The organism is Streptomyces sp. NPDC042364 (assembly GCF_056437585.1).
This window is the reverse complement of the sequence record NZ_JBWKAJ010000005.1, coordinates 179353-293800: the sequence shown is the minus strand read 5'-3', so window position 1 is coordinate 293800 and position 114448 is coordinate 179353. Positions and strand designations below refer to the sequence as shown.

The window sequence follows — 114448 nt, the reverse complement described above, 5'->3', positions numbered from 1 at the left end:
GGAACCCGCCCCGGCCCGAGCCGAGTGCGGCGGAACCGTAACGTCGGTGTGGGCGCCGGGCGCTGGAGAAGGTAGCGTGCATAGCGCGCCCGCGGCGGTTGTTCTCGGCCGCGCGCCTGAAGTTCATCCCGCAGAATGGATGACATAGGTGCGCCCGAGTGCGATCGGGCGCGGACGTCGACGCGGCCCTCCGGTCCGCTCCGTCCGCACCCCCTGCCGAGGGAGGCGCACTCGTGAGACGGCGTAGGAGAGAAGCGATACCTGTGAGCGCAGCGACAACGCGAAGCCGCACCCCCGACCGCTTGTGCGCCGAGGCCGTCGACCTCGCCCGCGCCGCCGCCGAGGAGGCGGCCGCGCCCGGCGTGGTGGGGGAGCACGCGGGGCTCGTTTCCGAGGGCGACCGTGTTGTCACGCACTTTTTCGAGTGCAAGGAGATGGGCTACCGCGGCTGGCGCTGGGCCGTCACCGTCGCCCGTGCCTCCCGCGCGAAGATCGTCACACTGGACGAGGTCGTACTGCTGCCCGGCCCCGACGCGCTGCTCGCGCCGGAGTGGGTGCCGTGGAGCGAGCGGCTCCGGCCCGGCGACATGGGCCCCGGCGATCTGCTGCCCACCGACGCGGAGGACCTGCGGCTGGAGCCCGGGTACTCCGGCGAGGACGAGCCGCTGCCGAACTCCCCGGTCTCCGAGGACATGGCCGAGCTGGTGGAGGCGGAGGACGCGGAGGTCGCGGGCGGTGTCCCGGCGAACCTGCCGATCGCGCCGAGCCGGGGCTCCATCGCGGCCGTCGCCGAGGAACTGGGCCTGCGGCGGGCCCGGGTGCTGTCCCGCTACGGGCTGCACACGGCCGCGGACCGCTGGGAGGAGGGGTTCGGGGCGAAGACCGCGATGGCCCAGGCCGCGCCCGCGTCCTGTGTCAGCTGCGGGTTCCTCGTGCCGATCGGGGGGTCGCTCGGCCAGGCCTTCGGGGTGTGCGCGAACGAGTTCGCGCCGGCGGACGGGCGGGTCGTGTCGCTGACGTACGGGTGCGGGGGGCACTCCGAGGCGGCGGTCATGCCGAAGCCGCCGCGGCCGGCTCCGCCGCGGCTCGACGAGACGAGGGTGGACCCCTTCCCGCTGCGGCCGTCGCCCGACTCCGGTTCGGTACCGGTGGATGCGGACGCCGAGGCGGATCTGGGTCACTCGTGACCTTGGCTGCGGTGTGAGGGGCGCCCGGTAGCTCGGGGGTGCGGGTTCGTCGGCGGGTGCGGGTGGTGTGTGGTTTCTCGCGCGGTTCCCCGCGCCCCTGAAGGAACGGCCCCCACGCACCTGCACACGCCGAACCCACACGCGCCCCCCACCCTCCGAGGCGCCCGGCGTCCCCCGCACGCGGTACGTTCGTGCTCACCGGCGACATGGAAGGTGAACCGTGAGCAAGTTCGTGCGGCCGGCGGCCGAGGGCGCGGATCCGTTCGGGACGGCGCGGCTGCGGCGTGGCGTGCTGGACGCGTGGGCGACCAGCCCGGCGAGATTCCGTGAGGACGCCAACGCCGAGGAGGACCTCGCCCTCGGCGGGTACCGGGACCGGCTCGTCGTCGAGCTGGCGCAGAACGCCGCCGACGCGGCGGCCAGGGCGAAGGTACCGGGACGGCTGCGGCTCACCCTCCGGGACAACGTCCTCGTCGCCGCCAACACCGGCGCCCCCCTCGACGCGGCCGGCGTCGAGTCGCTGTCCACGCTGCGCGCGTCCGCGAAGCGGGAGGGCCACGACCGGGCGGTCGGCCGGTTCGGCGTCGGGTTCGCCGCCGTCCTCGCCGTCACCGACGAGCCCGCCGTCGTCGGCCGGCACGGCGGTATCCGCTGGTCGCTGGCCGAGGCCCGGCTGCTCGCCGCCGAGACCGCCCGGCACAGCCCCGGGCTCGGCGACGAGATCCGCCGCCGGGAAGGGCACGTACCGCTGCTGCGGCTGCCGTTCGCGGCCGAGGGGTCCGCGCCGGAGACGTACGACACCGTCGTCATCCTGCCGCTGCGCGACGCCGCCGCCGGAGATCTCGCCGAGCGGCTGCTGCACGCCGTCGACGACGCCCTCCTCCTCGCCCTGCCCGGCCTGGAGGAGGTCGTCATCGAGAACGGTGACGCCCCGGCGCGCACCGTGCGGCGGCGCGAGGAGGGGGCGTACGTCGTCATCGAGGACTCGCGGGACGGTGTCACGCGCTGGCGCACGGTCGCCGAGCACGGCGGGATCGAGGCCGCGCTGCTCGCCGACCGGCCCGTGGAGGAGCGGCTGCGGCCCCACTGGTCCGTGACGTGGGCGGTGCCGACCGGGCCCGACGGGGCGCCGGTCCGGCCCCGTACCAGCCCCGTGGTGCACGCGCCGACGCCCAGCGACGAGGCGCTCGGCGTCCCCGCGCTGCTGATCGCGTCGTTCCCGCTGGACACGACCCGGCGGCACGCCGCGCCCGGGCCGCTCACCGATTTCCTCGTCCAGCGCGCGGCCGACGCGTACACCGGGCTTCTCGCCGCCTGGCAGCCGGTGACCGAGCAGGTCATCGACCTCGTGCCCGGCCCGCTCGGCAAGGGCGAGCTGGACGGGGCGCTGCGCCAGGCGATCCTGGAGCGGCTGCCGCGCACCGCGTTCCTGCCGCGCGCGCTGCCGCCCGCGGAGGACGACGACCTGCCCGAGGCGCTCCGGCCGCGGGACGCGGAGGTCGTCGAGGGCGCCGGCGCGGAGACCGTACGGGTCCTCGCCGAGGTCCTGCCCAGTCTGCTGCCCGCCGGGCTCGAACGGCGCGCGGAGCTGCGCACGCTGGGCGTCGCGCGCCTGCCGCTCGGCGACACGATCGACCGGCTCGCGGGCCTGGAGAAGGCGCCCGACTGGTGGCGGCGGCTCTACGACAGCCTCGCGGGCGTCGACCCGGACCGGCTCTCGGGTCTTCCGGTGCCGCTCGCGGACGGCCGTACGACGATCGGCCCGCGCCAGGTGCTGCTGCCCACCCCCGACGGTGTGCGGACGGCCCCGGAGACCCTCGCCCGGCTCGGCCTGAAGGTCGCCCATCCGGATGCCGCGCACCCGCTCCTGGAGAAGCTGGGTGCCCTGCCCGCGACCCCGCGCGCCGTGCTCACGACCCCGCAGGTGCGGGCCGCCGTGGCCGCCTCGCTGGACGACGAGGGCCTGGCGTGGGACGACGAGGACGGCCGCCCGGACGCCGACGAACTCGCGGAGCTGGTCCTGACCCTCGTCCGCGACGCGGCCCTCGACCCCGGCGACGAGCCCTGGCTGGGCGCCCTCGCCCTCCCCGACGAGGACGGCGAGCTGTCACCCGCAGGTGAACTCGTCCTCCCGGGCAGCCCGTTCGCGCGGGTCATGCGCGAGGACGAACTGGCCTTCGTGGATGCCGAGCTGGCCGAACGCTGGGGGGAGCAGCCGCTGGCCGCGTGCGGGGTCCTCGCCGACTTCGCCCTCGTCCGCGCCACCGACGTCGTCCTCGACCCCGACGAACTGGAGCCGCGCGACGGCGACTTCGCCGAGCCGGACGACGCCGGGCTGCTGGACGCCGTCGACGTGTGGTGCGAGGACATCCTCGACCGGTTCCCGGACAGCCCCGTCCCGCCGGTCGCCACCGAGATCGTCGCCGTACGCGACCTGGACCTCGTCGACGAGGACCGCTGGCCAGAGGCGCTCGCCCTGCTGGCTCGGCCCCCGCTGCGGGACGCCCTGGTGCAGCCGGTGCGGATCCTGCTGCCCGACGGCACGCACGAGGTCGTACGCCCGTACACGGCCTGGTGGCTGCGCGGCCATCCCGTCCTCGACGGCCGCCGCCCCGCCGGTCTCCTCGCGTCGGGTGGCGACCCGCTGCTCCGGGGCCTGTACGACGAGGCCGACGCCACCGGCTTCGACGACGAGCAGGTCCTGCGGGCGCTGGGCGTGCGCACGTCGGTCGCCGCGCTGCTCGACGAGCCGGGCGGCGCCGCCGAACTGCTGGACCGGCTGGCGGATCCCGAGCGGCAGGTGACGGCGGCGCAGCTTCACGGCCTGTACGGCGCCTTGGCCGACCTGGACCCCGAACAGGTCACCCTGCCGGACGAGTTGCGGGCCGTGGTGGACGGCGAGGTGACGGTCGTGGACGCCGCCGACGCGGTCGTGGTCGACTCGCCCGACCTGCTGCCGTTCACCTCCGGTGTGCCCCTGCTGCCCGTACGGCCGTCCCGGGCGGCCGAGTTGGCCGAACTGTTCCAGGTGCGGCGGCTGAGCGAGTCGGTGACGGGCGAGGTGGACTCGGAGGGTGCGGAGCACGACGTGCCGGAGCCGGTGCGGGTGCTGCTGGGGCCGGCCACGCCCGCGACCTATGTCGAGCACGAGGAACTCGTGCTCGACGGGGTCGAGTTGGACTGGCGCCGGGCGGGGGACGGTGTCCTGCACGCCGCGACCCTGGAGGGCGTGGCGGCGGGCCTGGCGTGGGCGGCGGGTCAGTGGCCGCGCCGCTTCGAGGTCGCGGCGCTGCTGGAAGACCCGTCCAGGACGGAGGAGTTGGCCCGGGACCGCTGGTTCGACTGACCGGGCCGCGTCAGTCGCCCACGGGCTGCCTGCTGTCACCCCGTGGGGCCCCTGTGGCTACGGGTGCGGATGTGACGTGCGCAACATCTCCGAAACTCGTTCGCATCTCGTACAACCATTCGCCACACTCGTGGATCTGATCACACGAGCCGACCGGCTTCTCCCGAGCTCCGGGGGTCCCCTGACCCTCCGGAGCCACCCGAAGTCCACGCGCTCGCAGACCAACAACCGGATCTCGCGCGACATCGACCTGCCGCGAGGTCCCTTCCACGTGGGGAATACATTGCACAAGCGTGCCACCCTGGGTGTCATCACCGGCGCCCTGGCCCTGACCGCCTTCGTCGCCCCGGCGGCCCAGGCCGCCCCGACCGCCGGCGACACGAAGATCTCCAACGTCGTCGTCAACGGCGGCAAGGCCGTGGTCGTCGGCTCCGGCAAGAAGACCGTCCCGGTCACCTTCACCGCCACGGACGACTCGGGCATCAACCTCAAGCAGGTCACCGTCGTCCTGTACCACGGGGCGACGCTCGACTCCGCCGACAGCGGCGCCGTGGCCAACGGCAACGACGACAGCCTGGCTACCTGCACCAAGGTCAACGCCACGACGGCGAGCTGCAAGGCGAACTTCACCGTCGAGACCCAGAAGAACCTGATCAACTCCGTGGCCGGCACCTGGAAGGTCTGGGCGCTCGCCGTCGCGAAGGACTCCGACTTCGCCAAGGCGGACCCCGCCAAGACCTTCAAGATCCAGCGTCAGACGAAGCTCCAGGGTGCGAACGCCTCCCCCGAGCCGGTCAAGAAGGGCGCGACGATCACGGTCACCAGCAAGCTGACCCGCGCCAACTGGAACGCCGAGACCTTCCCGGGCTACGGCGGCCAGTCGGTGAAGCTCCAGTTCAAGAAGCAGGGCGCGTCCGCGTACACGGATGTCAAGACCGTCAAGACGTCCTCCACGGGTGCGCTCAAGACCACGGTCAAGGCGACTGCCGACGGCGCGTACCGCTTCGTGTTCGCGGGCAGCTCCGGCACCGCGGCCGCGACGTCCGCCGCCGACGCGATCGACGTGAAGTAAGACACGTGAAGCAAGAACGGTCACCGCTGCACCATCAGCGGTGAAAGGCCCCTGGAACGGAGCCCCCGGACGGCCGGCGAACCGCCGGCCGCGGGAAGGCACCGTTCCGGGGGCCTCGTTTCTGCCACCCCCTACGCGGGGAAGCGGCGGTCCACCCACCTCCACAGGAACTCCAGGGCCGCCGCCGCGCCCGCCGCGATCGCGACCGCCGTCCACGGCATCGTCGTCCCCACCAGGCGCAGCGCGAAGAAGTCCTGGAGCCAGGGGACGACGAGGACCAGGAGGAAGGCGCCGCCCATCGCCGCCACCAGGCCCAGGCGCCACCAGGTGTACGGACGGGCGATGATCGCCAGGACCCACAGGGAGATCAGGAAGAGGGTCAGCGTCGCCGCGCTGGTCTCCGCCTCCAGCGCCTGCTCGCCGGCGTAGTAGTGGCGGGCGATCAGATACGTGGCGAAGGTGGCCAGCGCCGCCAGGACGCCGCCGGGGATCGCGTACCGCATGACGCGGCGGACGAAGTGCGGTTTCGCCCGCTCCCTGTTGGGGGCCAGGGCCAGGAAGAACGCCGGGACGCCGATCGTCAGGGTGGACAGCAGGGTGAGGTGGCGGGGCAGGAAGGGGTACTCCACCTGCCAGCACACCACCAGGACGGCCAGGAGCACCGAGTAGACCGTCTTCACCAGGAAGAGGGTCGCGACCCGGGTGATGTTGCCGATCACCCGGCGGCCCTCCGCCACCACGGACGGCAGCGTCGCGAAGCTGTTGTTCAGCAGCACGATCTGGGCCACCGCCCGCGTCGCCTCCGAGCCCGACCCCATCGAGACCCCGATGTCGGCGTCCTTGAGGGCGAGGACGTCGTTCACCCCGTCGCCGGTCATCGCGACCGTGTGGCCGCGGGACTGGAGGGCGCCCACCATGTCCCGTTTCTGCTGCGGGGTGACCCGGCCGAAGACGGTGCCCCCGTCCAGGGCCTCGCCCATCTCCTCCCGCTCGGCGGGCAGGCGGCGCGCGTCGACCACCTCTCCGGTCAGGCCCAGTTTCCCGGCCACCGCGCCGACCGAGACCGCGTTGTCACCGGAGATGACCTTCGCCCGGACGTTCTGCTCGTCGAAGTAGCGCAGGGTGTCGGCGGCGTCGGGGCGCAGCCGCTGTTCGAGGACGACGAGGGCCGTGGGGCGGGCGCCCCGCGCCACCTCCGGGTCGTCGAGCTCGCGGGTCACCCGGGCCAGCAGCAGGACCCGCAGCCCCTGCTCGTTCAGCCGTTCGGTCTCGGTGAGCGCCGGGTCGTCGTCGGGGAGGAGGACGTCGGGCGCGCCGAGCAGCCAGGTGCTGGACCGGCCGTCGCCCTCGCTGAAGCACGCGCCGCTGTACTTGCGGGCGGAGGAAAAGGGCAACGCCTCGGTGCAGCGCCAGCCGTCGCTGCCGGGGTAGGCGTCGATGACGGCCTGGAGGGACGCGTTCGGGCGGGGATCGGACTCGCCGAGCGCGCCGAGCACCGTGCGGACGTACGCCTCGTCGCTGCCGCTCAGCGGGCGCAGCTCGGTGACGTCCATGCCGCCCTCGGTGAGCGTGCCCGTCTTGTCCAGACACACGGTGTCGACGCGGGCGAGGCCCTCGATGGCCGGCAGTTCCTGGACCAGGCACTGCTTGCGGCCGAGGCGGATCACCCCGATCGCGAAGGCGACGGACGTGAGGAGGACCAGTCCCTCGGGGACCATCGGGACGATGCCGCCGACCGTGCGGGCGACGGAGTCCTTGAAGTCGTTCTCCTTCACGATCAGCTGGCTGATGATCAGTCCGATCGCGGTCGGGACCATCATCCACGTCACGTACTTGAGGATCGTGGAGATACCGGAGCGCAGCTCCGAGTGGACCAGGGTGAAGCGGCTCGCCTCCTCCGCCAGCTGCGCCGCGTACGCCTCCCGGCCCACCTTGGTCGCGGTGAACGCTCCGCCGCCCGCGACCACGAAGCTGCCCGACATCACCTGGTCACCGGGGTGTTTGACGACCGCGTCGGCCTCGCCGGTGAGCAGCGACTCGTCGATCTCCAGGCCGTCCGTCTCGACGCACTCGCCGTCCACGACGATCTTGTCGCCGGGGCCGATCTCGATCAGGTCCCCGAGGACGATCTCCGAGGTGCCGACCACCGCCGCCACCCCGTCCCGGCGCACCGTCGGCTTCGCCTCGCCGATCACCGCGAGCGAGTCCAGGGTCTTCTTCGCCCGCCACTCCTGGACGATGCCGATGCCCGTGTTGGCCAGGATCACGAAGCCGAACAGGCCGTCCTGGATCGGCGCGACGAACAGCATGATCAGCCAGAGCACGCCGATGATCGCGTTGAACCGGGTGAAGACGTTCGCGCGGACGATGTCCACCAGGGAGCGGCTGCTCCGCACGGGGACGTCGTTCACCTCGCCGCGGGCCACTCGCTCGGCGACCTCGGCGGCGGTCAGACCGCCGGCCCGCCCCCTGACCGGGACGGGGGTGGGGTGCACAGGATCGAGGTCGGTGCCCGCGTCGATGTGCGTCATGCCTTCGACGGTACGTGCGGACTTGGGAGTTCACCCGCCGAGTGCGTCAAAGTCCGACCAGGGGAGGGGGCGGGGTGGGAGAGGTGGAGGGGGGCGAGTCACGGGTGCCCCGCGGGGCTCAGGGAGTCTCCGACTCCACGGGCTTGACGGGCTCCACGGGCGTCTCCTCGGCGCGAGCCCCGGCGGCGGCCTCCTCCGCCGCGTCGGCCTCGGCCTTGCGGGCCGCGTCCCGCTTGATCGCCGTGTCCCTCTTCCTGACGTACCAGATGCCGATCAGGCCGAGCCCGGCTCCGGCCAGGCAGGTCCACACCCACCAGGTGTGGCCGTGGTCCTCGTACCACCCGTAGAACGGGACCTGGACGACGAAGAGGACGAACCACAGGATCGTGCCGCCGATGATGGTCGGCACCACGGGGCCCTCCAGGGGCTCCGGCGCCTCGTGCTTGGGGGTCCACTTCGCCATGGGCACAGCTTACGAGCACACCCGGGGTGGCCCTTCCGGGCCTCGGGGAACCGCGGCGCCCCAAGGGTCTACGCGCGGAGATGGAGTTTGCCGCATCATATGTTCATACTGAAACGGTTTCTGGTTGACCACTTCTGTTCGTAGAAAACTCCAACAGCCGGGGGGACCTGTTGGGGATGAGGTTCCGCATGTCCCCGCAGGGCACCCTCGACCGCTACTTCAGGATCTCGGAGCGCGGCAGCACGCTGTCGCGGGAGATCCGCGGCGGTTTCGCCACGTTCTTCGCGATGGCCTACATCATCGTGCTGAACCCGATCATCCTGAGCAGCGCGAAGGACATGTACGGGCATCAGCTGGACTACGGCCAGCTGGTCACCGCGACCGCGATCACCGCCGCGTTCACCACCCTCCTCATGGGTGTCGTCGGCAATGTCCCGATCGCGCTGGCCGCGGGCCTCGGCGTGAACACGGTCGTCGCGCTCCAGCTCGCGCCGCGCATGTCGTGGCCGGACGCGATGGGCATGGTCGTCCTCGCCGGCTTCGTGGTGATGCTGCTGGTGGCGACCGGGCTGCGGGAACGGGTCATGAACGCCGTGCCGCTCGGTCTGCGCAAGGGCATCTCCATCGGTATCGGCCTGTTCATCATGCTGATCGGGCTCGTGGACTCCGGCTTCGTCACCCGTATCCCGGATGTCGCCAAGACCACCGTGCCGCTGCAGCTGGGCGCGACCGGGCACCTCGACGGCTGGCCCGTCCTCGTCTTCGTGCTCGGCGCGCTGCTCACCCTGGCGCTGATCGTGCGCAGGGTGCCGGGCGCGATCCTGATCTCGATCGTCGCCATGACCCTGCTCGCCGTGGTCATCGAGGCGATCGCCAAGCTGCCCGCCGGCTCCTGGGGGCTCACCACCCCCAAGTGGCCCGGTAACCCCGTCGCCGGCCCGGACTTCGGGCTGCTCGGCGAGGTCAGCCTGTTCGGCGGCTTCGGCAAGGTCGGCCTGCTGACCGGCATCCTCTTCGTCTTCACCGTGCTGCTGTCGTGCTTCTTCGACGCCATGGGCACGATCATGGGCGTAGGCGACGAGGCCAAGCTGACCGACGCCGACGGTCAGATGCCCGGCATCAACAAGGTCCTCTTCGTCGACGGCATCGCGGTCGCCGCCGGCGGCGCCGGCTCCTCCTCGGCCACGACCTGCTTCGTGGAGTCCACGGCCGGCGTGGGCGAGGGCGCGCGCACCGGTTTCGCGAACGTGGTCACCGGCGGCCTCTTCGGGCTCGCGCTGTTCCTGACGCCGGTCGCCACGATGGTGCCGTCCCAGGCGGCGACCCCCGCGCTGCTCGCGGTCGGCTTCCTGATCCTCGCCAACTCGGTCCGGGAGATCGACTGGGCCGACTACACCATCGCGGTCCCGGCCTTCGTGACGATGGTGATGATGCCGTTCACCTACTCGATCACCAACGGCATCGGCATGGGCTTCATCACCTTCGTCGTGCTGCGGCTCGCCGTCGGCCGCGGACGGGACGTCCCGGTCCCGATGTACGCGGTGGCGGCGGTCTTCGGCTTCTACTACCTGATGCCGGCGCTGGGGCTCACGTGACGCCGTAGAACTTCTCGGTCTCCTCGACGGCGGTCCGGAACCGCTGGTCGAAGTCGTCCCGCATGAGCGTCCCGATGACATAGTCCTGGACGCTCATTCCCCTTTTCGCCGCGTGGTCCCTTAGCCGGTCGAGCAGCTCCCGGTCTATCCGCAGGCTGAGCACAGTGGTCCCCATGGGTACGAGGGTCGGGCGCGGTCCGGGGTGCCGTGTGGCGTTCTGCGTATTAGTCACTCGTATGAGTGAGGTGGGTGGCCGGAGTGGGGTGGGGTGTGCTGGGGGCCGGGTCCGGGGCTCGTGTCCCGGCCGGCCGGGAGCGGGCGCCCGGTGAGTGGTCGGGCTCACGGCGGCGGTCGTGGAGTTCCGGTGGTCTTTAGCTAGGGTAATGAGTTAAGCTAAAGAACATGTCTGACCTGACCCATGGCGACGACGAGGCCGCCGTGAACGCGCTGCGGTCCGCCGTGATGCGCCTGTCCCGCCGGCTGAAGCACCAGCGGGTCGACGAGTCGCTGAGTCCGACCGAGATGTCGGTGCTCGGGACGCTCGCCCGCTGCGGCACCGCCACCCCCGGTGAACTGGCCCGCAAGGAGCATGTGCAGCCGCCGTCGATGACCCGCATCGTCGCGCTGCTGGAGAGCAAGGGGCTGGTGAAGCTGGAGCCGCACCCCGAGGACCGGCGCCAGAAGGTGGTCACCCAGACCGAGCGGGCCGAGGCGATGCTCGAGGAGAGCCGCCGCAAGCGCAACGCGTTCCTCGCGACCCTCGTGGAGGGGCTCGACGAGGACGAGTGGGAGACGCTCCGCGCGGCCGCGCCGGTGCTGGAGAAGCTCGCGCATCTCTGAGCCGGCGGACGGCCGCCGGGCCGGTCGGGGACCGGCCCGCCGAGCGCCGACGGGCGGCCCCCGGGGCCGTCCGCCGCGTCGGCCGACCGCCCCACGCCGGTGGGACCACCGCACTCCGCTGGGACCACCGCACTCCGCTGGGACCTCCGAGCTCCGGTGAGACCACCGCACGCCGGTGTGACCACCGGTGCGCCCCCGCCGGTCAGCCCGTACGCCGCCGTCGGCCCGGCATGGGAGGACCCGGAATCCAGCAGACAGAACAGGAGCAGTGAGGCTCACGCAACCGCAGGACGTCCACGTGTTCAGCGCAAGGAGGCGAACCCCTTTGAGTACGGGAACCGGAGCAGCTTCCGCCCCCGCACCGACGACCGCCCACGAGTCCCCGCCGGCCCACGGCGCCCCCGAGGCCCCGCCGGATACCACCGGCTCCCGGTCCCTCGACGCCACCACGGCCCCGGCCCCCCTCGTGCTCCCCGGCTCGCCGACGACCCCCCGGCCCCGGCCCCGGCCCACGGCCGTATCCGCCCAGGCGGCACCCGCGCCCCTGGCCACACCCCCGGGCGCCTCCGAGAATCCGGCCCCGGCCCCGGCCGTCGCCGCCGCTGCCGCCCCGGAGCCCGTGGTGACCCCCGATCCTTCGGCCGTCGCCGCACCTTCCCCGGCGAGTGCTCCGGATTCCCCGTCCGCCCCCGGCCCGGCGGACCTCGCCCCCGAACCCCCCGCCCCCCGTGAGCGCGTGTCCATGTTCCGGTCCCTGCGGGTGCGGAACTACCGGCTCTTCTTCATCGGCCAGGTGGTGTCGAACATCGGCACCTGGATGCAGCGGATCGCGCAGGACTGGCTGGTGCTGAGCCTGACCGGGTCGTCGACCGCGGTGGGGGTGACGATGGCGTTGCAGTTCCTGCCGATGCTGCTGTTCGGGCTCTACGGCGGGGTCCTCGTCGACCGGTTCCCGAAGCGGCGGCTGCTGTTCGTGACCCAGACGGCGATGGCGGTGACGGGGCTCGCGCTCGCCGCGCTGACGCTTTCCGACCAGGTCGAGGTGTGGCACGTGTACGTGGCCGCCTTCGCGGTCGGCATGGCCACCGTCGTCGACAACCCGGCCCGGCAGTCGTTCGTGTCCGAGATGGTCGGCCCCGACCAGCTGCAGAACGCGGTCAGCCTCAACTCCGCGAACTTCCAGTCGGCCCGGCTGGTCGGCCCCGCCGTCGCGGGCGTCCTGATCACCACCGTCGGCACCGGCTGGGCGTTCCTCTACAACGGTCTCTCCTTCATCGCCCCCATCACCGGCCTGCTGCTGATGCGGTCCCGCGAGCTGCACCCGGCCCGGCGCGCGCCCCGCAAGAAGGGCCAGCTCCGTGAGGGCCTGCGCTATGTCGCCGGGCGCCCGGAACTGCTGTGGCCGATCGTGCTGGTCGGCTTCATCGGGACCTTCGGCTTCAACTTCCCGGTGTGGCTTTCGGCGTACGCGGACGACGTGTTCCACACCGGTGCCGGCTCGTACAGCCTCTTCAACACGCTCATGGCGGTCGGCTCCCTCGCGGGCGCCCTCCTCGCGGCCCGGCGCGGCACGGCCCGGCTGCGGGTGCTGGTCGCGGGCGCCCTCGCCTTCGGCCTCCTGGAGATCGTGGCCGCGCTGGCACCGACGTACTGGATCTTCGCGCTGTTCATGGTCCCGCTGGGGATGTTCGGCCTCACGGTGAACGTCACCGCCAACACGGCCATCCAGATGGCCACCGACCCCGTCATGCGGGGCCGGGTCATGGCCCTCTACATGATGGTCTTCCTCGGCGGCACACCGCTGGGCGCGCCGATCGCCGGCTGGGTCACCGACGCGTACGGCCCCCGGATCGGCTTCGTCGCCGGCGGTGTCGTCTCCACGGCCGCCGCCGTCACGGTGGGCCTGGTGCTCGTCAGGTCCGGCGGGATGCGGCTGTCGGTGGGCTGGCGGGGCGGGCAGCCGAGGGTGCGGTTCGTGCCGAAGCGGCCGACGGCGCAGGAGCGGCTGGTCGAGAGGTAGGGGCCCCGGAGCGCTCGCCAGGTGATCCTTTCCCTGGAATGGTGGCGGGCATGAGTGCCATGAGACTGTTCGCGGCGGTGCTGCCGCCGGCCGACGTGGTGGACGAACTCGGTCTGGCCGTGGCCCGGTTGAAACGGCTGGCCGGTGCCGACCGGTTGCGGTGGACCGAGCCGCCCGGCTGGCACTTCACGCTCGCCTTCTACGGGGAGGTCGACCCGTCGACCGTCCCGGAGCTGGCGGAGCGGCTCGCACGGGCCGCGCACCGGAGCGAGCCGTTCCCGCTGGCCGTGGCGGGCGGCGGGCAGTTCGGTCACGGGCGGGCGCTGTGGGCGGGGGCCCAGGGCGATCTGCGCACCCTGCGGCTGCTGGCCGACCGGGCGGAGGCGGCGGGACGCAAGGCCGGCGTCGACATGGGGCAGCACCGCCGCTACACCCCGCATCTGACGGTGGCCCGCAGCCGGGAGGCGTTCGAGGTACGGCCGTACGTCGAGGTGCTGGAGGCGTTCGCCGGGCGCACCTGGACCGTCGCCGACCTGGCCCTGGTGCGGAGCAACCTGCCGACGTCGGGGGTGCCGGGGGAGCAGCCGCGGTACGAGGCCGTGGAGCGGTGGGAGCTGGGACCCTGACCCAGGGGCCCGGCTGACGGTTCGCGGGGGCCGTCTCGGGTGGTCCGGGGCCGGGCGGTTAGGCTCGGTGGCGTGGACCCGAAGACCCGAAACCGGATCATGGCCGGTGTGCTCGTGCTGATGTTCGCGGTGGTCGCCCTCGCGGCGGCCCTCGGCAAGTGACCGCGGCGGCGTTCGGGCGCTGACGGAGAACCGGGCGCCGGGGAACCGGGCGCCGGGCAACCGCAGGGACCGGGGAACCACGGACCGTCGTGGTGACCGTGGCCCGTGCGGGCCGGTCGCGTGGTTCCCCCGCGTCCCTCGGGGGTGGCCCGGCGGTTACCAGGCGAAGGCCTCCGGGGACGGGCCCGGGCCCGGGAAGATCTCGTCCAGGGAGGCGAGCAGTTCCTCGCCCAGCTCCAGCTCGGACGCCCGGATCGCGGACTCCAGCTGCTCGGCCGTACGCGGCCCCACGATCGGCCCGGTGACACCGGGACGCGTCAGCAGCCAGGCCAGCGCGGCCTCGCCCGGCTCGATGCCGTGCTTGTCGAGGAGGTCCTCGTACGCCTGGATCCGCCCGCGCGCGGCCGGGTCGGCGAGGGTGTCGGCGGCGCGGCCGGAGGCCCGTCGGCCGCCCTCGGCCTCCTTCTTGAGGACACCGCCGAGCAGACCGCCGTGCAGCGGCGACCAGGGGATCACTCCGAGCCCGTACTCCTGGGCGGCCGGGATGACCTCCATCTCGGCACGGCGTTCGGCGAGGTTGTAGAGGCACTGCTCGCTGACCAGGCCGATGGTCCCCGACCGCCGGGCGGCGATCTCGTTGGCCTGGGCGATCTTGTAGCCGGGGAAGTTGGACGACCCGGCGTAGAGGATCTTGCCCTGCTGGACCAGGACGTCGACCGCCTGCCAGATCTCCTCGAAGGGGGTGGCCCGGTCGACGTGGTGGAACTGGTAGACGTCGATGTGGTCCGTCCGCAGCCGCTGCAGGCTCGCGTCGACCGCCCGCCGGATGTTCAGCGCGGACAGCTTGTCGTGGTTGGGCCAGGCGACACCGTCCGCCGCCATGTTGCCGTACACCTTGGTGGCGAGGACGACCTTGTCGCGGCGGTCCCCGCCGCGCGCGAACCAGTCGCCGATGATCCGTTCCGTGCGGCCCTTGTTCTCGCCCCAGCCGTACACATTTGCCGTGTCGAAAAAGTTGATCCCCGCGTCCAGCGCCGCGTCCATGATCGCGTGGCTGGCCGCCTCGTCGGTCTGCGGCCCGAAGTTCATGGTGCCGAGCACCAGCCGGCTGACCTTGAGTCCTGTGCGTCCGAGCTGTGTGTACTCCATGGTTGCCCAGCCAAGGCGGTGGAGTGCGCTCTAGGCAAGGGGACCCCGGGCGGCCGTCGGGCGGGCCCGGCCGCCCTGCCGCCCCGCGGGCCGGTGCCGGGGGAGGAGCAGCGGGGTGGCGAGCATGAGGGCGCCGGCCGCGGCGATCGCCGTGCGGGCGTCGGTGACGGCGGCCAGCAGGCCCCACAGGGCGGTCAGCGCGGCGATGGTGAGCTTGCTGGTCACCGACCACGCCGACAGGGTGCGGGCGACCCGGTCCGGCGGGGTCTCGTCGAGGCGGTACGTGGCCATCACCGGGTTGAAGACGCCCATGCAGGTGATCAGGCCCAGTTCCACGGCCATCACCAGGACGAGCCCGGTGACACCCGGGTGGACGAACGCCAGCCCCACCGGCCAGCACGCCCGCAGGGCGCCCGTCGCCAGCAGGACCCGGCGCTGTCCGTGGCGGGCGACCAGCCGCCGGGCGAGCCGGGAGCCGATCAGCCCGCCCAGGCAGGGCAGGGCGAAGGCCAGCCCGTACTGCCAGGGCGCGAAGCCCAGCTCGCCGACCATCAGGACCAGCAGCGGCGGGGCGGTCGCCATGATCAGGCCGTTGACCAGGATCGTGTTGAGGAACAGGGGGCGCAGTGCCGGGCCGGCGAGGATGTACCGCCAGCCGTCGAGCAGGTCTCGGGCGCGGAGCCGGGGCGCCGGCGCCTCGGCGGGTGTTCCGCCGGAAGGGGTCTCCTCGGGGCGCGCGGGGTGTTTCCGGGTGCGCGCGGCGGGGTGCTCGGTGTCGCCGATCGCCCGGAGGGCCGTCGCGGAGAGCAGATAGCTGATCGCGTCGGTGACGAGGGTGACCACCGGGCCGAACAGGCCGAGCGCGGCGCCGCCCAGCGGGGGACCGAGCATGGTCGCCGTCCAGTTGGTGGCCTCGAAGCGGCCGTTCGCGGCGAGGAGGTGCTCCGGGGGGACCAGGGACTTCAGGAAGGCGCCGCTCGCCGCGCCGAAGGTGATGTCGGCCGCGGCGACGACGACCGAGACCAGCAGGAGCTGCGGGAAGGTCAGCAGGTCGAGGGCGTAGGCCGCGGGGACGGTCAGGAGGGCGCCGGCGCGGAGCAGGTCCGTGGCGATCATCACCGGGCGCTTGCGGCGGAACTCCACCCAGGGGCCGAGCGGCACCGCCACCACCGCGCCCACGGCCAGGCCGGTGGCCGCGAGGGCCGAGACCTGCGCCGGGCCGACGTCCAGGACCAGGACCGCGATCAGGGGGAGCGCGTCGAAGGCGAGCCGTGTACCGCAGGTGCTGACCGCGTACGCCGCCCACAGCCACCGGAACTCCCGGCCCAGGCGCTGTCCGGCCGCCCCCGCCCCCATCCCGGGCCCGCCTCCCGTCGCCGTACGCGACGCAGCCCGTGCTCACGCCGACCGCGCCATCCAAGCGAGCGGGGGCGGCCCGGGCAAGCCCACCCCCGGCCCGTGAACGGGTCTTGGCCATGGCTTGGCGTCCTCTTGGCGGCGCCGGGCCCCGGCTCAGTCGCGGGGGAACTCGTCGGTCTGAGAGTGAGGCCGACGACGGTGTCGGTGAGGTCCAGTTCGTAGCCGAACGGGATGATCGTCTCGATCACGTACTCACCCTGCTTGGGATGCCGGTACAGGTGGCACCTGCCCTGGTACGGGTCCGCGATCAGGTAGACGGGGACCTCAGCGGTCGCGTAGGCGGTCTTCTTGGGGCCGTAGTCATTGGCCGCGGTTCCCTTGGAGATGACCTCGACGACGAACTCGACGTCCTCGCAGCTCCACAGGCCCTTGGAGTCCTTGACGGCATCGCCGGACACCAGGGTCACGTCGGTGGAGAACCCGTTGAGATGGCCCGGATAGTCGATACGGACGTCGGACTTCAGACGCGTGCGGGGGTACGCGGTACGCAGCTGTTCGATGATGTCCAGGATGATCTCCCAGTGCGTGTCCCGCTGCGGCGACATGAAGATGGCCCCCTCGACGATCTCGACCTTGAATCCCTCGGGGACGGGCATCTGCTCAAGCCACTCGAACATGGTGTCGAGCGTGAGTTCGCCGTTGTGCTCGGCCATCTCGATCCTGTCGTCAAGGACGGTCATCGTGGCGCTCTACCCGGCTGCCGCCGGGTAGCGAACAGCCGCGCAGTGCAACGATACGCACGGTGACCAGGACACGTGCGTGCACGGCTGGTCCCGTGGTCTCGCTCGCGGCTACGGCAGCTCGTACGGTCCGCCCAGCCCCCACGCCTCGTGCATCGCGCCCGCGAAGGCCGCCGCGATGCGGTGCTCGCCGGAGGCGTTGGGGTGGGTGCCGTCGTAGGTGTCGAGGTGGATGTCGTACGCCGGGGGCGGGGACGCGAGGAGCAGCGGGGAGCGGGGCTCGTCGAGGTCGGCGGCCGTCTTGGCGAGGAGTTCGTTGAAGCGGGCGACCTGCGCGGCGAAGCCGGCGTCGTCCTCGGCGCGGACGTTCGGGATGACCGGCAGGAGGACCATGCGGATCCGCGGGTCGGCCTCGCGGGCGGCGCCGATGAAGCGGCGGGTGTTCTCGATGGTCTGCTCGGCGTCCGTGTAGAAGCCCAGGTCGATCAGGCCGAGGGAGACGAGGAGGACGTTGGCGCGGTGGGCGCGGACCGCGTCGGCGATCAGCGGGGCCATGTGCATCCAGCCCTCGCCCCACCCGGCGAGGTGGGCGCGGGGGAAGAGGGGGTCGCCGTCGGCGTACTCGTACGAGGTGGGGGCGTCCGTCGCCTTGTCGTAGAGCGTCTCGCGCGGGCCGACGATCCGGAAGGGGCCGTCGTGCGAGGCGCACAGGTGCTGCCAGAGCCGGTAGCGCCACGTGTGTTCGCCCGCGCTCCCGATCGTCATGGAGTCGCCTACGGGCATGAACCTGAGCATGGGCTCATCATGAACGATCGCTACCCATCGGTAGGAGGGACCGGGTCGGGTACCCCTGTGAGCATCACCACGTCCGGCCCCTCCAGGGGCGCGGGGACGGCGCGATCGGCCGCACCGTGGCCCGCACCCGGCCCGGTACGCCCACCCCCACGGCGCACCCCGCCCCACCCGGCCGTCACCCCGCCCCACACCCCACCCCCACGGCGCTCCCCACCCCCGCCCGGCGGAGCGACATGGCAGGGTGGGGGGCATGCGCCGACCACCCCGCCGCCCCCTCCTCGCCGGTCTCGCCGTGCTCGCCGGCGCTCTGCTCGCCGCCGTGCCGGCCGTGCCCGCGGCCGCCGACGACGGCAACTTCACGATGAAGGACACGAGGATCACGGAGTCCAGCGGTCTCGCGGCCTCGCGTCAGCACCCCGGGGTCTACTGGACCCACAACGACAGCGACGACGGGGCCTTCCTGTACGCCGTGGACGGCAGCACGGGGGAGACCGTCGCCACCGTGACCCTGACCGGCGTCGGCACACCGCGGGACGTCGAGGCGATCTCCGTCGGCCCGGACAACCACCTCTACGTCGGCGACATCGGCGACAACCTCGGCGGCACCTGGCAGTACGTGTGGGTCTACGAGCTGCCCGAGCCGAAGCGGCTGAAGGACCAGACGCTCAGGGCCACGCAGTACGTCGTGAAGTACGAGGACGGCGCGCGGGACGCCGAGGCGCTGATGGTGCACCCGAAGACCGGGCGGGTCTTCATCGCCGACAAGAACGAGGCCGGGGGTGCGCTGTACGAGGGCCCGGCCGAACTCTCCGCGTCCGGCACGAACGTCTTCGAGAAGGTCGCCTCCGTGCCCGACCTCGAGGTCACCGACGGGGCGTTCTCGCCCGACGGGAAGCACCTCGCGCTGCGCTCGTACTTCGGCGCGATCCTCTACGACTGGAACGGCGGCAAGATCAAGAAGGCCGACCGGCTGAGCGTGCCCCTGCAACGGCAGGGGGAGTCCCTCACGTACACCACCGACGGCTCGAAGATCATGTACGGCAGTGAGGGCGAGGGCAGCGCGGTCGTCGCCCGCGACGCCCCCGGCGACGGCGCGGGCAACGGCGGCTCCGGCTCGTCCTCCTCCGACGAGGGCGGCTCGGCCACCGCGCAGGACGGCGAGGGCACCGGCTCGGGCCTCAAGGCCGGCGCGATCGCCGTCGCCGGGGCCGTCGTCGTCCTGTGGGGCTTCAAGCGCGTCCGGCGCCGCCGGTCCTGACGGGGTGTCCGTCACCGGCTCGTAGGATCGGCGGCATGGCGCTGCGACCCGTACATGTGATCGTCAAGGCCGTCGACGCCTCGGCGGTCGGCCGGTTCTGGGCGGAGGCGCTCGGGTGGACGGCCTACAGCCCCGGTGGTGCGGCCACCTACGTCGGACCGGCCGGCGGTCTCGTCTGGCCGCATCCGGTCGCCGTCGGGGTCGATGTCGTCCCCGTGCCGGAGCCCGGGACGTCGGCGAAGAACCGGGTGCACCTCGACATCGCCACCACCTCGGCCGCCCGGCAGGCGGAGTTGGTCGCCCGTCTGCGGGCCCTCGGTGCGACGCCCGCCGATGTGGGCCAGGGCGATGTGCCGTGGACGGTCCTCGCCGACCCGGAGGGCAACGAGTTCTGTGTGCTGGAACCCCGGGAGGTCTACCGGGACACCGGGCCGATCGCCGCGGTGGTGGTCGACTGCGCCGACCCGCCGGCCATGGCCCGGTTCTGGGGCGAGGCGATCGACTGGGCCCTGCACGAGGTGACCGACGACCATGCGGTGCTGCGCTCCGCGCAGGGCGTCGGCCCGTACCTTGAGTTCCTGCGCACGCCCGGCGTGAAGACCGCGCCGGACCGCGTCCATCTCGACCTGCTGCCGTACGCCGGTGACGACAAGGCGGCGGAGGTGGACCGGTTGCGGGCCCTCGGCGCCACCGACCTCGACGTCGGCCAGGGCGATGTGCCGTGGACGGTCCTCGCCGACCCGGAGGGCCACGAGTTCTGCGTCCTCGCCCCGCACTGACTCGACGAGCCCCGTCACCGCCTTCGGGGGTGGTCCCGCTCTCGTCTCAGGCTTCGGGGACGCTCGCGGTCTTGTTTCCGGCTTCGGGGACGCTCGCGGTCTTGTTTCCGGCTTCGGAGGTGCTCGCGGTCTTGCTTCCGGCTTCGGGGAGGGCCCGGCTCTCGTCTCCGGCTTCGGGGGCCGTCCCGCTCGCGGCCCCGGCTCCGGGTGTGCTCGCGCCCTCGTCCCCGGCCCCGGCGGTGCTTCCGCCCTCCTCCCCGGCTCCGGTGGCGCTGCCCTCGCCGCGCCGCCGGGTCACCAGTACCTCCAGGCCGTCCAGGAGGCGTTGGAGCCCGAACTCGAAGTGGTCGAAGTCCCGGCCGAACGCGTTCTCGGACAGCCCGGCCAGCATCGGATACCGCCCGGACGCCATGACCTTCTCCAGTACCGGGACCTGCGCCGCCCAGAACTCCGCGTCGGTGAGCCCCGTCCGCCGCTCCACCTCCGCCTCGTAAAGCTGGGTGCGGGCCGCTCCGACCACATAGCCGTCGATCGCGATGACCGCGGAGACCAGCTCGGGATCGGTCAGTCCCATGGACTTGATCCGGGCGAGGACGTTCTCCATGCCGTCGAGCGTGCTGGGTCCGAGGATCGGCCGGGTCTGGTTGACCTGGAGCAGCCAGGGGTGGCGGCGGTAGAGCGCGAGCGTCGCACGGCCCACCGCCTCCAGCGTGGACCGCCATCCGCCGTCACCGGGACTCGCCGGGTCGTCGGAGGGCCGCTGCACCCGGTCCAGCATCAGGTCGAGCAGTTCGGCCTTGCCGGGGACATAGCGGTACAGCGACATCGTGCCGGTCCCCAGCTCCGTGGCGACCCGCCGCATCGACACGGCCTCCAGCCCCTCCGCGTCCGCGACCCGGACCGCCGCCTCGACGATCCGCTCCAGCGTCAGCCCCGGCTTGGGCCCCCGGCTGGGACGCCGCCCGGTGTCCCACAGCAGTTCGAGCGTACGGACGATGTCGCCGCTGCCGCTGGTCTCCGTACCGCTCTCGCCCCTTGTCATGTGCCGAGTTTAAGTCCCCGAAAAAAACTGAGTACGACGTACGCGCATTCGGGTACGGTGTACTCAGTTCTAGCGAAGGGGGACCCATGAGCGAAGGAACAGGCGACGGGTACGCGGTGCGGGCCGAGGGTCTGGAGAAGCGGTACGGCGGGAAACGCGCGCTCGACGGCTTCGACCTGGCCGTCCGCGAGGGCACGGTCCACGGCCTCCTCGGCCCGAACGGCGCGGGCAAGACCACGGCCGTCCGCATCCTGTCCACCCTCGTCCGGCTGGACGGCGGACGGGCGGCGGTCGCCGGTCTCGACGTGGCCCGGCAGCCCCGTGAGGTCCGGGCGCGGATCGGCCTCACCGGCCAGTACGCGGCGGTGGACGAGGTGCTGACGGGGCGGCAGAACCTGGAGATGTTCGGCCGGCTCTTCCATCTCGGCGGGCGGAGGGCGAAGCTGCGCGCCGCCGAGCTGCTCGACCGGTTCGACCTCGCCGACGCCGCCGACAAGGGCGTCGGCGAGTACAGCGGCGGTATGCGGCGCCGGCTGGACCTCGCGGCCTCGATGATCCTCGCCCCGGCCGTCCTCTTCCTCGACGAGCCGACCACCGGCCTCGACCCGCGCAGCCGGGGCGAGGTCTGGGACTCGGTACGGGCGCTGGTCGCGGGCGGCACGACCGTCCTGCTGACCACGCAGTACCTGGAGGAGGCCGACAGGCTGGCCTCCCGTGTCACCGTCATCGACCAGGGCCGGGCCATAGCAGACGACACCCCCGACGGACTGAAGAGCACGGTGGGCGGCGACCGGGTCGAGGTCGTCGTCGCCGACCGCGCCGACATCCCGCGCGCGGCGAAGGTCGTCGCCCGGGTCGCCGACGGCGAACCGGAGTCGGACGAGACCGAACTGCGCGTGCACGCGCCGGTGACCGACCGGGTGAACGCCCTGACCGAGGTGGCCCGCACACTCCAGGACGAGGGCGTCGCCGTCGAGGACATCGGCCTGCGCAGGCCCAGTCTGGACGACGTGTTCCTGCGGCTGACCGGGCACCGCACCGAACCGCCGGGGGAGCAGGGCGCCTCGAAGTCCGTGTCGCAGCCGAAGGGGGTCGCCGCATGAGCACCGGCACCAGCCCCGGTATCCGTCCGACCACCGGCCCCGGTGCCGTCGGCGCCCTGGACCTCACCGACCGCCCCGTCCACGGCCGTACGTACTGGCTGCTCGCCGATGTCTGGAATATCGTCCGCCGCGGCCTCACCCACTACCGGCGCCAGCCGGTCAACATCGCCTGGCAGCTCGGCTTCCCGATTCTCTCCGTCCTCCTCTACGGCTATGTCTTCGGCAGCGCCATGCAGGTGCCCGGCGGCGGGAACTACCGGGACTTCCTGATGCCGGGCATGTTCGTGATGACGATGGTCTTCGGGTTCATCAACACCGCGACGCTCGTGGTGTACGACTCCACCAAGGGCGTGATCGACCGCTTCCGGTCCATGCCGATGGCGCCGTCGGCGGTGGCCGCCGGGCGCGGGGTGACCGATCTGCTGGTCGCCTGCGCGGAGTTGGCCATCATGATGCTGACGGCCCTCGCGATGGGCTGGCGCCCCGACCCGGGTCCCGGCTTCCTGGCCGCGTTCGGTCTGCTGCTGTGGCTGCGGTTCGCGCTGATCTGGCTCGGGGTCTGGCTCGGCCTTCTGGTACCCAACCCGGAGGCGGCCGGCGGCCTCTTCGCGGTCGCCTTCCCGCTGACCATGATCTCCAGCATCCTCGTGGCCCCGCAGCTCATGCCCGACTGGCTGGGCTGGGTCGCCGCCTGGAACCCGATCTCCTCCACGGCCGCCGCGACCCGCGAGCTGTTCGGCATCCCGGTCGGCGGCGGCGACTCCTGGGTCGAGCAGCACGCGCTGCTGATGGCGGGCGTGTGGCCGGTGGTGCTCACGCTGGTCTTCCTGCCCCTGGCGGTGCGGAGGTTCAAGAAGCTGAGCCGCTGACCCACGGCACACGTGTCCCACGGGAGGCGTCCGGCGCACAACGGTGCGCCGGACGCCTTGACGTGTTCATGCGATCTGTCTTCCATGGGGGTGCGGGCGATGGGAGCGCTCCCATCCGTTCCGGGCCCGCCCCTCCCGAGGAGGCAGCAGCGACATGTTCCGCAGCTTACGGAGAACCCTGGGCGCCCTGTGCGCGGCCGCCGCCGTGCTGGTGGTCCCGTTGGCCGGCGGCGCCCCGCCGGCCGCAGCGGCCGAGGCCGCCGCCGGCGCCGGCTACTGGCACACCGACGGGCGCCGGATCCTCGACGCGAACAACCAGTCGGTGCGGATCGCCGGCATCAACTGGTTCGGCTTCGAGACCGCCAACCACGTGCCCCACGGCCTGTGGTCCCGCGACTACAAGAGCATGATCGACCAGATCGGGTCGCTGGGCTACAACACCCTCCGCGTCCCCTACAGCGACGACATCCTCAAGCCCGGCACCATGCCCGACAGCCTCAACTTCTCCGACGGCAAGAACGCCGATCTGCGCGGTCTGACCTCGCTCCAGGTCCTGGACAGGATGGTCGCGCACGCCGGGCGGAGCGGTCTGAAGGTCATCCTCGACCGGCACCGCCCGGACGCGGCGGGCCAGTCGGCGCTCTGGTACACCTCCGCGGTCCCCGAGTCGACGTGGATCGCCAACCTCAAGGCCCTCGCCACCCGTTACAAGGGCGACTCCACCGTCGTCGGCATCGACCTCCACAACGAGCCGCACGACCCGGCCTGCTGGGGCTGCGGCGACACGTCCAGGGACTGGCGGCTCGCCGCCGAACGCGCCGGCAACGCGGTCCTCTCCGCCAACCCCGACCTGCTGGTCCTCGTCGAGGGCGTCCAGTCGTACAACGGCGTCTCGGGCTGGTGGGGCGGCAACCTGATGGGCGTCGCCGACCACCCGGTACGGCTCGACGTGCCGAACCGGCTCGTCTACTCCGCCCATGACTACGCCACCAGCGTGGCCCAGCAGAGCTGGTTCGGCGACCCGGACTTCCCCGCCAACATGCCCGGCGTCTGGGACCGGTACTGGGGCTACATCTTCAAGCAGAACATCGCCCCCGTCTGGGTGGGCGAGTTCGGTACGACCCTCCAGTCCACGATCGACCAGCGCTGGCTGGCCGCGCTGGTGACGTACCTCCGCTCGACCTCGGCGTACGGCAACGACTCCTTCCACTGGACGTTCTGGTCCTGGAACCCCAACTCCGGTGACACCGGCGGCATCCTGAAGGACGACTGGCAGACCGTCGACACGGTGAAGGACGGCTATCTGACGAGCATCAAGGCGCCGGGCTTCCCGCCGGGCGGCGGCTCGGGCGATCCGGGCGACCCCGGTGACCCCGGCGATCCCGGCGGCGGGACGCCCGCCTGCGCCGCCGTCTACACCGTCGGCAGCGACTGGGGCGGCGGATTCAACGCCGAGGTGAAGGTGACCAACACCGGGACGACCGCCCTCAAGTCCTGGAAGGTCACCTGGACCTGGAGCGGCGCCCAGAAGGTCACGAACATGTGGAACGCCTCGTACACCCAGACCGGTTCGACGGTCACCGCCACGAACGCGGCCCACAACGGAGCCCTGGCCGCGGGCGCTTCGGCGAGCCTCGGCTTCGGGGGCGCGCCCGGGGGCGGGGGTGTGCCGAGCGTGAGCTGCACGGCGACATGAGACGGGGGGCGTCCGGTCACGCCGGGCGCCCTGCCGAACGGCCGGTGCGGAGATGTCCCGGATGAGGTCAACTGACCTTGTCTGTCGGGAATTTGACGGGGCCCAATGACTCAATTCAGTCAAGTCTTGGTCGAATCTGTCGATGCGCGGCGTGCTCTTCGGGAACCATGCGGCTCGGGCCGCGTACCTCGCGGACCTGGAACCCCCCTCACTGTTCAGAGAGAACTCCATGAAGAGAAGCGCAGCCGTGTTCAGCGGCGCCACCGTCGTACTGGCCGGGACGCTCGCAGCCGCCCCCGCCAACGCCAGCGCGCCGCAGTCCGTGAACACCGTGCAGGCCGCCGCAGCGAAGGTCTCCTGGAAGAAGTGCGCCACGGACAGCGCACCGACGATGCAGTGCGCGTCGGTCAAGGTGCCGCTGGACTACGCCAAACCGAGCGGGAAGAAGATCACGCTGGCGCTCTCCCGCGTGCCGCACACCGCGAAGAAGTACCAGGGCCCGCTGCTGGTCAACCCCGGCGGCCCCGGCGGCAGCGGTCTGTCGCTGGCCGGGTTCGTCGCCGGCTCCCTGCCCAAGTCCGTCGCGTCCCAGTACGACGTCATCGGCTTCGACCCGCGCGGGGTCGGGGACAGCAAGCCCGCCCTCAACTGCAAGCCGGGCCACTTCAACCCGGTGCGGCCGGACTCCGTGCCCAGCACGCCCACGATCGAGAAGGCCAACCTCGACCGCGCCCAGTCCTTCGCCGCGGCCTGCGCGGCCAAGTACAAGGACGTCCTGCCGCACATCAACACGGCCAACGCCGTGAAGGACATGGACTCGATCCGCAAGGCCCTCGGCGCCAAGAAGATCAACTACTTCGGCTACTCGTACGGCACCTACCTCGGCGCCGTCTACGCCAAGCAGTACCCCGAGCGCGTGCGCCGCCTGGTGCTGGACTCCATCGTCGACCCGACGGGCGTCTGGTACGAGGACAACCTCGACCAGGACTACGCCTTCGACAAGCGTCACAAGGCGCTCATGAAGTGGATCGCCAAGCACAACTCCACCTACAAGCTCGGCACGGACCCGGCCAAGATCGAGGCCAAGTGGTACGCCATGCGGGCCGACCTCGCCAAGAAGCCCGTGGGCGGCAAGGTGAAGGTGGGCGCCTCCGAGCTGGAGGACACCTTCATCCCCGGCGGCTACTACAACGGCTACTGGCCCTTCCTCGCCGAGGCGTTCGCCGCGTACGTGGGGGACAAGAACAGCGACCCGCTGGTCGAGGCGTACCAGAACTTCGCCGCCGTCGATGCCTCCGGTGACAACGGCTACAGCGTCTACACCGCCGTGCAGTGCCGTGACGCGTCCTGGCCGCGCGACTGGAGCAAGTGGCAGAAGGACAACTGGGCCGTCTACAAGAAGGCGCCCTTCATGGCCTGGAACAACGCCTGGTACAATGCGCCGTGCGCGTTCTGGCCGACCAAGACGCTCAAGCCGGTGAACGTCGCCAACTCCAAGCTCCCGCCGGCGCTGCTGTTCCAGGCGACGGACGACGCGGCCACCCCCTACCAGGGCGGCCTGACCATGCACAAGCTGCTCAAGAACTCCAGCCTGGTCGTCGAGCAGGGTGGCGGCAACCACGGCATCTCGCTGAGCGGCAACTCCTGCCTCGACAAGTACCTGGCCACCTACCTGTCCAACGGCAAGGTGCCGAACGGCAAGGGCAAGGTCGACGCGGTCTGCAAGAAGCTGCCCGACCCGAAGCCGCAGGCCGCGCAGGAGATGTCGGCGCAGTCCGCGCAGGGCACGTCGGGCGGGACCGCCGCGAAGGGCGGCGCCGCCCTGCACGGCATCCTCGGCTTCCGCGGCTGATTCCGCACGGCGGGGACGACGCCCCGTAGGACGACACCCCGCAGGACGGACACGAAGGGCGCCCGGTGACCACACCGGGCGCCCTTCGGCGCGTCGTACGGGACTACGGAACCCCGACGGGAGTCCCGGAAGCACTCATGGCCTCCGGGCGACCGGTCAGAGCTTCTCGATCACGTAGTCGACGCACTTCGTCAGCGCCTCGACGTCCGCCGGGTCGATCGCCGGGAACATCGCGACGCGCAGCTGGTTGCGGCCGAGCTTGCGGTAGGGCTCGGTGTCGACGACGCCGTTGGCGCGCAGGGCCTTGGCGACGGCCGCGGCGTCGATCTCGTCGGCGAAGTCGATCGTGCCGATGACCTGGGAGCGCTTGGCCGGGTCCGAGACGAACGGCGTCGCGTACTTGGACTCCTCCGCCCAGCCGTACAGACGGGTCGAGGAGTCCTTCGTGCGGGCCGTGGACCAGGCGAGACCGCCCTGGCCGTTGATCCACTCCAGCTGCTGGTTCAGCAGGAAGAGCGTGGCGAGCGCGGGGGTGTTGTACGTCTGGTTCTTGCGGGAGTTGTCGATCGCCGTGGGCAGCGAGAAGAACTCCGGGACGTGCCGTCCGCTCGCGTGGATCCGCTCGGCGCGCTCGATCGCGGCCGGGGAGAACACACCGATCCACAGGCCGCCGTCGGAGGCGAAGGACTTCTGCGGGGCGAAGTAGTAGACGTCCGTCTCGGTGATGTCCACGGGCAGGCCGCCCGCGCCGGACGTGGCGTCCACCAGGACGAGGGCGCCCTCGTCGGCACCGGCCACCCGCTTGATCGGGGCGGCGACACCGGTGGAGGTCTCGTTGTGGGTGAAGGCGTAGACGTCGACACCCGCCTCGGCGACCGGCTCCGGGTGCGTACCGGGGTCGGAGGAGACGACGGTCGGCTCGGCCAGCCACGGCGCCAGCTTCGCGGCCTTGGCGAACTTCGAGCTGAACTCACCGAAGGTCAGGTGCTGGCTCTTGTTCTCGATCAGGCCGTGCGTCGCGATGTCCCAGAACGCGGTGGAGCCGCCGTTGCCGAGGATCACCTCGTAGCCCTCGGGCAGGGAGAACAGCTCGCTGATGCCCTCACGCACCTGGCCGACCAGGTTCTTCACCGGGGCCTGGCGGTGGGAGGTGCCGAGCAGGGAGGTGCCGGTCGCGGCCAGCGCGTCCAGCGCCTCCGTCCGCACCTTGGAGGGGCCAGCGCCGAAACGTCCGTCGGCGGGCTTGATGTCAGCGGGGATCTGGATATCAGCCACGGGTGCGAGCCTATCGGCTCCGCGAAACTCGGGCGAAACGTCGTCCGTCGGGTGAGACGGGGCCCGTGCCGGGGCCGACGTACCGGGCCGGGCCGCCCGTACAGGCCCGGAAGCGGCGCACGTCCGGTCCCGGGCCGGGCCGCCCGTACAGGCCCGGAAGCGGCGCACGCCCGCGACCGGCACCCCGTTCACCGGCCCGGGCGCCGCGATCCCGCCACCCGACGGCGCGGCACGGGTCAGCGGTCGCCGACCGCGGGCGACGGCGAGAACCGCACCGGCAGCTCCACCAGCCCCCGCAGCCAGGGCGAGGGCCGCCGGACGAGGCTCTCCTCCGGTACGGCCAGGTCGAGGTCGGGCAGCCGGTCCAGGACGACCTCGATGCCCGTCCGCGCGATGACCTCGGCGATCTCCTGCGCCGGGAACGGGCAGCGGTGCTCGCCGTGCCCGAAGGCGAAGTGGGCGTTGTTGCCGCCGGTGAGGGCGGAGCCGGGGGTGCGGACGCGGGGGTCGGAGTTGGCGCCCTGGAGGCCCAGGAGGACGAGGTCGCCGGCGTGCAGGGCACGGCCGCCGAGCCGGGTGTCGCGGGTGGTCCAGCGGCCGGCCGCGTTCTGGACGGGGGCGTCCTCCCACAGCACCTCGTTCATGGCCTCCGCCACGCTGCTGCGGCCCCCGAACAGGGAGGCGGCGAACCGCTCGTCGGTCAGCATCAGCCGCAGGGAGTTGCCGATCCAGTCGGTGGTCGGCTGATGGCCGGCGGCCAGCATGACCATCACGTCGTGCGTGGCCTCCTCGACCGAGAAGCCGTACGCGGGGGCCTTCGCCAGCAGACGGGACACCACGTCGTCCGCCGGACACCGCTGCCGCTCCGCGACCAGCCGCGTCATCGCCGCCGTCACCTCCGCCTCGGCGGCCTGGGCCCGCCCCTGGCCGTCGAGGAGGTCGGTCAACGCCGTGACCAGGTCCGGCCCCTGCTCCTCCGGGAAGCCGAAGAGATACGCCAGCACCCGGACCGGCAGCAGCGCCGCGTACCGCGCCACGAGGTCGGCCCTGCCCGCCCCGCACACCGCGTCGAGCAGCTCGTCCGCGAACCCTTCGGCGTGGCCCCGCAGCGCGAACGGGTCGACCGCCTCCAGCGCCTCGCCGAGCAGCGCCGCACGCCGCCGGTGCCGTTCGCCGACCGAGCCGAGGATCGACGGCTGCTCCCGGCTGATCACGGGCAGCAGCGGCCAGTCGGCGGGGATGTCCGGCCACTGGTTCCACAACCCGGGGTCCCTGCTGAACAGTTCCGGGTCGCTCGTCACCTGGTGCAGCTCGCGATAGCCCAGCACCAGCCACGCCGGTACGTCCCCGTCGAGCAGCACGGGAACGACCTCGCCGTGCTCGCGCCGCAGCTCGCGGTAGAGGGCGGCGGGGGCACCGCGGAAGCGGGCGCCGGGTACGGGCACGGGTACGGGTGCCCGGCCGTCGCCGCCGTTCTCAGAGGTTGCGAAGTCCAACTAGTACCTGCTCCAGGATGTCCAGATCGATCAGCGTGGCCTTGTGCGGGTGCCGGGCACTGACCCGGCCCGCGGCGAGCAGGTCGGACAGCAGCACCTTCGTGATGCTCACCGGCAGCGCCAGCCCGGCGGCGATCTCCACGACCGCAGTGGGCCGTTCCGTCAGCCGGAGGATCGCCACGTGCTCCGACTGCATCCCCGGCACCGGCTGCGACTCGGCCGTGACCAGGGTGACCAGGTCGAAAGGGGTGCCGGACGCGGACCGGCTGCGTCCCCCGGTGAGGGTGTACAGCCGGTCGGGCAGGTCGTCCCTGCCGGGCCGACTCATGACGTACGGGGCGCCAGAGCCGTAGCCGAAGCAGCCGAGACGGCCGCCGTCGTCGCGGTGGAAGCGGTTGCCGTGGGGGCCGAGACCGATGCCGTGGCCGATGCCGTGGCCGATGCCGTGGAGGCCGGCGCGGTCTGCCGGAGGCGCGGCCGGGCGCTCAGGTGCTCGCCCAACTGCTCCACCAGTTCGCTCATGTTGTGTCCGACGAGCCCCGCGTCGGCCTCCTCGTCCGTGACGACGGCCAGATGCGCGCCCTCGCCTGCCTCCACGATGAACAGGACCCCGCCGTGGAACTCCGCCATCGCCGACCGCACGCCGCCGCTGCCGTCGCCGAACTCCACGGAGGCCCCGTGGGACAGCGACTGCATGCCGGCGGCGATCGCGGCGAGCTGGTCGGCCCGGTCCACCGACAGCTCCGGTGTACGGCACAGCTTCAGCCCGTCACGCGAGAGCACGAGCGCGTGCCGGGCGCCCGGAGTGCGTTCCAGTAAACCCTCCATGAGCCAGGTGAGCCTGTCGTCGGCGGTGGTGCCGGTGCCGGTCATGGGGTGGGGTCGCCTTCCAGGTCGGGATGCGGATACGGATGCGGGTCGGGACGTGGCCGGGGGTCCGGCGCCGGGTGGGGGGCGGGGCCGGGTCCGCCGGATGCCGGGTCAGCGGCCGGGTACGAGGGCGGGCGGGTCGACGGCGCCGGGGACGAAGGGGAGTGGGCCGAGGGGGCGTCGGCGGAGGGGGCGTCGGCGGCGGCCGGTTCGGGGCGGGTGTCCCGCACGGACTCCCACGCGAGCTCCCGCAACGCCTCGAACTCCCACCGCGTGTCCCGCGCCGAGGCGGGTTCCGGTGCGGGCTCGGGCCGCGACGACGTCTCAGGCACGGGCTCGGGCTCCCAGGCGGTCTCCCGTACCGGCTCGGGCTCCCACGCCGTGTCCCGTACCGGCTCGGGCTCCCACGCCGTGTCCCGGACCGGCTCGGGACTCCGCAGCGGGATCCGCGCGATCCCGGGCCGCCACGGCGGCGTCTCCCGGACCGGCTCGGGCTCCCGCTTCTCGTCCCGTACCGGTTCGAACTCCCACTGCGTGCCGCGTACGGGCTCGGGCTCCCAGCCGGGGTCCGGTACGGGGGCGGTGGGCTCCCACTCGGGTTCCGGCGCGGGGTACGCCGCCCATGCCGTGCCCTGGGCGGCGCCCCGGACGGGTTCCCGTGCGGGCTCCAGCGCGGGCGGCCCACCGGCGTCCCCCGGCTGCGCCGAGCCGTCCGCCACGGGTTCGCGCACGGCCTCCGCGGGTTCGCCCCCCGGCTCCCTCCGGGGTTCGCCCCCCGGCTGCCGTACGGGCTCCGGAAGGACCTCCCATGCCGGTGCGGGCAGGGCCGCCGGAACGGATTGCGGCCGGACCTCGTCGACGGGTGCCGGCCGGGCCTCCTGGACGGCCTCCCGGATGGGCTCGGTGGCGGCCTCCCGCACGGGGTCCGGGAGGGGCTCGTCCGTGCCGAGCTGTGCGCCGGGGGCGCCCGGTGCCCCCGTGGACGGTTCGTCCCCGGCCGCCGTGCCCTGGACGAAGGCCTGGTCGAGGCCGCTCGTGCCGCGGACGGCGCGGCGGAAGGTGCTGAAGCGGACGGCGCCGGAGCCGGCGTCGTCGGCGGGCCGGGAGTCGCGGGCCGGGCGGGCGTCGGCGGCCTGGGCGCGTGTGCGGGCCTCGGCCTCGGCGAGGGACCGGCCGCGGCGGCGCCGGGGGAGGCCGCCCGGGACCGCCGGCTCCTCCTCGGCGCCGGGGGCGGCGCCGAACGGGGACTCGTGGGTCGGCGTCGGTTCGCCGTCCAGGTCGTGCGGTGCCGGGACGGCGGCGTACGGCGTCGACCGGCCGGCGTACGCGGGCACCTGCTCCCCCGCGGGGGCCGCCGTCTCCGCGGGCGTCCCCGCCGACGGCACCGCACCGGCCAGCGCGTCCTGCGGGATGAGCAGCAGGACGCCCGTGCCGCCGCGGGCGGAGGGGCGGAAGGAGACCTTGAGGCCGTGCTTGCGGGCGAGGCGGCCGACGACGGCGAGGCCGAGGCGGGTGCCGGTCAGGCCGGTGATGTCGGTGTCCTCGCCGGAGACGGCGCGCTCGGCGCGGCGCAGCTGGACGTCGCTCATGACGAGGCCCGAGTCCTCGACGGAGATGATGACGCCGGCCGGGACCTCCTCGACATAGACATGGACCTCGGCGGTGGGCGGTGAGAAGTTCGCCGCGTTGTCGAGGAGTTCGGCGAGCGCGTGCATCACGCCCTCGGCGGCGTGCCCGGCGACGGCCGACTCGCTGGAGGAGTGCAGCCGGACCCGGCGGTAGGCGCCGATCCGGCCCATCGCGCCCCGCAGGATGGACTCCATGGGGATCGGCTTGGCCCAGCGTCGTCCGGATCGGGCGCCGGCGAGGACGGCGACGGAGTCGGCGAGACGGCCCGCCTGGGCGGTGCGGTGGTCGAGGTGCAGCAGGTCGGCGAGGACGTCCTCGTCTGCGTGGCGCTCCTCCATGGCGCGCAGGTCGGCGAGGGTGCCCGTGGCGAGGGCCTGCATCCGGCCGGCCACGCCGGCGGTGACGGCGAGGGCGGCGGTGCGCTCGGCCTCGGCCTGCCGGGCGCGGTCCAGCAGACGCGACCTCTCCTCCTCGGCCTCGGTCTCCAGCCGGGTGCGCTCGTCCGCGAACCTGCCGCGCTCCTGGTCGAGTTCGGCGGTGAGCCGGGTCCGCTCGCGGGCGTAGTCGGCGGCGATCCGGGCGCGGTCCTGGAGGAACTCCTCGGTGAGCCGGGCCCGTTCCTGCCCGAACTCGGCTGTCATCCGGGCCCGTTCCTGGAGGAGCATCCCGGTGTCTCGGGACACGGCGTCGAGGCGGTGCCGCAGCGACCGGGCCGACTGCCGGGCGTGGACGGCGACCGCGACGGCGAGCGTGAGCAGCAGGGCGGCGGCGCCCGCGCCACCCGCCAGGGGGAGCCGTACCGACTCGGGTGCCAGCGCGACCGAACCGCCGGCCGCGGCGGCGGCGAACACGGCGGTGACCAGGGGCAGGGGCAGGACTGAGCGGAGCGCGGGGCGGTCGCCCGGGGGGCGTGGGGGGCTGGGCGCGGTCATGGTCTGCTGTCCTCGGTCGGTTCTGGACTCGGTAACTCAGTCGGTTCCTGGCCTCGGTAACACGGTCGGTTCCTGCGCGAGAAGCGACACCTGGTGCTCAATTGGGCGTCACTATATGGGAGTTCGTGACCGTGGTCGGGCGGTTTCCGGTTAGCTCCCCAGAATCCGGCCACCGTCCGGAGGCCGCTCCGTCGTCACCATGTGGTCACTGTCGGTGGTCGGATGCATGCTGGAGGGATGGAAGGTCCAGGGGAGACGCGAGCGGAAGCGCGGTCCGGGGCGGCGGCCGGAGCGCCCGCGGCCGGGGCACGGCCGACGGCGGAGCAGCGCGCGTCGGAGCGCGCCTCGGAGTCGCGCTCGCCGGAGTCGCGCTCGCCGGTGTCGCGCGCGGCGGCCGGGTTGCGGGCGGCGCTGACGGCGGCCGTGCGCGGCGAGGTCGCTTTCGACGCGACCGCGCGGGCACTGATGACCATGGACGCGTCCAACTACCGGCGCGTGCCGCTCGGTGTGGTCGCGCCACGGGACGCGGACGACGTGGCGGCCGTCCTGTCGGTGTGCCGGGAGCACGGCGTGCCGGTGGTGGCGCGCGGCGGCGGCACGTCGATCGCCGGTCAGGCCACGGGCACGGGCGTCGTCCTGGACTTCACCCGCCATATGAACCGCCTGGTCTCCCTGGACCCCGAGGCACGCACCGCCGTGGTCCAGCCGGGCCTCGTCCTGGACCGCCTCCAGGAGGCCGCCGCCCCGCACGGCCTCCGCTTCGGCCCCGACCCCTCCACCCACGGCCGCTGCACCCTCGGCGGCATGATCGGCAACAACTCCTGCGGCTCCCACTCGGTGGCCTGGGGCACCACCGCCGACAGCGTCCGCGACCTGTCGGTGCTCGACGGGAGGGGCGGCGCCCGTCGGCTCGGACAGGGCTGGTCGGGTGCCCCGGACGGTCTCCGGGCGCTGGTGGAGCGCGAGTTGGCGCTGCTGCGCACCGGCTTCCCCGACCTCCCGCGCCGTATCTCCGGGTACGCCCTCGACGCCCTGCTCCCCGAGCAGCGCGCGAACACCGCTCGCGCCTTCTGCGGCTCCGAGGGCACCCTCGGCGTCCTCACGGAGGCGGTCGTACGACTCGTCGAGGCGCCCCGTGCACGCGCCCTCGCCGTCCTGGCGTACGCCGACGAGAGCGCGGCGGCCGAGGCGGCCCCCGCGCTGCTGCCGCACGGCCCGCTGACCGTGGAGGGCATGGCGGCGGACCTCGTACCGCCGGGCACGCCCGGGCTGCCGGCGGGCGGGGCGTGGCTGTTCGTCGAGACGGGCGGGGACACGGCCGCCGAGGCGCGGGCGCACGCCGCCGCGATCGTGCGCGCGGCGGACGCGGCCGACGCGCTGGTGGTCACCGACCCCGCCGCGCAGCGCGCCCTGTGGCGTGTCCGCGAGGACGCCAGCGGTACGGCGACCCGGATGCCCGACGGCAGCGAGGCATGGCCGGGCTGGGAGGACTGCGCGGTCCCGCCCGCCCGGCTCGGCGCGTACCTCCGGGACTTCCGCGGCCTCCTCCGCGCCCACGCCCTGCGCGGCACGCCCTACGGCCACTTCGGCGACGGCTGCATCCACGTCCGCATCGACTTCGACCTCCTGACCGGCCCCGGCATCGCCCGCTTCCGCCGCTTCTCGGAGGACCTGGCCGAACTGGTCGTCGCCCACGGCGGCTCGCTCTCCGGGGAACACGGCGACGGCCAGGCGCGGGCCGAACTGCTCCCGAGGATGTACGGCCCCGAGATGATCGCGCTGTTCGAGCGCGCCAAGGCCCTCTGGGACCCCGACGACCTCCTCAACCCCGGCATGCTCGTCCGCCCGGCCCCCCTGGACACCAACCTGCGCTTCGCCCCGCTGCCCCGCGAACCGGTGCCGGTCGTGTTCGGATACCCGGAGGACGGCGGTGACTTCACGGCGGCCGTACGGCGCTGCGTGGGCGTCGCCAAATGCCGTACGACGGAGGTGGGTCAGGGCTCCGGCGCGGTCATGTGCCCTTCCTTCCGCGCGACCGGTGAGGAGGAGCACTCCACCCGCGGCCGGGCCCGCCTCCTGCACGAGATGCTGGCCGGCGAGGTGGTCACCGGCGGCTGGCGCTCGCCCGAGGTGCGGGACGCGCTGGACCTCTGCCTCTCCTGCAAGGGCTGCCGTTCGGACTGCCCCGTCGGCGTCGACATGGCCACGTACAAGGCGGAGTTCCTCCACCACCACTACGCGGGCCGCCGCCGCCCGGCCGCCCACTACACCATGGGCCGGCTACCGGTGTGGCTCGGCCTGATCGCCCGCACCCGCACGGCCCGCCTCGTCAACGCCCTGTCCGGGGTGGGCCCTTTGGCTGCCCTGGCGAAACGGGTGGGCGGGATCGCGGGGGAGCGGGAGCTGCCGAGGCCGGCGACGGTGCCGTTCTCCCGGTGGTACCGGGGGTGGGCCAGGGGGCGGGGCGGCGCGGACGGCAGTGGGGGCGGCGACGGCCGGTGCGCGCCGCCGACCACGGTGTTGCTGTGGACCGACACGTTCACGGAGTACCTCTCCCCGTCCGTGGGGCAGGCCGCGCTCCGGGTGCTGGAGGCGGCCGGACTCCGGGTGATCGTGCCGCCGACGCCCAGGACGAGGCGGAAACCGCCCTGGCTGAAACGGACGGAGGCGGGCGAGGAGGCCGCCCTCACCCGGTCCGCCCTCACCCGGTCCGCCCTCACCCGGCGGAGTCCGGCCCGGACCCTGTTCACGATGCGCCGGGGCAGGCTCTGCTGCGGCCTGACGTACATCTCGACGGGCCAGCTCGACCAGGCCCGCGCGGTGCTGCGCCGCACCCTGGACCTGCTGGACCCCTTCCTCGTGCCCGCCTCCGGAGGGCTGCCGGACCCGCCCCTCGTCGTCCTCGAACCGAGCTGCGCGGCGACGCTCCGCTCTGACCTGCCCGAACTCCTCCCCGACGACCCCCGGGCCGCCAGGGTGGCCGCCTCCGTCGTCACGTTCGCCGAGGCCCTGGAGCGGTACGCCCCCGGTTGGACCCCGCCCGTCCTCGACCGCCCGGTGGTCGGCCAGACCCACTGCCACCAGCACGCGGTACTGGGCGACGCCCCCGACCGCCGCCTCCGCGCCGCCGCCGGTCTCACCGGCGACCTCAGCGGCGGCTGCTGCGGACTCGCCGGCAACTTCGGCTTCGAGCGGGGCCACTACGACGTGTCCGTCGCCTGCGCCGAGGAGCAGCTCCTCCCGGCGGTGAGGGGGGCGGCCGACGACGCGGTGGTCCTGGCGGACGGGTTCTCCTGCCGGACACAGCTCGCCCAACTGGCGGGGAGGCGGGGGTCGCATCTGGCGGAGGCCCTGGCGGAAGCACTGACCCGGAACCCGGAACCCGCAGCGGCCCACGACAGCCCAGGAGGGCGCGGAGAAGGGCACGGCGGAGGCGCTGAGCACTGAGCAGGCGCCGCGGCCCTGCCGAGTCCCGCGAGGGCGCGGACGCGCAGCTCACGGTGCGGTCGGGGCGCCGCCGGTACGCGCGGGTGGTGCCGAGTCACGGGTGCGGGCCGGAAGGCGCAGGCGCCCGTCGTGGACTTCGGCGATCCGGTCGACGGCGGTCAGGTGGGTGCGGTCGTGGGTGACCAGGACGGTGGCGGTGGCCTGCTGTCGGGTGAGGCGGGCGATGAGGTCGACGACGGCGGCGCCGCGTTCGTGGTCGAGGGCGCTGGTGGGTTCGTCGACCAGGAGGACCGTGGGGTCGTTCATCAGGGCGCGGGCGATGTTGACGCGCTGGCGCTGGCCGCCGGAGAGCTGGTGGGGGCGACGGTCGGCCTGGTCGGCCAGGCCGACGGCGTCGAGGAACTCCATCGCCCGGTTCCGGGCGGTGCGCGGTCTGCGGCCGTCGATCCGGGCCATGACCTGGAGTTGTTCTGCGGCGGTGAGGGAGGGCACCAGGTTGGGCTGCTGGAAGACGATGCCGATCGTGTGGCGGCGCAGTGCGGTGAGTTCTCCGCGGGTCATGCCGGTGGTGGCGGTGCCGTCGACGGTGACGGTGCCGGCGTCGGGCGTGACGAGGGTGGCGGCGACGGCCAGCAGGCTGGACTTGCCGGAGCCGGAGGGGCCGACGACGGCGGTCAGGCTGCCTCCGGGAACCTCCAGGCTGACCTGGTCGAGGGCGGTCAGGCGGGTGTCACCGTCGGGGTAGGTGAGGGTGATGTCGGTCAGGCGCAGGCTCATCGGGCGCTCCCCAGGGCGGTCAGCGGGTCGACGGAGGTGATGCGGCGGATGGAGAGGGCCGCCCCGAGGGCACCGAGCAGGATCATCACGGCCGCCGGGAGCAGGAGGGTGGACGGAGTGAGCAGGAACGGCACGGCGGAGCCGGAGATCAGGGCGCCCAGGGCGGCGGCGATGCCGGTGCCGAGCAGGGTGCCGCCGGCCAGCAGGACGACGGCCTGGCCGAGGGCGTCCCGGAGAAGGCAGGCGGTGGAGGCGCCCAGGGCCTTCAGCACGGCGACGTCGCCGCCGCGCTGGATGGTCCAGACGGTGAAGAAGGCCCCGACGACGAGGGCGGAGATGGCGAACAGGAAGCCGCGCATCAGCTGCAGGGAGCCGTTCTCGGAGGTGTAGGAGCCGATCGCGGACAGCGAGTCCTCGAGGGACACCGTCCTGGTGCCGGCCCGGAGGTCGGTGGCCCGCACATCGGTCCCGGAGGTGGTGTTCAGGGCGATGACGGTGGCCCTCGGGCCCCGGCCGCCGCCGGTGGGCGGGGCGGTCCGCTGCCATACGTCCAGGCTGGTCCACACGACGGGGGTGTGGCTGAAGGAGGCGTCGCCCTCGACGGCGGCCACCTTGAGCTGCTGTCCCGCCAGGGTGAGTGAGTCGCCGGCCCGCACGCCGAGGTCGTCGGCGGCCGGGGTGGACAGCACCACCGCGCTGTCGCTGATCTTGTCGCCGTCGGGGGCGAGGGGGGAGCCGGGCTCGACGCCGAAGGCCGAGACGGCGGTGTTCCTGTCCCCGGCGGTGGCGCCGGCCGTGCTGATCCCCAGGGGTTCGGCGCTCTCGACGCCGGGCGCGCCGGACCACCGCTGCCACTGCTGCCGGGTGACGGTGGAGTGGGAGTACGACAGGTCCTGACCGCCTCCGGGGGCCTGGAAGGCGATCTTGTCGGCGGGCAGTCCCGTGATCGCGGAGATGTTCTGCCGGCCCAGTCCGGCCGTCAGCCCGGACAGCAGTCCGACCAGCAGGGTGATCAGCACGATCACGGTCCCCATCAGGGCGAAGCGCCCCTTGGCGAACTTCAGGTCTCTCCAGGCGACGAACACGGCCGGGGCCCGTCCTTTCCGACGGCGGAAGCGGTACGACCCCACCGTGGCGGACGGCTCCCCGGGTGCGCGTCCGGCGTGCGACGGCACCTCGCGGGCCGAAGGACGGCGCGGGAGTTGTACCTTTCGATGGAGGCCCCGGGGGTGCCCGCCTCCGTACCCTGGGACGCACTGTGAACGCCGCCGCCCCCGCCCTGACCCCGACCCCCCGCGCCCTGGCCTGGTGCCTGCACCTGCTGGTCATCGGCCTGCTCGCGCTGGCCGCCGGCCGGGCCGTGACCGGCGGCCGGCCCCACGCCGGGTTGATCGTCGCGGCGGCAGCGGCGTGCGGTGCGGTGTACGCGGTCGGGCCCGTGCTGCCGGGCGTGCGCCGCTCGCGGCGGGCCGCCGCGCTGTGGCTGGCCGCCGTGGGCGCCTGCTGGCTGGTGCTGCTGGCCCTGACCCCCGACGCCGTGTGGGTGGCCTTCCCGCTGTACTTCCTCCAGCTGCACCTGCTGCCCCGCCGCGCCGGACGGGCGGCGGTGACCGCCACCGCGGCGGCGGCCGTCGCGGGCTTCGCCGCCCACCAGCACTCCTTCAGCCCGGCCATGGCCATCGGTCCGGCGCTCGGCGCCGCCGTGGCCGTCGCGGTGGTGTGGGGGTACCAGGCGCTGTACCGGGAGAGCGAACACCGCCGCCGCCTGATCGAGGAACTCACGGCCACCCGCGCCGACCTGGCCGCCGCCCAGCACACCGCCGGTGTCCTGGCCGAACGCGACCGCCTGGCCCGCGAGATCCACGACACCCTCGCCCAGGGCCTGTCCAGCATCCAACTGCTGCTGCGCGCCGCCGAACGGGCCCTGCCCCACGCGCCGCAGAACGCCGCCCGCCACGTCGAGCAGGCACGCCAGGCCGCCGTCGACAACCTCGCCGAGGCCCGCCGCTTCGTCGCCGCTCTCACCCCGCCCACACTGGAAGGCACCACCCTGGCCGGTGCCCTGGAACGGCTGTGCGCCACCATCTCCGCCCGGCACCGGCTCACCGCACGCCTCCACCTCACCGGCGCCCCCGCCCCCCTGGCGACCGCGCACGAGGTCGCCCTGCTGCGCATCGCCCAGTCCGCCCTGGCGAACACCGTCCACCACGCCGAGGCCACCACCGCCGACGTCACCCTCGGCTACCAGGGTGACCACGTCGCCCTCGACGTCGTCGACGACGGACGCGGCTTCGACCCCGCCGGCCTGCCCGCTCCCGACCCCGAGGCCGGCGGGTTCGGGCTGGCCGCCATGCGGGCCCGCGCCCACGCCCTCGGCGGCACCCTCACCGTCGTGTCCGCTCCCGGCCACGGCACCGCCCTGACCGCCCGGCTGCCCCTGACTCCGCCGCCCGAGAACGAGCCCGAGAACGAGCCCGAGACCGAGGTCCGCCCATGACCGACGACACCCCCATCCGCCTGCTCCTGGCCGACGACCACCCCGTCGTACGGGCCGGACTGCGCGCCGTGCTGGAAACCGAGCCCGGCGTCGTCGTCATGGCCGAGGCCGCCACCGCCGAGGACGCCGTCACCCGCGCCGCCGAGGGCGACATCGACGTCGTCCTGATGGACCTGCAGTTCGGCGGGGGCATGGGCGGGGCCGAGGCCACCGCCCGGATCACCGCCCGGCCGGGAGCCCCCCGCGTGCTGATCGTCACCACCTACGACTCCGACGCGGACACCCTGCCCGCCATCGAGGCCGGCGCCACCGGCTACCTCCTCAAGGACGCCCCTCCCGAGGACCTGGCCGCCGCCGTACGCACCGCGGCCGCCGGACGCACCACACTGGCGCCCACGGTCGCCCACCGGCTGATGAACCGGCTGCGCACCCCCGGCACCACCCTGACCCGGCGCGAGACCGAGGTCCTCGCCCTGGTCGCCGAGGGGCTGTCCAACCAGGCCGTCGGCGCCCGGCTCCATCTGACCGAGGGCACCGTCAAGTCCCACCTGGCCCGCATCTACGCCAAGCTCGACGTCGACTCACGCACCGCCGCCGTCGCCACCGCCACCGGCCTCGGCCTCATCCGCCGCTGACCGGGCGCCCGGCGTCCCCAGGGGTGAGGAGCTCGCAGGGCGACTCGGTCCCGGCGCCGCCCTACACGTCCCTGAGGCCCGTCGCCCACCCCTCCGCGTCCCACACGACTTCCTGGACGCCCACCACGGCGTCCCGGTTGAGCGGCCCGAACACATGGGGGAACAGGACATCGTCGCCGACACCCGGCGGCGGGGCGGGCGCCGCGGCCTCGAACTCCACGCGGGCGTCGAGCCGTTCCTCGTCGAGCATGAGCACGTGCAACGGCTTGGGCGAGTCCCGGTAGAACGCGTTGACGACGGCCAGGGTCGTCGCCTCGTCGGGCGAACAGTGCACGAACCCCTCCTCGGCGAGCGAGTCGGGAGCGTAGGGCTGATCGGGCCGGGCGTTCCAGGCTTCGAGTGACACGACGTGGTGGATCATCGCCCGGTTATACAACAGGCGGCACGGTCGGCCCCGTCCATCGCCTCAGTGGTTCCACTCGGATACATGGTCCGCACCACGTAGAGGAACGCTCAAGCGTCGCGCCCCGCCCCCGTCTCCCCGACGAAGTCCCTGATCGCCTCGGCGAGCCGTGCCGGCTGGTCCTCCGGTACGAGTGTGGAGGAGTCCTCGATCTCGATCAGCCGGCCCTTCGGGTAGAGCTCGGCCAGCCGGGGGCCGTGCTCGCGCGGCATCAGGCGGTCCTCCGTGGCCCACACGACCAGGACGGGACGGTCGAAGTGCCGCAGTTCCTCGCTCCACTCCAGCAGGACGGCCCGCCCGGGCGCCGATGTGGCGAACCTGGCGAAGTCCCGGCGGATGGCTTTGCTGCGGGTCGCGGGGCCGAACCACTCGGCGATGATCTCGTCCGGGATGCCGCGCAGGCTCATCCCGCCGTACCCGTTGCGGTTGTCGCGGAACGCGGGGACCCGCATCAGCCGGGTGAGCAGCCAGACCCCGCCGGGCACCTTGCACACCTTGGCCACGGCCTTGGCCGGTCCCGGCGGGAAGTTGTCGAACGCCTCGCACGCCACCAGCACCAGCCGCCCGACCCTGTGGCCCTGTTCCTCCGTCACCAGGAACTGGCCGCCACCCCAGTCGTTGAGGACCAGGGTCACGTCTTCCAGTCCCAGCCGCTCCACGAACTCGCCCAGCAGCCGCGCGACGCCCCGGTGGGACAGGTCCGCGTCCGGTCTCATCGGCCGCCGGTGACCACCGAGCGGAAGAGTGGGCAGCACACAGCGGTACCCGTCCAGCAGCGGTACGACCTTGCGCCACTGCGTCCCGTTCATCGGCAGCCCGTGGCCGAACACCAGCACCGGCCCGCCCCCGCCGGTGTCCTGGTAGTCGATCGTCCCGGCCGACAACTCGACCTCCGGCACAACGGCACCCCCGTCCGACGGCTCGTCCCCACGCACCGCGGAGTACGGGGTGGTGGCCACCGTACTCCGCGGGTGTGCGCCAAGGCATCAGGGCATCAGGGCATCAGGGCATCATCTCGTACGCCCCCGAAAGCGCCTCCACGCGCTGCCAGACCCGCTCCGAACGCGCCGCGTCGACGACCGGGCGCCGGACCGCGCCGAGCGCCCAGAGCTGCTGCTGCTCGGTCGCGGAGTCCTTGCCGTGCAGTTCCACGGCATGGGTGGAGAAGTCCCGCACGAGGACGGCGAACAGCTCGTCGAGCACGTCCTCGTCGAGGTCCGACAGGGCTGCCTGCTCCAGGACCAGCTGCCCGTGGACGACGAGCGCGAAGAGCTGCCCGACGGCGAGGAGCAGGTCGAGGTCCCGGCTCTGCTTCTCGTCGGGCGCGGCCTTGAGTACGAACTCGCAGAGCGCGTCCGCCTGTTCGCGGAACCGGGCGACGTTGGGCAGGTGGGCGTACGTGTCGAAGGCCGGCCGCCAGTCGTGGAAGCGCACCGAGCCGAGACCGCGGGCCGGCCCCTGGCGGAAGAGGAAGGTGTCGTCGGCCGCGTCGAGGCGGGTCGGGACGGGCTCGTACGCGACCGGGTCGAGGAGGTGGTTGCGCATGAACTTGAGGATCAGTGCCAGGTTGACGTGGACGGTGCCCTCCAGCTTCGGCAGGCCGCGGATCTCGACGGCGGCCTGGGCGAAGTAGTTGTCCTTTTCGAAGCCCTTGGCGGCGATGACGTCCCACATCAGGTCGATGACCTTCTCGCCCTCGGTGGTCACCTTCATCTTCGTCATCGGGTTGAAGAGGAGGTAGCGGCGGTCGTCCGGGCCTGCGGTGCGGAAGTAGTCGACGGCGCGGTCGCTGAACAGCTTCATCCCGACGAGCCGGACGTAGGCGTCGGTCAACTCCCGCCGCACGTGCGGGAAGGCGGTGACGGGGCGGCCGTACAGAATGCGGTTCTGCGCGTGGGTGACGGCCTCGTACATCGCGTGCTCGCAGATGCCGATCGAGGCGGTGCACAGGTTGAACTTGCCCACGTTGACGGTGTTGAGGGCGGCGTCGAAGGCGGCGCGGCCGGTGTGCAGGACGTCGTCCGGCGCCACGGGGTAGTCCTCGAGGCGGAACTCGCTGACGAACTTCGACGAGTCGACGACGTTCTTCACCAGGTGGTACGCCGGGTGACGGCTGTCCGCGGCGAAGAAGACGTAGCCGTCGGGGCCCTCGACGTCGGTGCGGCGGCCGAAGACCGAGACGAGCCCGGCGGCGTTGCCGTTGCCGATGTAGTACTTGGAGCCGGTGGCCCGGAAACCACCCCTGCCGTCGGGCTCCAGGAGCATGTCGGTGGAGTAGATGTCGGCACCGTGCGCCTTCTCGGACAGGCCGAAGGCGAACACCTCGCCCTGCGAGAGCAGTTCGGCGGCGCGGGCACGGGCGGCGGCGTTGTCGCTCTGCCAGACCGGACCGAGTCCGAGGATGGTGACCTGCCAGGCGTACCAGTAGTCGAGGCCGTAGAAGCCGAGTATCTCGTTGAGGGCGGCGATGCGGGCGGTGTCCCAGCGCTTGTCGCCCTCGCCCTCCGCGGCGACGGAGGCGGGCGTGAGGAACGTCGCGAAGAGCCCTTCCTCGGCGGCGAAGGCGAGGAAGTCACCGAGCCAGGCACGGGTCCGGTAGTCCTCGATCAGCCGGCGCTTGCCCCGCTGCTCGAACCAGTCGACGGTGGCGCGCAGCAGTCTGCGGGTCTCCGGGTCGAAGTGCGCGGGGTCGTAGGTCCGCGGGTTGAAGAGCAGCGCGTCGGCCATGAGTGCCGCCTTTCGGCTGAGAGGTGAGGGTGGGTACGGACGCATGTCCCGGGTCATGTCCTGGGGCCATCTCCTCGGGTCATGTCCTGGGGCCATGTCGGGAGGCGTGACCGGGGGTTACGTCCTGGGGCCGGCTCGGCCGGTCAGTGACCGGGGGAGAAGCCCGCGAGTGTGGCGAGGACGTCGTCGAGCCAGGCGATCATCATGCGCTCGTACGCGATGCCGCCGCGCAGCACGACGTGCTGGAGTTCCCGTTCGGCATCGAGCGGGCCGTCCGCCGGAGGGTCCCCGAAGTCGCGGGCCGCGCCCGCGAGATAGTGCTCCAGGCGGTCCGTGTGCGCCTGCCGGTGTCGCTCCACCTCACGGATCAGGGCGGCCGGGTCGTCGAACGCGGCGCCGCGGATCTTCACCGCGAGGTCGTGCCGGACGCTGTCGGGCTCGGTCGGTTCGTGGAGCCACACGGAGAGCGCGTCCCGTCCGGGCCCCGCGACGGAGTACTCCTTCTTGTCCGGACGCCCGTACTGCGGGACCTCCCGGACGTCGACCCAGCCGTCGCTCTCCATCCGCTTGAGTACGCGGTAGATCTGCTGGTGGGTGGCGGTCCAGAAGTACCCGATGGACCGTTCGAACCGCCGGGCCAGCTCATAGCCGGAGCCCGGCTTCTCCAGCAGGGAGACGAGAATCGCGTGCTCGAGCGCCATGGACACGATCCTGCTATGCACCTCGTTGCATAGCAACGCCGTGGCGTTGAGACACCGCTCACCCCCGCGCTGTTCGCGTTTCCCGTCAGGTTCTGCTGTTCAGTCTCCGAGCTCCAAGACGCACTGCGTGTCCGGACGGCCCGCGGCAGCGCTCACCGCGTAGGCCGCGACTTCCCCCGCCCCACCTGCGTCCGTACCGCCCCCATGCTCGCGCCGATCACCAGCGCGATCGCGAGGGACTCGGGCGCGGACAGCGCCTGGTCGAGGACGAGGAAGCCGGCGGCCGCCGCGAGCGCGGGCTCCAGGCTCATGAGGACGGCGAAGGTGGAGGAGGGCAGCCGGCGCAGCGCGAGGAGTTCGAGGGTGTAGGGGAGGACGGAGGACAGTACGGCGACGGCGGCGCCCAGGGCCAGGGTCGTCGGGTCGAGGAGCCGGGTGCCGGACTCCACCACGCCGAGCGGCAGGAACAGCACCGCGGCGACCACCATGGCCAGCGCCAGCCCGTCGGCCTGCGGGAACCGCCGCCCCGTACGGGCACTGAAGACGATGTACGCCGCCCACATCGCCCCGGCGGACAGGGCGAACGCCACGCCGACCGGGTCGAGGTCGCCGAAGCCGCCGCCCCCGCCGCCGAGCAGGAACACCCCGCACAGGGCGAGCCCGGCCCACACGAGGTTCACCGCACGGCGGGACGCGATGACGGACAGCGCCAGCGGGCCCAGTACCTCCAGCGTGACGGCCGGGCCGAGGGGGATGCGGGCGAGGGACTGGTAGAAGAGGCCGTTCATCGCGGCCATGGTGACGCCGAAGGCCACGACGGTGCCCCAGTCGGCGCGCGAGTGCCCGCGCAGCCGGGGGCGGCACACCACGAGCAGCACGAGCGCGGCCACCGCCAGCCGCAGCGTCACCACCCCGAGTGCCCCGGCGCGGGGCATCAGCGTCACCGCCAGCGCCCCGCCGAACTGCACCGACACGCCACCGGCCAGCACCAGCCCGACGGGCCCGAGCGAACCGAGCCCGCGACGGCTCGCCGAGGGCGCGGCCGGGCCTCCGACCCCGGGCGGGGCCTGCGGCGCCGTCGCCGTGGCGGGAGCGGACGCGGAGGAGGTCGCAGATCCGGGCCGGTCAGCGCTGGGGAGTGTCACGGGAGCCGTCCAGGGAGCGGAGAGGGAGGATGAGCTGCGTTCAGTATGAATGACTGCGCGGTCCAGGCTAATGGACCAAGACAGGGGTGTAAATCATTTTTGGGGCTTACTTATCGTCGGTTCCCTCGGTCCGCGACCGCAACCCGGGACCAAAAATGCAAGCATGCTTGCTTGTTTATGGGGGGCCTGTCATCCTCCCCTCCATGGCCGACCCGACGCCCGTCATCGACGACCTACGCGCCGAGAGCGATGAACTCGACTCCCTCGTCGCCGAGTTGCCCGCGGAACGGTGGGCGCTCGCGACCCCCGCGCCGCGCTGGACGATCGCCCACCAGATCGCCCACCTCACCTGGACCGACCGTGCCGCGGTGCTCGCCGTCACCGACCAGGAGGCATTCGCCCACGAGGTGGAGAACGCGCTGACCCAGCCCGGCGACTTCGTGGACAACGGGGCCGAGGAGGGCGCGGGCAAACCGCCGCACCAGCTGCTCGCGGACTGGCGGGCCGGGCGCGAAGCCCTGGAGGGCGCGCTGCGCGCCGCCCCCGACGGCGCGCGGTACCCGTGGTTCGGGCCGCCCATGGCGACCGCCTCCATGGCGAGCGCGCGGCTGATGGAGACCTGGGCCCACGGCCAGGACGTCGCCGACGCGCTGGGCGTGACCCGTGCCCCCACCGACCGGCTCCGCCATGTCGCCCGGCTCGGCGTCCGCACCCGAGACTTCTCCTTCGGGGTGCACTCACTGACCCCGCCCTTCGAGGAGTTCCGCGTCGAACTCACCGCCCCCTCCGGCGCGTTGTGGGCCTATGGCCCCGAGGACGCCACCGAGCGGGTCACCGGCCCCGCCCTCGACTTCTGCCTCCTCGTCACGCAGCGCGCCCACCGCGCCGACCTCGCGCTGCGCGCCGAGGGCGCCGACGCCGACCGCTGGCTGGACATCGCCCAGGCCTTCGCGGGCCTGCCGGGGCGAGGGCGAGCACCGGGGGAGGTGGCGCGATGACCGTCCTGCGCATCGGCAACGCCTCCGGGTTCTACGGCGACCGCTTCGACGCCCTGCGCGAGATGCTCACCGGCGGCGACCTCGACGTCCTCACCGGCGACTACCTCGCCGAGCTGACCATGCTCATCCTCGGCCGCGACCGGCTGAAGGACCCGACCGCCGGGTACGCCCGGACGTTCCTGCGCCAACTGGAGGAGTGCCTGGGCCTCGCCCACGAGCGCGGCGTCCGCATCGTCACCAACGCCGGTGGCCTCAACCCCGCCGGACTCGCCGACGCCGTACGGGCGTTGGCCGACCGGCTCGGCATCCCCGTCCGGGTCGCGCACGTCGAGGGCGACGACCTCACCGCCCGGCACCCCGGCAGCCTCGCCGCCCACGCCTACCTCGGCGGTTTCGGCATCGCGGCCTGTCTGCGGGAGGGCGCCGACATCGTCGTCACCGGCCGGGTCACCGACGCCGCGCTGGTCACCGGGCCCGCCGCCGCCCACTTCGGCTGGGGGCCCACGGAGTACGACCGCCTCGCGGGCGCCGTCGTCGCCGGGCACGTGCTGGAGTGCGGGACCCAGGCCACCGGCGGCAACTACGCCTTCTTCGCCGACGGCGACATCCGCCGCCCCGGCTTCCCGCTCGCCGAACTCCACGAGGACGGCAGCAGCGTCATCACCAAGCACCCCGGCACCGGCGGCTTCGTCGACACCGGCACCGTCACCGCCCAGCTGCTGTACGAGACGGCCGGCGCCCGCTACGCCGGACCCGATGTCACCGCCCGCCTCGACACCGTGGGGCTCACCCAGGACGGCCCCGACCGGGTCCGCATCCAGGGCGTACGCGGCGAGGCCCCGCCCCCCACCCTCAAGGTCGGCCTCAACCGGCTCGGCGGCTTCCGCAACGAGGTCGCCTTCGTCCTGACCGGCCTCGACATCGAGGCGAAGGCCGCCGTCGTGAAGGCCCAGATGACGGATGCTCTCGCCAAGTCGCCTCCGGAAGAGGTGCGTTGGGAGCTGGCGCGGACCGACCACCCCGACGCCCCCACCGAGGAGACCGCCAGCGCACTGCTCCGGCTCGTCGTACGGGACCCCGACCCCGAGGCCGTCGGCCGCGCCCTCAGCGGTGCCGCCATCGAACTGGCCCTCGCCAGCTATCCCGGCTTCCATGTGCTGCAACCGCCCGGAAAGGGCGCCCCCTACGGGGTCTTCGACGCCGGGTACGTCGACCAGGGGGCGGTGGAGCACACCGCCGTCCTGCACGACGGCCGCCGGGTCCCCGTACCCCCGCCGCACGACACCCTCGTACCGCACCCCGTAGAGGAACCGCCCCTGCCCGAGCCCCTCCCCGCCGGGCTCCCGACCCGTCGCGCGCCCCTCGGGCTGGTCGCCGGGGCCCGCAGCGGCGACAAGGGCGGCAACGCCAACATCGGACTGTGGGCCCGCGGCGACGACGCCTGGCGTTGGCTCGCCCACACCCTCACCACCGACCGGCTGCGCGCGCTCCTCCCGGAGACCGCCGACCTGCCCGTCACCCGCCACCCGCTGCCCGGGCTGCGCGCCCTGAACTTCGTCGTCGAGGGCATCCTCGGCGCGGGCGTCGCCTCCCAGCACCGGTTCGACCCGCAGGCCAAGGCCCTCGGCGAATGGCTTCGCTCCCGCCACCTGGACATCCCGGAGGTACTCCTGTGACCGCCCGCCGCCCCGCCCCGCCGGAGCCCGCCGCCCCGCCGGAGCCCGCCGCCCCGCCGGAGGTCCGCCCCGCCCCGCCGGAGGCGCACCGGTGACCGTCCTCGCCTCCGCCGTCGACCCGAGCGCCTCCGACCACACCGCGAACCGCGAGGCCATGCTCGCCAAGCTCGCCGAACTCGACGCCGAGCACGCCAAGGCCCTCGCGGGCGGCGGCGAGAAGTACGTCGCCCGGCACCGGGGGCGGGGCAAGCTCCTCGCCCGCGAACGCATCGAGCTGCTCCTCGACCCGGACACGCCCTTCCTGGAACTGTCCCCGCTGGCCGCCTGGGGCAGCGACTACGCGGTGGGCGCCTCCCTCGTCACCGGCATCGGCGTCGTCGAGGGCGTGGAGTGCCTGATCACCGCCAACGACCCGACCGTACGCGGCGGCGCCTCCAACCCCTGGTCCCTGAAGAAGGCCCTGCGCGCCAACGACATCGCCCTCGCCAACCGGCTGCCCTGCATCAGCCTCGTCGAGTCCGGCGGCGCCGACCTGCCCTCCCAGAAGGAGATCTTCATCCCGGGCGGCGCCATCTTCCGCGACCTCACGCGGCTGTCCGCCGCCGGCATCCCCACCATCGCCGTCGTCTTCGGCAACTCCACCGCGGGCGGCGCCTACGTCCCCGGCATGTCCGACCACGTGATCATGGTCAAGGAGCGGGCGAAGGTGTTCCTCGGCGGCCCGCCGCTGGTGAAGATGGCCACCGGCGAGGAGAGCGACGACGAGTCCCTCGGCGGTGCCGAGATGCACGCGCGCGTGTCGGGCCTCGCCGACCAGTTCGCCGTCGACGAGCACGACGCCCTGCGCCAGGCCCGCCGCGTCGTCGCCCGCCTCAACCACCGCAAGGCCCACCCCGACCCCGGACCCGCCGAGCCCCCGAAGTACGACGCGGAGGACCTGCTGGGTATCGTCCCGGCCGACCCGAAGGTGCCCTTCGACCCCCGCGAGGTCATCGCCCGGATCGTCGACGCCTCCGACTTCGACGAGTTCAAGCCGCTCTACGGCCCCAGCCTCACCACCGGCTGGGCCACCCTCCACGGCTATCCCGTCGGGATCCTCGCCAACGCCCAAGGGGTCCTGTTCAGCGCGGAGTCGCAGAAGGCCGCCCAGTTCATCCAGCTCGCCAACCAGCGCGACATCCCGCTGCTGTTCCTCCACAACACCACCGGCTACATGGTCGGCAAGGAGTACGAGCAGGGCGGCATCATCAAACACGGCGCCATGATGATCAACGCGGTCAGCAACTCGAAGGTCCCGCACCTGTCGGTCCTCCTCGGCGCCTCCTACGGCGCCGGCCACTACGGCATGTGCGGCCGCGCCTACGACCCCCGCTTCCTCTTCGCCTGGCCCAGCGCCAAGTCCGCCGTCATGGGCCCGCAGCAGCTCGCCGGCGTCCTGTCGATCGTCGCCCGCCAGTCGGCCGCCGCCAAGGGGCACCCCTACGACGAGGACGCCGACGCCGCGCTGCGCGCCATGGTGGAGCAGCAGATCGAGTCCGAGTCGCTGCCCATGTTCCTGTCCGGGCGGCTGTACGACGACGGCGTCATCGACCCGCGCGACACCCGCACCGTCCTCGGCCTCTGCCTGTCGGCCATCCACACCGCCCCCTACGAGGGCGCGCGCGGCGGCTTCGGCGTCTTCCGGATGTGAGGGACCACGTGATCACTTCAGTGCTCGTCGCCAACCGGGGCGAGATCGCCTGCCGGATCTTCCGCACCTGCCGCGGGATGGGCATCCGCACCGTCGCCGTCCACTCCGACGCCGACGCCACCGCCCTCCACACCCGCGACGCCGACGAGGCCGTACGCCTCCCGGGCGCGGCCCCCGCCGACACCTACCTCCGCGGCGACCTCGTGGTGAAGGCCGCCCTCGCCGCCGGCGCCGACGCCGTCCACCCCGGCTACGGCTTCCTCTCGGAGAACGCCGACTTCGCCCGCGCCGTCCTCGACGCCGGCCTCACCTGGATCGGCCCCCCGCCCGAGGCGATCGAGGCCATGGCGTCGAAGACCCGCGCCAAGCAGCTCATGGGCCTCACCCCCCTCACCGAGGTCACGGAGGCCGACCTCCCGGTCCTGGTGAAGGCCGCCGCGGGCGGCGGTGGCCGCGGCATGCGCGTCGTCCGCCGCCTCGACGACCTCGACGCCGCCCTGGAGGCCGCCCGCGCCGAGGCCACCAGCGCCTTCGGCGACGGCGAGGTGTTCATCGAGCCCTACGTCGAGGACGGCCGCCACGTCGAGGTGCAGATCCTCGCCGACACCCACGGCACCGTCTGGGCCCTCGGCACCCGCGACTGCTCCCTCCAGCGCCGCCACCAGAAGGTCATCGAGGAGGCCCCCGCCCCCGGTCTCCCGGCGCACCTCGAAGCCGAGCTGCGCACCCTCGCCGTACGCGCCGCGCACGCCGTCTCCTACGTCGGCGCCGGAACCGTCGAGTTCCTCGTCGCCGACGGCCGCGCCCACTTCCTGGAGATGAACACCCGCCTCCAGGTGGAACACCCGGTGACGGAGGCGGTGTTCGGCCTTGACCTGGTCGCCGAACAGCTCCGCGTCGCCGAGGGCGCCGCCCTGCCCCCCGAACCCCCGGCCGCGCACGGCCACGCGGTCGAGGCCCGCCTCTACGCCGAGGACCCCGCCACCGGCTGGACCCCCCAGACCGGCGCCCTGCACCGGCTGGCCGTCCCGGACGACGTGCGCCTCGACACCGGCTACACCGACGGCGACGAGATCGGCGTCCACTACGACCCGATGATCGCCAAGGTCGTCGCCCACGCCCCCACCCGCGCCGAGGCCGTCCGCAAGCTGGCCGGCGCCCTGGACCGTGCGACCATCCACGGCCCCACCACCAACCGCGCCCTGCTGGTCCACTCCCTGCGGCACGAGGAGTTCACGACGGCCCGCATGACCACGGCCTTCTACGACCGCCATCTGCCCGACCTCACCGCCCCCGCCCCCGACCCGCACGCCCCCCTGGCCGCCGCCCTCGCCGACGCGCGCGCCCACGGAGATCCCCGCTTCGGCGGCTGGCGCAACCTCCCCTCCCGGCCCCACACCAGGCGCTACGAACTGGCCGGACAGGAGCACGAGGTGACGTACCGTCACATCCGTGGGGGCCTGGACGCCGACGGCGTGACGGTCGTCCGTGCCGACGCCGACCAGGTCGTGCTGGAGGCCGACGGCATCCGCAGGACGTTCCAGGTGACCCGCTACGGCGACACCCGCTACGTCAACTCCACCCAGCTCAAGGCCCTGCCCCGCTTCCCCGACCCCACCACGACCCAGGCCGCCGGTTCCCTCCTGGCCCCCATGCCCGGCACGGTCGTCCGCCTCGCGGAGGGCCTGAGCCAGGGCACCCCCGTGGAGGCCGGCCAGCCCCTCCTCTGGCTGGAGGCAATGAAGATGGAACACCGGATCACCGCCCCGGCCACAGGCACTTTGACCAGCCTGAACGTGGCCGTGGGCGACCAGGTGGAACCGGGCACCCTCCTGGCCGTGGTCGAGGACGACCCCAGCTAGGGGCCCGGGGAACTGCGCGACCAGCCCCCACGCACCCGCACACTCCACTCGGCCGACGCACCCACCCCCTTAGGAGCCCTTCATGTCCCCAGTGATCGAATCCGAAGAACACCAAGCCCTACGTGCCGCCGTAGCCGCCCTCGGCAAACGCCACGGCCGCGACTTCGCCCCCGAGGCCCTCTGGTCCGAGGCCGCCAAGCTCGGCTACCTCGGCGTCAACCTGCCGGAGGCACACGGCGGGGGCGGCGGCGGCATCTACGAACTCTCCATCGTCCTGGAGGAACTCGCCGCCGCCGGCTGCCCCCTGCTCATGATGGTCGTGTCCCCCGCCATCTGCGGCACGGTCATCGCCCGCTTCGGCACCGACGCCCAGAAGACCGAATGGCTGCCCGCCCTGGCGGACGGCACCCGCACCATGGCCTTCGGCATCACCGAACCCGACGCCGGTTCCAACAGCCACCGCATCACCACCACGGCCCGCCGCGACGGCGCCGACTGGCTGCTCACCGGCCGCAAGGTCTTCATCTCCGGCGTCGACAAGGCCGACGCCACCCTCATCGTCGGCCGCACCGAGGACGCCCGCACCGGCTCCCTCAAACCCTGCCTGTTCATCGTCCCCCGGGACACCCCCGGCTTCGAGTACCGGCGCATCGACATGGAACTCCGGGCCTCCGAGTGGCAGTTCGAGCTGACCTTCGACGACCTCAGGCTCCCCGGCGACGCCCTCGTCGGCGACGAGAACGCCGGTCTGCTCCAGCTGTTCGCCGGCCTCAACCCCGAACGCATCATGACCGCCGCGTTCGCCATCGGCATGGCCCGGTACGCCCTCGCCCGCGCCGTCGAGTACGCCCGCGAACGCACCGTGTGGAGCCGGCCCATCGGCGCCCACCAGGCCATCGCCCACCCCCTCGCCCAGTCCCACATCGAAGTCGAACTGGCCCGCCTGATGATGCAGAAGGCGGCCCACCTCTACGACAGCGGAGACGACGTGGCCGCGGGCGAGGCCGCCAACATGGCGAAGTACGCCGCCGGCGAGGCCTGTGTGAAGGCCGTCGACCAGTCCGTCCACACCCTCGGCGGCAACGGCCTCACCCGCGAGTTCGGCCTCGCCTCGCTGATCACCGCCTCACGTGTGTCCCGGATCGCCCCCGTCAGCCGGGAGATGATCCTCAACTACGTCTCCCACCAGACCCTCGGCCTGCCCAAGTCCTACTGAGCCGCTCCCCGGAGCCGCCCGCACCCGCACCCGGCCATCGACACGCCCCGAGGTGGTCACCGGCGGACGCCGGACCCCGAGCCGCGCACGCGGCAGCCGACAACAGCCGTACTGCCAGGAGGAACCATGTTCCGCAGCGAGTACGCAGACATCCAGCCCGTCGACCTGCCCATCCACGAAGCCGTCCTCGGCCACGCCGCCGACCACGGCGACACCCCCGCGCTGATCGACGGCGCCGACGGCACCACCCTCACCTACGGGCAGCTCGACCTCTTCCACCGGCGGCTCGCCGCCGCCCTCACCGAGGCCGGCCTGCGCAAGGGCGACGTCCTCGCCCTGCACAGCCCCAACACCATCGCCTACCCGACCGCGTTCTACGCCGCCACCCGCGCCGGGGCCACCGTCACCACCGCGCACCCCCTCGCCACCGCCGACGAACTCGCCAGGCAGCTCCGCGACTCGGGCGCCCGCTGGATCATCACGGTCTCGCCCCTCCTCGACACCGCCCGCACCGCAGCCGAACGCGCCGGCGGCATCCGGGAGATCCTCGTCTGCGACAGCGCCCCCGGCCACCGCTCCCTCATCGACCTGCTCGCCACCGCCGCCCCCGAACCGGCCGTCGACATCGACCCGGTGAGCGACCTCGCCGTGCTGCCGTACTCGTCCGGCACGACCGGTGCCCCCAAGGGCGTCATGCTCACCCACCGGTCCATCGCCACCAACCTCGCCCAGCTCGAACCGGTCATGCCCGCCGCCCCCGGCGACCGCGTCCTCGCCGTGCTGCCGTTCTTCCACATCTACGGCCTCACCGCCCTGATGAACGCCCCGCTCCGCCGCGGCGCCACCGTCGTCGTCCTGACCCGCTTCGACCTGGAGGTCTACCTGGCCGCCATCGAGAAGCACCGCATCACCCACCTCTACGTGGCGCCGCCCATCGTCCTCGCCCTGGCCAAGCACCCCGCCGCCGAGCGGTACGACCTCTCCTCGGTCCGGCACGTGCTCTCCGCCGCCGCGCCCCTCGACGCCCGGCTCGCCGCCGCCTGCTCCGCCCGCCTCGGCCTGCCGCCCGTCGTCCAGGGCTACGGCATGACGGAACTCTCCCCCTGCTCCCACCTGGTCCCTCTCGACCAGGCCGCCGACGCACCCCCCGGCACCGTCGGCAAACTCATCGCCGGCACCGAGATGCGCATCGTCTCCCTCGACGACCCGGCCAAGGACGTCCCCGTCGGCGAACCCGGCGAGGTCCTCATCCGCGGCCCCCAGGTCATGAAGGGCTACCTCGGCCGCCCCGACGCCACCGCCGCCATGATCGACGCCGACGGCTGGCTCGCCACCGGCGACATCGCGTACTGCGACGCCGACGGCTGGCTCCACGTCGTCGACCGCGTCAAGGAACTCATCAAGTACAAGGGCTTCCAGGTCGCCCCCGCCGAACTCGAAGCCCTCCTCATCACCCACCCCGGCATCGCCGACGCCGCCGTCATCGGCCACTACGACGCCGACGGCAACGAGGTCCCGCACGCCTTCGTCGTCCGCCACCCCACCGCCACCGGACTCTCCGAGGGCGAGGTCATGATGTACGTCGCCGAACGCGTCGCCCCCTACAAACGCGTCCGCCGCGTCACCTTCATCGACGGCGTCCCCCGCGCGGCCTCCGGGAAGATCCTCCGCCGAGAACTCAGGGAGCGCCTGTGACGGACACACCCGGACCCCTCGTACGCACCGCCCACCACCGCGGCGTCACCACCCTCACCCTCGACTCCCCGGCCAACCGCAACGCCCTCTCCGCCGACCTCGTGCGCGAACTGTCCGAAGCCCTCGCCCACTGCGGCAAGGACGACGCCACCCGCGCCGTCCTGCTCACCCACACCGGCACCACCTTCTGCGCCGGCGCCGACCTGCGCCGGCCGCCCCGGCCCGAAGCCCTCGTCGGACTGCTCCGCGAGATCCTCGACCTCCCCAAACCGGTCGTGGCCCGCGTCACCGGCCATGTCCGCGCCGGCGGCCTCGGCCTCCTCGGCGCCTGCGACATCACCGCCGCAGGCCCCGACGCCACCTTCGCCTTCACCGAGGTCCGCATCGGCGTCGCCCCCGCCGTCATCTCCCTCACCCTGCGCCCCCGCACCGACCCCCGTGCCCTCGCCCGCCACTACCTCACCGGCGAACGGTTCGGCCCCGCCGAGGCCGCCCGCATCGGCCTGCTCACCGCCACAGGACCCGATGTCGACGCCGTACTCGAACCCGTCCTCGACGGACTGCGCAGAGCCGCCCCGAGGGCCCTGGCGGAGACGAAACGCCTGCTCACGGCTAAGGTGCTGGAGAACTTCGACCTGGACGCGGGCGAACTGACCCGGCTCTCGTCCCGGCTGTTCGACTCCGACGACGCCCGTGAGGGCATGACGGCCTTCCTCGAAAGACGAGAACCGGGATGGGTGCTGTGAGCACGGCGGATACATCGACGGACACGTCCAAGGACACAGCGACGGCGACGGACACCACGGCGGACCCCGCGGACACCACGGCGGACAGGGACCCCACGCCCGCGGACACCACCGCCGTGGCCGACCGCGGCCCCAAGCAGGACCGCAGCCGCGTCACCCGCAAACGGCTCCTCGAAGCCGCCGTCTCCTGCCTCGCCGAACACGGCTGGGCCGGCTCCACCGTCTCCGTCGTCGCCGAACGCGCCGGCGTCTCACGGGGCGCCGCCCAGCACCACTTCCGCACCCGCGAGGACCTCTTCACCGCCGCCGTCGAATACGTCGCCGAGGAACGCTCCCTCGCCCTGCGCGACCTCTTCCCCCACGGCCCCGCCGACCGCCGCGCCGTCGTCGCCGCCCTCGTCGACCTCTACACCGGCCCGCTGTTCCGGGCCGCCCTCCACCTCTGGGTCGCCGCCTCCAACGAGGACCAGCTCCGCCCCCGCGTCACCGAACTCGAAGCCCGCGTCGGCCGCGAGAGCCACCGCATCGCCGTCGACCTCCTGCGCGCCGACGAGACCGTCCCCGGCGTCCGCGAAACCGTCCAAGGCGTGCTCGACATGGCCCGCGGCCTCGGCCTCGCCAACCTCCTCACCGACGACACCGGCCGCCGCGACAAGGTCGTCGCCCAGTGGGCCGCCCTCCTGGACGAGGCCCTGGACTGAGCCACGCCCCTACGGGCTCAGCCCCTTCGGGCCGAGCCGCCCTACGGGCTGAGCCGCTCCACCCGCCACGACCCGTCCGGTCGCGCCACGTACCGCAACCGGTCGTGCAGCCGGTTGTACCGCCCCTGCCAGAACTCGACACTCTGCGGCGCCACCCGGAACCCGCCCCAGTGCGGCGGCACCGGCACCTGCTCGCCCTCCGGATACCGGTCGTTCAGCTCCGCGTACGCCGCGTCCAGCTCGGCCCGCGAGGAGATCACCGAGGACTGCGCGCTCGCCCACGCCCCCAGCTGCGACCCGTGCGGCCGCGACCGGAAGTACGCCGCCGTCTCGTCCCGGCCCGTCCGCCGCGCCGTCCCCGTCACGGTCACCTGCCGGGCGATCGCATGCCACGGGAAGACCAGCGACACATAGGGGTTCTCCGCCAGATCGCGCGCCTTGCGGGAGTCGTAGTTCGTGTAGAAGACGAAGCCCTGCTCGTCGTACGCCTTCAGCAGCACCGTACGAGAACTCGGGCGCCCCTCCGCGTCCGCCGTCGACACCACCATCGCGTTCGGCTCGAACAGCCCGCCCTCCTGCGCGGCCTCCAGGAACCACCGTCCGAACTGCTCCATCGGACCGACGGACAGCTCGCTCTCGTCGAGCCCCTCGGCCCGGTACTGCTTGCGCATCGCAGCGGGATCGGGCACGGGCTCCAGACCGGGATCGTTCACATGGTCATCCTGCCGTATCGCACCGACCCCCCGCCGACCGACAGCCCTCCCGCCCGGTAATGGCACTGAGTGCCGCATGCTCTCCCCAAAGATGGCACTCAGGCGTATCGTGCAGGAACATTTGGATGGACCCCCGAACAGCCGAACCCCTGTCGACCACATCACGAGGAGCCGCCTGATGTCCGACTTCGTACCGGGTCTCGAAGGAGTCGTCGCGTTCGAGACGGAGATCGCCGAACCGGACAAGGAAGGCGGCGCCCTCCGCTACCGCGGCGTCGACATCGAGGACCTCGTCGGCCATGTCTCCTTCGGCAACGTCTGGGGCCTGCTCGTCGACGGAGCCTTCCGCCCCGGCCTGCCCCCCGCCGAACCCTTCCCCATCCCCGTCCACTCCGGCGACATCCGGGTCGACGTCCAGTCCGCCCTCGCCATGCTCGCCCCCGTCTGGGGCCTCAAACCCCTCCTCGACATCGACGAGGAACAGGCCCGCGAGGACCTCGCCCGCGCCGCCGTCATGGCCCTGTCCTACGTCGCCCAGTCGGCCCGCGGCCAGGGCCTGCCCATGGTCCCGCAGCGCGAGATCGACAAGGCCCACTCCGTCGTCGAACGCTTCATGATCCGCTGGCGCGGCGAGCCCGACCCCAAGCACGTCGCCGCCGTCGACGCGTACTGGACGAGCGCGGCCGAGCACGGCATGAACGCGTCCACCTTCACCGCCCGGGTCATCGCGTCCACCGGCGCGGACGTGGCCGCCGCCCTCTCCGGCGCCGTGGGAGCCATGTCCGGCCCCCTCCACGGCGGCGCCCCCTCCCGAGTCCTCGGCATGATCGAGGAGATCGAACGCACCGGCGACGCCGACGCCTACGTCAAGCGCGCCCTCGACAAGGGCGAACGCCTCATGGGCTTCGGCCACCGCGTCTACCGTGCCGAGGACCCCCGCGCCCGGGTCCTGCGCCGCACCGCCCGTGATCTCGGCGCCCCCCGCTTCGAGGTCGCCGAAGCCCTGGAGAAGGCGGCCCTCGCCGAACTCCACGCCCGCCGCCCCGACCGCGTCCTCGCCACCAACGTCGAGTTCTGGGCCGCCATCGTCCTCGACTTCGCCGAGGTCCCGGCGCACATGTTCACCTCGATGTTCACCTGCGCCCGCACGGCCGGCTGGTCCGCCCACATCCTCGAACAGAAGCGCACCGGGCGCCTCGTCCGCCCCTCCGCCCGCTACATCGGCCCCGGCCCCCGCAGCCCCCGGGAGATCGAGGGCTACGAGGACATCGCCCACTGACGCCCTGTCCCGGTCACGCGGGGCTCAGCAGCCCCGCGTGATGCCGCTCCGCGACCAGCGGATGCGCCCGCAGCTTCCCCTTCAGCTCATTGAACCCGTACTCCGCGAACAGCGGATTCGCCGGATCATCCGTGATCCCCGGCGCGGCCGACGCATACGGGAAGACCAGCGGCTCTATCCGCGCGTCCAGCCGGGGGTTGTAGAAGAACGGCACCGAGAACCGCTCGGTCGCCCCCGGCGGGCTCACCACCCGGTGATGGGTCGCCACCAGATACCCGTCGGTGGCCACCTCCAGCAGCTCCCCGAGGTTCACCACGAAAGCCCCCGGGATCGGCGGCACGTCGTGGAACAGCCCGTCCTCCCGCTCCACCTGCAACCCGCCCACCTGGTCCTGGAGCAGCAGGGTCAGGAACCCGTAGTCCTTGTGGGCCCCCACCCCCTGATCGGCCCCGTCCCCGGCACTTCCCGGATACCGCACCAGCTTCAGATGCGGATGCGCCCACTCCCCGAAGACCGGCGCGTAGAAGTCCGCCGGAGCGCCGATCGACACCAGCAGCTCCCGCAGCAACCGGTCGGCGACCCCGCTCAGCCGGTCGATCCACCCGAGCGCGACCTCCCGCAGCTCGGGCAGCGCCGCGGGCCACTGGTTGGGCCCCTGCAACCACCAGTACGCGGGCTCCCCGTCCCCCGGCACCCGAGCCGCCCGCTCGGCCCCCACGTCCAGCTGATCCCGCCAGTCCCGACGCCCGCCGGTCCGCTCGTCCCCGGTCCGGGTGTACCCCCGGAAATGCGGCGACCGCACGTTGTCGATGGCCAGCCGCTCCTGCTCGGGCAACGCGAAGAACTCGCGCATCACCCTGGTCAGCCGCTCGATCTCGCCCTGCCCGACCCCGTGCCCGACGAGCTGGAAGAACCCGACGTCATGTGCCGCACTGTGCAACTGCGCGTGCAACAGCTGCCGCGCCTCGGGCCCGCGATCGGCCGCCGAAAGATCGATGATGGGGAGCTGCTGATACATCATGAGACACGTCCGCAGGGTGTACGGGAGCCCGGGCCACCGCCAAGGGTGGGGCGCGGCCACGGGTGCCAAACGGAGAAGGGCAGAAAAGCGCGGAAGGCAAAGGTCGACGGGGCCGATCTCAGGCGGAACGCCGACAGCCCATGCTCGTGACGCGCACGAAATCCACGTGCCGGCGTCGAACAAGCATCAGAACCATGCCGACAGGATACTCCGCCCCCTGCAAACGCAGACGACCCGCAGGCTCAGGTCCCTCTTCCCAAGGAAGAGAAAGCCGGCCGGACGTACCGGCGAGCCTGCGGGTCGGGTGACTGCTTGAGATTGGGCCGGCTGCGCGTGCGAGCACGCGCTGGTCCGGCACCGCACTGTGGCGTGGTGCCGGGCCGCTAGCCCGCAGCCACCTCACGCGTCCGGTTGTCATACATCTGCCGAACCACCTCCCTTCTCGTGTACCGCACACCTTAAGAAGGGGCCCGCCGGTGCTCAAGTGATTTTCCGGGAGAAGTTCGCCGGGCTTCCTTCGCCCCTGACCGCCATGCCCCTCCGGCCCGGCGTGGCCGCCCGGTCGGCGGCGCGGTTGCGGGACGTGCGGGCGGAGGAGGGCATCCGGGTGCCGTTGGCGGGCTCGGGGGCGGCCGATGACCCTGTGTTCTTGATGAAATTTGGTGTGCTGATGTGTTGACCTCTGTTTGAAGTCTCTTCTACGTTGCGGGAGCCGGAGAGCCGCCGACCTGCTGTCGAGGTTTCGCGGACGCAACCGCCCAGAAAGGGATGTCGTGTCACGAAAGAACCATCGGGGGACCGCTTGTCTGGGAGCGTTGCTGGCCGGTGCCACGGTGTTCGCCGGGGCCATCGCCGCCCCCGCGTCCGCCGCTTCCGCTTCCGGCTCGTCCACCGCCACGGCCGCCCTTCCGGTGAGTGCCTTCAAGGGCGTCAACTGGGCTGATCCGCGCGACAACTACGCCGACGACGCGGTGGTGCCCTCCGGCCTGTCCACGTCCGACGGCTATGCCACCACCTACGCCAAGTCCAGGGCGATCATCGGCGGGTTCTCGAAGCTCGGCGCCAACACGGTCCGGCTGCCGGTCAACCCGGCCTCCGTGAACGGCCCGTTCTGGAAGTCGTACCGGGGCGCGATCGACGCCGCCACCGCCAAGGGCTTCAAGGTCATCCTCGGGTACTGGGAGGCCGACGACGCCAAGGACGGCAGGATCGACGACCAGGCCGCCTGGGGCCGTATGTGGGCGCGGATCACCGCCTCCTACGCGGGCAACCCGAAGGTGTACTTCGAGCCGATGAACGAGCCGTTCGGCTACACCTCGCAGGAGTGGCGCGACGTCGCCGTCCGCTGGGTGCGGACGCACCGCTCCGTGCCGCGCGACCGCATCCTGATCGGCGGCATCAAGTACAGCGAGGACGTCAAGCCGGTGTGCGCCGACCGCCGGCTGGACGGCACGCGGATCGCGCTGCACAACTACGGCTTCTGGCACACCGACTGGACCGGCGTCGACCGGTGGAAGGCGGACTTCAAGGAGCGCATCGGCACGTGTGCCTCGCGCACGATCCTCGACGAGTTCGGCGCCTCCATGACGACCGGCCTGGACTACAACGGCCCGGTCAACGGCTCCAACGAGGTCGCGTACATCCAGGCCGCGACCGACACCATCCGGGAGCTGGGCCTGGGCTCGGTCTACTGGCCGGGTCTGCGCAACGGTGACACGTACTCCCTGACCACCCTCCAGGGCACGGGCACCCGCCTCGGCCTGAAGGTCAACAACCAGAGCGGGCTGGACCGTCTGCACTGGGCGTGGCGGCGCTGAGGGTTGTCCGGTGATCCCCGGCGGGCGCGCGACGCCGACGCCGCGCGCCGATCCACCTGGAATCACGGGACGACCCTCAGCGGGCTGCCTTCCCCATCGCCTCCAGGTCCAGCGCCGCCGCGATGTGCACGGCGACGTCCTCCGCGTAGAGGGAGTCGGTGCGTTCGAACGGGGTGCGTCCGGCGCCGCGGAGGAAGGTGACGACGCCGAGGGTGCGGCCGCGGCTGCGCAGGACGGCGCAGAGGGCGTGGACGGTCTCCGGCGGCCACTGGCGGGCGGTGGCCCAGTCGCGGGCGGCCTCCGGGGCGGCGGACCCGGCGCTGGCGCGTACCGAACCGGCCCGCTCCACGCATTGCAGGGCGGGGTGGCCCTGGTCGTAGCGGACGGGGATGCCGGCGTGGCCGGCGAGGTGGCTGGGACCGGGCGGGCCGGAGGGGGTGGCGGCGGCGCGGACGAGCCGTACGGGCCCGTCGTCGGCCGGCGGGGGCCCCGCGACCCGGTCGATGAGGGCGTGGTCGGCGAAGCCGGCGAGGGCGTAGTCGAGGTGGACGGTGGCGGCCTCGCCGGGGTCCTCGCACTCGGCGGCGGCGCGTGCGGCCCGGTGGAGCTGGTTGGCGCGGAAGCGGAGGAGGGCGGCCTCCTGTTCGACCTGTTTGGCCTCGGTGACGTCCTGGAAGAGCCAGCCGACGCCGAGGGGGACGGGTTCCTCGGCGAGGGGTGAGGCGAGGCGGAGGAAGCCGCTGCGCCAGCAGCGGCGCTTCTCCCCGTCGGGGGTGCGGACGCCGACCCAGATCTCGGCGGGCGCGGGCGGCGCCCCTTCGGCGAGGACGTGGGTGAGGGCGCTCTCCAGTTCCTCGACGCCCTGGCTGAGGAGTTCGCCCAGCGGCCGCCCGAGGACGGTGGTGCGGCCGATGCCGAGGGAGCGGGCGGCGTGGGCGTTGACGACGGCGGGCCGCAGGTCGGCGTCGACGAGGACGACTCCCCATGAGGCGTCCTCGAAGAGCGCCTCGCTGAGCGCGATGGACCGTTCGAGGTCGATCTGGGCGTGGACCTCGCTGAAGGCGCAGTACAGCCCGGCGGGTTTGCCGTCGGGGCCGCGTACGGCGGCGGACTGGGTCCGGACCAGGACCCGTCCGCCGTCCTTGGTGACGAGGGCGAACTCGTGGACCTGCCGTCCGGAGGCGTCCATGGCGGCCATCAGCCGCGTCTCGACCTCCTCGGCGTCGGCGGTCCGTACGGCCCAGCCGGCGAAGCCGTGCCGTCCGACGGCTTCCTCGGCGCTCCAGCCGAGGATGCGTTCGGCCTCGCGGTTCCAGTGGGTGACGACACCGTCGGCGTCGAAGGCGCACAGGGCCGCGTCCATGCCGTCGAGGAGGGCGGCGAGGAGGTCCGCGCCACCGGGATCCACGGAGTCCATGGCGTCCTCCGTGTCGATGTCGTCCATGTCGTCGAGGTCGCCGCCGTCTTCGCGGTGACCGCTGTGATCCGTGTCGTCGGTCCGGTCGGTCCGTCCGCCCCGGCCGTTGCTGTCGTTCCGGTCGTTCCTCGGACCGTTCCGTTCGGGCTCGTCGGGCCCCAGTGCGTCGGTGGCCCCACCACGCCGGGAAGCACTCACCTGAACCCCCTGCAGGCTGCGTTGCGTCCGCACGTACGGCGCGTCGGTTCGCTCACTCGTCATCATTCAACTCGAACGTGACCCAGCCCACATCTGGTTCACGCAAGATTTGGACGAAATCGTTGTACGCCGGATCTCCTTCTCACCGTTCCCGCGTATCTCCGCCCCACACCCCGGAGGGGGTTCGCCGGTGTCGCCGGGCGGGGCGGTGTCAGCGCAGGTAGAAGATGCGGTCGCCGTACTCCCGGAAGACGTGGTCGTTCCAGTCGAGGCCGCCGTCGACGTTCCCGGACCGCAGCAGCGGGGGCTGCACGCCCCGGTCGGCGAGGTCGGCGGCGGCGGTGGCCATGACCGCCTGGAGGAGGGCCGAGGTGACCACGGTGGAGGCCGGGGCGAAGGGGGCGGGCACGGCGTCGTGGGTGAGTTCCGCGTCGCCGACGGCGATCTTGGAGTCGAGGACGAGGTCGCAGTGGTCCTTGAGGAAGGTGCCCGAGGAGTGGCGTGAAGTCGTCGCCGTGGCGTACGCGACGGAGGTGACGCCGATGACCTTCACGCCGAGTTCGCGGGCGTGCCGGGCCATCTCGACGGGGAGGGCGTTGCGCCCGGACAGGGAGATGACGATCAGGAGGTCGCCGGCGCGCAGGGGGCTGCTGTCGAGGACGGCGGTCGCCAGTCCGTCGACCCGTTCCAGCGCGGAGCCCAGCGTCGCGGGCATCACGTCGACACCGACGGCGCCGGGAACGGCCAGCAGGTTCATCAACGCGAGGCCGCCGGCCCGGTAGACGAGGTCCTGTGCGGCGAGCGAGGAGTGCCCGGCGCCGAACGCGAAGAGGCGGCCGCCGTCGACGACGGTGTCCGCGACGAGTCTCCCGGCGTCCGCGAGGGAGTCGGCCTCCTCGTCCCGTACGCGTTCCACCAGCCCGATGGCCGCGTCCAGAAAACGCCGTGCCGCCGCAGTGCCGTCCGCCATGCCCGCACCCCTCCGCTCCGTCCGACCTGCGGATCACGTTAGAGGTCTGGACCAGTGGGGTGTCAATACGGCGGCACCCGACGCACGAGCCTTTGGTGCCCGGTGCCGGGGTCCGAGCGCGGGCCGCCCCGTGAAGAAACGGCAGCGACGGCACGGTTGTCAGTGGGATGCGTAAGAATTGAGTCCAGGGCCAGCGCAGCGAAGCCGCTGAATCTCATCGAGGGGCACGTATGTCCGGACTGATCGACACGACGGAGATGTATCTCCGCACCATCCTCGAGCTGGAAGAGGAAGGTGTGGTCCCCATGCGTGCCCGGATCGCCGAGCGTCTCGACCAGAGCGGCCCGACGGTCAGCCAGACGGTCGCGCGGATGGAGCGCGACGGCCTGGTCTCGGTCGCGGCGGACCGGCACCTGGAGCTCACCGAGGAGGGTCGTCGTCTCGCGACGCGGGTGATGCGCAAGCACCGCCTCGCGGAGTGTCTGCTCGTCGACGTGATCGGCCTGGAGTGGGAGCAGGTCCACGCGGAGGCCTGCCGCTGGGAGCACGTGATGAGCGAGGCCGTGGAGCGCCGGGTGCTCGAACTGCTCCGGCACCCCACGGAGTCGCCGTACGGCAACCCGATCCCGGGCCTGGAGGAGCTGGGCGAGAAGGACGGCGCGGACCCGTTCCTCGACGAGGGCATGGTGTCCCTCGCGGACCTCGCCCCGGGCATCGAGGGCAAGACGGTCGTCGTGCGCCGGATCGGCGAGCCCATCCAGACGGACGCGCAGCTGATGTACACGCTGCGGCGCGCGGGAGTGCAGCCCGGCTCCGTGGTGAGTGTGACGGAGGCGGCCGGCGGGGTCCTCGTGGGCAGCGGCGGTGAGGCCGCGGAACTCGCGGCGGACGTCGCCTCGCACGTGTTCGTCGCCAAGCGCTGAGCTTTCGCCGTCGCGTCCGCCCGCGCGTCCCGCCCGCCACCTCGACCGTTCTCCGGCCGCTCGCCGAAGTCCGAGAGTCACTGCTCCGAAGTCCGGGATTCACTGCGCCGAATCGCAGCGCGCGGACCGTTCGCGTGCGAGGCTGGCCCGTGAGGCATATGACCTGAGGGGCTCTTGGCCGCCCGAGACGGCGATCTCGCGGTGGCGGAGGAGGGGGCGGGGCGGATGTGCCGTGGACGTGAGGAGGGCCCCGGCGCCATGCGGCGCCGGGGCCTGTCCTCCCCTGTGCTGACCCGGAGCCCCGAGCTCTCAGGGTCATCCCCTTCGGACCGATTTCCCCGAGCGGTCCGCCTCCCGTTGAAGATCTCCCCGCACCGGCGCCGGGCAATCCTCGCGGGAGGTCACTCGAACGAGGGGTGTTGTCGCCAGGAACGACATCTTCGAATGTGTATTCGATAACGTGTACGGCGTGGCGCCGCGTCGAGCCGCCGTCCCGGACCGGCCCACGCATCCCATACGTAACGTGCCGATCGATACGCACGCTGTAACAACAGGTGCGTGCCGTTCGAGCGGCGCGCACCACGGCGCGATCAGCAGGAGCAGCACGACAGCGGTACGACAGCGGTCAGGACGAATGGACCGGCCGGTTCGAAGCGCGGCGAGAGCCGGGAAGCGAGCGGTCCGAGCGGGAGTGTGGGGGGTGCCAATGACGCGGCGCATCGACGTGACCGGAACGGGCGGCGTGAGTCTCGCCGCCTGGGAGTTCGGGGACCCGCCCAAGACCGGGGACATACCCGGGGACATGACCGGGGACATGACCGGGGGACGGACGCGGCCGGGGGCGGAGGAGAAACCCGGGAGCGAGTCGCGGCCCGGGGTGCTGTTACTGCACGGCCTCATGGGCCGCGCCTCGCACTGGGCGCCCACCGCCCGCTGGCTCTCCGAGCGGCACCGCGCCGTCGCCCTGGACCAGCGGGGTCACGGCCGCAGCGAGAAGCCGGAGCAGGCCGCCTACACCCGTGAGGCCTATGTGGAGGACGCCGAGGCGGCGATCGAACAGCTCGGCCTCGCCCCCGTCGTCCTCATCGGCCACGCCATGGGCGCCCTCACCGGCTGGCAACTGGCCGCCAAGCGCCCGGACCTGGTGCGCGGTCTGATCATCTGCGACATGCGGGCGTCGGCTCTGGGCGCCGCCTCGCAGCGCGAGTGGGAGAACTGGTTCAAGGCCTGGCCGCTGCCCTTCGCGACCCTCGCCGACGTCCGCAAGTGGTTCGGTGAGGACGATCCCTGGGTGGAGCGCCCCAACCCCTCGCGCGGCGAGTTCTACGCCGAGGTCATGCGTGAGGGCCCCGACGGCTGGCGGCCGGTCTTCGACCCCGAGCAGATGCTGAAGACCCGTGAGACCTGGGTGTACGACGCCCACTGGGAGGAACTCACCCAGGTCCGGTGCCCCACCCTCGTCGTCCGCGGGCTCGACGGCGAGCTGGGCCGCGCCGAGGCCCAGGAGATGGTCCGCGTCCTGCCCCACGGCCAGTACGCCGAGGTCGCCGACGCCGGCCACCTGGTCCACTACGACCAGCCCGACGCATGGCGCGCGGCGATCGAGCCGTTCCTGGACGGCTTCACCGGCTGAGTGAGCCGTCCCCCGCTCGCATGGGCCCGGAGCGGCTCGCTCCGGGCCCATGCGCGTCGTACGGCCGAGGGCGCCCGCCCGCGGGCCCGCCTCGGCTCGATGGGCCGGGGCCCGGCCGGGGACGCCCCCGTGGTGCCCCGCCCCACCGATGCCCCACCCGCCACGACGACCGCCGCGCTGCGGGCAGCCGGTGTCGGCCGGTGCCGGTGGCGGTGGCGGTGTCGGCGAGGCCGCCGTGTCCGGGCCTGCGGTCGGTTCCCGGCCGCCACCGCGAGTCTCGCTCTGCAGCACCGGCCGGGTCCGTCGCCGGCCGCGCTCGCTCGGCGCGGAGGGAAAACTCCTGGCCCGGCGGACGGGAAGGACGGAGACTCGTCGTATGGGTGACATGGGGGCGTTCCGTGAGGCGGTCATCGGGTGGGCGGCCGGGGGGCCGGGCGATCCGGCCCGGGAACTGGCCGCGACAGTGGGCGTGCGTGCGGTCGTACTGCTCGAAGGGCCGAGCGATGTCGCGGCGGTCGACGCGCTCGCCGGAAGACGTGGGCGGGACCTCGCGGCCGAAGGGGTCTGCGTCCTGCCGATGGGCGGCGCGATGAGCGTCGGCCGCTTCGCCGGGCTCCTCGGCCCGTCCGGCCTCGGCCTCCGCCTCACCGGGCTGTGCGACGAGCGGGAGCGCGGCTACTACGCCCGCGGCTGGGAACGCGCCGGCGCGGCGCCCGAGGGGTTCTTCGTCTGCGCGGCCGACCTGGAGGACGAACTCGTCCGCGCGCTGGGCGTGACCCGCGTCCGCGAACTCGTCCGCGCGGAGGGCGACCTGCGCCCCCTGCAGACCTTCCTCCGCCAGCCGGCCCAGCAGGGCAGGCCCTCCCCGCAGCAACTCCGCCGGTTCTTCGGCACCAAGAAGGGCCGCAAGATCCACTACGGGCGGGTCCTCGTCGAGGCCCTCGACCCCGACCGCGTACCCGAGCCCCTGGACGCCCTGTTCGCCACCCTCTGACGGGCCGGGCGACCGCTACCCCCTGCTCACCGCCGCCAGGATCTCCGGCAGCCGCCGTGCCGTGCGGGGCGCGGCCAGGCGGAGGCCCGCCTCCGCCACGCACGCCCCGTAGACCGCACCCACCGGAAGCGTCACCCAGGCCCAGGCCCCTCCGCCCTCGGCCACATGGAGCCAGACGGTGAGCGCGATGACGGGCAGGCAGAGGAGCGCGGCGCCCACCATGCCGCCGAAGACGGAGATCCACGCGAGGCCCGCCTGACCCGGCGCGACGTTCTTGTAGCCCTCCTGGGGGATGGAGTACGGGAACCGGGCCGAGGACCAGGCGCCCGCGGCGAGCATCGCGCCGAGCAGCGCGAAGGACAGCCCGAGCACCTCCGGCAGAGCATCCCAGTCACCGAGGAGCGCGGTGGTCAGGACGGTCACGACAGTGGCGTACGGGAGGGTGATGACGAGCAACGCCAGTGCCCGGCCCCGGAGTTCGCCGTAGGCGTCCCTCGTGGAGGAGATCGTCACGGCGACCGTCCAGAACGCCGAACCGTCCTGCCCGAACTGGTTGTACATGAGGATCCCGAGCATCCCCGCCGCGAAGCACGCGAGGTAGACCGTGCCGGTGCCCTGGAGCGCGTTGAAGACGGGCACGATCAGCCCGATGGCCAGCGACGTCACCCACGCCGCCTTCGTCTTCGGGTCCCGCCACACATAGCGCAGACTTCGCTCCATGACCGTCCCGGTACGCCCCGGCGGCAGCAGCCGGACCGGCCCGGTGGACCGCGTCCGCCCCGCGGCACCGGCGTCGACGGCCTGGAGGGTCGAGCCGTCCGGCGAGGTCATCAGCCGCGTCAGACTCCTCGACCACCACCGCAGCAGCGCCCCCAAGGCGACCGCGGCAAGCAGCAGTTGGGTCGTCGCGAAGCCGTAGGCGCCCTCGCTCGCCGAGTGCACCGCGCCGATCGCCGACGCCGGCGGCACCCAGGCCAGCACGTCCGCGACCGGTTCGAGCGGCTTCAGTCCAGACGAACTCAGGCGCTGGACACCGAAGTTGACGACCTGGATGCCCACCGCGATCACCAGCCCGCTCAGCACCGCCAGATCACGGCCCCGGCGGCTGGTGAGCAGCCGGATGTTCGCGGCGGCCACCGCCCTGGCGAGCGCCACACAGCCGAGGAGCGCCAGTGGCACGGCGGCCACGGCGACGACGTACGCGGTGGCCCCGCGGGCCACCGCCACCACCGATCCGGCCAGCACACACAGGGTGAACAGCGGCCCGACGCCCACCAGCGAGGCCGCCAGCAGCGCCCGTACGAGTGGTCGTGGCCGTAGCGGCAGCATCACCAGCCGGGTCGCGTCCAGCGTCTCGTCACCGCTCGGGAAGAACAGCGGCATCACCGCCCAGCCGAGCGCCAGCACCGCCACCAGCGGCACGATCACGGCCGCCGCGTCCGCCTCGCCCCGCAACGCGACCAGCCCGATCAGCGTGAGCGCCGTGAACAGCAGGGCGAACACCACCGACGCCAGGTACACGGCCCGCCGCCCGGCCGACTGCCGCAGGCCGTTCCGCAGCAGCGACAGCTTCAGACGGACGACGACGGAGGTCACGGATTCGGTGCGCACCCCGCTCGCCGCGCTCGTCATGACGCCGTCCCGCCGCCCAGCCAGTCCAGATCCGCCCCGGTGTCCCGCCCGCTCGCCCCCACCAGCTCCAGGAACGCCGTCTGCAGCGACGGCGCCGCACCCCGCACCTCGGCCAGCGGTCCGTGCGCGCGGATGCTGCCCGCAACCATGACGGCCACCCAGTCGCACAGCGACTCGACGAGTTCCATGACGTGGGAGGAGAAGACGACGGTCGCGCCGGATGCGGTGTACCGCTCCAGGACGCCCCGGATGGTGTGCGCGGAGACCGGGTCGACGCCCTCGAACGGCTCGTCCAGGAAGAGGACTTCGGGGTTGTGGAGGAGAGCCGCGGCGAGTCCGGTCTTCTTCCGCATGCCGGTCGAGTAGTCGACGACGAGCTTGTGCCGGGCGCCCGCGAGGTCCAGTACGTCCAGGAGCTGGGTGGCCCGCTTGTCCACCTCGGCGCCGGGCAGGCCACGCAACCGGCCGGTGTAGGAGAGGAGTTCGGCGCCCGTGAGCCGGTCGAAGAGCCGCAGCCCCTCCGGCAGCACCCCGATCCGGGCCTTCACCTCCACCGGGTCCCGCCACACGTCGTGCCCCACGACCTCGACGGACCCCTGATCGGGTCGCAGCAGCCCGGTGACCATCGACAGGGTGGTCGTCTTCCCGGCCCCGTTCGGCCCGACGAGCCCGATGAACCGTCCGGCCGGCAACTCCAGGTCGATTCCGGCGACGGCCACTTGGGCCCCGAACCGCTTCCACAGCCCCTGGACACGTACGGCGACGGAATCGCTCACGCCGGTTGCTCCTTCCGGTCGAAGGCGCCCCGGGTTCTTCGGGGGCGCGGGGAACTGCGTGCACCGCCACGTTCAACCCGCCGCCGCGAGATGACGAGCAGCCCCCACCCAGAGCGTTTGCCTACCGGCGTCCGTCCCGCCCGCACGCGTACGCGAGCGGTGAGATCAGCTCCTCCGCGTCCGGCAGCCACCGGTTCGCCGCGGTGGGACGACGCGCCCACTGCACGGCCCCCCGCGACCCGTACCGGGTCGGCGGCGCCGCCACGTACTCGCCCTCGCCCAGCGCCCTGAGGTCCAGGGACAGCGGGGACCACCCCAACTTCCGTACGAGGTCGGGAAGTTTGACCGACGCGCCCGGCAGGACGAAGAAGTGCATCCGACGGTCCGGCGTCCAGGTCACCGGACCGAGCGTGAGATCCATGCGCTCCATCCGGGCGAGCGCCAGCAGGCCGGCCGACTCGGGAACGTCGATCGTGTCGAACGCGCGCCCCGTCGGCAGCAGGATCGACGCGGTCGGCTGCTTGGACCACAGACGGCGCGCGACGGTCGCACTGCCTGTCGCCTGGGTGGCCCAGTCCTCACGCGCCGGGTGCGCGCCGGGGGTCGCGCACACGGCGCTGCCACAAGAGCAGTGCTGCACCCCGTCGACTGCTTCCAGCCACGTACCGGGAACCACGTCCCAGTGGCGTTCTTCGGCGTATCGAACGGCGGCGTCCAGCAGCGTTTCACCACGCTGCGTCGGGATGTGGGCAGCTTCAGGGCCCGCGATGGTCTCTTCCACGATGAACACAACTCTAGCGCTCATCGGTGGTTACGGATGTCACATGCGCGGGGGAGAGCATCGCCAACTGGGCCGGGGCGCATGGGTGCACGTCCGGGGGCGCGCGGGAGGGACGACCGAGTGAGCCGGGTAGCCACGTGTGGGGTACAGCATCCGTGTTTACCCCGGCAATCCTGGCATGTCTCGCATCTTCGGTATGTCGGTGGGGCATTGATCTTCGAGGCCGGATCCCTTCGATATGCGGGTACGCGATCTCGGTACGCGTGTTCGGTGCGCGCACCGGGCCGTGTGACCGCGTGCCCGAAGGGGGCCGGCCGCTGAGGACACGTCAACTCGGTGCGTGGGCAAGCACCACAGCCACAGGGGGTACGCCATGGCCGCAAGGCCGCTCGTCGCCAGGCAGCCGAACGAACGACTGCAGGCGCTCATCCAGGAAGCGGGCTGCTCCAACGCCGGGCTCGCCCGGCGGGTCAACATGTGCGGCGCGGAGCACGGTCTCGATCTCCGCTACGACAAGACGTCCGTCGCGCGCTGGCTGCGCGGACAGCAGCCGCGGGGCCGGGCCCCCGCGATCATCGCCGAGGCGCTGGGCCGCAAGCTGGGCCGTACGGTCACGATCGACGAGATCGGCATGGCCAACGGCAAGAACCTCGCGTCCGGCGTGGGGCTCCAGTTCTCGCCGACGGTCCTCGGGGCCATCGAGCAGGTCTGCGAGCTGTGGCGCAGCGACGTGGGCCGGCGGGACTTCCTGTCGGGGTCGTCCGTCGCCGCCTCGGCGCTCGTCGAGCCCAGCCGTGACTGGCTGATCTCGGCACCGGACTCCCAGGTGGCCCGCTCGGCGGGACCCAGGGTCGGGCCGGCCGACGTGGCGGCCGTGAGCGCGATGACCCAGGCGCTCGTCGACCTCGACCACCAGTACGGCAGCGGGCATGTCCGGCCGGTCGTCGTGCACTACCTGAACAGTGTCGTCTCGGGGCTGCTGGCCGGCTCGTACCGGGAGGCGGTGGGCCGCGAGCTGTTCGCCGCGGTCGCCCGGCTGACCGAACTCGCCGGGTACATGGCCGTCGACACCGGGCAGCCCGGGCTCGCCCAGCGGTACTACATCCAGGCGCTTCGTCTCGCCCAGGCCGCGGGCGACCGCGCGTACGGCGGCTATGTGCTCGCCGCGTCCATGAGCCACCTCGCGGCGCAGCTCGGGAACCCGCGGGAGATCGCGCAGTTGGCGCGCGCGGCGCAGGAAGGGGCGCGCGGGCGGGCCACACCGCGCGCGGAGTGCATGTTCCACGCGGCGGAGGCGCGCGGGCACGCGCTGATGGGTGACGCGCGCGCCGCGCAGGCGGCGGCCGGACGGGCGGTCGAGGCGCTGGAGGCGGCGGACCCGTCCTCCGGGGACGACCCGCCGTGGATCAGGCACTTCGACGAGGCGTATCTCGCCGACGAGCTGGCGCACTGTCACCGGGACCTCGGGCAGGCGGACGCGGCGGCGCGGCGGGCCGAGGAGTCGCTGGCCGGGCATCCCGAGTCGCGGGCCCGGCGGCGGGCGATCGGCTATGTGCTGCTCGCCACGGCGCAGGTGCAGCAGCGGGAGGTCGAGCAGGCGTGCCACACGGGGATGAAAGCCGTGGAACTGCTCGGGTCGCTGCGGTCGAATCGGGGGGCCGAGTATCTGGAGGACCTCCAGCAGCGGCTGGAACCGTTCCGGGAGGAGGCGGTGGTCAGGGAGTTCGGGGCGCGGATGGATCTCCAGGCGGCGTAGTTCCGGCCGAAGGGGGCCGGTCGCGCGCGGTTCCCCGCGCCCCCTCGAAGGGGCGATGCCCCTCAATGGGGCGTCGTCCGCTCGGGAATGGCAGGAATGGGGGAATCCCCGGGGCTTGGCCGCCGGGTGGGATGCGGGTGGTGCTGAGGCGGTTCCCGGGAACCGGTAGCGTGAGGCGACGATTCCGCAAGTCCCCCATTCGTAGGAGTCCCGGTGACGCAGAGTGGACAGGGCGAGGAGCCCTCGGCGCGGCCCGCGCGCGAAGGCATCGTGCTGCCCTCCGACGGTGGGGCACCCCTCCACCCGAGCGAGCTGCCCCCGGCACCGCTGCCCCCCGCTCCGCCGGCCCGGCCGTGGGGGCACGGCGGTCACGGCGTGCGGGACCAGCCGCCTGCCGGCTCCTGGGGCGGCGCCCCCGCCCCCGAATGGGGCGACCAGGGTGCTCAGGGCCACGGCCTGCCGCTGCCGCCCGAGGGGGCGTCGCAGGGCGCGTACGGGGGCCACGGGGCGTCGCAGGGCGCGTACGGACCCCACGGGGCGTCGCAGGCCGCGTACGGGGGCGACGGGTACCCGGGAGGCGGCTCCGGGATGCCCCTGCCGCCGGTCGCGGAAGAGGTCTCCCTCGCCTCGGGCGGGGCGCCGGTGCCGTCGGCCGCGCCGGTCGACGAGGGAGCCACCCAGTACCTTCCGCCGGTGCCGTCGGCCGCGCCGGTCGACGAGGGAGCCACCCAGTACCTTCCGCCGGTGCCGTCGGCCGGCCCCATGCCCGGTGACGAGGCGGCGACGCAGTACATACCGCCGGTGCCCGCGGCACCGGAGGCCGCCACCCAGTACCTGCCTCCCGTGGGTCCGGGCGCGCTGCCGCCGGAGACACCGGCCGACGCGACGACGTATCCGGGACGGGGCCCGGACAACGGCGCGGGCCACGGGGCGCCCCTGGGGAACCCGGACGCCGAGGCCACCCAGTACATTCCGCCGGTGGCCGCTCGGCAGCAGGCGCCGGACCGGACCCAGGCCCAGGGGTACGGCGCGCCGCAGCAGCAGCCGGATGTGTTCGACAGCCTCTTCCGCAGTGAGCCCGCGGGCGCCGGGCCGGCCGGGGCCACGCAGCAGATGCCGAGGATCGAGCAGCCGTACGCCGCGCGGCCGCCGCAGGGCCCCGGCGGTCATGGCGGCCACGGGGGTCACGGCGGCCACGGGGGTCACGGAGGGCGGGCCTCCGCGAGACGCGACGCCGGGGGCTCGGCGGGCCGTACGCGGTCCAAGGTGCCGCTGATCGCCGCCGTGGGCGTGGGGATCGCCGTCCTCGGCATCGGCGCGGGCGCCCTGATGGCCGGGGGCGCCAAGGACGACCAGGGGCAGGGCGACGGCAAGACCGTGTCGGCGTCCGAGCCCTCGGCCGAGAAGTCGGCGTCCGCGCCGGCCGACCCGGCGAAGGAGCAGGCGGTCGCGCTGGACAAGCTGCTCGCGGACAGCGGCGACAGCCGCAACAGCGTGATCAAGGCGGTCGCGAACATCCGGTCCTGCACCAACCTGGGGCAGGCCGCCACGGACCTGCGGAACGCGGCCAAGCAGCGCAACGGCCTCGTCACGCGGCTCGGCGAGCTGTCCGTCGACAAGCTGCCGGACAACGCCGCCCTGACCACCGCGCTCACCAAGGCGTGGCAGGCCTCCGCCTCCGCCGACAACCACTACGCCGCGTGGGCCGACCAGGTCGCCGGCAAGAGGAAGCTCTGCAAGAGGGGCCAGGCCCGCTCCACCGGCGAGACCCAGGCGGGCAACCAGGCCAGCACCACGGCGAGCGCCGAGAAGACCAAGGCCGCCCGGCTGTGGAACGGCATCGCCGCCGAGTACGGCCTGACCCAGCGCCAGGCCGGGCAGCTCTAGGGGGCGGCTCTAGGAGGCAGCTTCGGGGATCGGCTCCGCCGGCGGGTCACAGCTGCGCGTCGACGAGGGTCTGCTCCACGTTCACGAAGTCCTGCCGGGCGGCGACCAGCCGGCCCTTGCGGACGACCTGGAAGGTGACCTCGGGATTGATCAGCCGGGGGAAGCCGGCGGCGGCGATCAGGTCCTCGAAGCGCCAGGTCAGCGGAGGGGTCAGCCCGCCGGTGGTCACCTTCAGACCGTTGTCGAGGGCGTTGCGGATCGCCAGGGAGGTGACCTCGCCGTCGCCGATCTTCTCGATGACGGACCTCAGCACGGTGTACGCGATCCAGGTGGTCTGCACGCCCGGGTCCGCCGGGTCGATCCGGTTGTCGTCGAAGGCGTGCTCCCGGATCACCTTCTTCATCCGGTCCCAGCGCTTGTCGGTCTCGACCGGGTACCAGCCGGTGACGTACGTCCCCTCGTACGGTCCCGACCTGCCGCCGGTCGAGTCGATGAGGGACTGGTCGACGCTGCCGAGCACGGAGGCGGTGCGCACGGCGGGGTAGTCCTTGCGGTCACGCCGGAACGAGTCCATGAACGTGGAGGTGCGGTCGCCGAGCGCGGGCACCACGCACCCCGGCTTCGCCGGGTCGCCGGTGGCCCGCCGCAGCGCCTGCCGGGCGTGGTCCGAGTACTCGCTCGCGTCCTCGACGGCCAGCTGGTCCTCGGCCCCGCGGTGGCCCCCGGAGCGCAGCCCCGAGTTCAGCAGCAGCGGAAGCTGGTCCCCCGCTATGGAGTCGGGGCGTACGAGGGCCACCGGGCCGCAGGTGTTCGCGAGCTGCTCGCCGAGGCCGGCCATGAGCGCGGCCTGGCCGCCGTTGACCGGGTAGGACAGGGAGCTGGAGAACTCGTCGTCGGTGACGCCGTAACCGCCGATGTAGGGGATGCCGGCGGACTCCAGCGGGGAGAGGAAGGAGCGGCCGTGCTGGCTGTAGGAGCCGACGACCGCGACGGCGTCCTCCTTGGCCGCGCGGCGGGCGCACTTCGCGGCGCCCACCGTGTCGTTGTGGTCGTTGCAGGTGAGGATGCGCAGCTCACGCCCGTTGATCCCGCCCTGTGCGTTGACCCAGCGGGCGTATGCCTTGGCCATGGCCGGCATACCGGGCTTGTTGGTGGCGGCGGTCTTCTCCGGCGCCCAGGTCATTACGGTGATGGGGCCGTCCCCGGAACCCCCCGCGACGCCGGAGACGACCCCGCACCCGGTGGCGAGCGACGCACACAGCGCCAGCGCGGCGACTCTCAGGGAACCGGCCCGTTTCGTCCCGACACGGCGGAAACCGCCGGGGCGGATGAGTGGGGGACGGTCTGCTGGGGTGCGTCGCCTGCCGGTCATGGCTCCGCACGATTCCGTCACACGACCAACCCGGGCGTGACGATCGGTCAACGCGAGGTGACCGGGAGGTGAATTACGGGAAGCTACGATCGTATTTTCGAGGGAGTGCAGAGAGGAACGCGGGAGCGATGACCGTCCAAGGTATGGAGAACTCTTCCCGTCGTGGGCGTCGCTCATCCACCATGGGCGGCATGCCACTGAACGACATGCCTTGGTGGCGCTGGCGCAGCAATGTGCGCTCCGCGCTGCACATGCTCTCCGATCCGGTCTTCCAGCGGGACGTCTGGCTGGCCGGCGTCGACGGATACGGCGACGTCACCGACGCCGTGTACCGCCTGGTCGAGGACACCTGGCTGGACAACTGGTCCGCCGAGAAGTACGTGGGCGCGATCTTCCGTGACGCGCAGGAGGCGGCGCTCGTCGACACCGCCGTGCTGCGCGTACTGCGGATCATGCACCAGGTGGGGCCGGACGCACCCGTCTCCGCCTACCTCGACCACCCGGCCTGGCCCGAGGCGGTCCGCGCTGCCCGCGAGGCCCATGTGCGCCTGTCGATGAGCGACGGCGAGGACCCGGACACCCCGCCGCGCACGCTGGAGGTACTGCGGATCATGACGAGGGCCGCCTAGCCGGCAGGGCGGTCCGGTACCCGGGACGATTGCCTACACGGGTACGCCGTATGCGACCCTGTCGGGCATGAACGCGCAGCCCACCCGCACCGCGGCGCCCGCCGACCAGTACGTGCTCACCCTCTCCTGCCCCGACAAGCAGGGAATCGTGCACGCCGTGTCGAGCTACCTCTTCATGACCGGCTGCAACATCGAGGACAGCCAGCAGTTCGGTGACCATGACACGGGTCTGTTCTTCATGCGCGTCCACTTCTCGGCGGAGGCTCCGGTGAGCCTGGACAAGCTCCGGGCGAGCTTCGCGGCGATCGGCGACTCCTTCCACATGGACTGGCAGATCAACCGCGCCGAGGAGAAGATGCGCGTCGTCCTGATGGTCAGCAAGTTCGGGCACTGCCTGAACGACCTGCTGTTCCGGGCGCGGATCGGGGCCCTGCCGGTCGAGATCGCGGCGGTGGTGTCCAACCACACGGACTTCGCCGAGCTGGTGGCCTCGTACGACATCCCCTTCCACCACATCCCGGTCACCAAGGACACCAAGGCCGAGGCCGAGGCGCGGCTGCTGGAGATCGTCCGGCAGGAGAAGGTCGAGCTGGTGGTGCTCGCCCGGTACATGCAGGTGCTCTCGGACGACCTCTGCAAGCAGCTCAGCGGGCGGATCATCAACATCCACCACTCGTTCCTGCCGAGCTTCAAGGGCGCGAAGCCGTACCACCAGGCGCACGCGCGGGGTGTGAAGCTGATCGGGGCGACGGCGCACTATGTCACCGCCGACCTCGACGAAGGGCCGATCATCGAGCAGGAGGTCGAGCGGGTCGGCCACGGGGTGACCCCCGAGGAGCTCGTCGCGGTCGGGCGGGACGTGGAGTGCCAGGCGCTGGCGCGGGCCGTCAAGTGGCACGCCGAGCGCCGGATCCTGATGAACGGACGCCGGACCGTCGTCTTCGCGTAGGACGACGAGCCGCGGGACGACAGCGCGACGGGGCGACGGGACGACAGCGCGACGGGGCAGGGTCTCCGGCCGAGGGCGCCGGGCGCGGTCACATCCGGCTCAGGGACGCCGCTGCGAAGAGGACGTCCCGGATGGCGTCGCGGTCGCCCACCTGGCCGGCCGCGGCCTCCTCGGGCGCGACGTGGCCCGCGGCGAGCCGGCAGAACTCGGCGCCGTCGAGGGCGACGTGAGCGATCTCGTGCTCGGCCGAGCCGACCGCGCCGGGGGAGTCCAGCGGGATCAGCCACTCGCCGCCGCCGGAGCCCTCGATCTCCAGGCGGAGGCTGCGCCCGGGCGCGCCGACGGGCACGAGATGGCGGCCCGCCGCGGGTGACCGCGACGCCAGGCCGGTCCGCCGGCGCTCGGCCAGCACCAGGGGCAGCATCCGTGCCGCGAGGTCGATCATCCCGTGGAGATGACGGCCGGAGGGCGCCGTGTACGGGTAGTCCACCGCCTCCGCGATGTCCTCCGCATGGATCCAGCACTCGAACGCCCGGTCGAGCATCGCGTCCCGCAGCGGCAGCTCGAACGCGCCGTACGAGACGACGAGCCGTCCCGAGCCCGCGGAGCCGTCGGCGTCCTCGGGGCCGCCGCCCCGGAACGACGTCGTACGGACGATGTCATGGCTCTGCTCCCGCCACGGCCCGCGGATCGCACGGCCGGGCGGGACGTGCGAGGCCTTCCAGCACGCCTCGGTGCGCGCCTCGGGAGTACGGCTGTCCGACGCCGCCGCCAGGCGCTCCAGGGGGTCCGCCAGGCCCAGCGCGGTCGCCACGAGACCGTCGACGGTCAGCAGGTGCGCGATGACCCCGGCGACGGTCGTACGCCGGGTCACCGGGCCCTCGCCCTCGAACCAGCGGAGCCGTACGGGCGCGTGCCAGTCGGCCTCGTCGATGTCCTGGAGCAACGCGTCCAGCCGGGCCGTCTCAGCGTCGTACGGCGCCGCCCAGCCGGGCACGGGGACGCGGGGCGCACGGCGGTCCAGACAGCTGCGCAGGACCCGGGTGCGCAGCGACGGGTCGAGGTCGAGGCTCTCCGGCGGGTGCAGCAGACCCACGGCCTCCCGCAGCCGCCGCGCCTCGTCCGCGCAGCCGCCGCACACCCCGAGATGCTCCTCCACCGCCGCCGCCTCCTCGCCCGAGCACACGGCCAGGGCCCACGCCCCGAGCAGCGCCTTCAGCACCCGGTGCTCCAGCACGAGAGGGGCCGGGGAGTCCGGGGAGGCCGAGGGGGCGTGGGGTGTGGCCGATGACGGTTCGGGGGACGAGTCCGGCTCGTCGCGTGGTGGCGTCGGGTGCTCCTGGGGGAGAGCCGACGGGGGTGTTCGCCGCGGGGCGGGGTCCGGCAGGGGCAGTCCCGTGTCCTCCACGGAGGCCCGCGGAAGCGGTATCCGGGGCGGCCCGACCGGTGCGTCGCCGTTCCGGGGCTGACGGCGCCCGCCGGACGCGACCGGCCCACCGCCGCCGGCCCGAGGGGCGACGGCACCGCTCTCGGGCCCACCGCCGCCGCTGCCGTCGGTCTCCCGACCACACCGGTCGCTGTCCGGGCCACAGGCGCCACGCTCCGGCTCACCGCCGTCGCGCTCCGCTTCACCAGCACCGCCGCCGCTCGCCGTGGTGCCGCTCGCCGTGGTGCCACTCGCCGTGGTGCCACTCGTCGTGCCGCCGCCGGTGCCGCCGGTGCCGCCGGTTCCGTCGGCGCCGGTCCGCGGGCCGCACGTCCCCTCGGCTTCCCCGGCGGTCGCCCTCGTCGCCTCGTTGTTCTCCGGCTGCTCCGGACCCCTCCGGGTCTCCCGGGTCTCCCGGGTCTCCCGGGTCTCCCGGGTCTCCCGGGCCTTCGGGGCCTTCGGGGTCTCGGTCTCGTCGTCCGCCTTCCGCCCGGTCTGCCTCGCCACCGTGTCCTCCGGCTCTTCCCCGTACGCGCCGGAGGCGTTCGTTCCGTCGCTCACGCCGTGCCCCCGGGTTCGGGCGGGGTGCCGGAGGGGCGGGTGTCGTGGGCGGTGGCGAGCAGCTGGAGGCCGAGGCGGAGGCGGCGGCGCGCCTCGTCCTCGGTGACGCCCAGGTCGGCGGCGGTCCGCCGGTAGTCGCGGCGCTGGAAGTACGCCAGTTCGAGGGCGGCCCGCAGCGGCGTCGGCATGGCCTGCACTATGTAGTCCGCGCGGGCGGCGACCGACGCCTGGTGGACCTTGCGCTCCAGCTCCTCGGCGCTGCCCTCGCCGCCGCGGGCGAGCGCGGCGGTCCCGGTGGCGCGCAGCCGCTGCACGGCCAGCCGGTGGGTGAGCGCGGCGACCCAGGAGCGCAGGGGGCCCTGCTTGGGGTCGTACGCCTCCGGGTTCTCCCAGACCTGCACGAACACCTCGCGGGTGATGCCGTCGGCGGCCCGCTCGTCTCCCAGGACGCGGTGGGCGAGACCGTGCACGAGCGAAGCGAACCGGTCGTACAGCTCACCGAGCGCGGCCGCCTCGCCGTGCGTCAGCCGCTGTCGCATCCTGAGGTCCCAGCGGGGCGGTGCGTCCTGCGTCGCCATACGGCCCCCTCACCCTGCTCGTGTCTGCGCCGTTCCTGATCGCGGGCCCTTCCGTCCGGCCCCGGCCGGGCCGTCGCCCCGCACGCGTCCAGCCGGTGTGCACCGCGTTCTCGAATGTAGTCGGCACCGCTGATCACGCACGCCCCTTTATGGCAATGTGCGCCCCTCGCGAGGCCGAAGGTGGTAGGGACCTCCTCCGATGTACCGGTCAGGCCGCCCACTTGGGCGTCGGCCCGTCCTCCGGGCTCCGGTGCGGTGTTTCCGCAGCGCGAAACTGCCTACTCCGGACCGCACTTGTATGGATCTCAAGCACTTATTGATCGGTTCTCGATCACTAGTGACCGTACTCGATGCAAATCTCACCGAAAAGGTCCGTGAAATGGCTCGCTTGCCACGCGCCTTCGGCGCGGGACGGGTGTTTCATGGAACGACGGCGGGGCAGCCGCGCAGCAGGAAGCGGTGTATTCGCTTCCGGTTCGGCGACTGAGAGGCATCGCGGTGGAGTTCGAAGTGACCGACGGCGAGCAGGGTGAGTGGGCCGTGCTGCGGGTGTCGGGCGAGATGGATCTGGTGACCTCACCGGTGCTCCGTCAGCGGGTGCACGAGGCGGTGGCCGACGGGCGCCGCAGCCTCGTCCTCGACCTCTCGGGCGTCGTCTTCTGCGACTCCAGCGGGGTGGGCGTCCTCATCGCCACCCGCCGCCTCATGCGCTCCTGCCGCGGAAGGCTGCGGCTGATCCTCCCGCCCGACGGCCGGGCCGGCGGCCCGACGGAGGGCGCGCACGTCAACCGCGTCATGGCCGCCCTGGGTGTCCGCCGCCTCTTCGACGTCCACCCGGACGTCAGGTCGGCGGTGGCGCCGGAGCCCGAGGACGAGGCCGACGCCCTGTCGGCCTGACCGCACGCCGGGAGCCACACTGTTGTCCCGGAATTCCCGCAGTCTTGGTACAAGCGCCACTTTCGCGCTCCGCCCCGCCCGCAGACGTCGTACGCTCCGTCCGAGGAACCCGAAGAACACCGACAGGCACGGACAAGCATTCCACTCGACGTAAGGCGGGCCCGAGAGAACATGGTCAGCAGCGAGTACGAGCGCCGGATCGCCGCCCGGTTCGCCACCTTCGACCAGGACGGCAACGGCTGGATCGACCGCGAGGACTTCAGCGCGGCGGCGAAGGCGGTTCTCAACGAGTTCGGCACCCCCGCCCGCACGGACAGGGGCCAGGCCCTGTACGGCGGTGCGGAGGCGTTCTGGCAGGGCATGGCCGGGATAGCGGACCGGGACGGCGACCAGCGCATCACCCGGGACGAGTTCGTGAACGGCGCGGTCAAGCGGCTGCGCGACAACCCCGAGCGGTTCGCCGAGATCGCCCGCCCCTTCCTGCACGCGGCCCTCGCCGTCGCGGACGCCGACGCGGACGGCTCGGCCACGGTCGACGAGACCGCCCGCATCCTCAGAGCCCTCGGCGTCCCCGAGCACATCGCCACCGCCACCGCTGCCGCCCTCGACACCAACGCCGACGGCAAGGTGGACGAGGTGGAGGTCGTGACCGCGTTCGCCCGCTACTTCACCGTGCCCGAATGATCAGCGAAGGGGGCCGGTCCCGTTCGGTTCGTGACCCCTTCCGCCCGGTTCACGCATAGCGCTCGCGCAGCTTGTACTTGAGCACCTTCCGCAGGGTCTCGTTGCGCGGAAGGGCGTCCACCACCTCCACCTGCTCCGGCAGTTTGTGGACGGAGAGCCCTTCCGCGCGCAGATGGGCCGCCACCGCCGCCAGGGTCAGCGCCTCGGCCTCCGGCTGCTGTTCCACGACCGCGCAGACCCGTTCCCCGCGCTCGGCGTCCGGCAGCCCGATCACCGCCACGTCCCGCACGGCCGGGTGCCGGTGCAGCAGGTCCTCGATCTCCTTCGCGGAGATGTTCTCGCCCTTGCGGATGATGACGTCCTTCAGCCGCCCGGTCAGCACCAGATGACCGCTGTCCGTCAGCCGGCCCAGGTCGCCCGTCACGAAGAACCCGTCCGCGTCGAACGCCGCCGCCGACTGCTCCGGGTCCAGATACCCCTGGCAGACGGCCTCCCCCTTCAACCGCACCTCCCCGTCGACGATCCGTATCTCCATCCCCTCCGGAGGCCGCCCCTCCGTGGTCGCCAGGTTCTCCGCCGAGTCGTCCGGCGCCCCCATCGTGATCATCGGGACCTCGGTCATGCCGTAGCCGTGGGTCAGCTGCACGCCCATCTCCCGTACGACGGAGTGGTACAGCTCGGGCGGCTTCGGCGCGCCGCCGCCCGCGAGCAGCCGCAGCGAGGGGACGACCGGTACGCCCGGCTGCCTGCGCTGCTCGGCGAGGAACATCGAGTAGAACGCCGTCGACCCGCCCGCCACCGTCACCCCGTGCTTGCGGTAGTCCTCCAGCGCGGCCGGCAGCGCGAAGTGCTCGAACAGCACGGCCGGGAAGCCGTACAGCAGCAGCATCACCAGGTAGTCCAGGCCGCCTATGTGGGCGTAGGGGAAGGCGATCGAACCCACGTCGTCGGGGGTGAGCCGCAGCGCGTGGGCGAGGCAGGAGCCGCCCGCGATCAGGGAACGGTCCGTGTGGAGGACGCCCTTGGGGTCGGAGGTGGTGCCGGAGGTCCAGTAGATCCAGCGCACGGAGGTGCCGTCGGCCGGCGGCGCGGGCAGCACCGCCGGGTCGCCCTCCGGGAGGCCGCCGTACGCCTCGAAGACCCCCCGGGCCGCCAGCCGCCGGGCCATCCCGGTGTGGTCGAACCCCCGCCACTCGCCCGGCACCGCGAAGAACTCCGCCTTCGACTCCCGGAGCGCGAAGCCGACCTCGCGGTCCCGGTAGAAGGGGATGACCGGGGACTGCACGGCGCCGAGACGGGCCAGGGCGAAGGAGAGCAGGACCGTCTCGATCCTCGTGGGCAGCTGCCAGGCCACGACCGTGCCGGGGCGTACGCCCATGCCGTACAGCCCGGCCGCCACCCGTTCGGCCCGGGAACGCAGCTCGCCGAAGCCCAGGGTGCGGTCGTCCTGGAGGAGGACGGGCCGGTCGGGGGTGAGCGCGGCGCGGCGGTCGAGGAGTTCCCAGAGGGTGCGGGACGTGCCGAGCGCGTGGGCGGTTTCGTTCACAGCGGCCCCCTGCCTGGAGGACTCGTCCGAAGAGCTGACGAGCTGTCAGATGGTGGGCAGAGCGTAGGCCGGGGCGCCTTGTCGGTCCAGGGGTGTGCCACTAACCTGCTCGACAAGGATCTGACGGTCCATCAGATAACTGAGTGGGGGATCCATGACCGAACTGCCCCGCATCATCAGCGTCGACGACCATGTGATCGAGCCCGCACACCTCTTCGAGACCTGGCTGCCGCGGAAGTACCGGGAGCGCGGCCCCCAGCCGCTGACCGCGGGCATCGGCCGGCTCGCCTATGTCGCCGGGAAGTACCAGATCACGATGGACCCCGAGGGACAGCCGACCGACTGGTGGATCTACGAGGACCTGAAGTTCCCGTACAAGCGCAACATCGCCGCCGTCGGCTTCGACCGCGACGAGATGACCCTGGAGGGCATCACCCGCGAGGAGATGCGGCGCGGCTGCTGGGACCCCGAGGCCCGGCTGGCGGACATGGACCTCAACCACGTCGAGGCCTCCCTCTGCTTCCCCTCCTTCCCCCGCTTCTGCGGGCAGACCTTCGCCGAGGCCCACGACAAGGAGGTCGCCCTGGCCTGTGTGCGCGCCTACAACGACTGGATGGTCGAGGAGTGGTGCGGTGACAGCGGCGGCCGGCTGATCCCGCTGTGCCTGATCCCGCTGTGGGACATCGACCTCGCCGTCGCCGAGATCCGGCGCAACGCCGCCCGGGGCGTCCGCGCCGTCACCTTCTCCGAGATCCCCACCCACCTGGGGCTGCCCTCCATCCACTCCGGCTACTGGGACCCGTTCTTCGCGGTCTGCCAGGACACCGGCACGGTCGTCAACATGCACATCGGGTCCAGCTCCCAGATGCCGGCCGCCTCCCCCGACGCCCCGCCCGCCGTACAGGCCTCGCTCTCCTTCAACAACGCGATGGCCTCGATGATGGACTTCCTCTTCAGCGGCGTCCTGGTCCGTTTCCCCCGCCTCAAACTCGCCTACAGCGAGGGCCAGATGGGCTGGATTCCCTACGCTCTGGAACGCGCCGACGACGTGTGGGAGGAGCACCGGGCCTGGGGCGGCGTCCGCGATCTGATCCCCGAGCCGCCGTCGACGTACTACTACCGTCAGATGTTCTGCTGCTTCTTCCGCGACAAGCACGGCGTCGCCTCGCTGGACGTGGTCGGACGCGACAACGCGACCTTCGAGACCGACTACCCGCACGTCGACTCGACCTTCCCGCACACCAAGGAGGTCGCCCTCGACCATGTGAAGGGCCTCGACGACGAAACGGTCTACAAACTCATGCGCGGCAACGCGATCCGCATGCTCGACCTCGACCTCGACCTCGACAGGTGACGGGCGGCCCCCGGCCATGGATCTCGCGTACAGCCCGCAGGAGGAGGAGTTCCGGGCGCGACTGCGGCAGTGGCTGGCGAAGATCCTGCCCTCCCTGCCGCCGAAGCCGTCCCCCGACGACTGGCCCGCACGGCGCGCCTACGACCTCGGCTGGCAGCGGACGCTGTACGACGCCGGGTACGCCGACGTCCACTGGGACGCCTCCCCGACCGTACGGCTGATCTTCCTGGAGGAGACCGAGAAGGCCGGCGCCCCCTACGTCGGCGCCAACTTCGTCGGACTGCTGCACGCCGGACCCACCATCGCCGCCGAGGGCACGGCCGAGCAGCGGGCGCGCTGGCTGCCGCCCGTACTGCGCGGCGAGGAGGTCTGGTGCCAGGGCTTCAGCGAACCGGACGCCGGATCCGACCTCGCGGCGCTGCGCACACGCGCGTACCGCGACGGCGACGACTATGTGATCACCGGCTCCAAGATCTGGACCTCCCACGCCGAAGTCGCCGACTGGTGCGAGCTGCTGGTGCGGACCGACCCCTCGGCGCCCAAGCACCGGGGCATCTCCTGGCTGGCCATGCCCATGGACGCGCCCGGCGTGACCGTACGGCCGCTGCGCACACTCGCCGGCTCCACCGAGTTCGCCGAGGTCTTCCTCGACGAGGTCCGTGTGCCCGTCGCCAACCGGGTCGGCGCGGAGAACGACGGCTGGCGCGTGACCATGGTGACCCTGTCGTTCGAGCGGGGCACCGCCTTCGTGGGCGAAGTGGTCGCCTGCCGAAAGGTGTTGGGGGAGGTCGCACGGGAGGCGCGGTCGAACGGGCGCTGGGACGATCCGGGTGTCCGGGGACGGCTGGGGCGGCTGAACGCCGAGTTCCGGACGCTGTGGCGGCTCACCCAGTGGAACGTCAGCGAGGCGGAGTCCTCCGGAGGGGTGCCGGGGGTGGGGGGCTCGGTCTTCAAGCTGAGGTACTCGCGCGCTCGTCAGGACTTGTACGACGCGGCGGTGGAGGTGCTGGGGCCGGACGGGCTCGATCTCGGGCGGCCCTGGGTTCTCGATCGGCTCGGCTCGCTGTCGTACACGATCGCGGCGGGGACGTCGGAGATCCAGCGGAACATCGTGGGGGAGCGGATTCTGGGGCTGCCGAAGGGGTGAGGGACGGGTGGCCGTGGGGCGGCCGGGGCGCCTTCGGGGGTGGGGTGACCTGGTTGGTTCGCGGGTGCGGGTGGGACGTGGCTGGTCGCGCAGTTCCCCGCGCCCCTGGAAGGCGGGGGCTGCGCCCCGCTTCCGTTCGGCCCGGGGCCGAACCGGGCGCGCTGTCGTATTCGGCCGTGATGAGGGGCTCTTGGGATGCGGTTTCAACTCAGTCGGAGTCAGAGGGATTTGAAGCGTGGCGCCCGGGAGCTGCTCGATCGTCGGTTCGGCCGGGACGCCCTGCGGGGGACCGTCGACGCGCTGCGGCTCGATCGGGGGCTGTGGCGGGAGCTGGGTGCGGCCGGGTTCTTCTCGCTGCGGTTGCCGGAGGCGGAGGGCGGGGTGGGGCTGGGGCTGCCCGAGGCCGTGTTGGTGTTCGAGGAGGCGGGGCGCGCGCTACTGCCTGGGCCGCTGGTGGCCACGCACCTGGCGGCGGGAGAAGTCCCGGGGGCCGCCACCGGCGAGACCGTGGTGACCGCTGTCGGGGGCGGGGGCCTGGTGGAGTGGCTGGACGCGGCCGACGTGGTGACGGGGGACGCGGCAGGGGCGGTCGCGATGCGGTCCGTCGACCCGCTGACGCCGTTGCACCGGGTGCCGGCGGACTCCCGTACCGCCCGGCCGGGCGATGTCTTCGTGCTGCTCACCGCCGCCGAGCAGCTCGGCACGGCGGTGCGGGCGGGTGAGGCGGCCGTGCAACACGCCCGGACCCGGGAGCAGTTCGGGCGGCCGATCGGGGCGTTCCAGGCGGTCAAGCATCTCTGCGCCGAACTGCTGGTCCGGGTGGAGGTGGCGCGGGCGGCGGTCTACGCGGCGGCCGTCACCGCCGACCCGGTGGACATCGCGGCGGCCCGGCTGCTGGCCGACGAGGCGGCGGTGCGCGGAGCCCGCGACTGCCTCCAGGTCCACGGCGGTATGGGGTTCACCTGGGAGGCCGACGTACACCTGTGTCTGAAGCGGGCGTGGGTCCGGGCCGAACGTGTCGGGTCGGTGACGGACAGTGAGGAAGCGTTGGCGGGCGAACTGTTGGTCGAGGCGGGCTGACCGCGCTGACCAGGGCGACCGTGAAGTCCGTGGCGGCTTCGGGATTGAATGTCGCGGAACGTGGCATACCGGAATTACCGAGCGTTGATACCGGGTTGTGTCCTAGGTGTGACTTGTCACGGCCTGGAGTCGGAGTCGTACTCCGGTACCTTCTGGGGGATGCGAGTGGTTCCGAGGCGCGGCCGGCCCGGTGTTGCCCCTGTGGCAGCCCCGGAACCGGCGATGCCCGCCGCCCGTGAAATGGGCCGGATGCGCGTCACTCCGGTCTGTTCGACTCCTCGCGTTGAGCGTCGCACAGTATGCCCCAGGCGTACTCCTTCGCGCTGGAATATGCCCGAAGCGCTTGTTGAGGTGACTGTACGTCAACCATGCTGTCCAGTAAGGGAATCACGTTCCGTGACCCCGGTGCCGACGGCTGTGGAGTCGGCCGAGCAGAAGATGACCACGATCGTGGCCCCGGAGGGGCGTGCGGCGACGTGTCCGCCGGTTCGGATGGTGTGAGCGGTGCAGGTGCTTCAAGTGCAGCTGGAGATCCGGCCCGACCCCGCAGAAGTGGGTCGCGCCCGGAGATGGGCCCGTGCACGGCTCGCCGGGTCCGGGATAGGGGATGACGAGCCGCTGGGCGAGACGCTGATCCTGCTCGTCTCCGAGCTGGTCACCAACGCGGTCGTCCACACCGGTCGGCCGGCGGTACTGCGTCTGCTGCTGTCCGGGCTCCGTGACGGCTCCGTCGGCACGGTCCGTCTGGAGGTCGCCGACACCAGCGCGTGTCCGCCGACGCCCCGCCGCCCCGACGGCGACGAGACGGGCGGACGCGGCCTCGCACTCGTCGAGGGGCTCGCCGACCGATGGGGCTGGAGCCACGAGGGCATCGGCAAACGCATCTGGTGCGAACTGGACCGCGTCGCTCCCGCCACGTCCGGAACGACCGGCGCGGGCGGCGTCGCGGCCCCCGCCGTGTGCCCGTCGGGCCGCGCGGTCACGGGCGTGCCGGCGGTGGTGCGCGGCGGGTTGGCGTACGGGGCGGTCTGAGGGCTGTCGTCCAACCTCCCGTCTGCCCCGCGGGGTATGCGGCGAGCTGCGCGAGCGACCCCCGGCCCGGACGCGGCCGTCGCGCGCCACACCGCCGGGCCCGGACGCGGCCGTCGCGCGCCACGCCTCCCGAACCGGCGCGCGCCCGGCAGGCACTCCCGAATCGGTAGGCGCCCGCACCCCCGAACGGTAGGCGCCCGGCGGGCACCCCCGAATCGGTAGGCGCGGGGAGGCCCCCACTATCGGTGGGCGCCCCGGGACGTGTTCCCGAACCGGCGGGCGCCCGGCGCGCGCGTTCGCGTCGCATGCGCCTGCGCGTCGCGGCGCGGTACCGGCCCGCTCCGCTCGGGTGGTGGTCGAGTGCGCCGGTGGTGCTCCCGTGCGCGGATCCGGGACCCGGGCCCCGAGGCGCAAATCCCCGAACGGGTGTTGACGTGTCGTGTCCGTTTGATCACGCTTGGGGGCATCGATTCGCCGCGAGGGGACGACGAGGGTTTCGGTGACGGGAGCCCTCGACGAGCGTGGGTCGTGTTTCGGCGTCGGCTCCCGACTGGGCCCGGGAGCGGGGCGGGTGCGCCGAGGCCGGATGGCGGCGCGCGGTGCCGAGCTCGGGGCGGGCAGCAGCGCGCCGCCAGCTGGCCCACGAACCCGGCGGGCGCCCGCCGGGGGCGTCGGAGGCCAGGCCGGGACGGGGGCGGGGGTCGGGCTCACAGCACCGCCACCGGAGCCACCGGTGTCCCCGTACCGCCGACGAACGGTTCCGGCATCGCCGACAGCAGGAAGTCGAACCGCCCCGCTTGTCCACAGGCTGTGGACAACTCTTCCAGGTTCCAGTTCTGGCCCTGCGGCATCCCCATCTCGACCAGGTGCAGCGCGTGCACCGGGAGCCAGAGGCCCTCGATCTCCGGGGGGAAGATCTCGAAGGTCATCGTGTCGTTGGCGACGGCGGCGACATCCCGCGCGTGGAACCACTCCGGGGTGCGGATCGACAGCCCCGGCGACGGGAACGCGTACCCGTGCCTATCCCCCGCGAGATACGCCTGGACCTGCCCGGTGCGGACGAGGACGATGTCGCCCGCGCGGACCCGCACGCCCGCCGACTCCTCCGCCGCGGCCAGGTCCTCGGGCGTGACCGCGTGGCCGCCGGGCAGTCGTCCGGTGCCGAGGCCCAGGGCGCGCGGGATGTCGAGGAGCACACCGCGCGAGACGATGTGACGGGCCTTGTCGATGCCGGCGAACGCGGCCCCGGCGTGGGGTGTGATCGTGTCCGCCGGGCGGCCGTTGTAGAGGCGGCCCGAGTGGGAGACATGGGTGAGGGCGTCCCAGTGGGTGCCCGCCTGAAGGCCCATCGTCACGGCGTCGTCGCTGCACGCGACCGTGCCCGGCCCGAAGATCTCCTGGTTGATCTGCACCATGACGTGCAGCGGGTTGACCCGGCCGGGGATCATCCCCGTCTGGACGCCGTCCTGCTGGAGGGGCAGCGCGAGCGGGACGCGGCGCCCGGAACGTACCCCGCCGGCGGCCTCGCGGACCACCTCGTCGGTGATCAGGTTGAGCGTTCCGATCTCGTCGTCCGCGCCCCAACGCCCCCAGTTGTTCACGCGCTTGGCGATGTCGTGGAACTCCGTGGGCAGTGACATCGGCCCTCCCCGGGGCTTGTGCGGCCGTATCTGACGGGTCGTAGAATCGGCGTGCGAGCAGATCTAACGGTCCGTCAGAAACCGTGGTGAGGGGAAGGGGCCGGGGTGGGAAACTTCTTGGCAGGCAAGGTCGTCGCCGTCACGGGCGCGGGACGGGGGATCGGCCGCGCGGTCGCCCTCGCCGCGGCGGCGGAGGGCGCGCGGGTCGTCGTCAACGACTACGGCGTGTCCGTCGACGGCTCCGAACCGACCAGCTCCGTCGCCGAGACCGTCGTCAAGGAGATCGAGGCGGCCGGGGGCGAGGCAGTCGCCGTCGCCGACGACATCTCGACCATGGCCGGCGGGCAGCGGGTGGTGGACGCGGCGGTCGCCGCGTACGGGCGGATCGACGGGGTGGTGTGCGTCGCCGGGATCCTGCGGGAGCGGATGCTGTTCAACATGTCCGAGGAGGAGTGGGACCCGGTGGTCGCCACGCATCTGAAGGGCACGTTCACGGTGTTCCGGGCGGCGTCGGCGGTGATGCGGAAGCAGCGCGCCGGGACGTTGATCGGGTTCACCAGCGGCAACCACCAGGGGTCCGTCTCGCAGGCCAACTACAGCGCGGCCAAGGGCGGGATCATCTCGCTGGTGCGGAGCGCGGCGCTGGGGCTGCACCGGTACGGGGTGACCGCGAACGCGGTCGCGCCGGTCGCCCGGACGCGGATGTCCGCCGGGGTGCCGGTGGAGCTGACCGAGATCGGCGAGCCGGAGGACGTGGCGGCGTTCGTGGTCTACCTGCTGTCCGAGCGGGCTCGGGAGGAGGGGATCACCGGGCAGGTGTACACGGTGGCGGGGCCGAAGATCGCGGTCTGGGCCCAGCCGCGGGAGCTGCGCTCGGCCTGGGCGGAGGAGGGTTGGACCCCGCAGCGGATCGCCGAGGTGCTGCCGGCGGCGGTGGGAGTGGACCCGATGCCGATGCTGTCGCGGGTGGAGGAGATGGCGCGGGCCGCGGCGGCGGGGGAACGGCCCAATCAGGGCGCCTCATAGCCCGGGTGCGGGTTTGTTCGGCGGCCGCGGGTGGGTTGTGCTCTCTCGCGCGGTCCCCCCCCGCGCCCCTGAGGGGGTGGGGGTGCGGGTTGTTCGGTGGGTGCGGGTGGGGTGCGGCTGGTCGCGCGGTTCCCCGCGCCCCTTGGGCGGGCGGCGCCTGGTGGAGTAAGAGCTCCGAACAGAAGTGGAGTCCGATCGGCTCGCGGCGTCTGGTGCGTGCGATCGCAAGGCGCCGGAAGCTCCTTGTAGCGGGGCTACCAGGGGCTTTCGGCAACGCGGCGAGCGTGCGTGCCAGGCGTCGCGAGCCGGGCTCCACTTCTGTTCGGAGCTCTAAGCCGCCCTGATCAGCCGCGGCACTCCGTGTGCGCCGGTCAGCGGGATGCCGGCCGGGTTCGACGGCAGTGCCGGGGCGCGGGTGCGGCGGAAGTTTCGTGTGGTCGACCGGAGGCGGTGCGAGCGATGGAGTTCGGGCTCGGGGTGGAGGACACGGCGTTTCGGAGTGAGGCGCGGGCCTGGCTGTCCGCGCATGCCGGCTCCGCCGGGGACCGGCACGCGTGGGAGCGGACCCTCGGCGCGGCGGGGTGGATCGGACTCGGGTGGCCGGAGGGCGGGTACGGGAACCGGACGGCCACGCTCGTGCAGCAGGTCGTGTGGGCCGAGGAGTACGCGCGCGCCGCGGTGCCGCCCAGGTCGGGGCACATCGGGGAGAAGCTGCTCGCCCCCACCCTGATCGCCTTCGGGACGCGGGAGCAGAAGGAGCGGTTCCTGCCGCCGGTCGCACGCGGTGAGGAGCTGTGGTGCCAGGGCTACAGCGAACCCGGCGCCGGATCGGACCTCGCGGGCGTCCGCACCAGGGCCGAACGCAACGGCGACGGGACGTACACGGTCACCGGGCAGAAGATCTGGACCTCGCTCGCCCACGAGGCGGACTGGTGCTTCGTACTGGCGCGCACGGAGCCGGGGTCACGGCGGCACCACGGGCTGTCGTTCCTGCTCGTCCCCATGCGCCAGCCGGGCCGCGTCGAGGTGCGGCCGATCCGGCAGATGACCGGCACGAGCGAGTTCAACGAGGTGTTCTTCGACGGGGCGCGCGCGGAGCATGTCGTGGGCGGCGAGGGCAACGGGTGGCGGGTCGCCATGGGCCTGCTCGGCTTCGAGCGCGGAGTGTCGACGCTCGCCCAGCAGATCGGGTTCGCGGAGGAACTGCGTGACGTCGTACGGGCCGCCGTGGAGAGCGGCGCCGCCGACGACCCCGTCGTACGGGAGCGGCTCGTACGGCAGTGGGCCGAGCTGCGGGTGATGCGGTGGAACGCCCTGCGGACGCTGGGCGGTTCGGAGGAGCCGGGCGCGCCGAGCGTGGCCAAGCTGCTGTGGGGCCGGTGGCATCGACGGCTAGGGGAGCTGGCGATGGAGGTGCGGGGCGCGGGGGCGGCGGTGGGACCCGCCGAGTGGTCGGCGCGGGCACCGTACGAACTCGATCCGTTCCAGCACCTGTTCCTGTTCAGCCGGGCCGACACCATCTACGGCGGCTCGGACGAGGTGCAGCGCACGATCATCGCCGAGCGGGTGCTCGGCCTGCCGAGGGAACCGAGGGGTTGAGGGCCGTGACGATCTTGCGGGTGGCCGGCCGGCCGACGGCGTGGCGGGAGGTGCCGGCATGAGAGGCGTCGTGTTCGACGGGAAGCGGGCCGAGGTCGTCGACGATCTCGACGTGCGGGAACCGGGACCCGGCGAGGTCCGGGTGGCGGTGGCGGCGGCCGGGCTCTGTCACAGCGATCTGTCGGTGGTGGACGGGACGATCCCGTTCCCGGCGCCGGTGGTGCTCGGGCACGAGGGCGCGGGCGTCGTCGAGGCGGTGGGCGCGGGTGTCACCCATGTCCGGCCCGGCGACCATGTGGCGCTGTCCACCCTCGCCAACTGCGGGACCTGCGCCGACTGCGACCGGGGGCGGCCCACCATGTGCCGTCGCGCCATCGGCCGCCCGGAGCGGCCGTTCACGCGCGGCGGGGAACCGGTGTTCCAGTTCGCCGCCAACTCCGCCTTCGCCGAGCGGACGGTGGTCAAGGCCGTGCAGGCCGTGCGGATTCCGCGGGACGTTCCCCTGCCGTCCGCCGCGTTGATCGGATGCGGCGTGCTGACCGGGGTCGGCGCGGTCCTCAACCGGGCGCGCGTCGACCGGGGCGAGAGCGTGCTCGTCATCGGGGCGGGTGGCATCGGGCTCAACGTCATCCAGGGGGCGCGCATCGCGGGCGCCGCGCGGATCGTCGCCGTCGACGCCAACCCGGACAAGGAGGCCCTGGCCCGGCAGTTCGGCGCCACGCACTTCCTCACCTCCGCGGAGGGCGTACGGGAGGTCGCGCCGACCGGAGTCGACCACGCCTTCGAGTGCGTCGGCCGCGTCGACCTCATCCGCCAGGCGATCGACCTGCTGGACCGGCGGGGGCAGGCGGTGCTGCTGGGCGTACCGGCGGCGACGGCCGAGGCGTCCTTCCGGGTCTCCTCCCTCTACCTGGACAAGTCGATCCTGGGCTGCCGCTACGGGTCGTCCCGCCCCCAGCGGGACATCGCGCTCTACGCCGAGCTGTACCGCGAACGGCGCCTGCTGCTCGACGAGTTGGTGACCGCGACCTATCCGGTGGAGGACTTCCCGAAGGCGGCCCAGGACGCGGCGGAGGGGAGGGTCGCGCGGGCGGTGCTCACGTTCTGAGCGCCGGGCGGGAGCGAGGGCTCGCGGCCGGCCGGCCGGCTCGGCGCGGTTCGGTGCGGCGCGGCGCGGCGCAAAACAAAAGGGCAAGGAGGTCACCGACTCCTTGCCACTCTCAACTTATAGCGCACGGTGGGTCTTGCCACAAGGGCCCGGTCGTACCGCAGAATCACCGGCCTGAGCGGAAATCCGCAGGAGATCGGGGAGTGGTGAGGTGCGCGTTGTGCTGTCGACCTACGGGTCGCGCGGGGACGTCCAGCCGATGGCCGGACTCGCGGCACGGTTGAGGGAGTCGGGCGCCGAGGTGCGGGTGTGCGGCCCGGCGGACGAGGAGTTCGGAAAGCTGCTCGCCGGGATCGGCGTGGAGATGGTGCCGTACGGGCCGTCGGCGCGGGCGCTGACGAAGGCGGCGCCGCCCGCGTCGTCCCTCCCCGAGCGTGCCGCACAGGTGATCGCCAGTCAGTTCGAGGTGATCACCGCGGCCGCGGAGGGCTGGGACGTCCTGGTGGCGACCGGCATGATGCCGGCCATGGCCGGTGCGCGCTCGGTGGCCGAGAAGCTCGGCATCCCCTCGGTGCCGGTGACCTTCCAGCAGCTCACGCTGCCGTCGCCGGACCGTCCCCCGCTGGCTTACCCCGGCCGACCGCTGCCCGCGGACGTGACCGACAACCGGGTGCTGTGGGACCTCGACGCCCAGGCCGTCGAAGCGCTCTTCGGGGAGGCGCTCAACGGCAACCGGGCCGCGGCCGGGCTGCCCCCGGTCGACGGCGTCCGTGACTACGTCGTCGGCGACCGGCCCTGGCTGGCGACGGACCCGGTCCTCGACCCGCCGCGGACGATGCCGGACTTCGACGTCGTCCAGACCGGCGCGTGGTTCCTGCCCGACGAACGCCCCCTGCCGGACGGGCTGTCGGCGTTCCTGGACGCCGGCGAACCACCGGTCTACGTGGGCTTCGGCAGCATGCCCATGCACGCCTCGGCGGACGTCGCCCGCGTCGCCGTCGACGCGGTGCGGGCGCAGGGCCGCCGGGTGCTCGTGGGGCGCGGCTGGGCCGATCTGGCCCTGCTCGACGAGCGGGACGACTGCCTCGCCGTCGGCGAGGTCAACCACCAGGCGCTGTTCGGCCGGGTGGCCGCCGTCGTGCACCACGGCGGCGCCGGCACCACGACCACGGCCGCCCGGTCCGGTGCGCCCCAGGTCGTCGTACCGCAGCTGGCGGACCAGCCGTACTGGGCGGGCCGGGTGGCCGCCCTCGGTATCGGTGCGGCCCACGACGGCCCCACCCCGACCTACGCGTCCCTGTCGGCCGCGCTGGAGGTGGCGCTCGCCCCGGAGACCGGGGAGCGGGCGAGTGCGGTCGCCGCCACGGTCCGCACCGACGGGACGACCGTGGCCGCCGAGCTGCTGCTCGACGGGGCCTGCTGAGGGCGGCCGGGCGCCGCCGCGGGGCCTGCGGTCAGGGCTGCTGCGGGAGGGCCGCGGCTGTCGCTCCGCCCGAGCGGAACGTACGGCGGTACGCGGTCGGCGTCACGCCCAGGGCTCCTTGCAGGTGCCGGCGCATCGACTGGGCCGTGCCGAGACCGCGGCCGACGGTGACGGGCACCGGGCCCGGCGGCCGGCCCGGTGCCCGTCACGGTGGCTGTCGGCGGCATGACCCAGAGAGCCGACGACGCGCCCGCGCTCGCCCGTAGCGCCGCCGATCAGCAGCCCCACGCATCCCGTCGCGCGCCGGGGCGCTCCCGTGTGCACCGCGCCTGGTTCGTCGCCGCCGTCACCTTCGTGACGATCATCGGAGCGCGTACCTGCCGTTTTCGAACCGGCCGGGGCGGATTCGGTGGCCAGGCGCCCACACGGGGCGGCTCCCGCAGGGGAGCGCCCCGATCCCTCACTGCGGTGTGGTCGAGTACCGCTCGATGCTCGCGCGGCCTGTCGACCGGTCGAGTAGGCGTAGCTCCCACGGGCCCGTGTTCACATCGAAGTCCTTGCCGAACCGTGACGCTTGGCGCGACAGGTCAAGGGGTGGACATCGCCCCCGCCCGCGAGGCGGTCGCACGGGAGCGCTGGGGTGATCTGCCGGGCATCGCGTTCCGTACGGCGGAGGCGACGGCGTTCCTGAGCGAGACGGACGAGACGTTCGATGTCGTGCTCTCGATCTTTGGTGCTGTGTGGTTCGTCGATCCGGACACTCTGTTCCCGCTGATTCGCTCGCGTATGGCGCCGGGTGGAATCCTGGCCTTCTCGCATTTGCCTCCAGGCAGTCAGGGGCCCAAGCCTGCCAGAGCCGGACTGCGGCACGACCGCACCCCGGATGAGTGGGGGCGCATCCTGGCGGGGCACGGCTTCTCCGGCGTGTGTGTGTCTCTGATCGATCCGCCGGAGGGCAGGGCCGTGGGCACGATGCTCGTCCGTGCCCTGGTGGCCTGACCCTGTGGCTGAGTGCCTGTGTCAGGAGATCCCGGCCTTCTGGCAGACGGAGCGAACCGCCATAGCGCTCCACGTCGCGGCTCTGCGCGGGGGCAGGCCCTCAGTGTCGAGCTGCCTGCCGATGGCCGGCTGGGTCCTCGCCTCCCACCAGGTCGGCGCCGCCCTCGTCTGGTACGCCTCCGGGGCGCTGTGCGCGGTGGCGGCGCTGATGGCGCTGGTGATCCGGCGCCGACGGCCGACCGCGACCGCGGGCGGCGGGAGCGTGGCGGTGGCGGGAGCCTGACGTACGGCGGTTCCGGGACGGGGCGGGGCCGGGATGCGGCGGTTCCGGGGTGGGGCGGGCGCAACCGTTCCGTGCCGGGCACACTCCCTATAGATGGGGAGGGGTGCTGGTGGTGTCCATGGCGAGGACGGAGGCGACGGGCGAGGGCGTGGCCCCCGGGGGCGCCGAGCCCTCGGCGGTGTCCATGGCCGTGCTCGGTGTCGAGGGTGCGCTGGTGTGTGCCGTGCTGTTCGTGGTCGCGCTCGGCGCTCAGGCGGGGCCCGGGGGCGGGGAGCCGTTCGCGGCTCTCGCGGTCGTTCCGCTGATGGCCGTGGTGATCCTCTTCGCCGGTGGTGTGCTGACCGCGGCGTACGTCGTCCCGGCCGTGCGCGTCGCCCACTGGACCGCGCGGGAGCTGACCGGACGGACCGCCTGGTGGTGGATCCCGCCCTCCTGCACCCTGTGGGTGCTCCCGGCCCTGGCCGTCCCGTCCTGGCAGCTCGCGGGCCTCGCGCTCTACGCCGTGGCCCTGCCCCCGGCCCTGGCGGTGCACTTCACCGTCGTACGCGCCCACGCGGGCCGGCCGGTACAGCCCTGCGCGGCGATCCTCACATGGGGTGCGCTGGCCGCCGGGTGTGTGGTGATCGGCGGCGGGGCGGTCGTGGCGGTGGGCTGAGGCCGCGAGGCTTCAGTCGGTGGTGAAGCCGCCGAAGCGGCCCCGGTGGAACAGCAGCGGCTCGCCCGCTCCGTCCCGTTCGGCGGCCGTGCCCAGCGCCTCCACCTTGCCCACCACGATCAGATGGTCCCCTCCGGGGTGCACGGCGTGGATCGTGCAGTCGATCCAGGCGGCGGCGCCGGCGAGGCGGGGCGAGCCGGTGACGGGGGCCGGGTCGTGGGCGACTCCGGCGAACTTGTCCGAGCCGCTCACCGCGAAGCGACGGCACAACTCGCCCTGGCCGGCGCCGAGTACGTTCACGCAGAAGACGCCCGCGAGGGCGATGCGGGGCCATGTCGTCGACGTACGGCCGACCATGAAGACGACGAGGGGCGGGTCCAGGGAGAGCGAGGAGAAGGACTGGCAGGCGAAGCCGGCGGGGCGGGCCTGCCCGGGGTCCGGGGCGGTGTCGGGTGCCGGCGGGGCGGTGATCACCGTCACGCCCGTCGCGAAGCTTCCCAGGACGCGGCGGAACTCCGCCTGGTCGACCGGCGCCCGCTCGTCCTCGCGGACACAGCGCAGTTCGGGGCGGGGCAGTGCGTCGACCGGGTGCGTCGGCGTGGCCGCACGCGTCCGGTCGGACCGTAGATATCGGACGGCGGCCGCCGCCATTCCCGCATGTCCCATCACAGCACCCATTGAAACTGACGGATCGTCAGAAGTGAAGGGTCGTGCCGGTCGCCGGTCGCCGGTCGCCGGTCGCCGGTCGCTTGTTGCCGGTTGCCGGTTGCCGGTTGCCGGTCGGCGGTCGGTCCGGCGGCCTCGGGCCGGGTGCTCAGCGGCCCTCGAACCGTGGCGCGCGGCGTTCGGTGAAGCTCGCGAGGCCCTCCCGGGCGTCCGCCGTCGTCATGTTGATCTCCTGGGCGGCGGCCTCGGCGGCGAAGGCGCCGGCGCGGTCGGTGTCCAGGGAGGTGTTGACCAGGTGCTTGGTCAGCGCCAGGGCCCGGGTCGGGCCGTTGGCGAGGCGTTCCGCCCACTCGCGGGCGGTCTTCTCCAGGTCGGCGGCAGGGACGACCCGGTTGACCAGTCCGAGGCGTTCCGCGTCGGCGGCGGACAGGGCGTCGCCGAAGAACATCAGCTCCTTCGCGCGCTGCGGGCCGACCAGCCGCGACAGGAGGTAGGCGCCGCCGCCGTCGGGGACCAGGCCGCGGCGGACGAACACCTCGATGAAACGGGCCTCTTCGGCCGCCAGGACCAGATCGCAGGCGAGGGCCAGGTGCGCGCCGATGCCGGCCGCGGTGCCGTTCACCGCAGCGAGCACCGGTTTCTCGCAGTCGAGCACGGCCGCGACGAGGCGCTGGGCACCGAGGCGGATGGTGCGGGCGACATCGCCGGCCACCCGTTCCGCGGGGCGGGCCGCCGAGCCGCGCAGGTCGGCGCCCGCGCAGAAGCCGCGGCCGGTCGCGGTGATCACGACCGCTCGTACGGCCGGGTCCGCGGAGGCCTCCGTGAGCAGCTGGATGAGGTGTTCCCGCTGGTCGGGGGTGAGGGCGTTCATCGCCTCGGGGCGGTTGAGGGTGATCCACGAGACGGCGTTGTCAGTGGTGTGCCGTATCAATGAGTCACGGGACTTTTCGGGAGGTTCGAGGGGGGAGTGGGACATGTGGTTGCTCCACTTGTTACGGGGTGTGATGGCTTTGTCCGGTGTGCGGTGGTGGCGCTCAGCGGCAGACCGCGAGCGCGTCCAGGGCCACGGCGCCCTGCCCCCTCGGCAGCACCATCAGCGGGTTGATGTCCAGCTCCGCGATCTCGTCCCCGAGTTCCAGCGCCATCCGCTGCACACGGAGGACGACCTCGACGAGGGCGTCGACATCGGACGGGGGCGCCCCCCGTACGCCGTCCAGCAGGGCCCGGCCGCGCAGTTCGGCGAGCATGGCGCGGGCCTGGTCCTCCCCGAAGGGCGGCACGCGGACGGCGGCGTCGCGGAGCACCTCGACGAGGACACCGCCGAGCCCGACCGTCACCGTCGGCCCGAAGAGCTCGTCGTGCGTGACGCCCACGACCATCTCCACGCCCCGCTCGACCATCTGGCAGACGAGCACCCCGTCGAGCGGCACGTCCTCGTAGCGGGCGATGTCGGTGAGCTCCCGATAGGCGTCGCGGATCTGGCTGGCGGAGGTCAGCCCGACCTTCACCAGGCCCAGTTCCGTCTTGTGGGCGATCCGCGCCCCGGACGCCTTCATCACCACCGGGTAGCCGACGAGGCTCGCCGCGCGCACGGCCGCCGCCGCGCTGGTCACCAGCTGCTCGCGCGGCACCCGTATCCCGTAGGCGCGCAGCAGTTGCTTGGCCGCGTGCTCGCTCAGCTGCTGCCCCGGCCGCATCAGCGCCCGGGCCTTGCGGAAGGAGGGCGACGGGGAGCGCGGTGCCTCGTCGAAGGGGGAGCGGTAGGCGGTGGTGAAGCGGGCGTGGTCGAGGTGGGCGCGGACGGCCGTGATGCAGTTGGCGAAGGTACGGAAGGTGGCCACCTTCGACGACCCGAGCAGGGTCTCGCGGTAGGCGTCCTCGGTGCCCACCGGGGACCCCCACACCACGCACACCAGCTTGTCGGTGCGCTCGGCGGCGTCCACCAGGTCCCGGGCGAGCTTGTCGCTCATCGGCGGGAAGGGGCCGGTGATGGGGCAGATCAGCACCCCGACCGCCGGGTCGTCGAGGATCGCGTCGAGGATGCGGGGGCCGCGCCAGTCGCCCACCGGGTGCCCGCCGTTGTCGACCGGGTTGGCCACGTTCAGATAGCGGGGGATCCACTGGTGCAGCTCGGCCTGCTTGGCCTCCGACAGCGTCGGCAGGCGCAGTCCGGCCTCCGTCGCCAGATCGGCGAAGTGCGCGCCCGTGCCGCCCGAGATCGAATAGACGACGACACCGTCGGCCACCGGGCGTGCCGGCACCTGCGCGCTCGGGCGCCGCGCCCGCGCCAACAGGGCCGCCGTGTCCTGGAGTTCGTCCAGACCGTCCACGCGGATCACGCCGTACTGCCGCATCGCCGCGTCGACCACGGCGTCCGCGCCGGTCAGCTTGCCGGTGTGGGTGGCGGCGGTGCGGGCGCCGGCCTCGGTGCGGCCGACCTTCACGGCGACGACGGGCACCCCGCGCCGGGCGGCCCGGTCGGCGGCGAGGAGAAAGGAGCGGCCGTCCTTGAGGCCCTCGATGTAGCAGGCGATGGCGCCCACCTCGGGGCGCTCGGCGAAGTAGGAGATGAAGTCGGCGGTCTCCAGATCGGCCTCGTTGCCGGTGGGGGCCCAGTGGGAGAGGCGGATGCCGAGTTCCTGGAGGGAGAAGACCGGGCGGCCCTGGTGCCCTGACTGGGTGATCAGCGCGATCGCGGGGCCGTCCAGGTCGTCGCGGAAACGTTCGAACGCGTTGAGGTTGGTGTTCGGGCCGAGCAGCCGCAGACCTCCGGAACGGGCGACGGCGGCCGCCAGCCGCTCCTGCGCGGCCGCGCCCTCCTCGCCGGTCTCCGCGAAGCCGGAGGCGAAGGCGACCGCGAACTTCACCTTGGCCTCGGCGAGTTCGTCGATCAGGGGGAGCGGGTCGGAGACGAGCAGTACGGCGAGATCGACCTGTTCGGGCAGGTCGGCGACGGAGCGGGAGCAGGGGAGGCCGAAGACGGACTGCCGGGTGGGGTGCACGGGGTGCAGCCGGGCGCCGACCCGTTCGGCCCAGGCGAGCAGTTGCCGGGTGATACCGGTGTTGGGCCGGCCCTCCGCGTCCGAGGCGCCCACCACGGCCACGGACTCGGGGCGGAAGAACCGGTCCAGATCGGGGACGGCGGCGTGCAGCGGGCGCCCGCTCACATCGAGGTCCCCGGCCTCGGCCGGTCTGCCGTGCACGATCTGCTGGGAGTGCTCGCCGCAGGCGATGGCCCGGGTCCGGCGGGAGTCGGTGGTGAGGGTGCCGTGGGTTGATCCAAGCATCGGTCCGCCCGCTCCTGTGTGACAGCCAATTCACTGACGTAACGCGATCACGTGCTACTCGCCTAACTGACACAGCGTCAGATTTCAGACTACTTAACTGACGCGGAGTCAGGAATGGGTGTGCGCGCAAAGTTACGCGGCGGTACGGGAGTTGTACCCGCAGAGGGCAGCGGTCAGACGTATACGGCTTGGGCGGCGGTCCACCCGCACCCCCGCACCCGCACCCCCGCGTCCGGACCCCCGAGGTCGAGGGCGACAACGCGGCGGTGCCGGCGGTGAACCGGTATCCGGCGTCCGTTCAGCGCGCGGCGCGCACCTGCACGGTGACCGCGTCGCGCGTGGCGACCCCGCCGGCGCGGGCGACGGCCTTGGCGATCTTCTCCGCGTCGAGGGCGAGTTCGCGGAACATGCCGCTGATGGGGTTGGTGAAGCCGGTGAAGTAGAGGCCGGGCGCGTTCCGCGGGGAGCGCGCGCCGTGCACGACCGGTTTGCCGCGACCGTCCAGGACGTCGAGGTGTCCGACCAGTCCCTCCAGGGCGCGGCGGTAGCCGGTGGCGGCGATCACGGTGTCGGGCTCGACGTGCGAGCCGTCGGCGAGGACGACCTTGCCGTGCTCGAACTTCTCGACCGCGGCGACGATCTCCACCTTCCCCTTGCGCACGGCGTCGATGATGCCGACGTCCTGGACTGGGATGGAGCCCTCGTTCACCCGGGAGTACAGGCCCGAGGTGGGGCGGGGCAGTCCGTGCGCGGACAGGTCGGGCACGCTGAGCCTGGCCATCGGCTTGGCGATCCGGTCCACCAGGGCGACCGGGAGACGCCGGACGAGGACGGCGCTGTACTGGGCGGCCCAGCCGGCCGTGGAGCGGCGCACGATGTGCGGCGCCGTCCGCACCGCGAGCCGTACCCGCTCCGCCCCGCCCTCGACGAGGTCGACGGCGATCTCGGCGCCGGTGTTGCCGATGCCCACGACGAGGACGTCGCGGCCCGCGTAGGGCCCGGGGTTGCGGTAGGCGGAGGCGTGCGACAGCTCGCCGGTGTAGGTGTCGCGGCCCGGCCAGTCCGGGATGTGCGGCGTGTGGTTGTAGCCGGTGGCCACGACGACCGCGCCGGCGGTGAGCTCCCGGCCGCCGGTGGCGCGCAGCAGCCAGGTGCCGTCGGGGTTCCGCTCGACGCGGGTGACCTCCACGCCGGTCACGATCTCCAGCGCGTGGACCTCTGCGTACTTCTCCAGGTACCGCACCACGTCGTCCCGGGCCACCCACCGGCCGAAGCGGCGCGGCATCGGCAGGCCGGGCAACGCCGACAGCCGCCGGGTGGTGTGCAGCCGCAGCCGGTCGTAGTGCCTCCGCCAGGACGCCCCCACCGCGTCCGACTTCTCCAGCACGACCGCCCGCACGCCCCGGGCGCGCAGCGCGTGGGCGGCGGCCAGCCCGCCGGGTCCGCCGCCGATCACATAGACCGGGTGGTCGGAGGCAGGGGGCGCGGATGCTCTGGAGTCGGCCATGTGCCCGAGCGTATTCACGTCCCCCATTGATGGGTCTCGGTCAAGACCGGAATTGGTTGCGGATTGATCACGGCTGAGGAGGTGTGGGTGAGGTCTGTGGCGTAGGTCTCCCGGAATGTGGGGGGTGCGTGGCGCGGATGAGGGTGCCGGGGAGCCCCGGCCGCTGCCGCCCCCGTCTGCTCCGCGCGTCTTGCGCATCGCCCTCCCGTCCGCTGAACTGACGTACCGTCAGAAACCTGCGCGGGTGCGAAGGGCGGCAGCGATGGACTCGGTCTGGCTCTCCGGTGGTGAATGGCTGGCTGTTCTGCGGATCGGGCTCGGGCTGTGGTGGCTGGAGAGCTGGCGGCACAAGGACAAGAAGACCTGGTTCGAGGGGGCCGGGATCGCCTGGGCGGCCGGGGTCGCGGGCAAACACCGGTGGGAGGCGGTGCGGAGCGGCTTCGACGTGGTGGTGAAGCCCCGGCCGCGCACCATGGCGTATGTCGTCGCGTACGCCGAACTCGCCCTGGGGCTCGGCCTGATCCTCGGCTTCCTCACCCCCGTCGCGCTGGTCGGAGGCCTGCTGCTCAACCTGCTCTACTTCGTGCTGATGATCCACGACTGGGCCGAGCAGGGGCAGAACTCGATGATGGCGCTGATCTCGGTGGTGGCGTTCTTCGGGATGTCCTGGCAGACCTGGTCCCTCGACAGCGCGCTCGGGCTCTTCTGATGGGCGCCGCCGGGGCCGGCCGGTTCGATCTGCCGGAGGCCGACGCGTTCAGCCGTACGTACTGGGACGCGGCCGCAGAGGGACGGCTGCTGCTGCGGCGGTGCGGGGCGTGCGGGCGGGCCCACCACTACCCCCGCGAGTTCTGCCCGCACTGCTGGAGCGAGGACGTGCGCTGGGAGCAGGCGGACGGCCGGGCCACGCTCTACACCTGGTCCGTCGTCCACCGCAACGACCTGCCGCCCTTCGGGGAGCGGACGCCCTACGTCGCCGCGGTCGTCGATCTCGTGGAGGGGCCGCGGATGATGAGCGAGGTCGTGGAGTGCGCGGCGGAGGACCTGAAAGTGGGGATGGGCCTGGAGGCGGTGTTCCGGCAGGCCGGGGCGGTCCGGGTGCCGGTGTTCCGGGCGCGGGACGAGTGAAGGGACGGGGGAGGGGCGCCCGGCCACGCCACGCCGCGCCGTCCGGCTCCACCACCGACCCCGAGCCGAGCGGGCACGTACACCCCGGGGAAAACCGCGTGCGCCCGCCGGTCCCCGCTCGGTACGGTCCGGAGAATGCGTGAAGAGGGACATGACCACGGAAACGCACAGGCACCCGACGACGGTTACGCCGGCGTCGACGACCCGGACGGCTACTTCGGCGAAGCCGTCGCCGCCCACTACGACGAGACATCCGCCGAGATGTTCGCCCCGAAGACCGTCGATCCGGCCGTGGAGCTGATCGCGGGACTCGCGGAACGGCCCGGACACAAGGCCCGCGCCCTGGAGTTCGGCGTCGGCACCGGACGGATCGCCCTGCCCCTCGCCCGCAGGGGCGTTCCCGTGCACGGCATCGACATGTCGCGCGCCATGGTGGCGCGGATGCGGGCCAAGCCCGGCGGGGACGGGATCGGCGTGACCATCGGGGACTTCGCCACCGCCCGCGCGGACGGCGCGTTCACGGTCGCCTATCTCGTCTTCAACACGATCAACAACCTGACCTCGCAGGACGCCCAGGTGGACTGCTTCCGCAACGCCGCCGCGCACCTCGTGCCCGGCGGCTGTTTCGTCATCGAGGTCGGGGTCCCGGCGCTGCGCAGACTGCCGCCGGGGCAGGACGCGGTGCCGTTCCGTGTGGGCCCGGACCGACTGGGGTTCGACACGTACGACGTGGCCACGCAGGGGCTGCGGTCGCACCACGTGATGATCGTCGACGGGCGGCCGACGCACTTCTCGATCCCGTTCCGGTACGTGTGGCCGGCCGAGCTGGACCTCATGGCCCGGCTCGCCGGGATGCGGCTGCGCGACCGCTGGGAGGACTGGGACCGGCGGCCGTTCACCAGCGAGAGCACCCGGCATGTGTCGGTCTGGGAGAAGGTCTGAACCGGAAGTCCCCGAACCGGAAGTCCCCGAACCGGAAGTCCCCGAACCGGTGGGGCCAGGGCGCGCGCGACGGGGAAGGCGGGACGGGAAGGCGTCCTCCGTCGCGGCACGAGGCCACGATGCGCCTCAGGGCCAGAGGAGTTCCTTGCCCCAGCCGCCTCCGGTCCTGCGGTAGACGAGCCGTACGTGGCGTCGTCGGGCGTCGCCCTGGAAGAACTCCACCTCGTCCGGCTCGACCGCGTACGCCGTCCAGGAGGGCACGGGCGCGTCCGGGTCCCGCTCGGCCCGGTCCCAGGCGTCGTCCGACGCGCGCTCCAGCTCCGCCAGGGAGGACAGCACGGCGCTCTGCCGGCCCACGAGGGCCGCGGCCAGCGCGCCCGTGGAGCGGGCGTGCAGATCGGCCTGGGCGAACGCGGCGGGGGCCACCGTGACCCGGCCGCGCACCCGCACCTGCCGCCCCTGCACGGGCCAGTAGAAACCGAGGGCCGCGTACGGGCGGGCCGCCAGATGCCGTCCCTTGCGGCTGCCTGCGTGCGTGGCGAAGTGCCAGCCATGGCCGTCCACGTCGTGCAGCATCACCGTACGGACGTCAGGGCGCCCCTCCTCGTCCGCCGTGGCCAGCGACATCGTGTGCGGCTCCGCCTGCCCGGCCGCGACCGCCTCCGCGAACCAGGCGGTGAACAGGGGGACCGGTGCGGCGGGCGCCGCGGCCGGGTCGAAGCCGGGCAGCTCGGTGACCTGGGGGTCCCAGACCCGCAGGGTGCGCAGCAGCTGTACGAAGTCGGAGGGGGCGTCGGCGCCGGGAGTGCTCATGCGCCGATTCTGCCGGGCCGGTCCGGTCACCCCCGTCCCAGCACCACCGTCCCCGAGGAGCAGAACCAGCCCCCCGTGCCGGAGACGACGGCGAGACGGGGCAGGTGGCCGCCGGGGGAGCGGAGCTGCCGGTCGCCGGCCTCGCCGCGCAGCTGGCGGACGGCCTCCACGAGGAGGAAGAGACCGCGCATACCGGGGTGCTGGGCGGACAGCCCGCCGCCGTCGGTGTTGACGGGAAGGTCCCCGGAGAGGGTCAGACGGTTCTTCTCCACGAAGGCGCCGCCCTCTCCCTTCGCGCAGAAACCCAGGTCCTCCAGCGTCACCAGCGTCATGTACGTGAACGCGTCGTAGATCTCCGCGAAGTCGATCTCGGAGGGGCGGACGCCGGCCCGCTCGAAGGCGAGGCGGCCGCTGACCGCCGCCGGGGAGACGGTGAAGTCGGGCCACTCCGACATGGTGGTGTGGGAGACGTGCTCCCCGGTGCCGAGGACCCGGACGGATGTGGCGGGCCGGCAGTCGCGTACGTACTCCTCGGCCGCCAGCAGGACCGCCGCGCCGCCGTCGGAGCGGATGCAGCAGTGGAGCTTGGTGAAGGGGTCCGCGATCGGCGGGGAGGACAGCACGTCGTCGACCGTGATCGGCGTGCGGAACATCGCCTCCGGGTTCGCCGCCGCGTTCGCCCGGGCCTGGACGGCCACGGAGGCGAGCTGCTCCAGGGTCGTCCCGTACTGGTGCATATGGCGTCGGGCCGCCATGGCGTACTTGGCGATCAGGGTGTGCCCGTACGGGACCTCGTACTGGAGGGGGCCGCGGGCGCCGAAGGAGAGGTTGCCGGTGCGGCGGCCCGCCCTGATGTCGGCGCGGGCGGTGGAGCCGTACACCAGCAGCACCACGTTCGCGTGTCCGGCGGCGATCGCGTCCGCCGCGTGCGCCGCCATGACCTCCCAGGTGGCGCCGCCGACCGAGGTGGAGTCCACCCAGGTCGGCCGCAGCCCCAGGTACTCGGCCACCTCCACCGGCGCCAGCGTCCCGAGGCCCGCCGACGCCAGCCCGTCCACGACGGTGTGCTCCAGGCCCGCGTCCGCCAGGGCCCGGCGGGCGGCCTGCGCGTGCAGCGCGTACGGCGTCGCGTCGTCCACCCGGCCGCAGTCGGCGAGCGCGACCCCGACGACGGCCACCTCGCGGCGGCCGGACGTTCCCCTGCGGACACCCGGAACGGCAGCAGTGGTCATGAATCTGACGGTACATCAGATTTGCGGGTGGGGGACCTGTGCTTCCGCCGCCTTCCGCTCTAACATGACGCAGCGTCAGATGGAGCAGAGGGGGACCCGCCCATGGACGCCCGCTTCACCACCGAGCAGGACGAGATCCGCCGTACGGTAAGGGAGTTGCTGCTCAAGCGCAGCGGCCCCGAGGACGTCCGGGCGGCTGTACGGACCGGCCAGGGATACGACACCGCGCTCTGGGCGACGCTCGCGGAACAGCTCGGGCTGCCGGGGCTCGCGCTCCCCGCGGAGTACGGAGGGGTCGGCTGCTCGGTCACCGAACTGGCCCTGGCCTGCGAGGAGCTGGGGCGCGCCCTGACCCCCTCGCCGCTGCTGGCCACCTCCGTCCTCACGGCCCCCCTCGTCCTCGCCCTCGGCACCGACCGCCAACGCGCCCGGCTCCTCCCCGACCTCGCCGCCGGACGGCTCACCGCCGCGCTCGCCGTACCCGGCACCGCCCTGGCCGCCGCCCTCGCCCTGACCGGCGACAACCACGGCGAGTGGGCCGGCGGCGGCCGGGCCGGGGGAGTGCAGGCCCGGCGGTCCGACGACGGCTGGCGGCTCTACGGGGAGGTCGCCCAGGTGCTCGACGGGCACAGCGCGGGCCTGCTCCTCGTGGCCGCCCACACCGGCGGCTTCGCCCGGTCGCGCACGCTGCTGTTCCTCGTACGGGCCGATGCCACGGGGCTCGTACGGGTACGGCAGACCGCCCTCGACGGGACACGACCGGTCGGCCGCATCCAACTGCGCCACACGCCCGCCGAGTTGTTGGGCGAGGACGACGAGGCGGACGTACCGGCCGCGCTCGCCGAGGTGGGTGACGCGGCCGCGGCCGTCCTCGCCGCCGAGGCCGTGGGAGCGGCCGACCGGGCACTGGAACGGACCGTCGCCCATGTGCGGCAGCGGGAGCAGTTCGGACGGCCGATCGGATCGTTCCAGGCGGTCAAGCACCGGCTGGCGGACGTGTACGTGGGGGTGCAGGCCGCCAGGTCGGCGGCGTACTACGCGGCGTGGAGCGCGGGGGTGCGCGGCGAGCGGGTCGGCGGGCAGGCGCTCGCCCAGGCCCTGGAGGCACTCCGGCTCGCCGCGGCGGAGGGTGTCCAGTTCCATGGGGGGCTCGGTTTAACCTGGGAACACGAGGCACATCTGTACTTCAAGCGCGCGGCGGCCGACGAGCTGCTCCTCGGCCCCGTGCACCGGCTGCGGGGGCGGGCCGCGGAGCTGGCGGGCATTGTCGGGGGCGGCGACGACGAGGAGGTGCGGGGCTGATGGCCTCGAAGAGCGCGAGCGGCCTGAGGGACCTGGGCGTGCGATGGGTGCAGAAGGTGTCGTCCGCTCCGGCGTTCGCGCGGGTGGCACCCCATGTCATACCCGCCCTGGACCGGGCGGTGCACCGGGCGACACGGGGCAGGGTGCTGCTCAGCGCACAACTGCTGCCGGGGGTCGTCCTGACCGCGACCGGGGCGAGGAGCGGGATGCCGCGCCGTACGCCGCTGGCCTGCATGCCCGAGGCCGGCGGCCGGAGTTGGCTCCTCATAGGCTCCAACTTCGGACGGACCGACCACCCCGCCTGGACCGCGAACCTCCTGGCCCACCCCGACGCCGTGATCAGCTGGAAGGGTGAGGACATCCCGGTCGCCGCGCGGCTCCTGGAAGGCGAGGAGCGGGCGGCGGCATGGAGGGAACTGCTGCGCTTCTGGCCGCCGTACGCGACGTACCAGGCACGGGTGGAGCGGGAGATCCGGGTGTTCCGGATCGTCCGGCGGTGAGGACGCGGCAGGCGGCGTCCCTCCGGTGAGGACGCGGCAGGCGGCATCCTTCCGGTGAGGGCGCCGCCTGAGTGACAGGATCTGCGTCGGGGGCCGCCCAGGGGTGCTCCTGGTTACTTCGTGGGCTTCTTGCCGGTGATGCCCAGATGGACCAACAGAGCCAGGTTCGGCTTCAGTTCGGCCTGCTTCACCCCCCAGGACTGGAAGCCCTTCTGGTGCGAGGAGACCGAGGCGAGCATCGCGACGAGAGAGCCGGCGAGGGCCCCCGGGTTCACGTCCTTGTCGACCCGGCCCTTGGCCTGGAGCTCCTTGACGCTCTCCGAGAGGGAGTTGGTGACCGAGTTCAGGATCTTCATACGGATCTTGTAGAAGCGTTTGTCGCCCTCGGCGGCGCCCAGGTCCACGACCCGGAGGATCGCGTCGTTCTTGCGCCAGAACTCCAGGAAACCGTCGACGAGTTCCTGAGCGGTCTGCCAGCCGGCCTTGCCCACCCAGGAGCGCCCTTCGAGGAGTCTCGTCAACGTGGCGCCCTCGGCCGCCATTTCCTCGGCGATCTCCAGAACCGCGCCCTCGACGTCCGGGAAGTACTGGTAGAAGGTCGCGGGCGAAGTCCCCGCCTTCCGGGCGACATCGATGACTTTGACGTCCCGGTAGGGGGAGGAGCTGAGCATCTCGCTGAGGCAGTCGAGCAGCTTCTGCCGGGTCGCCTGCCCACGTCGGCCGGCCACGCGGCCGTCGACGGTACGCACTTGTCCTGTCATGACGTCAGCTTACCGAGGGGTGATGGGAGCGCGATTCGGCCGACTGCAAATGGGGAGTACGGGCTTCACCAAGGGGTTCTCGGGATGCGACGGGGAGTGGGGTGGCGGGTTTCTTTCGCTGCGGGCGGGAGAGCGGACGGCCGGGGTCCCCGGGGTGCGGACCGCCGCCCCGCGGCACCCGCACGCACCCGCTCCGCGCGCGGGTCGCGTGAGCCGCCGTTAGCTTGGCGGTATGTACCCCGAGGGCGTTCCGTGCTGGATCGATGTGCAGCTTCCCGACGTGGAGGCAGGGAAGCGCTTCTACGGCGAGCTCTTCGGCTGGACGTTCAAGGTGGCCCCCGGCGACGGGGCGCACGAGGTCTGGGCGTACCTCCCCGCCGAGTCCGCCACGCCCTCCGCCGGCCCCACGCCGCCCGTCCCCCCGGAGCCCGGCGCCCCTGTGCCCGACGCAGAGCACCCCGGCGCCAAGGGACCTGGAGCCGCGGAGTCCGGTGCCGCGGAGTCCGGTGCCGAGGAACCCGGTACCAGGGAACCCGGCGCCGCGGAGCCCGGCGCCTCCGCCGCCGCGGCCCTCGCCCCGGTCGCCGCGCTCGCGCCCAAGCCGGACGGGCGGATGCCGACCGTGTGGACGCCGTACTTCGCCACGCCGGACGCGGTGGCGCTCACCGCGCGGATCAGGGCGGCCGGCGGGCAGGTGATCACGACGCCGACCCCCATCGGGGACCTGGGCGTCACCGCGCTGGCCACGGACCCGGAGGGGGCCGTGTTCGGGCTGTGGCAGGCGGGCGCGCATCAGGGCTTCGGGCGGCGGCACGAGCCGGGGACCTTCGCCTGGGCGGAGCTGTACACCCGCGACACCAAGGCGGCCAACGCCTTCTACGCCCACCTCTTCCACGACGCGCTCTTCGGGCCCGACGCCGACCCCGACTTCGGGCGGGCCGCCGTCACCGAGGTGTTCCCCGCCGAGATGCCGCCGCACTTCCTCGTCCACTTCGGGACGGAGGACTGCGAGGCGGCCCTCGGCGCGGTCACCCGGCTCGGCGGGCGGGTACAGGTCCCCCCGTTCCCTACGTCATACGGAAATGTGGCGGTCGTCACGGACAATCAAGGCGCCTCGTTCGCGCTGCTGGAGCCGGCGGCCGGGCGCGAGCGGCGGGAGGCGCCGCAGGGGGCGGGCCGGGAGGAGCGGCTCCCTGACGATCTGCGGTCAGAAGGGGACGAAGAGCGCGAAGACGAAGGCTGAGTGGCCGCCGTACCAACGTCGTGCGGGTAGGCGCCGGCGAAGGCCCTATCGGAGGACGAGTGGGTTGTGCGCCGGTGGTACACCGCCTGTCCGGCTGTTCCATCATGCGGGCTCCCGCTTCCCACGGGGCGGACGGCGTGGTTTTGTCCTGAGACACCCCGTTCCGCACCCGGGTTCGCAACCTGCCCCCGGTACAGGAAGAATCGGGGTGCGTGCCGCCATGGCGGTGCGGTGGTGAGACGCTGCACGGGGTCGCGCACACAACGTGGGTGACGCGGGCCGTACGGGGAGGTGGCAGGGCAAGTGGATCAGCTGACGCAGCACGATCCGCGGCGGATCGGGCCGTTCGAGGTGCTGGGACGGCTGGGTGCCGGCGGCATGGGGCTGGTCTATCTGGCGCGCTCGGCGTCGGGTCGGCGCGTGGCGATCAAGACCGTGCGGACGGAACTCGCGGAGGACCAGCTCTTCCGGGTGCGGTTCACGCGCGAGGTCGAGGCGGCCCGCGCGGTGTCCGGCTTCTACACGGCGGCCGTGGTCGACGCCGATCCGCGGGCCGCGGTGCCGTGGCTGGCGACCGCGTACGTTCCCGCGCCCTCGCTGGAAGAGATAGTGAACGACTGCGGACCGCTGCCGGTCCAGGCCGTGCGCTGGCTCGCCGCGGGCGTCGCCGAGGCCCTCCAGTCCATCCACGGCGCCGGTCTCGTCCACCGCGACCTCAAGCCGTCGAACGTCCTCGTCGTCGAGGACGGGCCCCGCGTGATCGACTTCGGTATCGCCTCCGGCGTCTCGAACACCCGTCTGACCATGACGAACGTCGCCGTCGGCACGCCCGCGTACATGTCCCCCGAGCAGGCGAAGGACTCGCGCAGCGTCACCGGCGCCAGCGATGTCTTCTCACTCGGTTCCATGCTCGTCTTCGCGGCCACCGGGCACGCCCCCTTCCACGGCGCCAACCCCGTCGAGACCGTCTTCATGCTGCTGCGCGAGGGCCCCGACCTCTCCGGGCTCCCGGACGACCTGCGGCCCCTCATCGAGTCCTGTATGCAGATGGACCCGACCGCCCGGCCCAACCCCGCCGACCTCCAGGCCCAGCTCGCCCCCCACCTCTTCGGCTCCGGGTCCGACGACAGCGGTACGGCGTCTGCGTGGCTGCCCGAGAAGGCCGTCGCCCTCATCGAGACCCGTCGCGGCGGACGCCCGGCCCCCAAGCAGGGCCAGACCTCCGGCGGCCGGCCCAACCCCGCCGGCCGGCCCACCGCCCCGGCACCCGTGCCGCCCCCGCCCTCGTACGACCCGGCACCCGTCTCCGTCGGCTCGCCCGACACCGGGCCGGTACGGCTCGCCGGCGCGCCGGTGCCCATCGGGCCCGGACCGCGGGTCGCCGACGCCCGCGCGGCCGCCGTGAAGGCGCCCCCGCCCGAGGCGGGCCTCGCCGCCTCCTGGTCGCGCCCCCGCACCGGGGTGAACGGCGCCGACCCGGCGCCCGCCGTGACCACCGCCCCCGCGCCCGAACCGGCCGCCTCCGGCTGGCGCCCCTGGCGTTTCCGCATGTCGAACGACGTATGGGGCACCCCGTCGGTCGCCGACGACCTCGTCTACGTCACCTCCTTCGAGGTGCACGCCCTGGACGTCGCCACCGGACGGCGCCGCTTCAAGACCCGTGACGTCGCCTGGTCGATGGCGGTCGCGGACGGCCGGATCCACGCCTCCGACGGCCCCACGCTCTTCGCGCTCGACGCCCGGGAGGGCACCGACCTCTGGCGGCTGTCCACCGACGCCTGGGTGTACTCGCTGAAGGCCGACCGCGGCACCGTCGTCACCGCCACCCGCGGCGGCGGCGTACAGGGCTGGGAGGCCTCGAACGGCCACAAGCTCTGGGAGATCACCGGCACCCAGACCGACTTCGAGTCCCCCGAGGCCGGGCCGCTCGTCCACGACGGCACGGTGTACATCTGGAAGGACGCCAGGCTGCGCGCCCTGGACGCCCGCACGGGCGAGGAGCGCTGGTCGTACCCCATCGGCGACGCCGCGTCCTGCGGCGGCGTCCCCGTCCGGCTGACCCCGGCGGCCGACGGCTACGTGTACGTCTCCGCCGGCAGCCGGGTGCTCGCCATCGACGTGGCGAGCGGCCATGTCCGCTGGCACTTCGAGGCGCCGGCCGTCTTCCTCTCCGCGCCCACCTTCGCGCCCGGCCCCGCCGTCACGGGCGGCGGCGTCTACCTCGCCGACTACCTCGGCACGGTCTACGCCCTCGACGCCACCGACGGCCGGGACCGCTGGCGCATCGCCACGGAGTCCCGCTCCTCGCTGGAGCCGGTCCTCGTCGCCGCCGGCCACGTCCACGTCGGCAGCGGCAAGGGGCTCTACACGCTCGACGCGGTCACGGGCACCCCGAAGTGGCGCTTCCAGGCGGGCGGCGAGATCGTCGGCGCGCCGTCCGTCGCCGAGGGCCGCATCCACTTCGGCTCCACGGACCACCTCCTCTACACGCTGAAGGCCGACGACGGACGCCTGCGCTGGAAGCTCGCGACCGGCGGGGAGATCACCGGGTCACCGGTGGTCAAGGACGGCGTCGTGTACGCGTGCAGCAAGGACCGCTGCGTGTACGCGCTGGACGCGGAGAAGGGCACGGGGACGGCGCGCACGAGCTGAGTGAGCGCCGGGCGCCTGACGGCTCGGGGGTCCGCGTCGGTGCGGCGGGTGCGGGTGGTTCGTGGTTTCTCGCGCCCACGCGGCGGAGCCGCATGTGTCACCGCCCCGCGCCCCTGAACAGCGGGCCGGGGGCGCGCCCCGTGCTTTTCGGCCCGCGCCGCTGCTTCAGCGCCGGATGCGTGCGGCTCTCGCCGCCTCGCGGTGCCGGTCGCCGAGCAGCTCAGAGCGGTAGCAGTGGCGTGCCGGGACGCGGCAGCCGTCGTCGCAGACGAGGACGTGGTCGAGCCACGCGTGGAAGGTGGCCCTGACCGGGTCCGCCTGCCGAGGCCGCGCCCCCGGCTCCTCGCTCATGCCCATCTCGGCCGCTCCTCTCCCAAGTAGGCCGCGACGTAAGGCCGTACGAGGTCCCGCTCCGCGTGCACCGGGTACTCGTCGGCTGCCTTCCTGTACGGACGCGGCGGCTCCCAGCACGGTTCGCGGGGGAGCGGCGGCAACCACCGGCCGTGTGCGGCCCGATGCCGTTCCGCGCGCGCGGCCCAACGCCGCCAGCGGCCGCGTTCGGGGCTGAGCGCCGGCGGTGTCATGTGCCGCACGAGGGCTCCCCGGGCACGAGGAAGTACGCCCACACGCACTTGGTGAACGGCCGGGCCTCGCATCCCCACCGCTCCGCCAGCGCGGCCACGAGCACCAGCCCGAGCCCGCCGTCGTCCTCCGGGTCGCGTTCCGCACGCGGCGCCGGAAGCCGCCCCCGGTCCGGGTCGGCCACCTCCACGAGCAGGCCGCAGCCCCGGATCGAGAGGGTCACCTCGATCTCGGCGAGGGGCACCTGGCAGTGCCGTACGGCGTTGGCGACGAGTTCCGTGGCCACGGTGGCGATGTCGTCGGCGAGTTCACCGCCGACCGCCCAGTCCTTGAGGATGCGCCGCACCTCGGCACGGGCTTCGGGGACGTGTCGTCTGCGCTTGGGGATACGGAAGGAGCCGCGGCGCGGGTGGGAGGGGTGCGGGGTGAGTGCGGGCATGGCTGGGAGACCCCCTGACGTGGCGTCAAGACCGGCCGCTGAGGGGCGGCGCGTCCTTTGAAGCTAGGGGCAAATTCGCGACCTATGCAATGAGAACCATTGAATACATGCACTAGTGCCACTCGATGGGGTGACGCCGCCCTATGGTCGGTGCCGGACGTGGCAGGGTGGCCGGAGGAGAGGGGGGTGTCCATGCCCGCAGGTGGACGGCCGACCGTGCGCAGTAGGCGCCTGGGTTCGGCGCTCAGGACGTACCGGCAGGCCGCCAAGGTGGATCAGCCGCAGGCGGCCGAAGTGATCGCGTCAAGTCAGGCAAGGATCAGCCGCATTGAGACGGGTCATGCGACACCCCGAGTCATCGAGGTAAGGCTGCTGCTGGACGCGTACGGCATCACGGACCAGGAAGTCCGCGACAAGTTGGAGGAGTTGGCCAAGCACTCGAAGAACCGAGGCTGGTGGCTCGAACACGCGGAGCACCTACGACCGGACTACCTCGACCACATCGCGTTGGAGGACGACGCAACGTACATCCGTGAATGGTCCCCGGTTCTGGTGCCAGGGCTTCTGCAAACCCCGGCCTATGCGGAGGCGGTCATCTCGGCGACTCCCCACTACATCGCCCCTGACCGGATCGCCCATCTGGTGAAGGTGCGTGCGGGGAGGCAAGCGAAGATCGAGGAGGGCGGGGCAACGTACGCCGTCATCATCTGGGAAGCGGTGATCACGCACCCGGTAGTGAGCCCCGAACTCCATCGGGAACAGCTCTCCAGGATTCTTGAGGTAGGGGAGCGGAAGAACGTCACCGTGCAGGTGCTGCCGTTCAGCGCGGGAGCGGTGGCGGGCCTGACGGATCCCTTCTCCTCCTTCAGTTTCGAATCCGAGCCGATCGTTGAAGCCGTAACTCTGGAAAACCTGCGGGGAACTTCGGTCTTGGAGGCACCCGAGGACCTCGCGGCTTACGCCCATGCGCATGACCATCTACGATCGGCAGCACTGGCACCCGATGCCAGTGCGCTGCTGATTCGGAGCGCACTGCGAAGTAGCAAGGAAGACGCATCGTGACCGAGGTCATAGGCCACTTCCGGAAGTCCACGCACTCCGGAGGCGAGGGCAACTGCGTCGAAGTTGCCCTAACCTCCACCGGTGGTCGAGCCGTCCGCGACAGCAAGGACCCCCACGGGCCCCTCCTCCACCTCACCCCTGACGGCTGGCGCGCCTTCCTCGACGGGGCCAGGAGCGGCGCGTTCGGATAGAAGTTGCGGGCCGCTGTCGATCCGGCCACGTCCCGTTCGACGTCATGATGTGGGGCGCTCCGCCGCACGGTGACGCGACAAGACCTGACAAGGACAGACGTGGACCAACTGCTCAGAGTGATGAACTTCAACGTCTCGAGTGACGGGATCGGTGCCGGTGAGCACCAGAGTTTCGAGCGGCCGTTCGGGCACGACCATCCGGAGAGGCTGTTCGCCTGGGCCGGAGCCACGGCGAGCTGGCCCATGCGCACGGATCCCGGAGGGAGCCGGGGTCTCGACGACTACTTCACGCGGGACTTCGACCGCAACATCGGTGCCGAGATCATGGGCCGCAACAAGTTCGGGCCCCAGCGCGGGCCCTGGCAGGACCACGAGTGGCGCGGCTGGTGGGGACAGGAGCCCCCGTTCCGTACTCCGGTGTTCGTCATGACCCACCACCCGCGCCCGTCGTTCACGCTCTCCGACACCACGTTCCACTTCGTCGACGGCGACCCGGCCGCGGTCCTCGAACAGGCACGGGAAGCGGCGCGGGGCAAGGACGTCCGGCTCGGCGGCGGGGTCACCACCATCCGGCAGTTCCTTGACGCCGGCCTCGTCGACACCATGCATGTGGCGGTCTCACCGGTGAAGCTCGGGACCGGACTGCGACTCTGGGAGTCCCCCGATGAACTGCTCGACCGGTTCCACCTGGAGG

The 114448-nt window shown here is 72.8% G+C and carries 94 protein-coding genes and 5 pseudogenes (1 of these 99 cut by a window edge); 56 read left to right on the top strand and 43 right to left on the bottom strand.

Features of this window, described 5'->3' with window-relative positions; genetic code table 11:
• Positions 1 to 263: 263 nt before the first annotated feature.
• The 3 genes from AC067N_RS13085 to AC067N_RS13075 all read left to right on the top strand — a co-directional run bounded on the left by AC067N_RS13085 (position 264) and on the right by AC067N_RS13075 (position 5605).
• A complete protein-coding gene (locus AC067N_RS13085) occupies positions 264 to 1187 on the top strand; it encodes a DUF3027 domain-containing protein (RefSeq protein WP_478678958.1) in 924 nt (307 codons plus the stop codon).
• Positions 1188 to 1407: 220 nt separating this feature from the next.
• Positions 1408 to 4533, top strand: coding sequence for a sacsin N-terminal ATP-binding-like domain-containing protein (locus AC067N_RS13080; protein ID WP_478678957.1), 3126 nt, complete (start codon positions 1408 to 1410; stop codon positions 4531 to 4533).
• 271 nt (positions 4534 to 4804) lie between these two features.
• Positions 4805 to 5605 carry a DUF5707 domain-containing protein gene (locus AC067N_RS13075; RefSeq protein ID WP_478678956.1) on the top strand — a complete coding sequence of 267 codons (801 nt, stop codon included), beginning with the start codon at positions 4805 to 4807 and terminating at the stop codon, positions 5603 to 5605.
• A 131-nt stretch (positions 5606 to 5736) separates the two neighbouring features.
• Here the strand turns inward: AC067N_RS13075 and AC067N_RS13070 are convergent, their stop codons facing one another.
• Together AC067N_RS13070 and AC067N_RS13065 are read right to left on the bottom strand one after the other, a co-directional pair.
• Positions 5737 to 8136 (bottom strand): HAD-IC family P-type ATPase, encoded by a 2400-nt coding sequence (locus tag AC067N_RS13070; RefSeq protein ID WP_478678955.1) that lies wholly within the window; start codon positions 8134 to 8136, stop codon positions 5737 to 5739.
• Between the two features lie 118 nt (positions 8137 to 8254).
• Complete coding sequence (locus AC067N_RS13065) at positions 8255 to 8599, bottom strand: DUF2530 domain-containing protein (RefSeq protein ID WP_478678954.1); 345 nt, start codon at positions 8597 to 8599, stop codon at positions 8255 to 8257.
• Positions 8600 to 8787: 188 nt separating this feature from the next.
• Between AC067N_RS13065 and AC067N_RS13060 the strand changes: the two genes are divergently transcribed.
• Positions 8788 to 10194: an NCS2 family permease gene (locus AC067N_RS13060; RefSeq protein WP_478678953.1), complete on the top strand. Its 1407-nt coding sequence runs from the start codon at positions 8788 to 8790 to the stop codon at positions 10192 to 10194.
• Here the strand turns inward: AC067N_RS13060 and AC067N_RS13055 are convergent.
• Positions 10187 to 10369, bottom strand: a complete 183-nt coding sequence (locus AC067N_RS13055; RefSeq protein WP_468078644.1) for a ribbon-helix-helix protein, CopG family — start codon at positions 10367 to 10369, stop codon at positions 10187 to 10189. The two genes, AC067N_RS13060 and AC067N_RS13055, sit on opposite strands and share 8 nt — an antisense overlap.
• A 227-nt stretch (positions 10370 to 10596) precedes the next feature.
• Between AC067N_RS13055 and AC067N_RS13050 the strand changes: the two genes are divergently transcribed.
• The 3 genes from AC067N_RS13050 to thpR all read left to right on the top strand — a co-directional run bounded on the left by AC067N_RS13050 (position 10597) and on the right by thpR (position 13680).
• Complete coding sequence (locus tag AC067N_RS13050; protein ID WP_478678952.1) at positions 10597 to 11034, top strand: MarR family winged helix-turn-helix transcriptional regulator; 438 nt, start codon at positions 10597 to 10599, stop codon at positions 11032 to 11034.
• A 622-nt stretch (positions 11035 to 11656) separates the two neighbouring features.
• Positions 11657 to 13054 carry an MFS transporter gene (locus tag AC067N_RS13045; RefSeq protein WP_478679130.1) on the top strand — a complete coding sequence of 466 codons (1398 nt, stop codon included), beginning with the start codon at positions 11657 to 11659 and terminating at the stop codon, positions 13052 to 13054.
• A gap of 59 nt (positions 13055 to 13113) precedes the next feature.
• A complete protein-coding gene (thpR, locus tag AC067N_RS13040) occupies positions 13114 to 13680 on the top strand; it encodes an RNA 2',3'-cyclic phosphodiesterase (protein WP_478679129.1) in 567 nt (188 codons plus the stop codon).
• 318 nt (positions 13681 to 13998) lie between these two features.
• On the opposite strand, the gene AC067N_RS13035 is transcribed toward thpR, so the two are convergent.
• The 4 genes from AC067N_RS13035 to AC067N_RS13020 all read right to left on the bottom strand — a co-directional run bounded on the left by AC067N_RS13035 (position 13999) and on the right by AC067N_RS13020 (position 17885).
• Positions 13999 to 14991 carry an aldo/keto reductase gene (locus AC067N_RS13035; protein WP_478678951.1) on the bottom strand — a complete coding sequence of 331 codons (993 nt, stop codon included), beginning with the start codon at positions 14989 to 14991 and terminating at the stop codon, positions 13999 to 14001.
• 30 nt (positions 14992 to 15021) lie between these two features.
• A complete protein-coding gene (locus AC067N_RS13030; RefSeq protein ID WP_478678950.1) occupies positions 15022 to 16347 on the bottom strand; it encodes an MFS transporter in 1326 nt (441 codons plus the stop codon).
• Positions 16236 to 17090, bottom strand: a complete 855-nt coding sequence (locus AC067N_RS13025; RefSeq protein WP_478678949.1) for a Uma2 family endonuclease — start codon at positions 17088 to 17090, stop codon at positions 16236 to 16238. The genes AC067N_RS13030 and AC067N_RS13025 overlap by 112 nt, the downstream gene beginning before the upstream one ends.
• 111 nt (positions 17091 to 17201) lie before the next feature.
• Positions 17202 to 17885 (bottom strand): SGNH/GDSL hydrolase family protein, encoded by a 684-nt coding sequence (locus AC067N_RS13020; RefSeq protein WP_478678948.1) that lies wholly within the window; start codon positions 17883 to 17885, stop codon positions 17202 to 17204.
• A 250-nt stretch (positions 17886 to 18135) separates the two neighbouring features.
• Here AC067N_RS13020 and AC067N_RS13015 point away from each other — a divergent pair, with 250 nt between their 5' ends.
• Both AC067N_RS13015 and AC067N_RS13010 read left to right on the top strand, forming a co-directional pair.
• Positions 18136 to 19143 carry a WD40 repeat domain-containing protein gene (locus AC067N_RS13015; protein WP_478678947.1) on the top strand — a complete coding sequence of 336 codons (1008 nt, stop codon included), beginning with the start codon at positions 18136 to 18138 and terminating at the stop codon, positions 19141 to 19143.
• A 35-nt stretch (positions 19144 to 19178) separates the two neighbouring features.
• Entirely contained in the window at positions 19179 to 19922 is a 744-nt protein-coding gene (locus AC067N_RS13010) for a VOC family protein (RefSeq protein ID WP_478678946.1), read from the top strand.
• A gap of 256 nt (positions 19923 to 20178) precedes the next feature.
• On the opposite strand, the pseudogene AC067N_RS13005 reads toward AC067N_RS13010, so the two are convergent.
• Positions 20179 to 20964: pseudogene (locus AC067N_RS13005) on the bottom strand (TetR/AcrR family transcriptional regulator); the annotation flags it as partial.
• 86 nt (positions 20965 to 21050) lie between these two features.
• Here AC067N_RS13005 and AC067N_RS13000 point away from each other — a divergent pair.
• The 4 genes from AC067N_RS13000 (at position 21051) to AC067N_RS12985 (ending at position 26484) form a co-directional block, all read left to right on the top strand.
• Positions 21051 to 22067 (top strand): ATP-binding cassette domain-containing protein, encoded by a 1017-nt coding sequence (locus AC067N_RS13000; RefSeq protein WP_478678945.1) that lies wholly within the window; start codon positions 21051 to 21053, stop codon positions 22065 to 22067.
• A complete protein-coding gene (locus tag AC067N_RS12995) occupies positions 22064 to 22936 on the top strand; it encodes an ABC transporter permease (RefSeq protein ID WP_478678944.1) in 873 nt (290 codons plus the stop codon). The genes AC067N_RS13000 and AC067N_RS12995 overlap by 4 nt, the downstream gene beginning before the upstream one ends.
• 154 nt (positions 22937 to 23090) lie before the next feature.
• On the top strand, positions 23091 to 24632 hold the full coding sequence (locus AC067N_RS12990; protein ID WP_478678943.1) for a cellulase family glycosylhydrolase: 1542 nt from the start codon (positions 23091 to 23093) through the stop codon (positions 24630 to 24632).
• A gap of 229 nt (positions 24633 to 24861) precedes the next feature.
• On the top strand, positions 24862 to 26484 hold the full coding sequence (locus AC067N_RS12985) for an alpha/beta hydrolase (protein ID WP_478678942.1): 1623 nt from the start codon (positions 24862 to 24864) through the stop codon (positions 26482 to 26484).
• 156 nt (positions 26485 to 26640) lie between these two features.
• Here the strand turns inward: AC067N_RS12985 and serC are convergent, their stop codons facing one another.
• From serC to AC067N_RS12960, 5 genes and pseudogenes are all read right to left on the bottom strand, one after another.
• A complete protein-coding gene (gene serC / locus AC067N_RS12980) occupies positions 26641 to 27759 on the bottom strand; it encodes a phosphoserine transaminase (RefSeq protein ID WP_478678941.1) in 1119 nt (372 codons plus the stop codon).
• A 236-nt stretch (positions 27760 to 27995) separates the two neighbouring features.
• Positions 27996 to 29255 (bottom strand): cytochrome P450, encoded by a 1260-nt coding sequence (locus tag AC067N_RS12975; protein WP_478678940.1) that lies wholly within the window; start codon positions 29253 to 29255, stop codon positions 27996 to 27998.
• On the bottom strand, positions 29236 to 29583 hold the full coding sequence (locus AC067N_RS12970) for a DUF742 domain-containing protein (protein WP_478678939.1): 348 nt from the start codon (positions 29581 to 29583) through the stop codon (positions 29236 to 29238). The genes AC067N_RS12975 and AC067N_RS12970 overlap by 20 nt, the downstream gene beginning before the upstream one ends.
• Before the next feature lie 143 nt (positions 29584 to 29726).
• A pseudogene (locus AC067N_RS12965) lies at positions 29727 to 30128 on the bottom strand (roadblock/LC7 domain-containing protein); the annotation flags it as partial.
• Positions 30125 to 32686 (bottom strand): sensor histidine kinase, encoded by a 2562-nt coding sequence (locus AC067N_RS12960; RefSeq protein WP_478678938.1) that lies wholly within the window; start codon positions 32684 to 32686, stop codon positions 30125 to 30127. The pseudogene AC067N_RS12965 and the gene AC067N_RS12960, both read right to left, overlap by 4 nt.
• 465 nt (positions 32687 to 33151) lie before the next feature.
• Between AC067N_RS12960 and AC067N_RS12955 the strand changes: the two genes are divergently transcribed.
• Complete coding sequence (locus tag AC067N_RS12955; RefSeq protein ID WP_478679128.1) at positions 33152 to 36133, top strand: FAD-binding and (Fe-S)-binding domain-containing protein; 2982 nt, start codon at positions 33152 to 33154, stop codon at positions 36131 to 36133.
• 48 nt (positions 36134 to 36181) lie between these two features.
• Here the strand turns inward: AC067N_RS12955 and AC067N_RS12950 are convergent, their stop codons facing one another.
• Both AC067N_RS12950 and AC067N_RS12945 read right to left on the bottom strand, forming a co-directional pair.
• Positions 36182 to 36910 (bottom strand): ABC transporter ATP-binding protein, encoded by a 729-nt coding sequence (locus AC067N_RS12950; protein WP_478678937.1) that lies wholly within the window; start codon positions 36908 to 36910, stop codon positions 36182 to 36184.
• A complete protein-coding gene (locus AC067N_RS12945) occupies positions 36907 to 37995 on the bottom strand; it encodes an ABC transporter permease (RefSeq protein ID WP_478678936.1) in 1089 nt (362 codons plus the stop codon). The genes AC067N_RS12950 and AC067N_RS12945 overlap by 4 nt, the downstream gene beginning before the upstream one ends.
• A gap of 173 nt (positions 37996 to 38168) precedes the next feature.
• Here AC067N_RS12945 and AC067N_RS12940 point away from each other — a divergent pair, with 173 nt between their 5' ends.
• Both AC067N_RS12940 and AC067N_RS12935 read left to right on the top strand, forming a co-directional pair.
• A complete protein-coding gene (locus tag AC067N_RS12940) occupies positions 38169 to 39407 on the top strand; it encodes a sensor histidine kinase (RefSeq protein ID WP_478678935.1) in 1239 nt (412 codons plus the stop codon).
• Positions 39404 to 40042 carry a response regulator gene (locus tag AC067N_RS12935; RefSeq protein WP_478678934.1) on the top strand — a complete coding sequence of 213 codons (639 nt, stop codon included), beginning with the start codon at positions 39404 to 39406 and terminating at the stop codon, positions 40040 to 40042. Before AC067N_RS12940 ends, AC067N_RS12935 begins: the two co-directional genes overlap by 4 nt.
• Positions 40043 to 40103: 61 nt before the next feature.
• Here the strand turns inward: AC067N_RS12935 and AC067N_RS12930 are convergent, their stop codons facing one another.
• The 5 genes from AC067N_RS12930 to AC067N_RS12910 form a co-directional block, all read right to left on the bottom strand.
• Complete coding sequence (locus tag AC067N_RS12930) at positions 40104 to 40463, bottom strand: DUF952 domain-containing protein (RefSeq protein ID WP_478678933.1); 360 nt, start codon at positions 40461 to 40463, stop codon at positions 40104 to 40106.
• 92 nt (positions 40464 to 40555) lie between these two features.
• The gene (locus AC067N_RS12925; RefSeq protein WP_478679127.1) at positions 40556 to 41404 is read right to left on the bottom strand and encodes an alpha/beta fold hydrolase; all 849 of its coding nucleotides are present in this window, start codon (positions 41402 to 41404) and stop codon (positions 40556 to 40558) included.
• 103 nt (positions 41405 to 41507) lie between these two features.
• A complete protein-coding gene (locus AC067N_RS12920) occupies positions 41508 to 43232 on the bottom strand; it encodes an acyl-CoA dehydrogenase family protein (protein ID WP_478678932.1) in 1725 nt (574 codons plus the stop codon).
• 143 nt (positions 43233 to 43375) lie between these two features.
• Positions 43376 to 43933, bottom strand: coding sequence for a PadR family transcriptional regulator (locus AC067N_RS12915; protein ID WP_478678931.1), 558 nt, complete (start codon positions 43931 to 43933; stop codon positions 43376 to 43378).
• 152 nt (positions 43934 to 44085) lie between these two features.
• Positions 44086 to 45078 (bottom strand): EamA family transporter, encoded by a 993-nt coding sequence (locus AC067N_RS12910; RefSeq protein ID WP_478678930.1) that lies wholly within the window; start codon positions 45076 to 45078, stop codon positions 44086 to 44088.
• Positions 45079 to 45281: 203 nt separating this feature from the next.
• Between AC067N_RS12910 and AC067N_RS12905 the strand changes: the two genes are divergently transcribed.
• The 8 genes from AC067N_RS12905 to AC067N_RS12870 all read left to right on the top strand — a co-directional run bounded on the left by AC067N_RS12905 (position 45282) and on the right by AC067N_RS12870 (position 55662).
• Entirely contained in the window at positions 45282 to 46076 is a 795-nt protein-coding gene (locus tag AC067N_RS12905) for a TIGR03084 family metal-binding protein (RefSeq protein ID WP_478678929.1), read from the top strand.
• The gene (locus AC067N_RS12900; protein WP_478678928.1) at positions 46073 to 47752 is read left to right on the top strand and encodes an acyclic terpene utilization AtuA family protein; all 1680 of its coding nucleotides are present in this window, start codon (positions 46073 to 46075) and stop codon (positions 47750 to 47752) included. Before AC067N_RS12905 ends, AC067N_RS12900 begins: the two co-directional genes overlap by 4 nt.
• A 91-nt stretch (positions 47753 to 47843) precedes the next feature.
• A complete protein-coding gene (locus AC067N_RS12895; RefSeq protein ID WP_478678927.1) occupies positions 47844 to 49442 on the top strand; it encodes an acyl-CoA carboxylase subunit beta in 1599 nt (532 codons plus the stop codon).
• 8 nt (positions 49443 to 49450) lie between these two features.
• A complete protein-coding gene (locus tag AC067N_RS12890; protein ID WP_478678926.1) occupies positions 49451 to 51304 on the top strand; it encodes an acetyl/propionyl/methylcrotonyl-CoA carboxylase subunit alpha in 1854 nt (617 codons plus the stop codon).
• A gap of 82 nt (positions 51305 to 51386) precedes the next feature.
• Positions 51387 to 52520, top strand: coding sequence for an acyl-CoA dehydrogenase family protein (locus tag AC067N_RS12885; RefSeq protein WP_478678925.1), 1134 nt, complete (start codon positions 51387 to 51389; stop codon positions 52518 to 52520).
• A gap of 126 nt (positions 52521 to 52646) precedes the next feature.
• Positions 52647 to 54215, top strand: coding sequence for a 4-coumarate--CoA ligase family protein (locus AC067N_RS12880; RefSeq protein ID WP_478678924.1), 1569 nt, complete (start codon positions 52647 to 52649; stop codon positions 54213 to 54215).
• Positions 54212 to 54961, top strand: a complete 750-nt coding sequence (locus tag AC067N_RS12875; protein WP_478678923.1) for an enoyl-CoA hydratase family protein — start codon at positions 54212 to 54214, stop codon at positions 54959 to 54961. Before AC067N_RS12880 ends, AC067N_RS12875 begins: the two co-directional genes overlap by 4 nt.
• 116 nt (positions 54962 to 55077) lie before the next feature.
• The gene (locus AC067N_RS12870; RefSeq protein WP_478679126.1) at positions 55078 to 55662 is read left to right on the top strand and encodes a TetR/AcrR family transcriptional regulator; all 585 of its coding nucleotides are present in this window, start codon (positions 55078 to 55080) and stop codon (positions 55660 to 55662) included.
• A gap of 41 nt (positions 55663 to 55703) precedes the next feature.
• Here the strand turns inward: AC067N_RS12870 and pdxH are convergent, their stop codons facing one another.
• Complete coding sequence (pdxH, locus tag AC067N_RS12865; protein WP_478679125.1) at positions 55704 to 56333, bottom strand: pyridoxamine 5'-phosphate oxidase; 630 nt, start codon at positions 56331 to 56333, stop codon at positions 55704 to 55706.
• A gap of 220 nt (positions 56334 to 56553) precedes the next feature.
• On the opposite strand from pdxH, the gene AC067N_RS12860 reads away from it, so the two are divergent.
• Positions 56554 to 57654, top strand: coding sequence for a citrate synthase 2 (locus tag AC067N_RS12860; RefSeq protein ID WP_478678922.1), 1101 nt, complete (start codon positions 56554 to 56556; stop codon positions 57652 to 57654).
• 13 nt (positions 57655 to 57667) lie between these two features.
• Here AC067N_RS12860 and AC067N_RS12855 read toward each other — a convergent pair whose 3' ends face one another.
• Positions 57668 to 58675, bottom strand: a complete 1008-nt coding sequence (locus tag AC067N_RS12855) for an isopenicillin N synthase family dioxygenase (protein WP_478678921.1) — start codon at positions 58673 to 58675, stop codon at positions 57668 to 57670.
• 773 nt (positions 58676 to 59448) lie between these two features.
• On the opposite strand from AC067N_RS12855, the gene AC067N_RS12850 reads away from it, so the two are divergent.
• Complete coding sequence (locus tag AC067N_RS12850; RefSeq protein ID WP_478678920.1) at positions 59449 to 60492, top strand: glycoside hydrolase family 5 protein; 1044 nt, start codon at positions 59449 to 59451, stop codon at positions 60490 to 60492.
• 76 nt (positions 60493 to 60568) lie between these two features.
• Here the strand turns inward: AC067N_RS12850 and AC067N_RS12845 are convergent, their stop codons facing one another.
• Positions 60569 to 62107 (bottom strand): PAS domain-containing protein, encoded by a 1539-nt coding sequence (locus AC067N_RS12845; protein WP_478678919.1) that lies wholly within the window; start codon positions 62105 to 62107, stop codon positions 60569 to 60571.
• Positions 62108 to 62318: 211 nt separating this feature from the next.
• A complete protein-coding gene (locus AC067N_RS12840; protein ID WP_478678918.1) occupies positions 62319 to 63077 on the bottom strand; it encodes an SIS domain-containing protein in 759 nt (252 codons plus the stop codon).
• Between the two features lie 230 nt (positions 63078 to 63307).
• Here AC067N_RS12840 and AC067N_RS12835 point away from each other — a divergent pair, with 230 nt between their 5' ends.
• The 3 genes from AC067N_RS12835 (at position 63308) to AC067N_RS12825 (ending at position 66627) form a co-directional block, all read left to right on the top strand.
• Positions 63308 to 64000 carry an iron-dependent transcriptional repressor DtxR gene (locus AC067N_RS12835; protein WP_478678917.1) on the top strand — a complete coding sequence of 231 codons (693 nt, stop codon included), beginning with the start codon at positions 63308 to 63310 and terminating at the stop codon, positions 63998 to 64000.
• A gap of 706 nt (positions 64001 to 64706) precedes the next feature.
• On the top strand, positions 64707 to 65633 hold the full coding sequence (locus AC067N_RS12830) for an alpha/beta fold hydrolase (RefSeq protein ID WP_478678916.1): 927 nt from the start codon (positions 64707 to 64709) through the stop codon (positions 65631 to 65633).
• A gap of 376 nt (positions 65634 to 66009) precedes the next feature.
• Positions 66010 to 66627: a TOPRIM nucleotidyl transferase/hydrolase domain-containing protein gene (locus AC067N_RS12825; protein WP_478678915.1), complete on the top strand. Its 618-nt coding sequence runs from the start codon at positions 66010 to 66012 to the stop codon at positions 66625 to 66627.
• A gap of 15 nt (positions 66628 to 66642) precedes the next feature.
• On the opposite strand, the gene AC067N_RS12820 is transcribed toward AC067N_RS12825, so the two are convergent.
• From AC067N_RS12820 to AC067N_RS12810, 3 genes are all read right to left on the bottom strand, one after another.
• The gene (locus tag AC067N_RS12820; RefSeq protein WP_478678914.1) at positions 66643 to 68259 is read right to left on the bottom strand and encodes a transporter; all 1617 of its coding nucleotides are present in this window, start codon (positions 68257 to 68259) and stop codon (positions 66643 to 66645) included.
• The gene (locus tag AC067N_RS12815; RefSeq protein WP_478678913.1) at positions 68256 to 69035 is read right to left on the bottom strand and encodes an ABC transporter ATP-binding protein; all 780 of its coding nucleotides are present in this window, start codon (positions 69033 to 69035) and stop codon (positions 68256 to 68258) included. Before AC067N_RS12815 ends, AC067N_RS12820 begins: the two co-directional genes overlap by 4 nt.
• 121 nt (positions 69036 to 69156) lie before the next feature.
• On the bottom strand, positions 69157 to 69840 hold the full coding sequence (locus AC067N_RS12810) for a bifunctional DNA primase/polymerase (RefSeq protein ID WP_478678912.1): 684 nt from the start codon (positions 69838 to 69840) through the stop codon (positions 69157 to 69159).
• Between the two features lie 349 nt (positions 69841 to 70189).
• Between AC067N_RS12810 and AC067N_RS12805 the strand changes: the two genes are divergently transcribed.
• Together AC067N_RS12805 and AC067N_RS12800 are read left to right on the top strand one after the other, a co-directional pair.
• Entirely contained in the window at positions 70190 to 71572 is a 1383-nt protein-coding gene (locus AC067N_RS12805; protein ID WP_478678911.1) for a transcriptional regulator, read from the top strand.
• Positions 71573 to 71785: 213 nt separating this feature from the next.
• A complete protein-coding gene (locus AC067N_RS12800) occupies positions 71786 to 73459 on the top strand; it encodes a hypothetical protein (RefSeq protein WP_478678910.1) in 1674 nt (557 codons plus the stop codon).
• Positions 73460 to 73505: 46 nt separating this feature from the next.
• On the opposite strand, the gene AC067N_RS12795 is transcribed toward AC067N_RS12800, so the two are convergent.
• Positions 73506 to 74831, bottom strand: coding sequence for an ABC transporter substrate-binding protein (locus AC067N_RS12795; RefSeq protein ID WP_478678909.1), 1326 nt, complete (start codon positions 74829 to 74831; stop codon positions 73506 to 73508).
• Between the two features lie 128 nt (positions 74832 to 74959).
• On the opposite strand from AC067N_RS12795, the gene AC067N_RS12790 reads away from it, so the two are divergent.
• Together AC067N_RS12790 and purU are read left to right on the top strand one after the other, a co-directional pair.
• Entirely contained in the window at positions 74960 to 75460 is a 501-nt protein-coding gene (locus AC067N_RS12790; protein WP_478678908.1) for an SCO4402 family protein, read from the top strand.
• Between the two features lie 67 nt (positions 75461 to 75527).
• Complete coding sequence (gene purU / locus AC067N_RS12785; RefSeq protein WP_478678907.1) at positions 75528 to 76409, top strand: formyltetrahydrofolate deformylase; 882 nt, start codon at positions 75528 to 75530, stop codon at positions 76407 to 76409.
• An 88-nt stretch (positions 76410 to 76497) separates the two neighbouring features.
• Here purU and AC067N_RS12780 read toward each other — a convergent pair whose 3' ends face one another.
• Both AC067N_RS12780 and AC067N_RS12775 read right to left on the bottom strand, forming a co-directional pair.
• Positions 76498 to 77838, bottom strand: a complete 1341-nt coding sequence (locus AC067N_RS12780) for a zf-HC2 domain-containing protein (protein ID WP_478679124.1) — start codon at positions 77836 to 77838, stop codon at positions 76498 to 76500.
• Positions 77839 to 78392: 554 nt separating this feature from the next.
• Entirely contained in the window at positions 78393 to 78974 is a 582-nt protein-coding gene (locus tag AC067N_RS12775) for a sigma-70 family RNA polymerase sigma factor (protein WP_478678906.1), read from the bottom strand.
• A gap of 492 nt (positions 78975 to 79466) precedes the next feature.
• Between AC067N_RS12775 and AC067N_RS12770 the strand changes: the two genes are divergently transcribed.
• Positions 79467 to 79871, top strand: a complete 405-nt coding sequence (locus AC067N_RS12770; protein ID WP_478679123.1) for an STAS domain-containing protein — start codon at positions 79467 to 79469, stop codon at positions 79869 to 79871.
• 171 nt (positions 79872 to 80042) lie between these two features.
• A complete protein-coding gene (locus tag AC067N_RS12765) occupies positions 80043 to 80555 on the top strand; it encodes an EF-hand domain-containing protein (RefSeq protein ID WP_478678905.1) in 513 nt (170 codons plus the stop codon).
• 49 nt (positions 80556 to 80604) lie between these two features.
• Here AC067N_RS12765 and AC067N_RS12760 read toward each other — a convergent pair whose 3' ends face one another.
• Positions 80605 to 82101 (bottom strand): class I adenylate-forming enzyme family protein, encoded by a 1497-nt coding sequence (locus tag AC067N_RS12760; protein ID WP_478678904.1) that lies wholly within the window; start codon positions 82099 to 82101, stop codon positions 80605 to 80607.
• A 154-nt stretch (positions 82102 to 82255) separates the two neighbouring features.
• Between AC067N_RS12760 and AC067N_RS12755 the strand changes: the two genes are divergently transcribed.
• The 4 genes from AC067N_RS12755 to AC067N_RS12740 all read left to right on the top strand — a co-directional run bounded on the left by AC067N_RS12755 (position 82256) and on the right by AC067N_RS12740 (position 86714).
• Positions 82256 to 83455 carry an amidohydrolase family protein gene (locus AC067N_RS12755; RefSeq protein ID WP_478678903.1) on the top strand — a complete coding sequence of 400 codons (1200 nt, stop codon included), beginning with the start codon at positions 82256 to 82258 and terminating at the stop codon, positions 83453 to 83455.
• A gap of 16 nt (positions 83456 to 83471) precedes the next feature.
• A complete protein-coding gene (locus tag AC067N_RS12750) occupies positions 83472 to 84602 on the top strand; it encodes an acyl-CoA dehydrogenase family protein (protein ID WP_478678902.1) in 1131 nt (376 codons plus the stop codon).
• Positions 84603 to 84797: 195 nt separating this feature from the next.
• The gene (locus AC067N_RS12745; RefSeq protein WP_478678901.1) at positions 84798 to 85682 is read left to right on the top strand and encodes an acyl-CoA dehydrogenase family protein; all 885 of its coding nucleotides are present in this window, start codon (positions 84798 to 84800) and stop codon (positions 85680 to 85682) included.
• A gap of 504 nt (positions 85683 to 86186) precedes the next feature.
• The gene (locus tag AC067N_RS12740) at positions 86187 to 86714 is read left to right on the top strand and encodes an ATP-binding protein (protein WP_478678900.1); all 528 of its coding nucleotides are present in this window, start codon (positions 86187 to 86189) and stop codon (positions 86712 to 86714) included.
• A gap of 707 nt (positions 86715 to 87421) precedes the next feature.
• Here AC067N_RS12740 and AC067N_RS12735 read toward each other — a convergent pair.
• Complete coding sequence (locus tag AC067N_RS12735) at positions 87422 to 88354, bottom strand: cyclase family protein (protein ID WP_478678899.1); 933 nt, start codon at positions 88352 to 88354, stop codon at positions 87422 to 87424.
• Between the two features lie 105 nt (positions 88355 to 88459).
• Between AC067N_RS12735 and AC067N_RS12730 the strand changes: the two genes are divergently transcribed.
• The 4 genes from AC067N_RS12730 (at position 88460) to AC067N_RS12715 (ending at position 93510) form a co-directional block, all read left to right on the top strand.
• Positions 88460 to 89380, top strand: coding sequence for an SDR family NAD(P)-dependent oxidoreductase (locus AC067N_RS12730; protein ID WP_478678898.1), 921 nt, complete (start codon positions 88460 to 88462; stop codon positions 89378 to 89380).
• A gap of 459 nt (positions 89381 to 89839) precedes the next feature.
• Entirely contained in the window at positions 89840 to 90979 is a 1140-nt protein-coding gene (locus AC067N_RS12725) for an acyl-CoA dehydrogenase family protein (RefSeq protein WP_478678897.1), read from the top strand.
• A gap of 58 nt (positions 90980 to 91037) precedes the next feature.
• On the top strand, positions 91038 to 92087 hold the full coding sequence (locus AC067N_RS12720; RefSeq protein ID WP_478678896.1) for a Zn-dependent alcohol dehydrogenase: 1050 nt from the start codon (positions 91038 to 91040) through the stop codon (positions 92085 to 92087).
• A gap of 211 nt (positions 92088 to 92298) precedes the next feature.
• A complete protein-coding gene (locus AC067N_RS12715; protein ID WP_478678895.1) occupies positions 92299 to 93510 on the top strand; it encodes a glycosyltransferase in 1212 nt (403 codons plus the stop codon).
• Between the two features lie 31 nt (positions 93511 to 93541).
• Here the strand turns inward: AC067N_RS12715 and AC067N_RS12710 are convergent.
• Positions 93542 to 93667, bottom strand: a pseudogene (locus AC067N_RS12710) (AraC family transcriptional regulator); the annotation flags it as partial.
• Between the two features lie 303 nt (positions 93668 to 93970).
• Positions 93971 to 94075: pseudogene (locus AC067N_RS12705) on the bottom strand (XRE family transcriptional regulator); the annotation flags it as partial.
• Positions 94076 to 94077: 2 nt separating this feature from the next.
• Here AC067N_RS12705 and AC067N_RS12700 point away from each other — a divergent pair.
• The 3 genes and pseudogenes from AC067N_RS12700 (at position 94078) to AC067N_RS12690 (ending at position 95447) form a co-directional block, all read left to right on the top strand.
• A complete protein-coding gene (locus AC067N_RS12700; protein ID WP_478678894.1) occupies positions 94078 to 94509 on the top strand; it encodes a class I SAM-dependent methyltransferase in 432 nt (143 codons plus the stop codon).
• 127 nt (positions 94510 to 94636) lie between these two features.
• Positions 94637 to 94792, top strand: a pseudogene (locus tag AC067N_RS12695) (MFS transporter); the annotation flags it as partial.
• A 118-nt stretch (positions 94793 to 94910) separates the two neighbouring features.
• Positions 94911 to 95447, top strand: a complete 537-nt coding sequence (locus AC067N_RS12690) for a hypothetical protein (RefSeq protein ID WP_478678893.1) — start codon at positions 94911 to 94913, stop codon at positions 95445 to 95447.
• A gap of 12 nt (positions 95448 to 95459) precedes the next feature.
• Here AC067N_RS12690 and AC067N_RS12685 read toward each other — a convergent pair whose 3' ends face one another.
• The 4 genes from AC067N_RS12685 to AC067N_RS12670 all read right to left on the bottom strand — a co-directional run bounded on the left by AC067N_RS12685 (position 95460) and on the right by AC067N_RS12670 (position 100907).
• On the bottom strand, positions 95460 to 96113 hold the full coding sequence (locus AC067N_RS12685; protein ID WP_478678892.1) for a flavin reductase family protein: 654 nt from the start codon (positions 96111 to 96113) through the stop codon (positions 95460 to 95462).
• A 148-nt stretch (positions 96114 to 96261) separates the two neighbouring features.
• Positions 96262 to 97089: an enoyl-CoA hydratase/isomerase family protein gene (locus tag AC067N_RS12680; protein ID WP_478678891.1), complete on the bottom strand. Its 828-nt coding sequence runs from the start codon at positions 97087 to 97089 to the stop codon at positions 96262 to 96264.
• A gap of 58 nt (positions 97090 to 97147) precedes the next feature.
• A complete protein-coding gene (locus tag AC067N_RS12675) occupies positions 97148 to 99400 on the bottom strand; it encodes an acetate--CoA ligase family protein (RefSeq protein ID WP_478678890.1) in 2253 nt (750 codons plus the stop codon).
• 298 nt (positions 99401 to 99698) lie between these two features.
• Positions 99699 to 100907: a flavin-containing monooxygenase gene (locus tag AC067N_RS12670; RefSeq protein WP_478678889.1), complete on the bottom strand. Its 1209-nt coding sequence runs from the start codon at positions 100905 to 100907 to the stop codon at positions 99699 to 99701.
• Between the two features lie 262 nt (positions 100908 to 101169).
• On the opposite strand from AC067N_RS12670, the gene AC067N_RS12665 reads away from it, so the two are divergent.
• The 3 genes from AC067N_RS12665 (at position 101170) to AC067N_RS12655 (ending at position 102977) form a co-directional block, all read left to right on the top strand.
• Complete coding sequence (locus AC067N_RS12665; RefSeq protein WP_478678888.1) at positions 101170 to 101616, top strand: DoxX family protein; 447 nt, start codon at positions 101170 to 101172, stop codon at positions 101614 to 101616.
• Entirely contained in the window at positions 101616 to 102035 is a 420-nt protein-coding gene (locus tag AC067N_RS12660; protein ID WP_478678887.1) for a Zn-ribbon domain-containing OB-fold protein, read from the top strand. The genes AC067N_RS12665 and AC067N_RS12660 overlap by 1 nt, the downstream gene beginning before the upstream one ends.
• Positions 102036 to 102170: 135 nt before the next feature.
• A complete protein-coding gene (locus tag AC067N_RS12655; RefSeq protein WP_478678886.1) occupies positions 102171 to 102977 on the top strand; it encodes a class I SAM-dependent methyltransferase in 807 nt (268 codons plus the stop codon).
• Between the two features lie 126 nt (positions 102978 to 103103).
• Here AC067N_RS12655 and AC067N_RS12650 read toward each other — a convergent pair whose 3' ends face one another.
• Both AC067N_RS12650 and AC067N_RS12645 read right to left on the bottom strand, forming a co-directional pair.
• The gene (locus tag AC067N_RS12650) at positions 103104 to 103790 is read right to left on the bottom strand and encodes a pyridoxine/pyridoxamine 5'-phosphate oxidase (RefSeq protein ID WP_478678885.1); all 687 of its coding nucleotides are present in this window, start codon (positions 103788 to 103790) and stop codon (positions 103104 to 103106) included.
• Positions 103791 to 103816: 26 nt separating this feature from the next.
• Positions 103817 to 105022: a thiolase C-terminal domain-containing protein gene (locus AC067N_RS12645; RefSeq protein ID WP_478678884.1), complete on the bottom strand. Its 1206-nt coding sequence runs from the start codon at positions 105020 to 105022 to the stop codon at positions 103817 to 103819.
• 102 nt (positions 105023 to 105124) lie between these two features.
• On the opposite strand from AC067N_RS12645, the gene AC067N_RS12640 reads away from it, so the two are divergent.
• Positions 105125 to 106324, top strand: a complete 1200-nt coding sequence (locus AC067N_RS12640; protein ID WP_478678883.1) for an acyl-CoA dehydrogenase family protein — start codon at positions 105125 to 105127, stop codon at positions 106322 to 106324.
• Complete coding sequence (locus AC067N_RS12635) at positions 106324 to 106824, top strand: nitroreductase family deazaflavin-dependent oxidoreductase (RefSeq protein WP_478678882.1); 501 nt, start codon at positions 106324 to 106326, stop codon at positions 106822 to 106824. Before AC067N_RS12640 ends, AC067N_RS12635 begins: the two co-directional genes overlap by 1 nt.
• Before the next feature lie 113 nt (positions 106825 to 106937).
• Here AC067N_RS12635 and AC067N_RS12630 read toward each other — a convergent pair whose 3' ends face one another.
• Complete coding sequence (locus AC067N_RS12630; RefSeq protein ID WP_478678881.1) at positions 106938 to 107585, bottom strand: TetR family transcriptional regulator; 648 nt, start codon at positions 107583 to 107585, stop codon at positions 106938 to 106940.
• Positions 107586 to 107817: 232 nt separating this feature from the next.
• Here AC067N_RS12630 and kbpA point away from each other — a divergent pair, with 232 nt between their 5' ends.
• Together kbpA and afsK are read left to right on the top strand one after the other, a co-directional pair.
• A complete protein-coding gene (gene kbpA / locus AC067N_RS12625; protein ID WP_478678880.1) occupies positions 107818 to 108828 on the top strand; it encodes an AfsK-binding protein KbpA in 1011 nt (336 codons plus the stop codon).
• A gap of 303 nt (positions 108829 to 109131) precedes the next feature.
• Positions 109132 to 111480, top strand: a complete 2349-nt coding sequence (gene afsK, locus AC067N_RS12620; RefSeq protein WP_478678879.1) for a protein serine/threonine kinase AfsK — start codon at positions 109132 to 109134, stop codon at positions 111478 to 111480.
• A gap of 165 nt (positions 111481 to 111645) precedes the next feature.
• Here the strand turns inward: afsK and AC067N_RS12615 are convergent, their stop codons facing one another.
• Both AC067N_RS12615 and AC067N_RS12610 read right to left on the bottom strand, forming a co-directional pair.
• Positions 111646 to 111837 carry a hypothetical protein gene (locus AC067N_RS12615; protein WP_478678878.1) on the bottom strand — a complete coding sequence of 64 codons (192 nt, stop codon included), beginning with the start codon at positions 111835 to 111837 and terminating at the stop codon, positions 111646 to 111648.
• Between the two features lie 223 nt (positions 111838 to 112060).
• On the bottom strand, positions 112061 to 112501 hold the full coding sequence (locus tag AC067N_RS12610) for an ATP-binding protein (RefSeq protein WP_478678877.1): 441 nt from the start codon (positions 112499 to 112501) through the stop codon (positions 112061 to 112063).
• Positions 112502 to 112693: 192 nt separating this feature from the next.
• Here AC067N_RS12610 and AC067N_RS12605 point away from each other — a divergent pair, with 192 nt between their 5' ends.
• The 3 genes from AC067N_RS12605 to AC067N_RS12595 form a co-directional block, all read left to right on the top strand.
• Positions 112694 to 113563, top strand: a complete 870-nt coding sequence (locus AC067N_RS12605) for a helix-turn-helix domain-containing protein (protein WP_478679122.1) — start codon at positions 112694 to 112696, stop codon at positions 113561 to 113563.
• Complete coding sequence (locus tag AC067N_RS12600; protein ID WP_478678876.1) at positions 113560 to 113754, top strand: DUF397 domain-containing protein; 195 nt, start codon at positions 113560 to 113562, stop codon at positions 113752 to 113754. Before AC067N_RS12605 ends, AC067N_RS12600 begins: the two co-directional genes overlap by 4 nt.
• Before the next feature lie 99 nt (positions 113755 to 113853).
• Positions 113854 to 114448: the 5' portion of a dihydrofolate reductase family protein gene (locus AC067N_RS12595; protein WP_478678875.1), read on the top strand. 50 nt of this gene lie beyond the right edge of the window; the window shows 595 of its 645 coding nt (coding positions 1-595); its start codon is at positions 113854 to 113856; its stop codon lies off the right edge, out of view.

Bases quoted from the DNA above. Each gene is read 5' to 3' on its own strand.
- purU (WP_478678907.1), top strand. From the start codon at position 75,528: ATGAACGCGCAGCCCACCCGCACCGCGGCGCCCGCCGACCAGTACGTG.
- AC067N_RS13000 (WP_478678945.1), top strand. From the start codon at position 21,051: ATGAGCGAAGGAACAGGCGACGGGTACGCGGTGCGGGCCGAGGGTCTG.
- AC067N_RS12675 (WP_478678890.1), bottom strand. From the start codon at position 99,400: ATGCTTGGATCAACCCACGGCACCCTCACCACCGACTCCCGCCGGACC.
- AC067N_RS12725 (WP_478678897.1), top strand. From the start codon at position 89,840: ATGGAGTTCGGGCTCGGGGTGGAGGACACGGCGTTTCGGAGTGAGGCG.
- AC067N_RS12970 (WP_478678939.1), bottom strand. From the start codon at position 29,583: ATGAGTCGGCCCGGCAGGGACGACCTGCCCGACCGGCTGTACACCCTC.
- AC067N_RS12830 (WP_478678916.1), top strand. From the start codon at position 64,707: ATGACGCGGCGCATCGACGTGACCGGAACGGGCGGCGTGAGTCTCGCC.
- AC067N_RS12915 (WP_478678931.1), bottom strand. From the start codon at position 43,933: ATGGCGCTCGAGCACGCGATTCTCGTCTCCCTGCTGGAGAAGCCGGGC.
- AC067N_RS12935 (WP_478678934.1), top strand. From the start codon at position 39,404: ATGACCGACGACACCCCCATCCGCCTGCTCCTGGCCGACGACCACCCC.
- AC067N_RS12650 (WP_478678885.1), bottom strand. From the start codon at position 103,790: ATGAGCACTCCCGGCGCCGACGCCCCCTCCGACTTCGTACAGCTGCTG.
- AC067N_RS12960 (WP_478678938.1), bottom strand. From the start codon at position 32,686: ATGACCGCGCCCAGCCCCCCACGCCCCCCGGGCGACCGCCCCGCGCTC.
- AC067N_RS12655 (WP_478678886.1), top strand. From the start codon at position 102,171: ATGCGTGAAGAGGGACATGACCACGGAAACGCACAGGCACCCGACGAC.
- AC067N_RS12995 (WP_478678944.1), top strand. From the start codon at position 22,064: ATGAGCACCGGCACCAGCCCCGGTATCCGTCCGACCACCGGCCCCGGT.
- AC067N_RS12990 (WP_478678943.1), top strand. From the start codon at position 23,091: ATGTTCCGCAGCTTACGGAGAACCCTGGGCGCCCTGTGCGCGGCCGCC.
- AC067N_RS12840 (WP_478678918.1), bottom strand. From the start codon at position 63,077: ATGGCGGACGGCACTGCGGCGGCACGGCGTTTTCTGGACGCGGCCATC.
- AC067N_RS12820 (WP_478678914.1), bottom strand. From the start codon at position 68,259: ATGACGAGCGCGGCGAGCGGGGTGCGCACCGAATCCGTGACCTCCGTC.
- AC067N_RS12610 (WP_478678877.1), bottom strand. From the start codon at position 112,501: ATGCCCGCACTCACCCCGCACCCCTCCCACCCGCGCCGCGGCTCCTTC.
- AC067N_RS13065 (WP_478678954.1), bottom strand. From the start codon at position 8,599: ATGGCGAAGTGGACCCCCAAGCACGAGGCGCCGGAGCCCCTGGAGGGC.
- AC067N_RS13010 (WP_478678946.1), top strand. From the start codon at position 19,179: ATGGCGCTGCGACCCGTACATGTGATCGTCAAGGCCGTCGACGCCTCG.
- AC067N_RS13070 (WP_478678955.1), bottom strand. From the start codon at position 8,136: ATGACGCACATCGACGCGGGCACCGACCTCGATCCTGTGCACCCCACC.
- AC067N_RS12685 (WP_478678892.1), bottom strand. From the start codon at position 96,113: ATGGGACATGCGGGAATGGCGGCGGCCGCCGTCCGATATCTACGGTCC.
- AC067N_RS12855 (WP_478678921.1), bottom strand. From the start codon at position 58,675: ATGATGTATCAGCAGCTCCCCATCATCGATCTTTCGGCGGCCGATCGC.
- AC067N_RS13030 (WP_478678950.1), bottom strand. From the start codon at position 16,347: ATGGGGGCGGGGGCGGCCGGACAGCGCCTGGGCCGGGAGTTCCGGTGG.
- AC067N_RS12930 (WP_478678933.1), bottom strand. From the start codon at position 40,463: ATGATCCACCACGTCGTGTCACTCGAAGCCTGGAACGCCCGGCCCGAT.
- AC067N_RS12905 (WP_478678929.1), top strand. From the start codon at position 45,282: ATGGCCGACCCGACGCCCGTCATCGACGACCTACGCGCCGAGAGCGAT.
- AC067N_RS12920 (WP_478678932.1), bottom strand. From the start codon at position 43,232: ATGGCCGACGCGCTGCTCTTCAACCCGCGGACCTACGACCCCGCGCAC.
- AC067N_RS12950 (WP_478678937.1), bottom strand. From the start codon at position 36,910: ATGAGCCTGCGCCTGACCGACATCACCCTCACCTACCCCGACGGTGAC.
- AC067N_RS13035 (WP_478678951.1), bottom strand. From the start codon at position 14,991: ATGGAGTACACACAGCTCGGACGCACAGGACTCAAGGTCAGCCGGCTG.
- AC067N_RS12735 (WP_478678899.1), bottom strand. From the start codon at position 88,354: ATGTCACTGCCCACGGAGTTCCACGACATCGCCAAGCGCGTGAACAAC.
- AC067N_RS12690 (WP_478678893.1), top strand. From the start codon at position 94,911: ATGGCGAGGACGGAGGCGACGGGCGAGGGCGTGGCCCCCGGGGGCGCC.
- AC067N_RS12645 (WP_478678884.1), bottom strand. From the start codon at position 105,022: ATGACCACTGCTGCCGTTCCGGGTGTCCGCAGGGGAACGTCCGGCCGC.
- AC067N_RS13060 (WP_478678953.1), top strand. From the start codon at position 8,788: ATGTCCCCGCAGGGCACCCTCGACCGCTACTTCAGGATCTCGGAGCGC.
- AC067N_RS12810 (WP_478678912.1), bottom strand. From the start codon at position 69,840: ATGAGCGCTAGAGTTGTGTTCATCGTGGAAGAGACCATCGCGGGCCCT.
- AC067N_RS12745 (WP_478678901.1), top strand. From the start codon at position 84,798: ATGCGGTTTCAACTCAGTCGGAGTCAGAGGGATTTGAAGCGTGGCGCC.
- AC067N_RS13050 (WP_478678952.1), top strand. From the start codon at position 10,597: ATGTCTGACCTGACCCATGGCGACGACGAGGCCGCCGTGAACGCGCTG.
- AC067N_RS12885 (WP_478678925.1), top strand. From the start codon at position 51,387: ATGTCCCCAGTGATCGAATCCGAAGAACACCAAGCCCTACGTGCCGCC.
- AC067N_RS12680 (WP_478678891.1), bottom strand. From the start codon at position 97,089: ATGTCCCACTCCCCCCTCGAACCTCCCGAAAAGTCCCGTGACTCATTG.
- AC067N_RS13020 (WP_478678948.1), bottom strand. From the start codon at position 17,885: ATGCTCAGGTTCATGCCCGTAGGCGACTCCATGACGATCGGGAGCGCG.
- AC067N_RS12900 (WP_478678928.1), top strand. From the start codon at position 46,073: ATGACCGTCCTGCGCATCGGCAACGCCTCCGGGTTCTACGGCGACCGC.
- AC067N_RS12765 (WP_478678905.1), top strand. From the start codon at position 80,043: ATGGTCAGCAGCGAGTACGAGCGCCGGATCGCCGCCCGGTTCGCCACC.
- kbpA (WP_478678880.1), top strand. From the start codon at position 107,818: ATGTACCCCGAGGGCGTTCCGTGCTGGATCGATGTGCAGCTTCCCGAC.
- AC067N_RS13055 (WP_468078644.1), bottom strand. From the start codon at position 10,369: ATGGGGACCACTGTGCTCAGCCTGCGGATAGACCGGGAGCTGCTCGAC.
- AC067N_RS12670 (WP_478678889.1), bottom strand. From the start codon at position 100,907: ATGGCCGACTCCAGAGCATCCGCGCCCCCTGCCTCCGACCACCCGGTC.
- AC067N_RS12825 (WP_478678915.1), top strand. From the start codon at position 66,010: ATGGGTGACATGGGGGCGTTCCGTGAGGCGGTCATCGGGTGGGCGGCC.
- AC067N_RS12860 (WP_478678922.1), top strand. From the start codon at position 56,554: ATGTCCGACTTCGTACCGGGTCTCGAAGGAGTCGTCGCGTTCGAGACG.
- AC067N_RS12640 (WP_478678883.1), top strand. From the start codon at position 105,125: ATGGACGCCCGCTTCACCACCGAGCAGGACGAGATCCGCCGTACGGTA.
- AC067N_RS12660 (WP_478678887.1), top strand. From the start codon at position 101,616: ATGGGCGCCGCCGGGGCCGGCCGGTTCGATCTGCCGGAGGCCGACGCG.
- AC067N_RS12795 (WP_478678909.1), bottom strand. From the start codon at position 74,831: ATGACCGGCAGGCGACGCACCCCAGCAGACCGTCCCCCACTCATCCGC.
- AC067N_RS12750 (WP_478678902.1), top strand. From the start codon at position 83,472: ATGGATCTCGCGTACAGCCCGCAGGAGGAGGAGTTCCGGGCGCGACTG.
- AC067N_RS12665 (WP_478678888.1), top strand. From the start codon at position 101,170: ATGGACTCGGTCTGGCTCTCCGGTGGTGAATGGCTGGCTGTTCTGCGG.
- AC067N_RS12805 (WP_478678911.1), top strand. From the start codon at position 70,190: ATGGCCGCAAGGCCGCTCGTCGCCAGGCAGCCGAACGAACGACTGCAG.
- AC067N_RS12720 (WP_478678896.1), top strand. From the start codon at position 91,038: ATGAGAGGCGTCGTGTTCGACGGGAAGCGGGCCGAGGTCGTCGACGAT.
- AC067N_RS13025 (WP_478678949.1), bottom strand. From the start codon at position 17,090: ATGACCGTCCTTGACGACAGGATCGAGATGGCCGAGCACAACGGCGAA.
- AC067N_RS12635 (WP_478678882.1), top strand. From the start codon at position 106,324: ATGGCCTCGAAGAGCGCGAGCGGCCTGAGGGACCTGGGCGTGCGATGG.
- AC067N_RS12985 (WP_478678942.1), top strand. From the start codon at position 24,862: ATGAAGAGAAGCGCAGCCGTGTTCAGCGGCGCCACCGTCGTACTGGCC.
- AC067N_RS12835 (WP_478678917.1), top strand. From the start codon at position 63,308: ATGTCCGGACTGATCGACACGACGGAGATGTATCTCCGCACCATCCTC.
- thpR (WP_478679129.1), top strand. From the start codon at position 13,114: ATGAGACTGTTCGCGGCGGTGCTGCCGCCGGCCGACGTGGTGGACGAA.
- AC067N_RS12630 (WP_478678881.1), bottom strand. From the start codon at position 107,585: ATGACAGGACAAGTGCGTACCGTCGACGGCCGCGTGGCCGGCCGACGT.
- AC067N_RS12880 (WP_478678924.1), top strand. From the start codon at position 52,647: ATGTTCCGCAGCGAGTACGCAGACATCCAGCCCGTCGACCTGCCCATC.
- AC067N_RS12955 (WP_478679128.1), top strand. From the start codon at position 33,152: ATGACCATGGACGCGTCCAACTACCGGCGCGTGCCGCTCGGTGTGGTC.
- AC067N_RS13015 (WP_478678947.1), top strand. From the start codon at position 18,136: ATGCGCCGACCACCCCGCCGCCCCCTCCTCGCCGGTCTCGCCGTGCTC.
- AC067N_RS12775 (WP_478678906.1), bottom strand. From the start codon at position 78,974: ATGGCGACGCAGGACGCACCGCCCCGCTGGGACCTCAGGATGCGACAG.
- pdxH (WP_478679125.1), bottom strand. From the start codon at position 56,333: ATGCGCAAGCAGTACCGGGCCGAGGGGCTCGACGAGAGCGAGCTGTCC.
- AC067N_RS12790 (WP_478678908.1), top strand. From the start codon at position 74,960: ATGACCGTCCAAGGTATGGAGAACTCTTCCCGTCGTGGGCGTCGCTCA.
- AC067N_RS12605 (WP_478679122.1), top strand. From the start codon at position 112,694: ATGCCCGCAGGTGGACGGCCGACCGTGCGCAGTAGGCGCCTGGGTTCG.
- AC067N_RS12615 (WP_478678878.1), bottom strand. From the start codon at position 111,837: ATGGGCATGAGCGAGGAGCCGGGGGCGCGGCCTCGGCAGGCGGACCCG.
- AC067N_RS12755 (WP_478678903.1), top strand. From the start codon at position 82,256: ATGACCGAACTGCCCCGCATCATCAGCGTCGACGACCATGTGATCGAG.